The following is a 105,717-nucleotide window of genomic DNA, read 5'->3' on the forward strand; positions in this document are numbered from 1 at the left end:
GGCGCACGAGGGGGTGAGGTCCTCCCGACGCCAATTCGCGCAACCATGGCCGAAATCCGCGCGCCAGGGTGATCTGTTGCGCGATAGCGTCGTGCTCATGACAGATCTCGACACCCGTCCTGCCGTCGACTGGCTCGCCGCCGGCGCAGTCGTCGTCACGGTGATCTCGTGGGCCTCGGCCTTCGTGGCGATTCGCGGCGTCGGCGAATCGTTCGGAGCCGGCCCGCTCGCGTTGGGCCGGTTGCTGATCGGATCGTGTGCGCTGGGGGCAATCGTCCTGGCCAGACAACACTGGGTGAAGCCGAACCGCACCCAATGGCTGCAGATCATCAGCATCGGCGTCTTCTGGTTCGGCATATACAACGTCTCCCTCAATGCCGCCGAGCAACGAGTCGACGCCGGAACGACGTCGATGATCATTCAGATCGGTCCGATCCTGGTCGCCCTGTTCGCAGGTCTGCTTCTCGGCGAGGGTTTCCCGAGGTGGCTGGTGATCGGCGCGGGCATCGCGTTCTCGGGAGCAGTCATGGTCGGCGTCGTCACCGCAGTGACCACCACCTCGACCACCAAGACCGACGCCGACGTCCTCGGCATCGCACTGTGCCTGGTATCAGCGGTGACCTACGCCGTCGGGGTTCTCAGCCAGAAGCCGGTGCTGCGCACGATCCCCGGACTGCAGGTCACGTGGATGGCATGCACCATCGGCGCGGTGTGCACGCTGCCCTTTGCACCGGCGTTGCTCGACGACCTCGAGGGTGCCTCGGCCGGTGCCACCGGCGGATTGATCTATCTGGGGCTGGTGCCGACCGCCCTTGCGTTCAGTACCTGGGCCTATGCACTGACGAGAATGAACGCCGGCAAACTCGGCATCACCACGTACGCCGTGCCGCCGATCACCATCACGCTGGCCTGGCTGCTGCTGGGCGAGATCCCACACTACCTCGCCGTGGTCGGCGGAGTGATCTGCCTGGTGGGAGTCGGATTGTCCCGAAAGCGTCGAGATCCTCGAGCACCTCGACGTGTTACAGCGCCTTGAATCGCGCTAAGGCCACTTCCCGCTCGTGCTTGTGGTCGACGATCGGCTCGACATACTCCTCGGGTCGCCCGAACTTCAACGTGTGCACGGCTTTTCCTTCTTCGCCGCGTAGCTCCGGCACCCAGCGGCGGACATAGTCGCCGGTGGGGTCGAACTTCTCGCCCTGGGTGATCGGGTTGAACACTCTGAAGTACGGCGAGGCGTCGGTGCCGGTGCCCGCCGTCCACTGCCAACCGTGCTGGTTGCTGGCCAGATCGCCGTCGACGAGATTCGCCATGAAGTACCGCGCGCCCCGCCACCACGGCAGGTGCAGGTCCTTGACGAGGAACGACGCGACGATCATGCGCACTCGATTGTGCATCCACTTCTCCGAGTTCAGCTGCCGCATACCGGCATCGACGATCGGAAAGCCGGTCTCTCCTTTGCACCACGCATCGAACAACTCGTCGGCGTGCTTGCCCGAGTCCAGTTCGATCTTGTCGAACTTCTCGACGTAGTTCTCTCGGGCACTGTCGGGGCGTTGAAAGAGGATGTCGCCGTAGAAATCTCGCCAGCAAATCTGCCTGCGGTACGACGCGGCACCCTCGCTACGCAACTTGCCCAGGTCGGCCAACATTGTCCGCGGGTGAATGGTGCCGTACTTCAGATGCACCGACATCCGGCTCGTCGAATCGAGATCGGGACGATTGCGCTCGTCGTCGTACGCCGATACCTGCTCGAGATAGTCCTTCCACTGCTTCGACGCAGCCTTCTCACCGGCCGCCGCGTCGGAAGCATCCTTCTCGGTGGGAATCTTCACCCGCCGAACGCCTTTGACCTCGTCCGGGTCGATCCACTCCGCCGTCTTCGCGGACGTATCGGCCGGCCCGCGCCAACCATGCTCCATCCACTGCCGTGAGTACGGGGTGAAGACCTTGTACGGCTCACCGTCGCTCTTGGTGATCCGGCCGGGAGCAACCGCATACGGGGACCCGGTCTCGACCAGAGTCACCTTCTCGCCCACACGCGCGTCACGCTCGCGCCCATAGGGGCCGTAGTCCGCACTGATGTGTACTTCCTCGGTTCCGATCGCCTTCGCCACCTTGGGGACCACCGTCTCCGGGTCACCGCGTACCACCATCAGCCGGCCGTCGAGCTGCTCGTCGAGCGCCTCGAGCGAACGGAACAGGAAGTCCCTGCGCGGCCCGCCGGAGGGCTTCAGCAAACGGTCGTCGAGCACGAAGAGCCCGAGCACCGGATCTCCGGACTCGGCCGCAGCGGTGAGCGTGGGCAGATCCCCCAGACGGAGATCACGGCGAAACCATACGAGCGACATACATCCAGTGTTACCCACGGCCGCGTCCGGCAATCACCCGCGCAGTTCGGCGATTCTCAGAGAACCGCCAACGATGGCTCACCAAGGCCGCAACAACAGCCTCTAGCTTGGTGAATACCGACGAGCAAAGGAGAACATCATGACCAGCACACGCCCCTTCCCCGGTGCCCTCTCCCTCATCGACAGCACCTGCACCTTCGAGAAGTACTACGAGCAGCTCTACGCCAAGGCCCCTGCGCTCGCCTGGTCACTCGATGCCGACACCGGTCGCCGCAGTGCCCTCGAGGAGTTCTTCGCCAAGACACCCGAGGAACGACGCACCACCGTCGACAGCTGGGTTGCCTGAACCGCCACAATGGACTGGCGACGGACCCAGCCGCCACAATGAACAAGTGACCGAATCGTCGAGTTCCCCCGCCACCGTCCTCGTTGTCGATGACGACGCCGACGTGCTGTCGTCGCTGCAACGCGGATTGCGGCTGTCCGGTTTCACCGTCATCACCGCATCCGACGGCGCGGAGGCACTCGGCGTGGTGTCCCGATCGACCCCCGACGCCATCGTGCTCGACATCAACATGCCGGTACTCGACGGTGCCAGCGTGGTGACCGCGTTGCGCGCCATGGGAAACGACATCCCGATCTGCGTGCTCAGTGCGCGCAGCTCGGTGGACGATCGCATCGCCGGACTCGAATCCGGAGCCGACGACTACCTCACCAAGCCGTTCGTGTTGGCCGAGCTGGTGGCCCGCATTCGTGCCATGCTCCGCCGACGCGGTACCAGTGCGGTTGCGCCGGTGTTGGATTCGGGAGCATCGAATTCGGGAGCAGCGAACTCGGCCGTGGCCGTCGGAACCCTCGTGGTCGACATTCCCGGCTATCGAGTGCATCGCGGCGGAGTCGACATCGACCTGACCAAGCGAGAATTCGAGTTGCTGGCAATTCTGGCGCGAAACAAAGGCGTCGTACTGACGCGTGAGCGATTGCTCGAACTGGTATGGGGGTACGACTTCGTCGCCGATACCAATGTCGTCGACGTCTTCGTCGGCTATCTACGCCGCAAACTCGAAAGCGACGGATCGCCGCGCATTCTGCACACCGTGCGCGGCGTCGGATTCGTCGTCAGGGAATCGGTATGAGGTTCTCGCTGCGTGCCCGCGTCGCCGCCGCCACTGCCCTCGGTGCCACCCTCGTCGTTGCCGCCCTTGCGGTGGTCACCTCGGTCGCGATCTCCCGCAACAACGTCAATCAGCTCGACGAACGTCTCACCGCTGCGTCTCAAGTACTGATACCGACGTCGACGACCCTCGAGGCCTTCCTCGACCAGCTCTCCGGCGCGTTCGCCGTCACGATTCGCAGCGGCGACATCGTTGTCGCGTCCACACCGACACGGCTGCCTGCGCTGGGCACCGGATCCGAGACCGTCGATGTCGACGGTCAGCGGTTCCGCGTGTACACCGCGGTATCGACCGCGGTCTCGTCCATCTCCATCTCGATCGGCGTGCCCGCCATCGAGGCGCAGCAGGTCACCGACGAGCAGCAGAGACAGGTGATGCTGCTGGGGCTGGCCGCGATCGCAGTCTCCACGGGCCTGGGCTGGCTGTTCGGCGGCCGGGCCGTCAAACCGTTGGTGACGTTGACTCGGCAGGTCAGCGCGCAGCCGCCGACCGCTCCCCAGACGCGTACGGGAGTCACCGAGGCCGACGAGCTGGCTGTCGCGATCGGAGGCATGCTCACCAGGTTGAACGAGGCCCAGGATCGCACCAATGCCGCGCTCGACACCGCACGCGACTTCGCGGCCGTATCCGCCCACGAGCTTCGGACCCCACTGACGGCGATGCGCACCGACATCGAGGTTCTCAGAACCCTCGACCTCGAGCCCGCACAGCAACAGGAGATTCTCGGTGACCTCGAACGGACGCAGGGACGCGTCGAGACGACACTGACCGCCCTGGAGCGGCTGGCCTCGGGAGAGCTGTCCAGCGAGGGCGACCGGGTCGAGACCGACATCATCGACATCTGCGACGTCGCGGCCCAGGATGCGCAACGACTGCATCCCGGGCTCGACATCCACGTCGGATCCGACTCCGACTTCGAGATCACGATGCGCGCGCTACCGACCGGTCTGCGGCTGGCCGTGGACAACGTGATCGGCAATGCCGTTCGGCACGGCAACGCAACCTCGATCGTCATCACCGCCGAACGTGTCGACGAGACGGTGCGCGTGCTGATCGACGACAACGGATCGGGAGTTCCCCTCGACGAACGCGAGACGGTGTTTGGCCGCTTCGAGCGCGGTACGAGGGCAGCCAAAGGCGGCTCCGGGCTCGGCCTCGCGCTGGTTGCCCAGCAGGCCGAATTACACGATGGGCGCGCCTACTTCACCGACAGTCCGCTGGGCGGCGCGCGATTGGTGTTGGAGTTACAGGACCGCTGAAGCCCTGAAGCCAGACATTCTTTACTCGGAAGAAACCTGCAGGCAGTGCCGACACGAGGAACATGGAACCATGCACTCGTCGTCGGATTTCACCGTCCCCACCATCGACATCGCGCCGTACGTTCTGGGTGACCGCGCCGCGCCTGTCGACGCAGCCGCTCGCCAGCGTGTTGCATCTGACGTCGATTATGCCTGCAGCACAGTTGGTTTCATGCAGATTGTCGGTCACGGCATCGCCGACGAGATCGTTGCCGGGCTCGCGTCGGCGATGGATTCGTTCTTCGGCCTCGACTCGGCGGAAAAGTCGACCTACATCCGCCCGCCAGAACTCAATCGCGGATACACCGCTCCGAAAAGCGAAACGTTGAGCCTGAGTCTCGGGGTGGAATCGGCGTCGGGCATGAACGACTACTTCGAGGCGTTCAACGTCGGCACCGGCGAGCCGAACACCTGGCCCGACGCGGCCGGGTTCCGGGACGCCGTCGAACTGTATTTCACCGAGGCCGCACGCGTGGCACGGACGCTGACCGGAGTGTTCGCCGATGCTCTCGGGGTGTCACCGGACTTGTTCTCCCGCATCACCGATCGATCCCTGGACACCCTGCGCATGAACAATTACGCGCTCGACCCAGGGACCGATGTACCCGAACTCGAGCTCACCGGAATGAGCGAGCACACCGACTACGGCTTGGTGACTGTGCTGTGGGCCGATCGAGTACCGGGCCTTCAGGTTCTCGGCACCGACCGGTCCTGGCACGACGTGCAGCCCGCCGAGGGAGCGATGCTGGTGAACCTGGGCGATCTGACGGCTCGACTGACCAACGACCGCTGGATGTCCACTCTGCACAGGGTGCGGCCGCCGGTATCGGGCGGAACGATCCGGCGTCGGCGATCTGCTGCGTTCTTTCACGACGGCAACCTCGACGCGGTGGTCGCGCCGATGCCGTCGTGCATCGAACCAGGATCAGTCGCCCGCTACCGGCCGGTCACCGTGGCAGAGCACATCCACGCGAAGCTCGCAGGTTCCCGAGGCGGAACGGCCAATGCCTCGGCAACCCACGAAGCCGAGCGAGTACGAGGTGCGGTTACTTCGCGTCCAGCAAGTCGATGACGAACACGAGGGTCTTACCGGAGAGGCGATGACCTGCACCGGCAGGGCCGTAGGCGAGCTCCGGCGGAATGGTGAGCTGACGACGGCCACCGACCTTCATTCCGGGGATGCCGTCCTGCCAACCCTGGATCAGTTGCTTCAGGGGGAACTGAATGGACTCGCCGCGGTTCCAGGACGAGTCGAACTCTTCGCCGGAGTCGAACTCGACGCCGACGTAGTGCACCTCGACGGTGGCACCTGGTACTGCTTCTGCGCCGTCACCCTCGACGAGGTCGACCGACACAAGATCCAAGGGTGCCGGTCCGGCCTGAAATTCGATTACTGGCTTCGTCATTGAAGTCTCCTGCGGTTGATGCCGGCCCGTCGACGCCGACTGCGATGCTCTGGGCATATTCCTTTCCGACTCTACGTCGTGACGGTCAGCCAATCGGAGCTGGCATCAACATCGTCTGGTATTCGCAGGTCAGAGTGCGGCCGGTCTCGCTCCCCCACAGCGGCTGCATACGATGCAGGTACCTGTCTTCCGACGACGAAACCAGGAGTCACACCGTGAGCTCGACGATCCGTATCAGCCTGGCCCAGATCACCAGCGGCGAGAACCCAGCCGACAACCTCGAACTCATCGACACCCACGCACGTGCCGCTGCACACGCCGGCTCGGACCTCGTCGTGTTTCCGGAGGCGACGATGCGATGCTTCGGCGGCCCCATCCGCAAGGTCGCCCAACCCCTCGACGGCGAATGGGCACACGCGGTGCGTGAGATCGCGGCCACCAACGGCATCACCGTCGTCGCCGGGATGTTCACACCGGCCGCCGACGACAGAGTGGCGAACACACTGCTCGTCACCGGTACCGGTATCGACGCGAGCTACGACAAGATTCACCTGTTCGACGCTTTCGGCTTTGCCGAATCCGACACCGTCGCACCGGGTTCGGACCCGCTCGTGGTAGGTATCGCCGGAGTCCAGGTGGGGTTTGCCACCTGCTACGACATTCGTTTCCCGGCACTGTTCCAGAAACTCGGTGATCTCGGTGCCGACGTCATCGTCGTCCCTGCTTCCTGGGGCGCGGGCGATGGCAAAGTGGAGCAGTGGACCCTGCTCGCGCGCGCACGCGCCCTGGATTCGACGACGTTCATCGCGGCGTGCGACCAGGCCGAACCCGTTGCCGCCGAGGGCAATGCCCCACGGGGCGTGGGACACAGTATCGTCAGCTCCCCCACCGGCGAGATCCTCGGCCAACTCGACTCGACGCCCGGCATGTTGACGATCGACATCGATACCGCACTGGTCGATGCGGTGCGCAAGAGTCTGCCAGTGCTGAAGAACCGCAAGCACTTCGACGCCTGACGGTGCCGCGAAGGGTCCGGTCAGCCCGGAACGACCATGCGGTCGCCCAGATCCCTATCGAGAACGAGTACGTAGGTGCCGAGCCGCGCGTCGACGTCGCCGTCGCAGATCGCGTACAGATCTTGCACCACCGTCGTTCTGACCCAAACAGAGACGATGTCGTCGTCCTCCACGTACGCCACCTCGAACGGCATGCACAAAGTCTGGAGGTGCAGTCCCAGGGATCGCGGGCCGTCCAGCTGGTCGTAGCTCGAAAAGGTGGACGGTTCCGAACTCGGTATGTTGCAGTCCGCGGTCAGCAACCGCTCGAATCCGGTTCTTTCGCTCTCGCCGGCGGCTCGACCCCACGTGCCTGTCGCATGTTCGCGATCCTTGGCAGCTGCACACGATACCGACGGACGCGGCTGGTCCGACGTCTCGTCGCCACTGTCCGTGCAACTCGCTGCCGACAGAACGACAGCGATCGTCAAGGCCACGACCCTGGTCACCGAGCACCAGCTTTTCCCTCGGTCAACCATGGTGGAATGGTATCGGACGCCGAAATCGCAGTTATACCTACAAAAGCTGCACTATCGCCCGCATAACTGCGAACTCGGGGCCGCAAAACGACGACGCCGCCGGCTCCGAATGGGAGCCGGCGGCGTCGGGTACAGCAGGATCTAGCGAGAGCTGACGTCCTGGTAGTCGCGCTCGGTGTATCCGGTGTAGATCTGGCGGGGACGGCCGATCTTGCCGGTCGTGTCCTCGTTCTGCTCACGCCAGTGCGCAATCCAGCCGGGGAGGCGGCCCATCGCGAACAACACGGTGAACATGCGCGGCGGGAAGCCCATCGCGCGGTAGATCAGACCGGTGTAGAAGTCCACGTTGGGGTAGAGCTTGCGCTCGACGAAGTAATCGTCGGTGAGCGCGGTCTCTTCGAGCTTGAGGGCGATCTCGAGCAGTTCGTCGCCGTTGCCCAGCTTGCCGAGGATCGTGTGCGCAGTTTCCTTGACCAGCGTCGCGCGCGGATCGAAGTTCTTGTACACCCGGTGCCCGAAGCCCATCAGCTTGACGCCGTCTTCTTTGTTCTTCACCCGACGCAGGAAGTCGGTGGCGTCGCCGCCATCGGCCTTGATCTTGTCGAGCATCTCGAGCACGGCCTGGTTGGCGCCGCCGTGCAGCGGGCCCCACAGCGCATTGATGCCGCCGGAGATCGAGGTGAACAGGTTCGCCTGCGAGGACCCGACGAGCCGGACCGTCGAGGTGGAGCAGTTCTGCTCGTGATCGGCATGCAGGACGAGCAGCATGTCGAGTGCCTTGACGATCTCGGGATCGACCTCGTATGGCTCGGCCGGAAAGCCGAACGTCAGGCGGAGGAAGTTCTCGACCAGGCTCTTCGAGTTGTCCGGGTACAGGAACGGCTGACCGACGGACTTCTTGTACGCGTACGCCGCGATGGTCGGCAATTTGGCCAGGAGGCGGATGGTCGAGAGTTCGACCTGCTCCGGGTCGTTGGGGTCCAGCGAATCCTGGTAGTACGCCGACAGAGCGTTCACCGCACTCGAGAGCACCGGCATCGGGTGCGCATTACGCGGGAACCCGTCGAAGAACCGCTTGAGGTCCTCGTGCAGCAGCGTGTGCCTACGGATCTTGTCGGTGAACGTCTCGAGCTGATCGGCGGACGGCAGCTCCCCGTAGATCAGCAGGTAGCTGACCTCGATGAACGACGACTTGCCCGCGAGCTGTTCGATCGGGTACCCGCGGTACCGCAGGATGCCTGCGTCACCGTCGATGTAGGTGATGGCCGACTTGGTCGATGCGGTGTTGACGAACCCGCCGTCCAGCGTCGTGTAGCCAGTGGTGGCCAGCAACTTTCCCAGCTCGATGCCGTTGTTGCCCTCGGAGGCCTCGGCAATCGACATGGAGTATTCGCCACCGGGATAGGTGAGGGTGGCTTTGGCGTCATTCTCAGCGGGCACGAATGGTCCCTCTCGAACTCGTGTAACGGACACGTACTTAAAACGGACAGTTCTTACGTCGATAGTGAAACTAGCCTCTCGACGCCTCGGACGCCCAGGGAGGGTCGGCACCGGGTCGAGAAACCGTGATTGCCGCTGCCTTCGCAGCGAACGCAAGCGCTTGTTGCCAATCTTGCTTGCTCATCTCTTTCACCGCGTTCGATGTGATAATGCTCTCCTTCTGCAAAAAGCTCAGCAGAGCACCGTGCACCGTGTCACCAGCGCCGATCGTATCGACGACGTCGACGGCGACACCCGGCACCGAGGTCTCGCCCTCTGCAATGAAGACCGAGAGACCGTCGCCGCCACGGGTCATGACCACAGCGGTGACCCCTGCCGCGAGCCAGTCGTCGACGGTGGTGCCCTGTGTTCCGAGCCCCAACCAGTGCGCGTCGTCCTCGGACACCTTGAGAATGTCGATGCTGGGCAACCACGAACGGAAGCGGTCGCGAAATCCGTCGGCGGTGATATCGCCGCTGGTGCTGTCGATGGCGGCCGGACGGATGTTCGGGTCGAGCATCGTGAGCTTGCCCGCCGCCCGCGCCCGGTGCAGCAGGCCCGCGTACATCGACGCGCCCGGCTCGTAGAGCAGCGACAACGTGCCGAACGACAGCACGCTGATCTCGTCGGGCAGGTCTCCGGGATCGGCAACGAGGCGATCGGCGGTGCCGTCGGCGTAGAACGAGTACTCGGCGCTACCGTCCTCGGCGAGCGTGGTCATCGCCAATGTCGTCGGTTCGTCGCCGCGCTGCACCCACGCGACATCCACGCCGGCATCCCGCAGACTCGCCAGGATCTGTTCGCCGAACGCATCGCGAGAGATGCGTGAGAGGTACGCCACGGGCGAACCCAATCGACCGATCGAGATGGCGACGTTGAACGGTCCGCCGCCGAGTTTGGGCGAGAGCAACGGCCCCTCGTGCACCGGGACCAGGTCGACCAATGCCTCACCGCACACCAGAATCGTCACTTCTCGTACCTCATTCCCCAGGTACCCGACCAGGTTTGCCCCGGCTCGAGCACGATCAGATCGATCTCCGAGTTCAGCGCATCGGGCGGGCACGTCATCGGCTCGATTGCCAAGGCCCGCCCCCGATCGGGGTAGGCCTGATCGTTCGCGGGATCGGCAGTGAACACCTGCACCCAACCGAAGTTGCTGTCGGTCCACAACACGGTCGCGGCACCGTCGGGGCCGCGCAGAACATGGTTCGCCCGGCCGTCGACGTCGGGCAGCGACGCGCTGAACGGAGTATCGAGCTGCACCCCCTGCAGCGATCGCGCCTGCCTGAAGTCGTACTCGGTGTCGGCAGTCGGAACCGAAGTGCCGACGGGCAGATTGCGTACCGGGTCGAGCGGCAGCCGTGTGCCGGCCGAGAACTCGAGCGTGCACTCGTCCAGCGGCACATCTCCGACCCGGGCATAGGTGTGAAAACCCATACCGAAGGGCGCAGAGGTATCGCCGGTGTTCGTCGCCGACGCGGTCACGGTGAGACCGTCCGCCGACAACTCGTGCACCACGGTCACCGTCAACGAGAACGGCCAGCCCGGATGCGTCCCGACGTCGGCGCTCTGTTCGACGCGACTGTCGGTGCGCTCGACCAGCGCCCATGCCACACGTCGGACGAATCCGTGGCTGGCGTTGTTCCGGGAGGGCTCGGTGATCTCCATCCGATGGTCGACGCCGCCGAAGGTGAACGTTCCGTCGGCCGTCCGGTTGGGCCACGGGGCCAATACCAGCCCCGCCGACAGCGGCGGCTTGGTGCCCGCCTCCCACGTCTCGGTGAGCGGAGCACCGTCGTATTCGAGGACCCGAAGGCCCGCTCCGACGGCCGAGATGTCGGCCCGATACTTGCCGCTGTTCAACGAGTAGGTCTGTGTGTCGGCCATGTCAGCCATTCTTCATCACGGCACCCACTCGGTACCGAATGAACGCCGGAAGTGCCAGGGCCGCGATCGAGACACCGATGACCACCAGCACTCCACCACCTGCTGCAGCGGCCGCTGTTCCGACCGACGCGGCCGCGGCGCCGTGCAACACGTCGCCGATTCGCGGACCACCGGCAACGACGACGATGAAGACGCCTTGCAGACGGCCGCGCATCTCGTCGGTCGCCACCTGCTGCAGCATCGTGCTGCGGAAGGCCGCCGAAATCATGTCGGCTCCGCCGCCGAGGGCCAGGAACGCCAGCGCGAACCACAGGGCAAGAGCGGTGGCTCCGTCGGTGGCGGTGCCGACGGCGACGCCGAATCCGATCATCGACGCACCCCACACCACGATGCAGATCAGGACCGCCAGGCCTTGCCTGCGCACTCGGGGCAGCCACCCGGAGAACACTCCACCCACCACCGCGCCCGCCGACATCGCCGCGAACAGCATGCCCAGCACCGGCCCGCCCGACGCAGGATCTCCGAAGCTCTCGTGTGCGATTTGAGGAAACAGCGCTCGGGGCATCCCGAACACCATGGCGATGATGTCGACCACGAACGATGCCAGCAGCACCTTCTGCGTCGCGAGATAGGCGAAACCCTCGAACACGGACCGTAATCCGGCTCGCTGACCCGACTTCGCCGGCGGAATCGCGGGTAACCGGATCACCGCCCACAGCGTCGCGAACAACGCGATGGTGTCGATCAGGTAGAGGGTCTCGAGCCCGATGTAGTAGATCAGAATTCCCGCGCTGAGCGGTCCGGCGATCGCGCCGAAGTTGAACACCGTCATGTTCAGCGAGTTCGCGGCGGGCAGCTGATCACCCGGCAGGATTCTGGGGAGGATCGCGCTGCGGGTCGGCTGATTCACCGCGAAGAACGCCTGCTGAACGGCCAACAACACCAGAACGACCCACACATTGTTCAGGCCCAGGAACGCCTGCAGCCAGAACAGCGCAGACGTTCCGATCAGGCCGCAGGTGGTGATCGTCAACAGGGTGCGTCGGTCCATCACATCGGCCAACGCGCCGCCCCACAGCCCGAACACGACGAGCGGCACCAGCGCGAACACACCGGTCAGGCCGACGTAGGCGGAGCTCAGGGTGATCTGGAAGACCTGTTGCGGCACAGCGACGATGGACAGCTGAGCGCCGATGACGGTGACGATGTTCGCCAGCCACAGCCGGCGATATGTCGGGGTCTTCAGCGGTGTCGTGTCGGCAAGAATGCCGCGCAACCCGCTCACGGCTGCAGACGCTCGATCACACCACTTGCCAACGTGATGCGGATTCGGTTGTGCATACGGCTCGTTCGACCCTGCCAGAACTCGACCGTCTCGGGTTCGACGCGCAAGCCACCCCAGTTCGGCGGGACCGGCACCTCGATGCCGTCGAACGTCGCCGTGACCTCGGCCAGTCGCGCGGCCATATCCTCGCGCGAACCGATGGGGCGCGACTGCTCGGACGCCCACGCCCCCAACTGAGAACCGCGCGGCCTGGTGCGCCAATAGGTTTCGGTGGTCTCGTCGTCGACCTCGACGACCGAGCCCCGAACGGTCAGCTGGCGGGCAAGTGCAATCCACGGGAAGGTGACCGACGCGTACGGCGTTGCAGCGAGCGCACGACCTTTGTCCGAGTCGTAATTGGTGTAGAACACCACACCGTCGACGTCGAGGCCCTTGCACAGCACAGTGCGGGTTGCCGGTTTTCCGGCCTGGTCGACGGTTCCCAACACGATGGCATTGGGCTCGGGCAGATCTGCCGCTATCGCGTCGGCCAACCACTGCTGCGCCAGCGGGAACCACCCGCCGGCCAGAGCATCGACATCGAGGTCCTCGGGCTCGCCGTAATCCACCCGCATGTTCGCCAGGCGCTGTTCGTGTTCGGACACAAGCCCAGACGCTACTCCCGCGTATATCCCGGCTATGGTTCTGGCACAGAACGCCCGGATGCGGCGCAGAACCGGGCGCAATCGCGACGAGGGAGTCCACAGGCCATGGCTGTTCAACAAGTTCCCGAGGATTTCGTCTCCGGTCTCGAAGGTGTCGTCGCATTCACCTCCGACATCGCCGAACCCGACAAGGACGGCGGAGCGCTGCGATACCGCGGTGTCGACATCGAAGAACTCGTCGCACAGAACGTCACCTTCGGTGATGTCTGGGCCCTGCTGGTCGACGGAGCGTTCGGGCGTGGGCTGCCACCGGCCGAACCCTTCCCCCTGCCCATCCACACCGGTGACGTCCGCGTCGACGTCCAAGCCGGCCTGGCGATGCTCGCTCCCATCTGGGGCTACCAACCGGTGCTGGACATCGACGACAGCACCGCACGCGACAACCTCGCCCGCGCCTCGGTGATGGCATTGTCCTACGTCGCCCAGTCCGCCCGCGGCATCTACCAGCCCGCAGTACCGCAGACCCGCATCGATCAGGCCGCCACCGTCACCGAGCGATTCATGGTGCGATGGAAGGGCGAACCCGACCCCGCGCACGTCGCCGCCATCGACGCATATTGGGTCTCGGCCGCCGAGCACGGCATGAACGCCTCGACGTTCACCGCACGCGTCATCGCCTCCACCGGGGCCGACGTCGCTGCCTGCCTGTCCGGCGCCATCGGTGCGATGTCGGGTCCCTTGCACGGCGGTGCGCCCGCCCGTGTGCTGCCGATGATCGAACAAGTGGAACAGACCGGAGACGCCCGCGCGCTCGTGAAGGGCATCCTCGATCGCAAGGAAAAGCTCATGGGCTTCGGGCACCGCGTCTACCGCGCCGAGGACCCTCGGGCCCGCGTGCTGCGCGCCACCGCCAAGAGGCTGAATGCACCGCGCTACGAGGTCGCCGCTGCACTCGAACAAGCTGCACTGACCGAACTGCGTGAACGCCGGCCCGATCGCGCCATCGAAACCAACGTCGAATTCTGGGCTGCGGTGATTCTCGACTTCGCCGAGGTGCCGGCGCACATGATGCCTGCGATGTTCACCTGTGGCCGCACTGCCGGTTGGTGCGCGCACATCCTGGAACAGAAGCGTCTCGGCAAGCTCGTTCGCCCCGCCGCCCTCTACACCGGCCCCGAACCCCGCACCCCCGAGTCCGTCGAAGGCTGGGAACTGATCCGGTAGTCGGAGGTGTCGTGGCACCCGACTACCCTGTGAGTGCCATATTCCATCGACGCTAGGACGCGCTACTCCATGGCCGATTTGCCGATCATTCCCGCCGATCTCCTGCCCGCCGACGGACGCTTCGGTTGCGGCCCGTCCAAGGTTCGCCCCGAGCAGCTGCAATCCCTGGTCGATGTCGGCGCCTCCGTGTTCGGCACCAGCCATCGCCAGAAGCCTGTCAAAGATGTCGTCGGCCGCGTACGCAGTGGCCTGAAGGATTTGTTCTCGCTCCCCGAGGGCTACGAGGTCGTGCTCGGCAACGGTGGCACCACTGCGTTCTGGGATGCGGCGGCATTCGGCCTCATTCGCGAGAAGTCCCTGCACCTGACCAACGGCGAGTTCAGCTCGAAGTTCGCCTCGGTGGCCAAGAACAACCCCTTCATCGGTGACCCGATCGTCGTCAAGGCCGAGCCGGGCAGTGCGCCCGAGCCCACCTCCGACCCGTCCGTCGACCTCATCGGTTGGGCGCACAACGAGACCTCCACGGGCGTGGCCATTCCGGTCAGCCGTCCGGCCGGCTCCGAGAACGCCCTCATCGCGATCGACGCCACGTCCGGCGCAGGCGGTCTGCCGGTGAACGTCGCCGACTCGGACGTCTACTACTTCGCTCCACAGAAGTGCTTCGCGGCCGACGGTGGGCTGTGGGTCGCTCTGATGAGCCCCGCCGCCCTCGCGCGCGTCGATGAGATCGCATCCGGCGGCCGCTGGGTTCCGGACTTCCTGTCGTTGCCGATCGCCATCGACAACAGCAGCAAGGACCAGACGTACAACACCCCCGCGGTGGCGACACTGCTGCTGTTCGCCGATCAGATCGAGTGGCTGAACTCGCAGGGCGGTCTGGATTGGGCCACCGCGCGCACTGCCGATTCGTCCTCGCGCCTGTACGACTGGGCCGAGAAGAGCGAGTTCGCGACGCCGTTCGTGACCAACCCGGATCACCGCAGCCAGGTCGTCGGAACGATCGACTTCGACGAGAGCGTCGACGCAGCCCAGGTCGCCAAGGTTCTGCGCGCCAACGGCGTCGTCGATACCGAGCCGTACCGCAAGCTAGGCCGTAACCAGTTGCGTGTCGGCATGTTCCCCGCGATCGAGCCGGACGACATCACCGCATTGACCAAGAGCATCGACTGGGTCGTGTCCACGCTGAGCTAGTCGGCCAGCGGCCTTCGCAGGCGGGAGTGGAGCCTGCGGAACGACCCTTCGCAGGCGGGAGTGGAGCCTGCGGAACGACCCTTCGCAGCAAGCTCCCAGCCACAGCGCTCCCTTCGAGGCCTACACTTGCATTCAAGTAAGCAGGCGTAACGACCTCGGAGGGAGCGCTCGCATGTTCAGGCTCCTGGCCCTCGCGCTACGGATTCGCGTGACGCTCGCGTATTGCTTTCTCGCGACAGCAGGCGCCATCGCACTCGGCCAGATCGGCGCGCACGATCGCTGGCACGTACTCCACGCAGCGAGCACCAACCTGCACAATTTGACCGACGGTCACCTTGCCACCCTTGTCACCAGTGTCTTCCTCACCGAGGGCCGCGTGAACTGGCTGTGGCTCGCCTCGGTCGCACTCTTGTTCGCCGTCGCCGAATGGATCTCCGGTTGGCGTCGCTTCCTACTCACTTTCAGTGCCGGACACATCGGCGCAAGCGCCCTGGTTGCCGTCGGACTGTTCATCGGCATCCACGCCGACTGGCTGGCCGACTCCCTGGCGATGGCCGTGGACGTCGGTGTCAGCTACGCAGCAGCGGCAGTGGCCGGGTCGATGATCCGATATCTGTCGATGCCGTGGCGGGCGGGCTGGGCCGCGTTGTGGATCGGAGCCGTTGCCTTCGGCGCGATATCGGACCCGTCGTTCACCGCCGTCGGGCACGCGATTGCCCTGAGCATCGGTTTGGGATTGGGCGCGACGTATCTTCGTAAAGATGCATCACCGTTGTCTCGCAAGGCAATCGACGCAACCTCCACCGATTCGATGCAACCGAGCCCAGAGCTGTCTACTCTCGTCTGAGAGAAACGATCGTCGGCGACGAGATGCGTGTCGAATGCCCACCGAATACATCGGGTGAACTAGTGTCGAATTCGACGGTATCGCGAGCCGGCGCGATGAGGAGGTCATAGTGCGAGACTTACGTGTGGTGGGTCTCGAGGCCGACGGAAAGTTCGTCGTGTGCGCAGATCCCAAGACCGGCGACAGATTCCGGCTTCCAGCCGACGACAAACTCCGTGCAGCCTCCCGCGGCGACATCGCTCGACTAGGACAGATTGAGATCGAAATGGACAGCTTGCTTCGGCCGAAGGAAATTCAGGCTCGAATTCGGAGCGGAGCGACCATCGAACAGGTCGCCGCCGACTCCGGAATGGCCGTCAGCCGTGTCGAGGTGTTCGCCCACCCCGTTCTGCTCGAACGCTCGCAGGCAGCGTCGATGGCTCAGGCCGGCCATCCACTCCGGCACGACGGACCCGCCGTGCAGACCCTGCTCGAGATCGTCACGCTCGCTTTCCGCGCTCGCGGTCACAGCCCCGACGACGCGGCGTGGGACGCCTGGCGCGACGAGGACAACAAGTGGGTCGCGCAGCTGAAGTGGCAAGCCGGGCGCACCACCAACAAGGCGCACTGGCAGTTCCTGCCCGACGGGCATGGTGGCACCATTTCGCCGCTCGACGACACGGCACACGAACTGATCGACCCCGACTTCGGACGCCAACTACGCGGCCTGGCACCGGTGCGCGCTCTCGCGTCCGCGGAGGACTCCACCGAAGACGAGACCTCGCAGCAGAGCTTCGACGAGTACTACGGAACTACCGCCGACAGCGACATCGTCGCCGAGACCACCGAGGTCGAGGTCGACGACGCACCGACGGCCGAAGAACCTCGCGAGCCGGTGGCCCGGGAACCCAAGCCCGCGCCCAAGGCTGCGCCCGGTCACACCGGGGGCAAGGACAAGCGCGGCAAGCCGGCCATGCCGTCGTGGGAAGACGTCCTGCTCGGCGTCCGTAGCAGCGGTCACAACTGAACGCTCCGGTGACCGATTTGCTGCTCGGTGACCAATGGCCGACGCTCACACCGTAGGCTTCCGACGGAGGTTACGGAGAGAGAGGTGCCGGTAGTGGGGGCCAAAGTATCGACGATCTGGTACGTGGACGCACCGGATCCCATTTCTGTACTCCGAGAGGCACGTAGCTCGGACTGGAATGCTGCGACTGCGCTCGTCGGTCGCCTTTACCCCCAGATGACGGCGGTGCCGCTCGGCCAGGGCCCGATCTCGACTTCGGCAGGCGTGGACGACGATCACGTCTTCATCGGTTGCTACCCCGGGGTCACCGTGGTGTGCGGATCCAATCTCTCGATGCCCACGCCGTCGACGCTTTCCGAATCCTTCACTCGCCCTCTGGCATCCGAACACACCTATCTCGTCGCCTCGGATCCAGAACACGCCTGGGGCGCTTTCGCCTACTGGGAGCGCGGCGAGTTCCGACGATCGTTCAGCGCCACACCGGTGTACATCTACGAAGACGCCGGCCTACCCCTGGTGTGGGAACGGTCCTTCTGGGCCGGTGACCATCCGCTGATCTATCCCCCCGGAGTCATGCCGGATCCGCAATCGCTTCCGTTCCACCCGCAGGAATTTGCCGAAGCTGCCAATGCCGAATGGCTCGGATTCCGCTACACCGGCGCTCCGCACGCGGACGAGTTCGACCCGAGCACGCTGCCGGTATGCGGCTTCACGATGTACGTACCCGGGCAGGAGCCTGCGCCGGAGAGCCAGCAGAGCTCGAACGGGCACGATTCGCAGCAGCTCGTGCCCGCGGCGGCCGAATCAGCACCGCGACCGAAGAAACGTTGGTTCTCGCGCAAGTAGAAAAGCCTCATCGCACCAGCCTTCATGAGAACGGGTGTTCGAAAGTGTGTCGGTGGGTCGCGATAGATTCTGTGCATGCTTTCGGGGGACGGCGGATCAGGGGTGGACGGCATCGATACGGTGCCGCCTGTTCTCGAGGTGTCCGATCCCGAATTATCTGAACTGGTGCGTGCCGTGGAATTCGCCGCCGCGGGGTTGGCCGAACAAGCGTCGGTGGCGTGGTCGAATGCCGACCGGCGTGCAGTCATTCAGCGGATGGAAAAGCTGACCCGGTCCCTGACTGCGCACTCGTACACCTGGCTCAATGAACTGATCGCCCAACACGGGCTCGATGTGTACCCCGGCTCGGTACCGTCCTCGGTGGCGTGGATGCTGCGGATCACCCCACGTGCAGCAGGGGCTCGGGTTCGTCTGGCTGCAGAGTTGGGCGATCGCACCGCGTTGTCGGGTGAGGTCCTCCCTGCCCTGCTGCCGAGAACAGCGGAGGCGCTGCGGGCAGGGTTGCTCGACGCCAAGCATGTGCAGATGATCCGCGAGTTCTTTCGGCATCTGCCTTCGAGTGTCGACCCGCAGACGAGGGATCTGGCCGAGGAGCAATTGGTGGAACAGGCAGTGAAATTGCGGCCGGACGATTTCGCGCCCGTGGTGGCATCTCTGGACGCGATGGTGAACCCCGACGGCGATTACGACGAAGATGAAGACGACGGGAAGCCGCCGAAGCCACGCAAGCGCCGGGATGCGTACTTCTACCTCGGTGAGCAGGGTGCCGACGGGATGTCGGAAGGCAAATTCTGCGTCGACCCCGAACTACGGGCCTACCTCGAGGCTCTGTTCTCCAAGGCAGCGAAACCTGGAGTCAACAACCCCGCAGACCCGACATCGATCGTCCACGACGAGACCGACAGCGACGGCAAAGACGGGGAAGGTGACGGGGACGACAGCGGGAGCGGCAGAACCACTGCGCCGAAGCCCGAGCCCACTGCCCGTGATGCCGGGTCCAGTGATGCGGGCCTGTGGGATGAAACGGACTGCAACGGTGAAGACGACTGCTGTCACTGCGGTGCCGACTGTGGTTGCCACACAGAGCCAGATGACTCCGGCAGGACCGTTGGCTCCGACGGTTCCGACGGAAGTGCCGAACCAGACGACGATGCCGCGGATACGGCAGCACCGGACTCTGCGGTGCGGGATGCCGCTGCTACTCGGGATCTGTGCACCCAGAACGAACGCCACCACGACGCCCTGAAACTGGCGTTGCGGCACACCCTGGCCTCCGGGACTCTCGGCACCCATCGCGGCCTGCCCGTCACCGCGATCGTCACCATGAGCCTGAAAGATCTGGAAGCCGGCTGCGGTTACGCCATGACCGCCACCGGATCACGCGTCTCCATCCGCGACGCCATCCGCATGGCTTCCCACGCCCATCACTACCTGACGATCTTCGACGACGACGGCAGAGCTCTGTACTTGGGCCGCTCGAAACGTATCGCCTCCGCCGATCAACGCATCGTGCTCATCGCCCGAGACCGCGGCTGCAGCTTCCCCTCCTGCACCCGCCCCGCCACCTGGTGCCAGGCCCACCACGTCACCGACTGGACCGACGGCGGCCTTACCGACATAGATTCCCTGACCTTCGGCTGCGACATGCACCACGCACTCGTCGGCGACGGACCCGGCAAGTGGGCGACCACCAAAACCACAGCCGGACATCGATATCCGGGCCGCACCCTCTGGCACCCACCCACCGCAATGGACCCCAAACGCCGCGGGCTGATCAACCACGCACACCACCCAGAAGAGGTCCTCTACCCGCCCGACCAGCACGAAGACCCCGGCGACGAGGAACCACGACAACCCGCATGACGGCCCACACCAGCATCAGGGCACAGCCCTGTCTGCGGTCGACCGTGCCTTAGGACTGGGCTGCGGCTCAGGACTGGACTGGGCTGCGGACTGGACTGGGCTGGGCTGCCGCTGGACTGCGGCTGAGGACTGGACTGGGCTTCGGCTGTAGCTGTCGCTGTAGCTGTAGCTGTAGCTGTAGCCGCGGACACTCACGTCTGAAGTCGGGCATGTTCGGAAGCCGCCCGAACTGAAATGGCCGGAGGGAGAGTTACAGTCAGAAAGCCGACGCCGCCAGCGCCACGAAGCTCAGCAGGGCACCGGCACCCGCTCCGTATACGGCCCACCGCCACACCGGAACGACGAGCCACCGCACGACCGTCGGTGCTGCACCCGCCACGACGATAATGTTCAGACCGATCGCGAGCAGCGGATGAATTCTGGCCAGCTCGAGCCCGAACGCAGTCAGTGCCACTGCCGCAAGTGCCGCCGAGATCAAGGCGATCGGGATTCCGGTCCAGCGGACGCCCACGTCGGGACCGGCCAGGTCTCGATCGGCCGTGCCACGATCGTTCATGTCAGGCGCACGCGTTCGTAGAAACCCATAGCGGCAGCCGTCGCCACGTTGAGGGAATCGGTACCCGGAGCCATCGGAATACGGGCGCGAATGTCGGTGGCGCGCATGGCGTGTTCGGTCAGCCCCGGGCCCTCCGCACCGAGCAGCAGCGCGACCTTCTCCCCCGTCATAGCCGATGCCAGCGACACGGCCGCCGGATTGGGAGTCAGTGAGATCAGCTGAAACCCATGCGCGCGAACGCGGTCGAGGCCACGCGGCCACTCGGGCACCTTCGCAAACGGCACGCGAAGCACATGCCCCATCGACACTCGAACCGAACGTCGGTAGAGCGGATCGGCGCAGGCGGCACCGAACAGCACTGCATCGACCCCGAGACCGGCCGCATTGCGAAACATCGACCCCAGATTCTCGTGATCGTTGACGCCCTCGAGAATCGCCACCGTCTTCGCGCCGGCCAGGACATCGTCCAGATCGAGGGCGGGCGGCCTGTTCGCCGCAGCCAACACTCCACGGTTGAGATGAAAGCCGACCACCTCTGCCATCACCTCCGCCGACGTCCGATAGAACGGAACATCCGATCCGGCGAGGTCGTCGCGCAACGCATCGAGCCGCCGATCCACGCCGAGCAGACTGATCATCGGAAACCGCGAGGTCAGTAGGCGCTGCGCAACCAACACCCCCTCGGCGATCACCAATCCTTTGCCCTCCGGCAGATCGGGTCGCTTGTCCGAGGAGTTGAGGTCGCGAAAATCGTCCAGTCGGGGGTCGAAAGGATCGTCGACGTCGATTACATGCACCACATGACCATCTTGTCACCCGACCGATTCGATCACCCCGTGGGCAAACCATACAGAGATGCGGCCGAAATCCCGGGTCGTTCCGCAGGCTCCACTCCTGTAAATCCCGGGTCGTTCCGCAGGCTCCACTCCTGTGTGTAAAAGTTATGAGTGATGACTACCGACGAATCGATCACCATCCGCACGGCCTCCGACGACGAATGGGACGCCGTCGCGCTGCTCGACGCCCACGCGTTCGGTGAACACCAGAACGCCGAGGACCTCGCCGAGACGCAGATCCTGACCCAGTCCGAACATGTCTACTTGGCCTGGGACGGCGAGACTCCCGTCGGTGTGGCCATGCACTTCCCGATGTCGGTCACCGTTCCCGGTGGTGCGCAGGTCGAGGCGTCCGGAGTCTCCTGGGTATCGGTCGCCCCGACGCATCGCCGACGCGGCATCCTGCGATCGATGTTCACCCAGCAGCACCGCGCGCTGAACGACGCGGGCGCGCCGCTGTCACTGCTGACAGCCAGCGAGGCGACCATCTACGGACGTTTCGGGTACGGTCCGATCACCGAGGAGATCAGCGTCTCGGTCGACCGTCGATTCGCGCAGTTCCGCACCGACGCTCCCCCGGCGACCGGTGTCCGGCTGATCGAATCGGCCGAGGCAACCGAACTGCTGCCCGACATCTACCACCGCTGGCAGCAGCAGACCGCAGGTGCACAGCCCAAGCCACCGATCCGCTGGGAGCGGTTCTTCGCCGATCGCGAGAACCGACGCGGCGGGCTGACGGCCCTGTTCTTCATCGTTCATCCCGACGGGTACGTCGCTTATCGACGCGGGCAGAACCCGAGCCGGGTGGTGGTGCAGGAATTCATCGCCGTCACCGACGACGCATACGCCGCACTGTGGCAGATACTCGTCGGCGTGGATCTGGTCGACACCATCGAGGTCCGCCAGTCACGGGACGAAGCACTGCCGTTCCTGCTGACGAACAATCGGCTTCCGAAGGAGACCGCTCACCACGACGCACTGTGGGCCCGCATCATGCATGTCGAAGCGGCGCTCGAAGCTCGCACCTACGCCCTCGACACCACACTGATCATCGCCGTGCGAGATCCCTTCCTCGACGCGGGTGGCACCTACTCGCTGACCGTCACCGACGGCAGAGCCACCTGCACCCGGGTGGAATCCGAACCGGATATCGAACTCGACATCGACGTGCTCGCCAGCATCTACTTCGGCACCCACCGCGCCAGATTGTTCGCCGCGGCCAACCGGCTCACCGCACGCAACGATGCGTCGCTGCATGCTTTCGACCTGACGTTCGGAACCCCGCGTCCGGCCGTCATGGGATGGGGTTTCTAGCGCATCGGTGTGGCCAGACCGTGGGTGAAGGCGAAATGCACGGCCTGAGCCCGGTCTCGTAATTGCGCCTTGGCGAACAGATGGTTGATGTGAGTCTTGACCGTCGCCTCGCTGACGAACATCTGCTGGGCGATCTCCCGGTTGGACAGTCCGGCGGCGATGGCGCGGAACACGTCCACCTCGCGTGGCGTCAGTCCCGCTGGGATCTGCTGCGTCCGAGGCGCTTCGACAACCTGGAGTAATCGTGCCTGCACCTGCGGGTTCAATACCGCCTGCCCGGCTGCGGCTGCTCGCAGCGCCGCCGCGATCTCGACCCGTCCTGCATCCTTGGTGAGATAGCCGCGCGCACCCGCACCGAGCGCGTCGAGGATGGAGCGCTCGTCGGAAAACGTCGTCAACACCACGACGGGTAGATCCGGGAAGAGTCCCTTCAAGATTCTTGTCGCCTCGATCCCGTCGGTGCCCGGCATCCGGAGATCCATCAGCACCACATCCAGACCCGCTGTCTGCATCGCCGTCTGCACTTCGGCCACGGCGGCAGCTCCGTCCGATGCAGTGGCGACAACGGTGATATCCGGGATCAGATCCAACATCGTGGCCAGCGCCTCGCGCACAGCCGTCTGGTCGTCGGCGATCACTATCCGAATGTTCATGCGCTCGCTTTCGTATCGGCTACGGCGGCGTTCGGTAGCGACATCGCGGCACGCACGATCCAACCTCGCCCGTCCGGACCGGCAGTGACCGACCCGCCGACGAGAGCGGCGCGTTCGCGCATTCCGACCAGGCCCATGCCGCTGCTGTCGATCGGGTCCGGTGGAGACGGGGCCGGGCCGTTCGCCACGCAGAGTTCCACGTCACACGCACCGAACCTCAGCACCACGGACACTGCAGCACCCGGCGCATGGTTGCGGGCATTGGTCAGCGCTTCCTGCGCGCACCGAACCAAGAACTGTGCCTGCGGGGTGTCGAGATCTCGGGCCGTGCCGTCGACCACGAAGCTCGCATCCTCGCCCACCAGAGCGCGCAACGTGGGCACGAGAGGCAATGCATCCTGACGCAAAGTCCGTACGGCTCGCCGGGTTTCGGTGAGTCCTTCCCGAACGAGGCTCTGCGCCTTGCCCACTGCCACTCTGGCATCCTCTGCACGGCCGGCGTCGAGCAACGCATCGGCCACTTCGAGTTGCATGTTGACCCCGGACAGTGAGTGCGCGAGGACGTCGTGGATATCTCGGGCGATGCGGGCTCGCTCGGCCAGGGCATGCTCGCGCAGTTCGGCGTCGGTGGCCCGGCGCGCGTTGCGCAGCGCTTCGAGCCGACTGCGCCGTGAGTACCCGATCAGCACCGGCCAACCGGCGAACAGTCCTGCAGCCCAGGGCCATCCATCGATGCCATTGCGCTCCGCGATCCAGAGTGCCGCTGCACACGCCACACTGAGCGAGATCGCGAAGGGAAACGACACTGCAGGTTTGAATCGCCACCCTGCATGTCCCGCAACGAGGAACGGAAACAGCGTCGCGGCAGTCGTCCCGTCCACGGACAGAATCGCTGCGGACGCGATCAGTGCGACACTCGCGCCTGCCAGGGATACGCGAGGACCGATCATCCGCCGTGGAAGCGACGAAGCCAGCAGCAGCACGCTGTTGACGACGAGCAGTGCGAGCACGAGCGGATCGTTCAGGTCCGAGGTGGCGAACGCTGCGACGGCCACCACGGCCGCGACATACGGCCGGCTCGACAGCCTGAGACCGTCGAGCGTGGGCAACCGTACGTCCGGAGGCGAGGACGTCACCGAATCTTCGTCCGTCCGCCGCGAACCCGATTGTGCATATCGGCCAGCGTAGGCGACGTCGTGTGGTTTCCGCCCTTGTCGGCGCGCCACACGATGGTGGCGTCCAGGTGCATGGCCCGGTAGAGGACGGCGACCGACTCGGCCAGGAAGCCGATGCCCACGGCGAGCATCGTGGCCTGACCGGCAACCGACGCGGCCGTCGGATCGATAGCGCTCTCGACGGGAATCAGCAGGACCCGGACAGCAACGGCGGCGACCCACAGGGCGACGGACGCGACGGAGTACCGCATCCAGGCCGTCCCGTCGCGCTCGGTGATTCTGACGGTGTGGGCGCGGATCACGCCGAAGGCGATGCCGACGACACAGCCGAGAAGCAGGAACTCGATGGCACCGGCCGACAGGTCCGTCGAGTTCAGCGATGCCAACCCGACGATGGCGAGAATCGTCGGCAGCAGCAGCATGCGCCGGGCTTCCATGAGCTGCCCGGTCATGCGCCGCACCAGCAGGTATCCGACCAGAAGGACTACGAGAGCAATCGTTGCGAGGTTCATGACGGCAACGCTACGAAGATCGTGGTGGTGGCGAATCGACCCACGGGTGGAGATCGGGTGGAGAGCGGAGCCTGCCGGAGTGGCCGTTCCATACCGGAGCACAACATGACTTTTGTCATGGGTGGACCATGACGCTGTCACTTCAGGTGATGATGCGCTGCACTGTTTTCGGTGGCCTGGCCGCAGCAGACTCGTATTCATGAAGCAACCAGACGAAGGAAACCTGTTCACCGACCTGATGGAGTTCGGGCCGGCTCCCACGATGGCGCGCGAGATCGTCGTCGCCGTCATCAGCCTCGGCATTGTCGCGGTGTTGTTCGCGATTGTCGGCCCGGAGCTGCCGGCATTCGTCGCACTCGGCGTCATCGTCGCCTTCATGGGCGGCCGATTCGTGATCGGCCTGCGGCAGTGGGAACAGCGCTCATGACCATCATCGATGTCAGCTCGATGACCCGACGCTACGGTTCGGGCAAGAACGCGTACGAGGCCGTCAAGGCTCTGGATCTGCAGATCGCCGAGGGTGAGCTGTTCGGACTGCTCGGCACCAACGGTGCGGGCAAGACCTCCACTCTCGAAGTGATACAGGGCCTTTCACGACCGAGCGAGGGCACGGTACGGATCATGGGAATGGATCCGGTGGCAGATCGTCGCAAGGTCCGACCGTCTCTGGGCATCATGCTGCAGAAGGGCGGACTGCCGCAGGACCTGACGGCGGCCGAGAGCCTGCGGATGTGGGCCGGAACGTGCAGCAATCCACTGCCGGTCGCCGAGGTGCTCGGCCGCGTCGATCTGGCCGATCGCGCCGATGTCCGGGTGAAGTTCCTCTCGGGCGGAGAGCAGCGCAGGCTGGATCTGGCGTGCGCCATCATCAGTCGTCCGCGGGTACTGTTCCTCGACGAGCCAACTACCGGACTCGACCCCGAAAGTCGCCGCAACACATGGCGATTGATTCAGGAACTGAAGAATTCCGGCGTGACCATCATGCTGACGACCCATTACTTGGACGAAGCCGAATCACTGTGCGATCGCCTGGCGATCATGCACCGCGGCGCAGTCGTTCGCAGTGGCACCGTGGACGAGGTCGTCGCCGACCATCCGGCGAAGATCGAATTGAAGACTCCCGGTACTGCTTTGCCGTCACTACCGGGTACATCGATCGACGTCACGGAAGACACCGTCTCGATCCAGACGGCCTCGGTACAGGAGACGTTGACCGCTCTGTTGCTGTGGGCTCGCGACAACAGGGTGACCCTGCACGGTCTCGACGCCCGAGCAGCGTCACTGGAGACCGTATTCCTCTCCATCGCAGACGAATTCGACAATACCGATATCGAGAACACCGCTATCGAGAACACCGAGGTGATGAGCGCATGAGGACGATGACCGCCCTGTCGCGAGCAGAATTCACGCTGCTCGGACGCAACCGAGTACTGCTGTTCAACGCGATCGTTCTTCCGCTCCTGCTACCGATCGCCCTACTGATCGTCGGCAAGTCCAACGAATTGACCGAGGTGGTCGTGGCGGGCGCGCTGGAACTCTTCGTACTGATTCTGCTGGTGTTCATGGTGTTCTACAACATGCTCTCGATCTACGCCACTCGCCGAGACGAGTTGGTGTTGAAACGACTTCGCACCGGAGAGAGCTCGGACGTCCAGATTCTGCTCGGCCCAGCGGTGCCCTCCCTGATACTGACCGTCATTCTCGGCCTGGTCGTCAGCGCAGTGGTACTGGCCTTCGGCGGGCCGGTTCCCATCAATGCCTTGCTCGTCGCCGTCGCACTTCTCGGTGGTGCTGCGTTGTTCGCAGCACTGGCGCTGATCACCTCCGCATTCACTCGCAACGCCGAGGCCGCCCAGATCACCAGCCTGCCTGTCATCCTCGTCGCCATGGCCGGCTCGGCCATGCTGCGCGAGGTCCTTCCCGAGTCGTTCAGCCGGGTCGTCGAACTGACCCCGATGGCCGCTGTGTCGGACCTGTTGAACCTCGGCTGGTTCGGCACCACGACCCCCGGCGAGGCGTCGCTCGGCTTCGCCGCCACCTTCGCCGAGGCCACGATGCCGCTGGTGGTGATGCTGGCCTGGATCGTCGGCAGCTTGCTGATCGGCCGAACGCACTTTCGCTGGGAACCGCGATCCTGAATCCACCAGGACACCACCGTCTGCAAGGCTGGAGATCATGAAGTTGTACGAGTACCTGAACCCGCTGCACGGCTGGAACGACAGCAGTGACGTGGAGAAGGTGCGCGTCTACACCCGACAATCGCTGCTGTTCATCATCGTCGCGCTCGCCTTGTGGGCGGCCGTGATTCTGCTGCAGGAAGGCGACTACCTCTCGACGGTGGCCGTTGCCGGGTGCGCTGCAGCCGCCTTCGTCGTCGTGCAACGCACCCCTGGAGTCGGTGGTGAGTCGAGGGGGGGCCTGAGGAATCCCTTGTCGGTCATGGCTGTTACCGCTGCAGTCCTGGCGTTCGGTGGCGACGCCATGGCTTTCGTCTGGGCCGCCGTTCTCGTCGCCACTGCGGTGGGGACGCTGATTCCTTTGCGGTGGTCGCTCGCCGCGGTCGCGAGCGGCGCGGCGGTCGCCGTCGCTCTCGGAACCCCGGCTCTCCAAGCTGTGGTGCTCGGTCTGTTCGTGGTCTTCATGGCCGCGACCGTGCGACTGTCGGCCTGGCTGTTGCGTATCGTCACCGAGCTCGACGCCACCCGCGACGCCGCCGCTGCGCTGTCGGTCGCCGAGGAGAGATTGCGGTTCTCCCGAGATCTGCACGACGTCGTCGGACGCGCTCTGTCTGCCATCGCGGTCAAGAGCGAACTCGCCGCCACGCTGGCTCGCCGGGGCGACGACCGGGCGGCGGCCCAGATGGATGAGGTTCGCATCCTGGCCCAGGAATCGATGACCGACGCTCGGCAGCTGGTGCGCGGCTACCGATCGGTCGACGTGGCGTCGGAACTCGACGGGGCGCAGTCCCTCCTGTCCGCAGCGGGTATCTCCACCGAACTGGTCGGAGAGTCTGCGAATCTCGACGAGCAGGCGGCCGAGGCCGCGGCCTGGGTGGTCCGCGAGGGAGTGACCAATATTCTCCGCCACTCCGCTGCCACCTACTGCCGGATCGAACTGACCGACAACAGCATTCGGTTGACCAACGACCATCCAGTCGCATCGACCGGCCGCGAGGACGGGACGGGATTGAGCGGTCTGCGCGAACGGTTGGTGGCGGTCGGAGGCAGCTTGGATACAGTGAAGACCACCGAGGACTTCACTCTCACGGCGACATTGCCCAACCGGAACCCTAGGACCGCATCATGATTCGAGTGCTCCTGGCCGACGACGAGAATCTGATTCGCACGGCGCTGGCGACCATGCTCGATCTCGAAGACGACATCGAGATCGTCGGCCAGGCCGATTCCGGCGAGGACGCAGTGACCGTGGCCGCCGCAGTCACACCCGACGTCGCCGTCCTGGACCTGCAGATGGGCGGAATCGACGGCATCGAGACGGCCCAGAAAATTGCCGAGACCCTGCCTACCTGCGCGTCGATCATCGTCACCAGTCACGGTCGACCGGGCTACCTGAAGAAGGCGCTCGAGGCCGGGGTAAGGGGATTTCTACCGAAGACCACCTCGGCTGCCACCCTGGCCGAGGTGGTGCGCACCGTGCACGGCGGCGGGCGCTACGTCGACCCGACGCTGGCCGCGGAAGCCATCGGTGCCGGAGACTCTCCACTCACACCGCGCGAGGCCGATGTGCTCGAGTTCGCCGCCGACGGTGCGTCGATCGCGGAAATTGCCCAGCGCGCACATCTGTCGCCCGGTACCACCCGCAACTACCTGTCTGCGGCAGCCGCGAAACTCGGCGCAGCGAACCGGCACGAGGCCTGCGCACTCGCCCGCCGCCACGGGTGGATCTGACGTCTCACACCTTGGCAGTGGCGGTCACGGTGTCGAGGGTCGGCAGCCGGCGGCCGGCGGTGCGCGGCACCAGGGTGATTCTCAAGTTGTTGTGCCGGAGCAGATACACGGCAGCGAAGAGTCCCGTCGACACGGAGATGACGCCACCGAAGACAAGCGGCGCACGCGGGTCGAGCACGTCGGCGAGCCAGCCCAGAACCGGGCTGCCCAGCGGAGTTCCGCCGAGGAAACACAGCATGTAAATGCCCATCACGCGCCCGCGCATGTCGGACGGCACCGACATCTGCAGAATGTTCATCGCCGACGTCGTGAATGTCAGGGTCAACGCTCCGGTGGGTATCAGCAGGAGTGCCACCAGGATGTAGTTGGGCATCAAGCCCACGAGCAGCTCGAAAAGCCCGAACGCAGTGACGGCAGCGACGAACAGTCGCAATCGCGGTGCCGTGGCCCGTCGGGCAGCCATAGTCGCTCCCGCCAAGGTGCCGACGGCCAAGGTCGTCGAGAGCAAACCGTAAGCATCGGCTCCACTGCCGAACGTGTTGCGCGCCAGTACCGACAGGCTCAGAGGAAAGTTGAGACCGAACGTCGAGACCATGAACACCGTCGCCAGCAGCACGCGCAGATCGCCCCGCCCCCAGACGTACCGAAAGCCCTCCTGCACCTGCCCTTTGGCTCGCGGTGCCGGTTCGACACGGAACAGCTGACCGACATTCATCGCCAGGAGTGCACCGAACACGGCGGCGAAAGACACCGCGTTGATGAGGAACACCCAGCCGGTGCCGACGAGAGTGATGAGCACCCCGGAGACCGCAGGCCCGACGATCCGCGCCATGTTGAACGTCATGGAGTTGAGCGCGATCGCATTCGCGAGAGTTTCTTTCCCCACCATTTCGATGGTGAACGATTGCCGCACCGGCGCGTCGATGGCAGACGAGCAGCCCAGGATGAAGGCGATGACATAGACGTGCCACAGCTCGACCATCCCCCCGACGTCGAGCACGCCGAGCACCAGACCGCAGACGGCGGCGAAAACCTGGGTGATCATCAGGAGTTTGCGCTTGTCGTACCGGTCTGCCAGCACTCCACCCCAGACCGAGAGGAACAGCGTCGGACCGAATTGCAGCGCCATGACGATGCCGACGGCGAAGCCGTTGCCGCCGGACAGCGTCAGGACGAGCCAGTCCTGGGCGACGCGCTGCATCCACGTTCCGACCAGCGAGACGATCTGCCCCGACGCCCACAATCGATAGTTGCGAGTCTTCAGCGCAGCGAACATCGTCGAACCGGACGTACGGGAAGCAGGGGCCACCGTTCAAATATTAAACCTAGGTAACTACTCGGAGTCGTTCACCAGAGCCCCGATGATGGTCACCGCGTCGCGCAGGGTGTCGAGCTGATCGGGTTCGAGCCCTGCCAGCTGCGCGGTCATCCATGCTTCACGGGCGCTGGCCTCGTCTGCGATCAGTTCCTCGCCTGCGGGCGAGAGGGAAACGATCACCTGACGTCCGTCGGTGGGATGCGGCGTTCTCCCCACGAGGCCGAGCTCTGCCAGCGACGCGATCACCCGCGTCATCGACGGTGGCTGCACCCTCTCGCGCGCAGCCAGCGCACCGGGTGTCATGGCTCCCTCCCGACTCAGCGTGGCCAGAGCCGACAGCTGAGTCAGCGACACCTGCGAGTCCACTCGTCTACCTCGAAGGTGCCGAGTCAGTCTCACCACCGCAAGCGAGAGATCACTTGCCAATTCACGATTGTCTTTAACATTATTTCCCGACGTCACAGCGCAGAGGATACGCCTTGGTACCTACCGCGCGTCATGTAACCGCCTCGGTGATGGGTCCGACGGCGAAGTATGCAACGAAGAGCAGTGCAACGATCCACAGCAGGGGGTGAACCGATTTTGCCCGTCCGGACCCGACTGCGAGTACGACCCAGGTGATGAAACCGACGCCGATCCCGTTGGCGATGGAGTACGTGAACGGCATCACCACGATGGTCAGAAAGGCCGGCAGCGCGTAGTCGAAGCGCCGGAAATCGATGTCGAGCACCTGTCCGATCATCAGCGCACCCACCACGACCAGCGCTGGAGCGGCCGCTTCGATCGGAACGACGGCCGTGAGCGGAGTGAAGAACATCGCAAGCAAGAACAGCAATCCGGTGACGACATTGGCGAGTCCAGTGCGGGCACCTTCGGCGATGCCTGACGCAGACTCGACGAACACGGTGTTCGACGACGCCGACGCACCGCCGCCGACGATCGCTCCGGCACCCTCGACAACCAGAGCCTTACCGATGTTCGGCAATTTTCCGTCCTTGTCCAGTTCCGCCTCCTTGCCGAGGCCCGTCATCGTGCCCATCGCGTCGAAGAAATTCGCGAGCACCAGCGTGAACACCAGCAAGCTTGCGGCCAGTACGCCGATGCGTGTGAACGCTCCGAACAGATCGACATTGCCCACCAGAGACAGATCGGGAGACTGGATCAGTTCGCTCGGCAGCTGCGGGACCGACAGGTTCCACCCCTTCGGGTCGACGCCGTTGGACGGGCCGATGTCGGTGACGGCTTCGACGATCGCCGCGAACACCGTCGTGACCACGATGCCGATCAGCAGACCGCCGCGCACCTTGCGCACCACCAGCACACCCATCAGCAACAACCCGAACACGAAGATCACCGTCGGCCACGACGCGATGGAACCGTCGATACCGAGCCCGACCGGAACCGTCGTGCCTGCGGCGTCGGGGATTCGGCGCACGAAGCCGGAGTCGACCAGTCCGATGAATGCGATGAACGCGCCGATGCCCGCGGCGATCGCTGCCTTGAGCTCCGATGGGATCGCGTTGAACACCGCCGTGCGGAATCCGGTGACGGCCAGCAGCACGATGATGATGCCGTCGATGACCACCAGACCCATTGCCTCGGGCCACGTCACCTGGGGTGCGATGGTCACGGCGAGCAGCGTGTTGATGCCCAGGCCCGCTGCGATACCGAACGGATAGTTGGCGACGATACCGAAGGCGATGCTCATGAACCCGGCCACCAGGGCCGTCACGGCGGCAACCTGGGCGACCGGGAGGATGTTGCCCAGCACATCGGTCTTGGCCGCTGCATCATCGGCGGAGAAGCTGCCCAGAATCAGGGGATTGAGAACCACGATGTAGGCCATCGCCACGAAGGTGACCACGCCGCCTCGAACCTCGGAGCCGACGGTCGAGCCACGCTCGGTGATCTTGAAGTAGTTGTCGAGTAGCCGCGACGACAATTGCATGAGCGAACGATAAAGCACGCTGCCACACTTCGGTAACCGCACGGCGCAGCCGCCGATCGGCACAGCAGCGCAGCCGCCGATCGATACAGCAGCGCAGCCGCCGATCGGCACAGCAGCGCAGTCTCTTGTCACTCCCGTGGCGTAGCTTGGGATTCGTGGCCGACCTCCCCCAGATTCCACGCAGCCTCACCGATCCGGTACCGGTGTTGGCGATCGGCATGCTCGGCTGGGTCGTCGCGCTGGTCGTGTTCACGGCCACCGGGGACCGGAGCGACGACGTCGTTGCCACGTGTTGGTCCGGGCTCGCAGTCGGTGCCGTGGGGTTCTCGATCTTCCTGGCGCAGAGAGCCGCGTCACGTCGCGGGAGCAAAACCGCCCAACGCGGTCTCGATTGAGATCAGCATCACGTTAGCTCGATCACCACAACGCCTCTGACGTGGGCAAACTAACCTCTCAGCCGCTTGAGTAACACAAAGTTAACGTGGACCATGGGTTATGTCAGTTAAGACAACCTTTTGATCCACGAAAGAACAGGCCATGAAGCTCGTCGCTCAGTACCGCAACCGTCGCAACCACGTCCGCTCGCTCCGCGCTCTCTACGCACGCGCCAACGCTGTCTCCAGCCCGGCCATGCGCGACGAGCTGCTCGTCATCGCCCAGCGCTCGGATTTCTCGCGCTGATCGCTGTGACGGCGTAGATCCATCCCAGCCCCCACAGGGCACCGAACACCCACCCGGCCAGTACGTCCGTGGTCCAATGCGCACCCAGGTAGATCCGAGAGAATCCGATCAGCAGGGACGCGACCACCGGTAGCGCAAGCAGTACCGGCCGATGCAGCCACGGATGCGGCGATCGCAGCAGTACCGCGATCGCCACCGTGGCAAGCACCATCGACATCATCGCGTGGCCGGACGGAAACGAATGGCTCGCAATATCGACCAACCGTTCCGGGATCGGTGGCCGCTCCCGCCCGAACGCGAATTTCAGCGCATTCATCAGACCCCACCCGGTCAGCATCGCGCCCGCGACGACGACGGCATCCGAACGCCGTCCCACTCGGAGCAGAGCCACCACGGCCACTGCCGACCACACGAACATCGACACCGTGTTCCCCACCGTGGTGATGACCCAGAACATCGTGGTCAGCCAGTCGATTCGATGCCCGACCATCCAGTCCAGCACCGCAGTGTCAAAGCCCACGAGGTCGCTCCCAATTCTGAGTGCAGTGGACGGTTCCGTCGGCGGTCACCCACCACGGCACTGCTCGATCGCCACTGATATCTCGCTCGCCGCCGACGTTCCCGGTCACGCGCACGATCAACTCACGATGGACCACCACCCCGCCCTGCGGCAGCGGTAATCCCAACACCGCACATGCCAGCACAGCTCCCGGTTCGCGATCCCAGGAACTGACGCGTCCCACTCCGAGGACTTCTCCGCTGATCGCCTCCGACGCCGGCCTGATGTCGAGGACGTCGGCGAGCGCGCCAGCGGTGGACATGTCCGAGAGCACGGCAATCTCCGGCGGAACAACACTCGCCAGCCACGGGGTGTCGAGCACGAGCGCATCCGACGCATCCACCACCGACCCGCCGAGGGTGCGGACGCGATCCGGTGGGTCGATGTCGGCAACCTCGACGCGACCCTCGGCAACTGCGGTGGCTATCGATGTGTGCGTGCGCGCGATCACCGCAGGTGTCGGATTCCGCCGCGGATCCGCGAGCGCCCGCAGCAGCACCCGTGCGGTATCGACGCTCTCACACTCCGATGCACTCAGCACAGCCGCCAGCTCGTCGGCCCGCGGATGATCCAGCGGATCGAGCAACCCGGCAAACGTATCGTCGGACGGCGACCTGAAGTCGATCGGACGCCGATCATGCAGTCGCGCATGATGCCTGAGCCACCACGCGGTGTAACCGTCCCTGTCGATCAGGGCGCCGCGGGTACTGGGATCGTCGAGCAGCACGGTCAATGCTACGGGCCACGCATCGGATCGGACCAGGTCCAGATCCCGAACCGCGAGAAGGGTGTCCGGCTCAGCGGAAAGACCTGTCCACCATGCCGATTCGTCGTCCAGATCGTGATCCGGCCCGGTCGGCAGCTCGTCGCGCACCACCGAGAACCCCCAGCCGACGCCCACCGCCCGCAGTGCCCGCTCACCGAACCTGGTCACCGAGGCCGCCGAGAGAACACCGAACGGCGAATCCCGAATCAGCAGATCCGCCAACGGCGCTCCGGGAAGCAACAATTCGTCGGCGCTGCGCAGTTCACCCTGGTCGTCTTCGAGAGGCAAGCCGCCGATCCAGCTCGGTAGATCACCCGCCTCGGCTGCCAGGGTGAGCACCGCGGAGACCAGGGGATCGACCTCCACGTCGTCGTCCCAGTCCAGATCGTCGAGCGCTGCTTCGAGGGCAGGATCGGTGAGCAATTCGGACGCGGTCGCCTCGCGAGCTCCCAGGCGCGTCAGCAGCGGACTCACAGCGTCCGGATGCACCAGCCGCACCCACGTCACCGCAGCCGAGGAGTCGGAGCCGATCACCGTAGTACGCGGACCAGTGACCGTGCGGCCATCCGCGAGCGGAACAGGCAGTGCAGCAAGCTCTTCGGCAGCCACCCCGTCCACGACGAGTGGGGCCAACGCGTCGAACAGTCGCCGCCACCAGCTCGGCTCGCGGCTCTGCCCACCGAGCATGTCCGTCAGCCCCGCCAACCCGATTCGGTGCACCCCCACCGCGGACAACGCCGATGCGTGCCGTGCACCCGCCAGCGCAGCGTCGACCAGATCGGGCACGACGTCGATCACCACCGAGGCGAGTGCCTCGCCGGCGTCCGCGACGACATTCGCCCGCTCCGGCACGAGGTCTCGTCCGTGGGCACCGGGAAGCCATGCCGCAGATGACAATCGCCGGAAGATCAGTTCTCGAAGTTCGCCGTCGACCTCACTCCGCGCGAAGCCGACCTGGGGCACGAACGACACCCGCGACGCCGCCGGAAGTGAGGCCACGAAGTCGGCATACCCGTGCGCCACCGCATCGAGCGAGACACCCGGCAGCACGCGCCGACGGTCCGGCTGCATCGGCACATCCGCAATCACCAACGCGGGCAACGACAACAATTCGTCCGAACGAGTGGGCGCCCGCAACACATCCGGTGGGGCGGGAACAGGCAGACCGTCGACAACGGGCGCGAGCCATCGTGCAGCGGGAGTGGCGAACTGACGCCATGTTCGCGACCCGATTGCGATCTCGGCGCACCCCTCGCCGAGTTCGGTTCTGATGCAGTCTATTACGATGCCATCGATCTCGATCGAGTCCAGCGCATCGAGTTCGAGAAGCAGATCGACGGCCTCGTCCGCGAAGCCCGACTCGAAGGACCTCGCGTCCACATCGGCTCGCAGTGTCAACACGATCTCGGTGTCGAACCCCGTGGCAGGCGGTGCAGCAACCGGCCACGCCAACCGCAGTACCGGCGTTCCTGCGTCGGGCGCGGTCATGCCTCGCTCGCCCAGCACGTCGAGAGTGCGCCGAGCACTGAACAACACGCCACCCTCGCGTGATCGCACCTCGATCTCGTCGGACACCGAACGCACCGCAGTGAATCCGACTCCGAATTGCCCGACGCCCGAATCAGCAGTCTTGGCCGAGGCTCGCAAGGCGGTCAACGCATGCACACCCGAAAGATCCAATGCAGCACCGGTATTGGCGATATGGACAGCACCTGCGTCATCGGTCCACACTGCCAGTCGGCCGGGAACCCCCGACCGCGCAGCAGCGTCGGCGGCGTTCTGCGCCAACTCGGTCAACAGTCGATCGCGATAACCCCCGCGCACCAGATCGATTTCGGACGCCGAGTCCTCACGCAGCCGGGTGGGCGACGAACTCCACGACGCGAGTATCGACTCACGCAGCGACCCGGTATCGAACGGATCGATCAGCTCGGAGATACCGAGCCCTCGGCCGGCACAGTGCCCTCGTCCGGAACAGTGCCCTCGTCCGGAACAGTGCCCTCGTCCGGAACAGTGCCCTCGTCCGGAACAGTGCCCTCGGCCGGCGCAGTGCCCTCGTCCGGAACAGTGCCCTCGGCCGGCGCAGTGCCCTCGGCCGGCGCAGTCTGTTCGTCCACAACGGTTGTTTCCGCCGACACGGTTGTTTCCGCCGATACCGTTGTTTCGGCCGATGCGGTCGGCTCGTTCTGCGGCGTTGCTGCCTCGGTCGACGCCTCGGATCCGTCGGCGCTGTCGGCGACCTCGACCGGGGAGGCCGTATCCATAGGGGAGGCCGTATCCACCGGGGAGGCCGCCTCTGCCTGACTGTCCGTCTCTACCGGGGACGGTGTCTCAGGCTGGGCCACCGGCGATGCGGTGACGTCGAGTGCCGCGTCGTCGTACGGTTCGAATTGCGGCGATCCAGCTCCGCTGGGGAGTTCGGTGTCGGAATGCGCTCCGCAGCCGTATTCCGCGTGCACCACCCGACCGTCGGCAGCGAACTCGTTGCCGCACACCCCGAATGCAGCGGACAGCGATCCGGCGATGGGTAAGTAGAAGCCGCAGCGCCCACAGGTCGACGGCGCGGCCTTGGCCATCTCGGCATCGGGGCCGAAATCGCCCTCGCGCCAGCGTTGGGCGGCGTCGAGGCGTCCTTCGAGGCTGGTGACCTGGGTTCGACCCAGACCGATCTCACCTGCAACGTCGTCGATGGCAGGATCTCCGGACGCGACATATCCCGGCACGAGACGAGGGTCGCCGCGACGTGGAGACAGCAGATCGCCCGGTCCCAGATCGCCGGGACGGATGCGTTCTTCCCAGGGCACCCAGGTCGGTGCCACCAGAGCATCGGGGCCCGGTAGCAACACCAACTCACTGACCGTGGCGTGGTCCGCGTCCTCCGGGGCGGCGACCACAACGGCCCACTGCCACCCTCGATAGCCTTCGAGATCACTGGCGAACCGGTGAGTGGCCGCGCTGGAGTCCTCGACGGTGACCCCGAGGTACTCGCCGATACCGCCCTCTCCCAGGTCGAGCAGAGCCTGCCGCGCGAGGTCCACGGCATCGGCCAAGACGGGGCGGATGGAATCGAGCTCTGGAGAAGATGTGAAACTCACACATTCAGTTTGCCGCATCGACTCGGTGACGCCCAGTTCGGGCTGCCATCATGGGTGCAATGACCGCCCGCGCTCGTACCTTCGCCGCCGTAATAACCGCACTGCTGGCGGTCACCGCCTGCTCGTCGACACCGGAATCGACGACCGCATCGACGACCGCGGATCCGATCGGCTCCGAGTCGGTTCCGACGCTGAAGGCCGACGTCGTGCGTGAATACGACCGTGGCAACGACGCATTCACCCAGGGTTTCGAGATCGACGATGGCGTGCTCTACGAGGGCACCGGCCTCGAGGGTTCGTCGTTCGTTCGACGCACCGCAGTCGAGAACATGACCGAACTCGATCGGGTGGATCTGCCGTCCGAGCTGTTCGGCGAAGGCATCACCGTCGTCGGCGACACGCTGTGGCAGATCACCTGGCAGGACGGCGTCGCTATCGCCCGCGACCGGGACACTCTCGCGGAAGAGCGTCGAGTGAGCTACGACGGCGAGGGCTGGGGGCTGTGCGCTGAGGGGCGGGGTACCCAGAACGAGCGCCTGGTCATGAGCGACGGCACCTCCACGCTGACCTTTCGCGATCCCACCTCGTTCGATGCCGAGAGCACGGTGGACGTCACGCTCGACGGTGATCCGGTGGAGCGGCTCAACGAGCTCGAATGCGCCGACGACGGGTCGGTGTACGCGAACGTGTGGCAGACCTTCGACATCATGCGCATCGACCCTGGCAGCGGAAAGGTCACGGCGGTCATCGACGGCAGGCCGTTGTGGGATTCGATGTCTGCCGCCGAACGCAAAGGAGCGGACGTCTTCAACGGCATCGCACAGATCCCGGACACCGACCGTTTCCTCGTGACCGGCAAGTTCTGGCCCAAGATCTTCGAGGTGCAGTTCACCGATTCCGCTCCGGTAGGACAGAATTGACACCGTGACCGATCCCCGTCTCCCCCACACCCCACCGGGTGCGGACGACTCAGAGCAGCACAGCCCTGAGCACCCGGGTTTGGCCAATTACCCACCCGAGGCCCCCCTGACCTCCACCCATGTTCCGAGCCGTCGTGAGCCTCTGCCGCCCCTGCATCCTCCGCGGACCGAGCAGCTCACTGCGGCACGCGGGCGGACCGGTGCCCGAAAGCCACCGCCGATGCCGAAGAAGCTGACTGTCACTCGGGTCGCCGCGATGCGCGGACGCGAGCTCACCGGCAAGGGCATCGCATCGTTCCAGCGAGCTGCGAAAGCCGACGGTGCCGACAAGTCCGGCCTGACTGCGCTCACCTACGCGACGATGGCGAACTTCGCATCGGACGCGGCGTTGGCGATCGCCTTGGCCAACACACTCTTCTTCTCCGCGGCCACCGGTGAGGACAAGACCAAGGTCGCGCTGTATCTCGTCATCACCATCGCCCCCTTCGCGCTGATCGCCCCGCTCATCGGACCGCTGCTCGACCGTCTGCAGCACGGCCGACGCATCGCGCTGGCCACGTCGTTCGGGTTGCGCACCGTGCTGGCGGTGGTGCTGGTGTTCAACTTCGACAGCTGGGTGCTGTATCCCGCGGCCCTGGGCATGCTCGTACTCAGCAAATCTTTCGCGGTACTCAAGAGCGCGGTGACGCCGAGAGTGCTGCCGCCGGAGATCGATCTCGTGCGCGTCAACTCCCGCCTCACCGTGTTCGGCCTGCTCGGCGGCACCATCGCGGCAGGTGCAGTCGCCGGCGGCATCGCCTTCGTGGCGGACTCGCCCGGCGCACTGTGGTTCGTGGCCGCGATCACCGTGCTCGGCGGGTACCTCAGCATGCGTATTCCGTCCTGGGTGGAGATCACCGAGGGCGAAGTTCCTGCCACCCTCAGCTACCACGCCGAGCAGCACAGCGGCGAAGACTTCGCCGGCAGCGGTGCCCCGACCGAGCACCTGCGCCGCACGCCACCAGCGACGAGTAGCAGCACCAAGAACCGCAGACAGCCTTTGGGCAGAGCCGTCATCGTCGGACTGTGGGGCAACGGCACCATCCGAATCCTCACCGGATTCCTCACGCTCTACATTGCGTTCGTCGCCAAATCCCGGACCGAACACGAGCCGCTCCAGCAGGCCGCGATGCTCGGACTCGTCGGAGCCGCGGCCGCTCTCGGCAACTTCTCCGGCAACGCGCTCGGTGCCAGGATCAAGCTCGGTCGACCATCCATGGTGGTCCTGCGCTGCACCATCGCGGTGACGACGGTAGCCGTCGTCGCCGCTGTCACCGACAGCCTGCTCACGGCAGCGGTGGCAGCTCTCGTCGCATCGAGCGCGAGCGCACTGGCCAAGGTCTCCCTCGACGCATCCTTGCAAGCCGATCTGCCGCCGGAATCCATCGCGTCGGGATTCGGCCGTTCGGAAACCGTCATGCAGCTGTGCTGGGTTCTCGGCGGCACTCTCGGCGTGCTGCTGCCCACCGAGTACTGGCTCGGTTTCACCGTCGTGTCCGTGTTGCTTACGATCGGCCTCGTGCAGACATTCCTCACCTACCGCGGCAGATCCCTTCTGCCCGGCTTCGGCGGCAACCGCCCCGACCACGTCGAGCAAGAAATGTCCGACGGCTCCTACGGCGAAAACGTGACCAAGTGAATCTCGCTCCCCGCACCAAGAAGATCGGCGCGATGATCGCCGCAGGTCTGCTCGTCGTCGCTGTTGCGTTCGTTGCGGTACTCGCGGTGCTGATCGGCAATGCGCCGGACAAGGAACCGGTCGTCACCGCGTACGCCGACGGCCGAACAGTGGAGGTGGAGCCGTATCTCTACTGCGCCGTCAGCGACCCGCTGTGCACGAATGTGGGCGAGACCAGCGAACTCGAGGTCGGAAAAGCACCGACGGTGCAACTTTCGCTTCCCGAACCCATCTACTCGGCACCGTGGGTGCTCGCTGTGGTGTACGGCGACGGCAGCGGCGACGCGGTGGAGAACACCGAGTTCAACGAGCCCGGAACCAGGCTCAGCGTCACGGTCCCCACCTCGGACGAGAGCAACCGAACTCTGCTCGGAATCGAAATTCGCCTGCCCACCGGCATCATCGACACCGATACCAATCAGGAGGGCTTCGTCAGCCACGCCATCTGGTCGATCGGCACGCGTCCATAGGACGCGTGCCGGCCCCGATCAGCTGTCGAGCTCGCGGGCGACGGCGCGCACCACCTCGGAGATGCGCTGCGCGATCTTGCGGTCCGGGTACTTGCCTTTGCGCAGCTCGGGCTGCACCGTCGCCTCGAGCAGGGTGATCATGTCCTCGACCATCCCGTGCAGCTCGTCGGGGGTGTGCTTGCGCTCGACGGGTTCACGGCGCGTACTGCCGGTGTTCTGACGCACCGACGGTGCCGGCTCGAGCACCTTCAAGCTCAACGCCTGCGGTCCGCGACGGCCGGCGGCCATGCCGAACTCGACCCGCTGTCCGGCTTTGAGGCCTTCGACGCCCTCGGGCAACGCCGACGAACGCACGTAGACGTCCTCGCCTTCCTCCTGAGAGAGGAATCCGAATCCCTTGTCGACGTCGTACCACTTCACCTTGCCGGTCGGCACTGAGCTCACCCGTTCATCTGTTGCTGTTGGCTGTTTATGCGTTGCCCACAGGACCGATGTTCGGGCCCATGGCTGCTCGAACCCCACAGCTGCTCGAAAGGCGGGGTCCGCACAAGTTTCGCGCCCCACGAGAACGTAGGACGCGAATACACCAGTCTAGCGCGGTGTGCCCGGATCGAGCATTCGAGTTCTTCGCCGGCACCGCGCGTCACAGCAGCGCACTTCGCACTACCGTGGTGCGCGTGAACACCTCGACCCGTAAGAGCAGCACCGTTCTGCTGCGTATCGCGATCGCACTGTTCGCGATCGGCCTCGTCGCCATTGTCGCGATCCTGCTGTTTCCGATCTTCTCCGACGCCAAGCCCCCACTGAGCCTGTACCTGACGGCGATGTTCTCCGCACCGACCGGATTCGTGCTGGCACTGGTGTACGCACTGGCGTCCGGACGGCGGGCTCGCTGACCGTGCGCTCGATACTGAACGTCATCTGGCTGATCTTCGGCGGGCTGTGGCTGGCGCTCGGCTATTTCTTCGCCGGACTGCTGCTGTGCATCTTCATCGTGACCATCCCGTTCGGCATCGCGTCTTTTCGCATCGGGGTGTACGCACTGTGGCCGTTCGGGTCGACGATCGTCGATAAGCCCGGGACCGGTTCGGGCGCGCTTCTCGGAAACGTGTTGTGGTTGATTCTCGCCGGTTGGTGGTTGGCGCTGGCGCACGTGGTCACCGCTATTGCAATGGCGATCACCATCATCGGCATCCCCTTGGCGATAGCGAACCTGAAGTTGATCCCCGTCTCGCTGATGCCCCTGGGCAAGGACATCGTTGCGGTTCCGTGACGCGCTGTAGCCGTTCGATCGACTGTGACTTCTGTCACATAACGCTCGGGTAACGGATGAGCAACGGACGGGGGTTCATTGCTCGTCAGGTCCGCTAGCTGGGCAGACTCGAGGGACCCGAAAGGGCCACTGAACGAGCTCCGGACGACGCCGCGAAATCGACAGTTACCAAATAGTGACGTAAGCCGGGAATTTCAGTACGGTCAGCAGCGGCCGGAAAGTTCGGCCGAATTCCGACCCGCAGCGCCAAACCTCGTCCCGCGGGAACCGGAACACCCTCGATGATCACCCAGGGGACGAGGACGGGGGACCCACGTCCTCCAGGGACAACCGGGAAGTTGTAGCGACTCACGAAGCCGCACCGACTTCCCTTGGGGTGAAGCCCAATTGGCCACTGACAGCAGTGACCGAAAAGGCCGGGCTACCTCTCAGCCCGAACCCGACAGCTGACCTCGCAGGCGCGTGTGGAGAGGATTTCAACTCGTATGAGCGGACGTCATCGCAAGCCGAGCACCACTGGCAAGACCGTCGCCAAGGTCGCCGTCACCGGAGCCATCATGGGCACCGCAGGCATCGCCTTCACCGGCACCGCCAACGCGGCACCGGATTCCGACTGGGACCGCCTCGCACAGTGTGAAGCCGGCGGCAACTGGGGCATCAACACCGGCAACGGCTTCCAGGGCGGGTTGCAGTTCTCCCCCAGCACCTGGAACTCGCACGGCGGTCAGCAGTACGCAGCCACCGCCAACCAGGCCAGCCGCGAAGAGCAGATTGCAGTCGCAGAGAAGGTCCTCGACTCACAGGGCTGGGGCGCATGGCCGTCCTGCTCCTCGAGCCTCGGCCTGAGCAGCGCACCGACCGAGCGCAGCGTTCCGGTCACCCCCAAGGCACCGGAAGTTCCCGCACTCCCCGAATTGCCGTCCATCCCGGCAGTCGACAGCTCCGCCGAGGTCATCGACGGCATCGTCACCGCTGTGCAGAACATCACCAACGATCCGCAGATCGCCTCGTTCATCCAGAACGCAGCGCAGGGCATCCAGCTCGATCCGCAGGTTGTGAACTTCTACCAGGCCAACAAGGCATTCCTGCCCCAGTAAGAGCCCGAGACGGTTCACCGCTCGTACGAGAAAAGCCCCCGACATCCTCGAAGGTGTCGGGGGCTTTCTCGTGTTCGAGGGCCGCGGTCAGCGATTGACCACGGTCACCGGATGGGCGTAGGGCAGGTCTTCGACGGGCAGCGGGAACTCCGTGTCCTCGCCGAAGGGCGACAAGCCACCCGATCGAGCGGACGAGAGTTCGGTCACCGCGTGGTCACCGCGAGCGGTTTCCGGCCAGCCTGGATCGACATAGGGCTTCTTCGACTTGTTCACCATGCGCCTATTTTGACACCTGCCCTGCGGCGAGCACCAGCCCAGGTCTCTAATCTGATAGACGATGACCGACACGACTGCGCACCGACCCACCGACACGCCCCCTGATCTGCCTCAGTGGATCGCAGCTCGCTCCGACGCCGAGCTGATCAGGGCCATGTCTCTGCGTCCGGATCTGACCGCGCCGCCGCCCGCCTCCCTGGCCGTTCTCGCCGGACGGGCCGAGCAGCGCCGGTCGATCCTGCACACCGCGGACACGCTCGACACGCTCGCGCTGACCGTCCTCGAGATCCTCGCCGTCGAAGAGGCCCACGAGCGCCCTGTCACCCGCGCCGCGCTGCTGGCCGTCGTCGCCAAACGTGCTCCGGCCAAGAGCGTCGACAAGGCGCTCGCTCAGCTCCGTGAGCGGTTGCTGGTGTGGGGCGATGCGTCCGGGTTCCGAATCAGCGCGACCGCGGCGGACGGCGTTCCGTGGCGTATCGGGCGTGCACTCGATCCGGTGGACACTCTCACCGAGTCGCACATCACCGCAGCCCTCGCCGCACTCGGCGACGGCGAACGCAATCTGCTCGACACTCTGGCTCGATCGTCGCCGACCGGCCGCACACGAGACGCAGCACCGGGCACTGCGCCGGACCGACCCGTCCAGAAGCTGCTCGCCGCTGGCCTGCTGATCTGGTTGGACGAGCAAACCGTCGAGCTACCCGTCCAGGTGGGGCAGATTCTGCGCGGCGAGCCGATGTCCGATCCACGGTCGCTGGCCGAGCCCACACTCACCACCGGCACGCATTCTCTCGCCGACGTCGATGCCGCTGCCGCCGGCGAGGCACTCGAACTCGGTAGGCACTGTGTCCTGGTCATCGAGGCGCTGTCGAACTCACCTGCCCCGGCTCTCAAGGCCGGCGGTCTCGGCGTACGCGAGCTACGCAAGATCACCAAGGCCACCGGCCTCGACGACGACCGAGTCGGCATCCTCCTCGAACTACTGGCCGCGGCCCATCTCATCTCGAGCGGAACACCCGACCCGATACCCGCGTCCGACACCGGCGACGACTACTGGGCACCGACACCTGCGGTGGAGGCCTGGCTCACCGCAGCCCCGGCGGCTCGCTGGCACACGCTCGCGTCCGCCTGGCTCGAAGTGCCGAGGGCACCGTGGGTCATCGGGATGCGCGACCCCAACGGCAAACCCATCGCCGCCCTGTCCGAGGAAGTTCGCTCGCCGGCCGCACCCCGGGACCGACGCATGGTCCTCGAACTGCTCGCCGAACTCGGTAGCGGGCACTCGGCACCGCCGGCAGACCTCGCCCGCGCCCTGGCGTGGCGTCGACCCCGATGGTCCGGACGCTTCGGCGTCACACCCGTCGGACACGTCGTCGCCGAAGCCACCGCGCTCGGCATGGTCGGCCGCGGGGCGATGTCGACCCCGGGTCGATCCCTGTTGCACGACGGCAATGCCGAGGCCGACATGCGCGCGGCGCTGCCCGAGCCGATCGACTACGTCCTGGTTCAGGCCGACCTCACGCTGGTGGCACCCGGTCCACTCGAAACGGACCTGCACGATCGGATCGAACTCGTCGCCGACGTCGAATCCGCAGGCGCGGCAACGATGTACCGGATCAGCGACACGAGCCTGCGCCGCGCGCTCGATGTGGGATTGACGGCATCGGAGCTGCACTCCCTGTTCGCGACCCACTCGAGGACGCCGGTTCCGCAGGCCTTGACCTACCTGATCGACGACGTGGCACGTCGACACGGCCGGTTGCGGGCGGGTGTCGCCGCATCGTTCGTCCGCTGCGAGGATCCGGCCTTGCTGGCCGAGGTGATGGCGTCCCCTGCAGCCGAATCGTTGGCACTTCGAGCCCTGGCCCCGACCGTCGCGATCTCACAGGCCCCACTCGCCGAAGTGCTCACGGTTCTGGCCGGGGCGGGATTCGCGCCGGCAGGCGAGGACTCGTCCGGCACCATCGTCGATCTGCGCACGCGGGGGTCACGGGTAGCGGCTCGGCGGCCACGCCAGACCTTCCGCACGCCGGCCGTCCCCACCGAGGAACAGCTGGGTTCGTTGGTGCGTGGGATGCGCGCGGCCGAACGGGCAGCGGGAAGTGGCGGCGCAGTGGTGCGCACCGACGGCACTCGGGCCAGCAGCACCGCGACGATGACGTTGTTGCAGACCGCGGCCAAGGTCAAGCGCAGCGTCAGTATCGGCTACGTCGACGCCCAGGGCGTCGCGAGCCATCGCATCGTCGATCCGATCAGCATCGGCGGCGGCCAACTCGATGCGTTCGACCCCGCCACCGGAGGGGTTCGGCGGTTCACTCTGCATCGCATCACCTCGGTCGCTCTCGTCGAGTAGTCCGGGCTCACGTGCACGCACGCCCCTACCTGTGGACAATGGAGAAGTTGCGCTCTTTCGGGCGCAGCAGAAGTCTCTAGGAGGAACCGTGACCGACGGCCCGCTGATCGTCCAGTCCGACAAAACGCTGTTGCTCGAGATCGATCACGAACTTGCGGGCGCAGCGCGGGCGGCCATCGCACCGTTCGCGGAGCTCGAACGCGCTCCCGAGCACGTCCACACCTATCGCATCACCCCGCTGGCCCTGTGGAACGCGCGTGCGGCCGGCCACGACGCCGAGCAGGTGGTCGACGCACTGGTGAATTTCTCCCGATACGCAGTGCCACAGCCGCTGCTGGTCGACATCGTCGACACCATGGCTCGATACGGCCGACTGCAGTTGGTCAAGAGCCCGGTCCACGGCCTGGTGCTCATCAGCCTGGACCGCGCCGTGCTCACCGAGGTTATGCGGCACAAGAAGATCGCCCCGATGCTCGGCGCCATGGTCGACGAGGACACGGTCATCGTGCATCCGAGCGAACGCGGCCACGTCAAGCAGATGCTGCTCAAGATCGGCTGGCCCGCCGAAGACCTCGCCGGATACGTCGACGGCGAAGCGCACCCCATCGAACTCGATACCGAGGGCGGCAACTGGACACTGCGCGACTACCAGGAGATGGCGGCGGATTCGTTCTGGGCGGGCGGCTCGGGCGTCGTCGTACTGCCCTGCGGCGCAGGCAAGACGATGGTCGGCGCAGCCGCAATGGCCAGAGCCAAGGCGACCACGCTGATTCTGGTCACCAATACGGTCGCAGGCAGACAGTGGAAGCGCGAGCTGATCGCACGTACCTCGCTCACCGAGGAAGAAATCGGCGAGTATTCGGGAGAGCGCAAAGAGATTCGCCCTGTGACAATCGCCACGTATCAGGTGATCACGCGTCGGACCAAGGGTGAATACAAGCACCTGGAACTGTTCGATTCCCGCGACTGGGGTCTGGTGATCTACGACGAGGTACACCTGCTCCCGGCTCCGGTGTTCCGCATGACGGCCGATCTGCAGTCGCGTCGTCGCCTCGGCTTGACGGCAACGCTCGTCCGCGAGGACGGCCGCGAGGGCGACGTGTTCTCGTTGATCGGCCCCAAGCGGTACGACGCCCCGTGGAAGGACATCGAAGCGCAGGGCTGGATCGCGCCGGCGGAGTGCATCGAGGTTCGCGTCACTCTCACCGACGCCGAGCGCATGTCGTACGCCGTCGCCGAACCCGAGGAGCGCTACAAACTGTGCTCGACGGCGCACACGAAGATCGCCGTCGTGAAATCGATCCTGGCGAAGCATCAGGGTGCTCCGACTCTGGTGATCGGTGCGTATCTCGACCAGTTGAACGAACTCGGCGAGGCGCTGAACGCTCCGGTCATTCAGGGCTCGACCAAGAACAAGGAACGTGAAGTTCTTTTCGACGCGTTCCGTAAGGGCGAGATCCAGACGCTCGTGGTGAGCAAGGTCGCGAACTTCTCGATCGACCTTCCGGAAGCGTCTGTGGCAGTGCAGGTGTCGGGAACCTTCGGCTCCAGGCAGGAAGAGGCGCAGCGTCTGGGCCGACTGCTGCGACCGAAGCACGACGGCGGTCAGGCGCACTTCTACTCGGTGGTCTCGCGCGACACCCTCGACGCCGAGTACGCCGCGCACCGCCAACGTTTCCTCGCCGAACAGGGTTACGCGTACCGCATCACCGACGCGGACGACTTGCTCGGCCCGGCGATCTGAGGCTTCGCGTCCGTATGCCGTCGTGCTAGGAATAGCGGTGTGCGCAAGTTCCAGTTCCCCGTAGACGTAGCCCATGCGAAGTCGGTCAACGAGACGTACACCGAGCTTCGCCGGTTGCGTGTCTCTGCGGCCTTCACCGCGGTCTTCCTGATCGCGCTGGGGGCGTGGTTCATGTGGATCGCCACTGCGTGGTCGTACATCCTCGGTGCGGTGTTCTTCATCGGGGCAGCGACCTCGCTGTGGGTGATGCTGTGGACGCCGCGGAAGATGGGATCTATCGAATCACGATATGCCGCAGGTGATCTGGTGCCGACGGTGGTGGCCGAGAAGCTACCGGACGGAGCGCTGCTCCTGGCACTGGTCGACATCGCCAAGCCCGGGGTCGAGGAACCGTACTACGTGCTGATCACCCGCCCCGTACGGGCGCTTCCCGGCCACGCCATGGAGCGGGGCGCTCAGGTGCCCGCGGTGTCGATTCTCGCCGATCGTGGCAGAAATACGGGCGGGCGAACATGGCAGCTGGTCTCGGCGATGCCCATTGCCTGGGGCACCACCGACCCTGCGGTCCTCGCCCGCGCCACCGACGAGATCACCGATGCCGAGTGGGCGCTGCTGCATGCCAACATCGGACTGTCGGAGAAAGTCCGCACGGCCAAGAACCAGCAGCTGCTCATCGATCCAGCAGATCTTCCCGACGATCTGCGCTGACTCGAGATCTGCACTGACTCGAGATCTGCACTGACTCACGATCTGCACGGACTCACGCAAGTGCCGGGATGACCTCGCGCTCGAAGAGTTCGATGCCGGAGCGGTCGTAGGCGGCGTCGGGGAAGTAGAAGATTCCGTACGTCATTCCCTGCTCCTGCAGCGACGTCAGATTCTCGGCGATCTGTTCCGGGGTGCCGACTGCAGGCATACCGCGGTATGCCTGCAGGGCACCGGCGGCTTTGTCGGCACCCACGAGGTCGGTGAGCCGACTCTCGAGAGCGTGCAGCTTGTCCTCCACCTCGGCCTCGGTCGCGGCGACGACGACGTTGTAGTTCGCCGAGCGGACGATGGCATGGAAGTCGGTACCCACGGTCGAGCAATGTTCGCGTAGCAGAGCCGACTTCGCGGCGAAGCCGGCGTGGGTTCCATCGAAATTGGTGTAGTTCGCGTATTTCGCCGCGATCTTCAGCGTCACCTTCTCGCCGCCGCCTGCGATCCACAGCGGGATACCGCCCTCCTGCAGCGGCAGTGGCCGCACCACGGCACCGTCGATCCGGTAGTACTTGCCGTCCAGAAAGACTTCCCCGGCCGTCCAGGCCTGCTTGAAGATCTGCACACCCTCGTCGAGCCGGCCCAATCGTTCTCCGGCGGAGGGGAACCCGTAGCCGTAGGCCCGGAACTCGTGCTCGTGCCAGCCGCCGCCCACGCCCATCTCGACGCGACCGCCGGAAATGATGTCCACTGTGGCAGCAACTTTGGCGAGGTAGGCCGGGTTGCGGTACGCCATCGCCGTGCACATCTGCCCGAGCCTGATGCGCGAGGTGGTAGCGGCCAGTGCCGACATCAGCGACCACGCCTCGTGCGTCGCTTCGTCGGTCGCGGTGGGAACGGTGTGAAAGTGGTCGTAGACCCACAGTGATTCCCATGGACCCGACTCGGCGGCGAGCGCGTGATCGCGCAGCACATTCCACTGCCGTGCGGGATCGATACCGACCAGATCCAGGCGCCAACCCTGTGGAACGAACAATCCGAATCGCATGACAGGCACAGTACCGATGCAGCGCGAACGACCGGTGGGCTCGGTGAACTACGCTGCAGGGATGTCCGAGATGCTGCCCTCGCGCACGGTGGCGCGATTGCGCCCGTTCGCATCGACGATCTTCGCCGAGATGACCGCACTGGCCGTCGCCAAGAATGCCGTCAACCTCGGGCAGGGCTTTCCCGATACCGACGGGCCGCCCGCCATGCTCGAGGCCGCGCGCGAGGCCATCGCGAGCGGACTCAACCAATACTCCCCCGGTCCTGGCATGCCGGTACTGCGCAACGCCATCGCCGCCGACCGTGAGCGGCGATTCGGGCTGAGCTACGACCCCGACTGTCAGGTACTCGTCACCGTCGGTGCCACCGAGGCCATCTCGGCGACACTGCTGGGGTTGATCGAGTCGGGTGACGATGTGCTGCTGATCGAACCGTTCTACGACTCCTATGCGGCCGCTATCGCTCTCGCCGGTGCCACGCGAACCGCGGTGCCCCTGGTTGCCGACGGCACTGGGTGGACCGTCGACACCGACGCACTCGAACGTGCCATCGGGCCGCGAACCCGCATGCTGATCGTCAACTCCCCGCACAATCCCACCGGTACGGTCTTCGACCGCGCCACCATGGCCCGGATCGCCGACATCGCCGTAACCCACGATCTGCTCGTGCTCACCGACGAGGTGTACGAGCATCTGACGTTCGACGGCGGGGTACACACTCCGATCGCGACACTGCCGGGCATGTTCGAGCGCACCGTCACCGTGTCGAGCGCCGCGAAGACCTTCAACGCCACCGGATGGAAGACGGGCTGGGCACTGGGCCCTGCCGAACTGATCGATGCCGTTCGTGCCGCCAAGCAGTTCATGACTTTTGTCGGCGGCACGCCCTTTCAACCGGCCGTTGCCTACGCACTCGAGCACGAACAGGCCTGGATCACCGCGATGCGGGACGGCCTGCAACGCAAGCGGGACACGCTCTCGGCTGCACTGTCCGCCGCCGGAGCGGACGTGAAGTACAGCGCGGGAACCTATTTCGTGTGTGCCGACATCGCCCCGATCGGGCGCGGTGACGCCTACGAATTCTGCCGTTCTCTCCCGGATCTGGTGGGTGTCGCGGCAGTTCCGGTCACGGCGTTCGTCGACGAGCCGGCACCGTGGAAATCGCTGGTGCGCTTCGCTTTCTGCAAGCAGGACGAGGTCCTGGCCGATGCCGCCGAGAGGCTGCGGAAATTGTGACTCCGCAGCCGACCATTCCGGCGTATTTCATCAGACAGGCCGCCGACCTCGCGGCCAGCGGCGGGGTGGACCTGACCTACCCGTTGTCGATGGCCGGAATCGGAACCTCCATCCTCGACGACCCCACGAAGCGTCTGACCACCAGGCAGGTCACCGCGTTCACCCAGGCGGTCTGGGCGATGACCGGCGACGAGCTGTTCGGTCTCGCCGCAGTACCGGTGCGGCGCGGCAGCTTTCGGGTGGTGTGCCAAACACTCATTCACACCGAGAACCTCTGGGCGGCTCTGATCCGGATGTCCGAGACCATGCGGGTGTTGATTCCGGTCCGGCCCATGACGCTGGACCGAACCGAGGAGTCCACGGTGTTGACGGTGCACGTCACTCCCACGACTCATCTGAGCGACGAAGCAAACGAACTCGCCGAGCGGTTACTGACCGACTTCCTGTTGATTCTGCTGCACCGATTCGCGGCGTGGCTGATCGGGAACCGGGTCAAACTGCTGTCGGTGCAGCTGCCGTACGCGTTTCCCGGAGCCGAAGCAGGCAAGATGTACGACTCGATCTTCGGCACCCACGTCGAGTTCGGAACCGACCGCGCGACACTGGAATTCGACAACGCCGTGATGCGGGCACCGATCGTGCAGACCGAGGAGACTCTGGCCGACTATCTCGCGGAGTCACCCAACCTGTTGTTCTCCTCCAGGGACTACGACAGCACCGCATCGAGCCAGGTTCGACGGGCACTCGAAACCGGATTCAAAGGTGGCGCACCAGGAACCGATGACATCGCCGCGATGCTCAACATCAGCCCGCCGCACCTACGACGCGTCCTCCGTCAGGAGGGCACCTCGATCAACCAGCTGCGAGAAGAAGTGCTGCGCGATGCAGCGATATCCGGGCTCAGCCGCGGCGACAGCGTCGACGACATTTCGACCCGCCTCGGCTTTTCCGAGCCCAGTGCGTTCCGCCGCGCTTTCAAACGCTGGACCGGCCAGACCCCCAGCGCTTACCGGTAGCAGACCCTTCCTCAGCTGACGCAGAACTCGTTGCCCTCGGGATCAATCATGGTGATCCAGATGCTGCGGCCCTGGTCCCCCCTGTGCAGCACCGACGCACCTCGTCCTTCCAGCTCCGCGACCACGGTCTCGCGCTCGTCGCCGACCCGGATGTCGAGATGCAACCGGTTCTTCACCGACTTGGGTTCGGCCACCGATTGGAACAGCATTCTGGGGGAACCGGGCGATTCGGGATCGACGATGGCCGCACCGGCCCGCCACACGAGAACGCCCTCGAAGGTGGTGGTGTCCTCCTCACGGGCATGCCCGGCGGCGACCATCTCACGAATGAAATCCTCGTTGGAGGGTTCGGGCTGCCAGCCCAGAGTTTGTGCCCACCACGCGGCCAGCGCATGCGGGTCGGCGCTGTCGATCACGACCTGAAATCGGTACCCCATGGGAAGACGATACCCCCGCGCACTGGAAATGGGAACACCTGTTCGATACAGTCGATTCATGTCGCTCGCACTGCAAGGCTCGCTGTTCGGTGACGAGGACGGTGGCGTCGGGTCGTTGGAGTCCGTCACCCGCCGCGAACTGACCCGCGGCGCCTGGGTGGACGTGCGCCCCGGCTGGTTGTCCGATACCCACCTGTTCGATTCTCTGATCGACGCCGTCGACTGGCGCGCCGAGCGTAGGCAGATGTACGACCGCGTGGTCGACGTTCCACGCCTGGTTCGGTTCTACGCCGAGCGCGAGCGGTGGCCCGACGCGGCACTGTACGAGGCACGTGACGCGCTCGACGATCACTACCGCGCGGAACTCGGTGAGTCCTTCGCCACCGCCGGGCTCTGCTACTACCGCAACGGATCCGACAGCGTCGCCTGGCACGGCGACAACATCGGGCGCAGCGCAATCGAGGACACCATGGTGGCGATCGTGTCGCTCGGTGCCACGCGACAACTCATGCTTCGGCCTCGCGGCGGGGGCACATCGCTGAAGTTCACGCTCGGGCACGGCGACCTGGTGGTGATGGGTGGTTCATGCCAACGGACGTGGGAGCACGCCATTCCCAAGTCCACCCGCGCGACCGGCCCACGCATCAGCGTGCAGTTCCGACCGCGCGGCGTTCGCTGACTCCCGGCTCGTTGATACCCGGCTCGCTGACTCCCGGCTCGCTCGCCGACCTACTGCCCGCTAACGCGCATCGCTGCTGCTGCGACGCTCCTCGACGGCGGCAGCCAGCACGGCCAATTGTGTTGCCGTAGTGTCCCAGTCGAGGCAGGCGTCGGTGATGGACTGCCCGTACACCAGATCGTCGCGGTGGCCGAGTTCGAGATCCTGACGGCCCGCCACCAGGAAACTCTCGAGCATCAGCCCGACGATGCCGTGTTCACCGGCTGCGACCCGGGCGGCCACGTCGGTGACGACGTCGACCTGCTTGTTGTGGTCCTTGCGACTGTTGCCGTGGCTGGCGTCGATGATCACTCGCTCCGGGAGACCCGACTTACGCAGTCGCGCAACGGTGTCGGCAACCGATTCGGCATCGTAGTTCGGTCCGTCGACGCCGCCGCGAAGGATGACGTGGCAGTCCGGGTTTCCGACGGTGCGGATGAGCGCCGCCTGACCGTCGAGATCGGTTCCGGGGAACACGTGGCTCGCCGCGGCGGCGCGGGTGCCGTCGACCGCCACCTGGATGTCGCCCTCGGTGGAATTCTTGATTCCCACCGGCATCGACAGCGCGCTGCACAGCTGGCGATGGACCTGGCTCGCCGCGGTCCGGGCACCGATCGCGCCGTAGCTGACCAGGTCCGCGATGTACTGCGGGGTGATCGGGTCGAGGAACTCGCACCCGACCGGCAGACCGAGCGCAGAGATGTCGAGCAACAGTTGACGTCCCACCCGCAGGCCGGCGTTGATGTCGAAGCTGCCGTCGAGGTGCGGGTCGTTGATCAAGCCCTTCCAGCCGAGGGTCGTACGGGGCTTCTCGAAGTAGACGCGCATGACGATGTGCAGTCGATCGCCCAGTTCGGACGCCGTGGCCGCCAGGCGTCGGGCGTAGTCGAGGGCAGCGTCGGTGTCGTGCACCGAACACGGGCCGACGACGACGATCAGTCGATCGTCACGGCCGTCGAGAACGTCGACGACACCGGCGCGGCCCGTGCGGACGGTGGCCGAGATCGCGTCGTCCACCGCATGTTCGCGGCGCAGCACCGACGGCGACGCCAGCGGACTGATACTGATCGTTCGCTGATCGTCGAGAGATGGGGTGTCGAGAGAGACTGTCATGAGAGGGCGTTCCTGTTCTCAGGCCGGCTCCTCATGCTCCACGCGCACTTCGAGCCGGTCTGTATCCGGCTCGTGGGGTGGGGGTCAGCGCATGGCGTCGCTGGCTGACCCACCCGGGGCCGGCCTGCTAAACCAGAAATACGTGCGCTGCATGAAAAGGACGCTAGCAGATGCACGGGTCGCGATTGCAATCCCTGTGCGCCATCCGGGTTCAGGCTAGGGTTGCCTACCTATGCCCGCCCCGGCGAAAGAGAACGAAGTGAAACGTCTGCTCCTGGCCGCAACGATCGCCACGGTCACCGCCCTGACCATCGCCGCATGTGGCGGGCCCGCCGAGCAGACGGCCACTCCCTCCACCGGCACGGCATCGGCCACCGACGATGCAGCCGTCGACGCACCGGGGCCGACCGGCATCCCCGACGGTATGGGCTCGGGAGCCGCCGACGGGGTGTTTCCCCGCACCGTCGGACATTTCGGCGGTTCGACCGATATCGCTGCCGAACCGACAAGGATCGTTGTCATCGCCACCGGTCAGCTCGACGCGGCCCTGACACTGGGCGTCGTACCCACCGGTGTCGCCTACGGCAGCGGTGCCGAACTGGTTCCGGACTACATCACCTTCTCGTTTCCCCAGTACGCGGATCGGATGACGCAATTCGTCGACGTCGGCAACCGGCTCGATGTCGACATCGAAGCCATCGCCGCGACAGAACCCGACCTGATCCTGGCGAACGAGACCGGCTCGGAGGACATCTACTCGACGCTCTCGACCATCGCGCCGACCGTGCTCACCGAGGGCACCGGAGTGAACTGGAAGCAGGACTTCCTCCTTCTCGCCGACGCGCTCGGTCGGACCGAGCAAGCCCAGAGCTTCCTCGACACCTTCACCACCGATGCTGCGGCACTGGGTAATTCGGTCGCAGGCAGTGGTGGCGCACCCACGGTCTCGTTCGTGCGTTTCACCGCAGATCGTGCGCGCGTGTTCGGCATCGAGTCGTTCGCCGGATACGTCGCGTGGGACGCCGAGCTGGCTCGACCGGAAAGTCAGCAGTTCGACGCAACCTCACAGGACTTCAGCGAGGAAGAGATCCAGCTGGCCAACGCCGATTGGGTGTTCGTATCGAGCCAGGACGCCGGAGCCGATTCGAGCGCGGCGTCGTACACCACCAACCCACTGTGGACCGGAATGAGCGCGGCGACCGAGAATCACATCGTGCGAGTGGACGACGACCCGTGGTATCTCAATGCGGGTCCGACGGCAGCAACCATCGTGCTCGGCGGCCTGAAGAACGCCCTGCAGGGCTGACCCCATGTGAGCGGGATTTCGTAGCAGGCTACGAAGTTCCACGCACATGGCCGAGGTAGGTTGCGCACAACTTAACCGTGCACTACTGTTCATCGGGTGAACAACGAACTCGCACTCGACCGTCAGGTGTGCTTCGCGCTGTACTCCGCTTCGCGGGCTACCACCGCGGTGTATCGCCCGATGCTCGACAAGCTCGGTGTCACCTACCCGCAATACCTCGTGTTGCTGGTGCTGTGGGAGCAGGACGGGCGCGGCGTCAAGGACATCTGCGCCGAGCTCGATCTCGATACCGGCACTCTCTCGCCGATGCTCAAGCGACTCGAAGGCCTCGGATTCATCGAGCGTCGACGCCTGAGCACCGACGAACGCCGCGTCGAAATCCACCTCACCGAGACCGGAAGCGCTCTGCGCTCGAGCGCACTGGACATCCCGCGCAAGCTGGCCGAAAAGACCGGCATGGGAGTCGACGAGCTGGTCGAACTCAAAAAGGCGCTCGACGCATTGACGAGCGCTTTGCATCACACCGATTCGAGCAGGACCGAAGGAGCATCATGAAGACCCTCTACACCGCCGAAGCTCTCGCCACCGGCGAGGGCCGCAACGGCCACACCCGCACTTCCGATGGACGTGTCGATCTGGACCTCGCCATCCCGGAGGCCATGGGCGGCAGCGGCAACGGCTCCAACCCCGAGCAGCTCTTCGCCGCCGGGTACGCCGCATGCTTCCATTCCGCACTGCAGATGGTGGCGCGTCAGGACAAGGCCGACGTCACCGATTCGGCCGTCGGTGCTCGCGTCGCCATCGGCCCCAACGACGCAGGCGGATTCGAGCTCGCGGTCACCCTCGAGGTGACGTTGCCCCATCTCGACCGCGCGGACGCCCAGGCCCTGGCCGACAAGGCCCACCAGGTCTGCCCTTACTCCAACGCCACCCGCGGCAACATCGACGTCACTGTCACAGTCACCGAAGACGAGTAAGAGCGATGACATCGAAGGGAAAGACCATGAAGGCACACGAAATTCACCTCGCGTCACGCCCAGAAGGCTGGCCGACCGAAGACAACTTCCGCGCGGAGGTCGTCGAACTCCCCGAACTCGCGGACGGGCAGATCCTCGTCCGCAACATCGTGATGTCGGTCGACCCGTACATGCGCGGTCGTATGAACGACGTGAAGTCCTATGTCCCGCCGTTCCAGATCGACGCTCCGCTCGACGGCGGCGCGGTCGGCGAGGTCGTCGAGTCGAAAGCCGAGGGTTTCTCGGTCGGCGATGCGGTTCTGCACGGCAAGGGTTGGCGCGATGTCGCTATCGTCCCGGCGAAGGGTGCAAGCAAGGTCGATCTCGACGCAGCCAAGGCATCGGCATACCTCGGCGCGCTGGGGATGACCGGCACGACGGCGTACGCCGGACTGACCGAGGTCGCCTCGTTCAAGGAGGGTGACGTCGTGTTCGTCTCCGGCGCTGCCGGTGCCGTCGGATCACTCGTCGGCCAGATCGCCAAGGCGCTCGGCGCATCTCGCGTCATCGGCAGTGCCGGATCTCCTGCGAAGGTGGCCCGCCTGCTCGAACTCGGCTTCGACGCCGCGTTCGACTACCACGACGGCCTGGTCGCCGAGCAGCTCCGCACGGCAGCACCGGACGGCATCGACGTGTACTTCGACAACGTCGGCGGCGAACATCTCGAAGCCGCCATCGGGTCGATGAACAAGTACGGCCGAATTGCCATGTGCGGAGCCATCGCTCAGTACAACTCGACCGAAGCGACTCCGGCTCCGCGCAACCTCGCCCTGGTGATCGGCAAGGAACTGACGCTCAGGGGATTCATCGTCGGCTCCTACGCGCACCTCACCGAGGAGTTCCGTACCAAGATGACCGAGTGGCTCGGCAGCGGCGCAATCGAATTCGACGAGACCGTCGTCGATGGGCTCAGCAATGCTCCGAGTGCCTTCATCGGACTGATGAAGGGCGAGAACACCGGCAAGATGGTCGTCACCATCTGAATCGGACCCGAACGGTTCCACCGCAGTCCACACCCCGGTCGGGCATTCCGACCGGGGTGTTTCCATGCCCGAACGATTAGAGTCGGACGATGCCCGCCGCTCCCCTGCCGTTGCGCGACGGCCTCGACCCCACTCGGGTGCGGATGCCCGACGTCGCAACCGGGACCACGGTACTCAAGTACCTGTGCACCCGCTTCCCGGCGGACGCGGCCAGGCTGAGGGAGAAGGTGGCCGGCGGCGAGATCGTCGACGCGGCAGGGGCACCCATCGATTCGGCGACGATCGCACGTCCGCGAGCGGACATCTATCTCTACCGCGATCCACCGGTGGAGCCGACGGTGCCGTTCTCCCTCGACGTCCTCCATCGCGACGAAGACCTACTCGTCGTCGACAAGCCACACTTTCTGGCGACCACTCCACGCGGCGCATACGTCGCACGATCAGCGCTGGTTCTGCTCCGGCGACGGTTCGACCTGCCCGAGCTGAGTCCGGCGCACCGGCTCGACCGGCTCACCGCAGGCGTGCTCGTGTTCACAGTCAGGCGGCAGGCGCGCCGGCCGTACCAGGAACTGTTCGCCCAACGCGCGATCGTCAAGCAGTACGAGGCGATCGCACCGCTGGCGCAGGATCTCGACTTTCCGTTGACGGTACGCAGTCGAATCATCAAGGAGCGAGGCGTTCTTCAGGCCCGTGAGGTACCAGGTGAGCCCAACGCCGAGACGCTCGTCGAACTGGTCGACACCCTCGGCGCGTACGGCCGATATCGGTTGCGTCCGCGCACCGGCAAGACGCATCAGCTTCGGGTGCACCTGTGCTCGTTGGGGGTTCCGATCGTCGGGGACAACCTGTATCCGTCGTTCCGCGAGGTCGCCGACGACGACTACTCCGACCCGCTCCTCCTGCTGGCACGCTCGATCGAATTCGTCGATCCCCTCAGCGGCCTGCTTCGACGGTTCCAGAGCAACCGAAGTCTCGATGCACCGCTGCCGAACAGCGGGGCAGACACTTCCCTATCTTGACAAATCCGATTGCTGAAACTGCAATAGAAACATGATGGAATCGACACCGAGCCTGGACGAGGTGATCGCCGGCCTCGGCCCTCGCCTCCGGCTTATCAGGATGCAGAAGAACACCACCCTGGCCTCGCTGTCCGAGACCACGGGAATCTCGATCAGCACACTGTCGCGGCTCGAATCGGGTGACCGCAAACCGAGCCTCGAGCTCCTGTGGCCGATCGCGCGCGCTCACCAGATGGCGCTCGACGATCTGGTCACCGCCCCACCTGTTGCCGACCCTCGGGTGCGGACGACGGCCACTGTTCGCGAGAACGTGACGATACTTCCTCTGACCCTGCGTCCGGGCGGCCTCCAGGCCTACAAGCTTCTGGTCCGCCCCGAGGACTCGGAGCCTCGCCCCAGAGTGCACGAAGGTTACGAGTGGCTCTACGTCCTCGACGGCACCCTGCGACTGATCCTGGGTGAGCACGACCTGACCATGAAGCCCGGTGAGGCGGCCGAATTCGATACACGGGTGCCCCATTGGTTCGGTGCCGTCGGACAGCGTCCGGTCGAGGTTCTGAGCCTGTTCGGGCCTCAAGGCGAGCGGATGCACGTACGGGCGAAACCGACGATATGAAATGTCAGGTCCGTATGAGACAGTGAAGCCCGCGCGACGCCGGAATTCGCTCCGGCCGATCCGTACCAACCACACCCTCCCGAGGAACAAGATGCCCGACAGACTGCCCGATTCACCTGCATCTCGCACCGACGTGGACATCGCGACCGGAGTGCTCATCGGCATCCGCGGCGGATCCGTCGCGGACGCCATCGAAGAGCTCTTCACCACCGCCAGGAATCACCGCGTCAGCCTGTTCGAGCTCTCCCGCACCCTCATCACCGTGGCGGAGGGCCGCGACATCGAGCGGTCTTCGACCTCCGATGCGGTCTACGCAGTGTGGGGCTCGGCGCTCGGCCGACGCGGCGCCGCGGCACCGTTGGGCTCGATCACCGATATCGCGACGGTCTGATCGAGAAAGATCTAGTCGCGTACGGCCGGGTCGGTGCGTAGCTCGGGAAACCGGGCTGTCATCGCATCGATGTGTCGGTACATCTCGTAGAGCTCGGTCCGGAGAGTCGACGCCTCGGACTCGAGTGCTCGGGCACGGGATTCGGCGCGGTCGGCGCGCGCTCGAAATGCCTTGGACTGCGCAATCTCGATGGCCGTCGAGCACGTCTCGATATGCTCGGCCAGCCCTCTGGCGAACACTCTCGCCTGTTCGAGGTTGACGGCATAGTTGTCGTCCCTCGGCGCCGGTGACGGCCTGCCGTTCGCTGTGCCCATGAAGAGAAGCCGTCCTCGGTCGTCGGCCAGAATTTCTTCAGCGACTCTACGCCCGGTGCCGAGCTGTTCGTTCCCGAACCGGCATCAGCCGAAGACGAGGGCCAGGACGACCGACGCCGATGTCGCAGCGATGGCGAGGACGATCGTCGCCGCGATCGCGCGCTGCCGTACCGAGCGATAGCTCGAACCGCCGCGGGAACCGTCGAGGTCGTCGTCGTCCCAATCGACACCGGAGTCGTAGAAGTCGTCGGAATTCAGTCCGTCCTCGTCGAAGTACACGACGTCACGCGGGGGCATCCAGTGCTGCCCATTGGCCTCGACAGCGGCTTCGAGACGCTCGAGCCGGTTCCGAGCACGGGCGGGATACCAGTCGGAGGGGGCATGGATCGGCAGTGCTCGCGCCAGTGCCAACGGTGACCGGCACTGCTTTTCCAAGGCAGCGAACGCAGCGGAGGCCGTCGGATCGTCGTCGGACTTGTCGGTGAGGAACCACGCTGCACCGGCCGCCGGCCGATCGCCGAGCACCAGATAGGTGTACGCGAGCAATTCGAGGATGCCGGGCGAGGCCGGATTGCGAACGAGGGCGGAGATGAGCCGATCTCGAGCAGCGATGCTGTCCCCACGCGCCAGATCCTCTTGCGCTCGATCGATCACGTCCACGCGTCGACCATAGCGCTCGGCGAGCGCTTCGTCACCGGACCCGACATGGGCTGACAACGACGAAGGCCCCTGCCGAACAATCGGCAGGGGCCTTCGTCGTGCATTTCGATCCAAAATCCGTACTCGAGCAAAGCAATGGTGGCCAGAGTCGGGATCGAACCGACGACCTTCCGCTTTTCAGGCGGACGCTCGTACCAACTGAGCTACCTGGCCGGGCGGCACCGGTACTACAATGCCATCGCAATGTCGGTGATTTCTCACCGATGTTGCGACCCTGACGGGACTCGAACCCGCGACCTCCGCCGTGACAGGGCGGCGCGCTAACCAACTGCGCCACAGGGCCTTGCTGTTGTTGCCGCGCTATTTCTAGCGCAGTAACTCTCCGAACTGCAAATCCGTATCTCACGAGAAGCGAGACGCGGACTGCTCTACTGCCGATCGGGTTGTCAAACCGATCTTTTCCTACGTACCCCCTACGGGATTCGAACCCGCGCTACCGCCTTGAAAGGGCGGCGTCCTAGGCCGCTAGACGAAGGGGGCCCGCCGAACTGCTTCGACGTTACCCTCAACGGCGTTCCGTTGGGAGCTGGGATAGCTTAGGACACTTTCGCAGCAAATCTCAAACCGGCAGGTCAGAGACGGTTTTCGCGTAGTTCTCACCGAACTGGTCCCACCCGTGCGCCTTGAACTCGGCGAGCCAACGGTCCGACGCCATGGCCAACAGAACCACCTCTACGGACTCCTCGAACCGCTCGCGCAGGTCTGCGTTGTCGGCGACCAGATCCGACATGTAGCGCTGACCCGCCATCGACGCCGCGAGCACTCGTACGAACTTGGCTGCGTCGAACTCCGACTTGAGGTCCCCCATTGCCAGGGCGCGCTCGGCCTGTTGGTGACCTTGGGCCCCCCATACGCGACCGCCGCCCGAGTGAACCTCCGCATAGAACTCGGGCTCGACTATCAGCCGGAATTCGGCGCGCACGATCACGTCGTTCTGAAAGTTCTGCGCAATGTCGTCCACGATCCCTCGGATGACATAGAAAGGATGCGCAGTGGTGTCGGCCCATTTCTCCATGATGGCGACATACCGGTCCAAACCAGCACTGAGAACCGCTCGGGCCAGATCTTCCTTCGATTGGAAATGGAAATACATCGCACCTTTGGTGGCGTTCGAGCCCTCCAAGATGGTGTTGACGGACGCCGCCGCGTATCCACGCTTGGCGAACTCCGCCGCCGCCGCCTCGACGATGGCCGCCCGGGTCCGCCGTGCTCGCTCTTGTTGTGCCATTTACTCCGTGCCTCCGAGCCCAAGCGCCCTGCATATCCACAGGTAGTACAGATAGAGAGTACTTCACCCGAACGACAAGCGAGTCGACTCACCTGCGGTTCGCTTCGATCCACTCTGCCGACCTTAAATTTGCTTAGGCAACAGAAACAAGCCGGATGGTATGATTTTCGCGGCTCGAGTGCGCTGCAGGGGGGTGCGCACTCGAGCCACTTTTCACTCGGCAACTCCTCACCGAAGATTTGCCACGCGTCGAACCACTGCTCACAGTTCCCCAATTCAAAGCTGGAACCACACACAAAGCCCGATTCACACTCCCCGATCGAGCGACCGACGCCTCACCCCTACCGTCTCGGGCCTACGACTCGGTTTCAGTTGAAAGTCGAATTACATTTGGCCGTAACACATCTCGAGCCATGGGTGCCCACGAGCGCACGTTAGCGCACGAAAGCTAGTGCAGATCAGCGGTTTACATCGCCTCGAGCGCAGATTCCACCGAAATACATTGTTGGATAATAGATATCGAACAAGACCGGTTGGTAACATTTTCGATACTTTCCTCACGTCGCGACACACGCACCGACACACCCACCTACTGTGAGCTGCATCACACAATCGGTTCTGCCTATCGGAGACGAGTGAGCGCCATGAAGGTACCGGTTCGCGTATTCCGTTCCATGACAGCATTGTTCGCAGTGTCGATCATCACGCTGTCGAGCGCAGCCACCGCACCGGCGGACCCCATCGGGAATTTCGTGGCACCCGTCGCCGATCCCGCCTTGTATATGCCCACCCCACTGGGCGAACCCTGGTTCGACCCACCCGCAGGCTACGAGCAGCAACCCCCCGGGTCGGTGCTGGCAACCCGAAAGGTGAACGTCGGTCCACTGTTCACACCGGTCACCTCGACCCAGATCCTGTTTCGCACCAACGATTCCAAGGATCGGCCGGTCGCGGGCGTCACCACCGCCATCGTGCCCACGGCCCCCTGGACGGGCCCCGGAAGCCGGCCGGTGGTCGCGTACAACATGGCCATCGATTCACTCGGAAACACCTGCGCTCCGTCGTGGACCCTCCCACGCGGTATAGCTCCGGAGATCGTCCCGGTGCAGTCGTTCCTGGCGAAGAACTATGCCGTCGTAGTCACCGATCATCAGGGGCCGCGGCAGGGATATGCAGCAGGACCGATGGCAGGGCACGCCATCCTGGACGCACTGCGCGCCATGGTTCGCCTGCCCGAGTTGGGCCTGCCGGCGCAGTCTCCGATCGCTGCGACCGGATATTCCGGGGGTGCGATTGCATCCGGATGGGCTGCGCAGCTGGCTCCCACCTACGCACCGGAGGTCAACCTCGTCGGCGTGGCGTTCGGCGGAGCCCCCACCGACTACCGGATTCTCCTGAGTTCGCTCAACGGAACGGTGGGCTCCACCCTGTTCCTGTCCGCCACGCTCGGAGTCGCCAGGGAGTACCCCGAGATGTTCTCGCTGATGAATGCCAACGGCCTGCGCCTGGCCACCATCGCCAAGGACATGTGCATCTACCTCACCGCGCCGGGTGGCCTCGTCGCTCCCATTCCCGCACAGGCACTGTCGGACATTCCGAACGTCGATCGGACGCCGATCGCCGAACAGATCATCGCCTCGACCCGGATGGGAGGAGACCGGACACCGACAGCGCCCGTATTCATCTACCACGGACAACAGGAATTCTGGATCCCCAAGGAAGGGCCCGAGAACCTGTACGACGAGTGGTGCGCCAACGGTGCGAGCGTCCGATTGGAGGAATACGTGGGCGAACACCTCGTCGTCGCATTCACCGGCATGCCCGGTGCGTACTCCTGGATCGACGACCGACTGGCCGGCATCCCCGCACCGAGCGGATGCAGCAGCTTCGGACGCTGACCCGTCGGAACTGACGCTGACCCGTCCGAACTACTGCCGGGGGTACTTGCCCGTCAGTGCCGCGCGGCCCGTTACACTTTCGAGCCGCGCCCCTATAGCTCAGTTGGTAGAGCTACGGACTTTTAATCCGCAGGTCGTAGGTTCGAGTCCTACTGGGGGCACCACACACACTCGGGTAACGGTGATCACACCTGCTCGGAACGTACTACTCGGGCGTAACGATGGGCAGGTACGAAGCGACGTACAAGGGGCTGCCGCGATCACGGACGCCGACCGACGAATCGACGCACTGGCGCTTCCCGTCGATCGACATCGAACATCACGATCGCCGGAACAGCAAGTGAACAGGCACGACACGGTTCACACCGAACTTACGGTGCCGTAAGCTGGACCGGTCGTACGCAATCTATGGAGGCGATCTAATGGCGAGGGATCTGACACAGCTCGAGCTTCTGCAGGAGCTGGTGCCCACTGCCGAGGACAACGTGAACCGTCACATCACCATGGCGCGGGAGTGGCATCCACACGATTACGTGCCGTGGGACGAAGGCCGCAACTTCGCCGCTCTCGGTGGCCAGGACTACGACCCCGAGCAGTCCAAGCTCTCCGACGTCGCCCAGGCCGCGATGATCACCAACCTGCTCACCGAGGACAACCTGCCCTCCTACCACCGTGAGATCGCCGAGAACTTCTCCCGCGACGGCGCGTGGGGAACCTGGGTCGGCCGCTGGACCGCCGAGGAAAACCGGCACGGCATCGTCATGCGCGACTACCTCGTCGTCACCCGCGGCGTCGATCCCGTGGCTCTCGAAGAAGCCCGCATGATCCACATGACCAACGGGTTCGCCTCGCCCGCCGGTTCGCAGACAGGCCTGCTCCACTCGGTCGCGTACGTGACGTTCCAGGAGCTCGCCACCCGCGTCTCGCACCGCAACACCGGCAAGGTCTGCGACGATCCCATCGCCGACCGCATGCTCCAACGCATCGCCGCCGACGAGAACCTGCACATGATCTTCTACCGCAACATCACCGGCGCAGCGATGGACATCGCTCCCGACCAGACCCTCGATGCGGTCTCCGACATCGTGACGAACTTCGTCATGCCCGGTGCCGGGATGCCGAACTTCCGCCGCAACGGTGTGCTGATGGCCAAGCACGGCATCTACGACCTGCGTCAGCACCTCGAAGACGTCGTCTGGCCGGTGCTGCGCAAGTGGAGCGTGTTCGAGCGCAACGACTTCACCGCCCGCGGTGAGAACAAGCGTGAAGAACTCGCCGTGTTCCTCGAAGACCTCGAGCGTCAGGCCACCAAATTCGAGGAGATGAGGGATCGCTCCCTCGCCCGCGAACGTGCGAAGGCCGAAGCACGCGCGTCGTAAGTTCTCGATCGGCTGGTGTGCCCGGTACCGACTTCGGTGCCGGGCACCCTTGTTTTCACCCGATCACTGTTTCCACCCGATCACTGTTTTCACTCGATCACTGCTTTCCTTCCCTTCGTTCCAAAGGCATTTCTCATGACACTGCAGATCGGCTCACTCGAGTTGCGCAGCCCTGTCGTTCTCGCCCCCATGGCAGGCGTCACCAATGTGGCGTTCCGCACCCTGTGCCGGGAGCAGGAACTGGAGCGAGCAGGCAGCACGTCGGGCCTGTACGTCTGCGAGATGGTCACTGCGCGGGCGTTGGTGGAGCGGCAGCCCGCCACGATGCACATGACGACGTTCGGCCCCACCGAAACACCGCGGTCGCTTCAGCTGTACACCGTCGATCCGGACACCACGTACGCCGCCGCCAAAATGATCGTCGACGACAATCTTGCCGACCACATCGACATGAACTTCGGCTGCCCCGTTCCCAAAGTCACGCGCAAGGGCGGCGGTGCCGCCCTCCCCTACAAGCGAAACCTGTTCGGTCGCATCGTCGCCGCTGCCGTCAAGGCGACCGAGGGCACCGACATTCCGGTCACCGTCAAGTTCCGCGTCGGCATCGACGAGAACCATCACACGCACCTCGATGCGGGCGCAATCGCTGCCGACGAGGGCGCAGCCGCGGTGGCGTTGCACGCCAGAACTGCCTCGCAGCGCTACTCCGGCACCGCGGACTGGAACGAGATCGCGCGGCTCAAGGAACACGTCACCGGCATCCCGGTACTGGGCAACGGAGACATCTTCTCTGCCTCCGACGCCGTCCGCATGATGGCCGAGACCGGCTGCGACGGAGTCGTCGTCGGGCGGGGTTGTCTCGGCCGACCATGGCTGTTCGCCGAACTCAGTGCCCGACTGAACGGCAGACCCGAGCCGACGCCACCCACCCTCGGCGAGGTGACCACGATCATCGCTCGCCACGCCGAATTGCTCGCCCATCATCACGGCGAGAAGAAGGGCCTGCGTGAGCTGCGCAAGCATGTGTCCTGGTACCTGCGCGGGTTTCCCGCAGGATCGGATCTTCGTGTCTCGATGGCATTGGTCTCCACCCTCGCCGAATTGGACGACCTGCTGGCGCAACTCGATCCGACCGTTCCGTTTCCCAAGGACGCCGAGGGACCCCGAGGACGACAGGGCTCTCCGGGTGCAGTCGCGCTACCCGAGGGTTGGCTCGACGATCCGGAAGACCTGTGTGTACCCGCCGGCGCCGACCTGATGCATTCGGGCGGCTGATCACCAGCGGACCGGGTCTCACCTCGCACGGAGTGGACCATGCCGCTGGAGTCAGTACTATGGCTGGGATTGCCGAGTAGGCAGCGCGTGCGTGTAATGGAAGGCCAGGTTCGAATTCGTGGGAGACGATCGAGTGTCGGGCCCGTCCATGCCCGAGCGTCGCGCCCCATGGGAGCGCCCGCTGTCTTCGATCGGACAAACCGACGCAGTCGGGCGTTCGGGGCAGCGCCGACCGCGCTCCGACACCCCCGCCGCGCCAGATCAGGAACCACCCGAGCCCGGCGACAGCGGCAGGCTCGGGAAACGATCGCCGCGTAATGCCGACACCGTCTCGGTCGCCGAGTTGGTGGACAAGATGTCGAAGTCCGGATCGATTCGACGGGTACCTGCCGAACGCCCGCCGGTCGAGGAACCCACCGAGGTCATCGCGCCGATCACCGACTCCACTCCCCCGCCCGCGCCGGCCGTACCGCCGACGCCGCCGCATGCGGTACCGGAACCGGTGGGTGCGCCCGCCCAGGACCGCCCGGCGCTGACGAGGTTGGCCTTGAGCCGGGTACGACGACGCCGTCGATTACGGGTGATAGGCCGCAGCCTGGTCTCGGTGATCGCGATCCTGGCGGTAGCACTGACCGGAGTGGTCTGGGGTTACCTGCGGAACACCGACCAGGGATTTCTACAGGTCGCTGCGCTCGATCCGGACTCGGCAGACGTCGTCGACGCCGCCGGTCAGTACGGCGACGAGACCTATCTGATCGTGGGCACCGACACCCGCGCCGGCGCCAGCGGACAGGTGGGAGCGGGCACCGTCGCCGATGCCGAAGGATCCCGCTCGGACACCGTCATGCTGGTCAACATTCCGGCCGATCGCAGTCGCGTGGTGGCCGTCTCGTTCCCTCGTGACCTGGACGTGACGCGGCCGGTGTGCGAGCAGTTCGACAACGAAACCAACACCTACACCGGTGAGATGTTTCCCGAGGCGTACGGCGACAAACTCAACGCAACCTATGCGCTCGGCGGACCCAAGTGCCTGGTCAAGACCATCCAGAAGATTTCGGGTCTGCGCATCGGACACTTCGTCGGAATGGACTTCGCCGGATTCGAGTCGATGGTCAACGAGGTCGGCGGCGTCGAGGTCTGTACCGCGCAACCGTTGATCGACTACGAACTCGGTGACGTCCTTCCCAACCCCGGTACCCAACGCATCGACGGTCACACCGCACTCGACTACGTTCGGGCACGCAATGTCGAGTCCGAGGGCAACGGCGATTACGGACGCATCAAACGCCAGCAGCGGTTCCTCTCGTCCCTACTGCGGTCGGCTCTGTCGAACAAGGTTCTACTCGATCCGGGCAAATTGAACGGCTTCGTCAACGCCTTCACTTCGGACACGTTCGTCGAGAACGTCAAGACTTCGGACCTGGTCACGCTGGGACGCTCGCTGCAGAATGTGGACGCGGGCGCCGTCACGTTCCTCACCATCCCCACCACCGGAACCAACGACTACGGCAACGAGATTCCCAACGACGACGCAATCGGTGCCATCTTCCAGGCGATCATCGACGACGACCCACTACCGGGAGAAGAACGCGCGGAGCCGGTGACCCCCGAACCCTCGGCCGCCGCCCCTGCGCCCGACGCACCGCTGTTGGCCGTCGAACCAGGGACTGTGTCCCTTCAGGTGTCCAATGCGTCCGACATCGCCGGTATGGCCCAAACTGCGGCCGACGAGCTTGCAACCTACGGTTTCCAGATCCTGACGGTAGGAAACTTCTCCGGCTCCGCCGCCCAAACCGTCGTCCGCTACTCGCCGGATCAGGAAGCGGCCGCGGCGACTGTCGCGTCGGCGATACCCGGTGCAGCGATCGAACTGGCTCCGAGCCTGAACAACGTCGTCGAGGTGGTACTCGGCTCCAACTATGCGGGATACACCCAGTACCCGACGGCGTTCGGGACACAGATCGATCCCACTCAGGTGGAAGGTACGACCGAGAGCGCGCCCCTGCCGGAGAATCTTTCCTTCACCAATGCCGCCGACGACACGTGCGCCTGAGTGCATTCATGCTCCGTTAACCTTCGGGACAGGAAACGCGTCAGTGTGACCGACTAAACTGCGCTCATGCGCGTCGCCTACAACGAACAGATGAACGAGCTTGCCGATCTCCTCGGAGAAATGGCGAGCCTGGCTGGAGCGGCTATGGAAAAGGCCACTCAGTCACTCCTCCAAGCAGACCTGGTTCTCGCCGAGCAGGTCATTTCCGAGCACGACAAGATCACCGAGCTGAGCGCGGTGTGCGAGGAGAAGGCCTTCACGCTTCTCGCCCTGCAGGCTCCGGTCGCAGGCGATCTCCGTTCGGTGGTGGCCGGCATCCAGATCGTTGCCGACATCGACCGGATGGGCGCTCTCGCACTGCACGTCGCCAAGATCACCCGCCGCAGGCACCCGAACCACGCCCTTCCCGAGGTCGTCAACGGCTACTTCGCCGAGATGGGTCGCCTCGCCGTTCAGATCGGCGCTTCGGCCCGCGAGGTACTCGAGACCCGCGATCCCGAGCGCGCTGCGAAGCTGCAGGAGGAGGACGAGGCGATGGACGATCTGCACCGTCACCTCTTCACGGTGCTGATGGACCGCGAGTGGAGCCACGGCGTCGCCGCCGCGGTGGACGTGACCCTGCTGGGTCGCTTCTACGAGCGATTCGCCGACCACGCCGTCGAGGTAGGCCGCCGCGTGATCTTCCTGGTGACCGGAGAGCTACCGGTCGACCTCGGTCACAACAACATTCCGACCTCGTAAGACCACCCTCGTCGGGTAGCGCTGCGCAGCAGCAGCGCTACCCGACGTCCGCTTCGGGACAGCAGTGGCAGACACGCACAGCGAAGAACCCCCGTCGAGCACTCGCTCGGCGGGGGTTCTTTTTCTCTCGGAGAGGTGCGACTTATCCGAAGCGGCCGGAGATGTAGTCCTCGGTGGCCTTCTGCGTCGGATTGGAGAATATCTTCTCGGTGTCGTCGATCTCGATGAGCTTGCCGGGCCTGCCGGTCGCCTCGAGGTTGAAGAAGCCGGTCTGATCACTCACACGTGCGGCCTGCTGCATGTTGTGCGTGACGATGACGATCGTGAAGTCCTGCTTGAGTTCCTGGATCAGGTCCTCGATGGCGAGGGTGGAGATGGGGTCCAGAGCCGAGCACGGCTCGTCCATCAACAGCACGTCGGGCGAGACCGCGATCGCGCGCGCGATGCACAGACGCTGCTGCTGACCGCCGGAGAGTCCGCCGCCGGGCTTGTCGAGGCGATCCTTCACCTCTTTCCAGAGGTTGGCGCCCTTGAGTGAGCGTTCGGCGATCTCGTCGAGCTCCTTCTTGCCGCGGCCACCCTGCAACTTCAGGCCTGCGACGACGTTGTCCTTGATCGACATCGTGGGGAACGGGTTGGGGCGCTGGAAGACCATGCCGATGGTGCGACGCACGCCGACCGGGTCGACATCGCTGCCGTAGATGTCTTCGCCGTCGAGCAGCACCGAGCCCTCGACGCGGGCACCGGGGGTGACCTCGTGCATGCGGTTGAGCGAACGCAGGACGGTGGACTTACCGCATCCGGACGGTCCGATGAACGCGGTGACGCTGCGCGGAGGCACGGCCAGAGTGACGTCGGAGACGGCATGGAACTTGCCGTAGTAGATGTTGACGTCTTTGAGATCGAGACGCTTTGCCATGTTCTTCGTTCCTTAGAATTCGCTGGAGTCGGGTGGTCAGAAGCTCTTGGGCGAGAAGAACTTCGAGACCAACTTCGCGCCGATGTTGAGTATTGCGACGATCAGGATCAGCGTCAGGGCTGCTCCCCACATGCGCTCAGCGGTGAGCACGCCGGTTCCTGCTTTCTGCAGGTCGACCATCATGAGCGGCAGTGACGTCTGCGGCCCCTCGAAGATGTTGAAGTTGATGGCGGTGGCGGATCCCACCAGGATGAGCACCGGTGCCGTCTCACCCATCACTCGGGCCAGAGCGAGCATGATGCCGGTGACGATGCCGGACAGCGCCGTCGGGATGACGATCTTGGCGATGGTCTTCCATTTGGGCACACCCAGCGCGTAGGACGCTTCGCGCAGGTCCTGCGGGACGATTCGCAGCATTTCCTCGGCCGAGCGCACGATCACGGGGATCATCAACAGCACCAGGGCGAAGGCGACAGCAAGGCCGGAACGCTGGAATCCGAACGTGGCGATCCACAGCGCGTAGATGAACAGGGCCGCGACGATGGACGGGACTCCGGTGAGAATGTCGACCATGAAGGTCGTCACCTTGGCCAGTCTTGTGCCCGGGCCGTACTCGACGAGGTAGATGGCGACGAAGATGCCGATCGGGATGGAGATGACGGCGCAGAACAGTCCTTGTAGGAGGGTACCGACGATCGCGTGGTAGGCACCGCCGCCGGCGATGAACTGGGTGATGCCGGCCTGCGAGTTCTGCCACCATTCCGGCGCGACGACGGCCGACAGTCCGCGCGAGACCACGGTGTAGAGAACCCAGATCAGCGGTACCAGTGCGACCAGCACCGAGAGGGCGACGAGGATCGTCGCCGACAGGTTGGCGGCCTTGCGGCGAGCGCTGACGCCCTGGAACGTGGGTTCCTTGACGGGCTTGTCCATGGTTGCGGTCATGGGTCAGTCCTTCTTTCCGGCGATGGCGGCGCGGGCACCGGCGTTGACGACGAAGGTCAGGATGAACAGCACCAGACCCGCGGCGATGTAGGCACCGGCCTGCAGCGGGTTGTTGAACTCGCCTGCGGCCAGCGCGATCTTCGTGGCGAAGGTCGATCCGCCGTCGAACAGGGACCCACCGAACGTCACCTGGGTGCTGCGAATGATGATGTAGAGCGCGATGGTCTCACCGAGCGCGCGGCCGAGACCGAGCATCGAACCCGAGACGAAGCCGGACTTACCGAACGGGATGACCGTGGTGCGCACGACCTCCCAGCGGGTGGCACCGAGAGCCAGCGCCGCTTCGACCTGACCCTTCGGGGTCTGAATGAACACCTCGCGGGTGACGGCAGCGATGATCGGCAGGATCATCACCGCGAGCACGATGCCGCCGGTGAAGATGGTGCCGCCACCGGCAATGGAGACCGAGCCGGTACTGAACAGCGGGAACCAACTCAACGAGGAGTTGAGCCATTCCGCGAACGGGCTGATGGCAGGGGCGAGGACGTACAGGCCCCAGAGGCCGAAGACGATCGACGGGACTGCCGCGAGCAGGTCGATGACGTAGCCGAGCGGTCCTGCGACTCGCTTGGGTGCGTAGTTGGTCAGGTAGATCGCGATACCGAGCGCAACAGGCATCGCCAGGATCAGCGCGAACAGAGACACGGTGACGGTGACCAGGAACAGGTCGAGTACACCGAACACCATGGCGGAGGTGTTCGAGGTGTCCCACTGACCGTTGTAGGTCAAGAAGTTGACCGTGTTGTTCGACAGTGAGGGAATCGCACGCCAGAGAAGGAAGATTCCGACAGCGGCAATCAAGGCGATGATGAAGATGCCCGAGCCCGTGGCCAGGCCGGAAAAGATCCGGTCACCGGGACGAGTGACGTTTCCCGACGTTTTCTTGTCTGACAATTGTGGTTCTTCCGGGTCGTGGGCGGCACCTGTGGTGGGCACGCTAGCCGCTGAGGGGATACCGGTGATCGAGTGGGTGTCGCTCATACCGCTCACTGTCTCGTTGTGGTGGTCGAGGACGGTCTTGCTTCGGCCCGCGTGGTCACGCGAGCCGAAGCAAGATTACGTCTCATCGAATCAGGCGATTGCTTCGACAGCGGTGAGCAGGCGTTCCTTGAAGGAATCGGGGAGCGGCACGTAGCCGGCTTCCTCGAGGCCCTGCTGACCTTCGTTGGCTGCACTGTTCAGGAACGACTTGACTGCGGCCGAGGTCTCGGCGTCGTAGCCTGCGGAGCAGACGATCTCGTAGGTGCCGAGAACGAGCGGGTACGTGTCGGCATCGTTGCTGGCGTACAGCGCGTCGATGTCGATGACCAGGTCGTTGCCCTCGCCGGAGAACGTGGCTTCGTCGATGGCCTTGCCTGCGGTTTCGCTGGTCAGCTCCACCGGTCCGTTGCCGAAGTCGATGTCGGCGGTGCCGAGGCTCTCCTGATCGGCGAAGCCCTTCTCGACGTAGGTGATCGAGCCGGGGGTGGCAGAAACAGCCTGGGCGACACCCGAGGATCCGTTGGCACCCTCACCGACGCCGCCGGCCCAGTCGGAGCTGTGATCGAGGGTCCAGGCCCCCGGCGCGGACGCCGCGAGGAAGCGCTGGAAGTTGTCGCTGGTACCCGAGGAATCGGACCGGTAGACCGGAGTGACGGCCGTGGACGGCAGCGATACGCCCTCGTTGAGCGCGGCGATCGCCGGATCGTTCCAGGTGGTGATCTTGCCGGTGAACATCTGCGCGATGACGTCCGGGTTGAGCACTACCTTGTCGACACCGTCGAGGTTGTAGGCCACGGCGACCGGCCCGAAGACCAGGGGCAGGTTCCATGCCGGGTTGTTGTCGCAACGGACGGCTGCCTGAGCAGCCTGATCGTCCTTGATCGCCGAGTCGGATCCGGCGAAGTCGACGAGGCCGGCGACGAACTGCGTGCGGCCGTTACCCGAACCACTGGTGGTGTACTCCACTGCCTTACCGGCACACACGCCGGAGTAGATCGAGGTGAAGTTGGACATTGCGTTCTGCTGAGCAGAGGAGCCTTCGCCGGTGAGCGGGGATTTGCCTTCGCAGGTCGCCGAGGAGTCGGATGCGCCGTCCGTGGTTGCGACGTTCGCGTCACTACCGCATGCGGTCAGCAACATGGCACTGATGGCCACTGCACTCATGAGAGCACCGTTGCGCTTGAGGTTCACCTGTTTCCTCCGAGGAATCTTGGGCCGTGTCCACTGCTCGACCCGGTACGGGTGAGCTGTGGCTGTGTGGGTGCCGGCTCGACAAGAACCTCGCACCAGGCGGCGTAGGTTGCCGCCCATGGAGAAAGGTAGGGGTAGGCGGTGGACGTTTACCCCCGAGAAGGTGAACGGAAGATGAACACCGCCGTCGAAATGTCCGTTCAGACGCCGCGCGCGTACGCCGCATCCACGTGGTAGTTCCCGAACCCGAGCTTGGTGTAGGTATGGACCGCCGCAGTGTTGTCCGCCTCGACGTACAGCATGACCTGGCTCAATTCGCGACTGTGGAGGTAGTGCAGGCCGGCCAGCGTCAATATTCGACCGAGACCGCGGCCCTGTGACTGCGGATCGATTCCGACGACGTAGACCTCACCGATGGCCGGTTCCGATCCTTGGGCAGGGTGGACCTTGGTCCAGTGGAACCCGAGCAACCGGTCGCTGTCCGCCTCGAACGCCAGGAACAAGCCCGCCGGATCGAACCACGATTCGTCTCGTCGCGCGGCGATGTCGCGATCGGTCCAACCGCCCTGTTCGGGGTGCCAGGAGAACGCCGCGTTGTTGACGCGCAACAGCTCGGCATCGTCCTGATGGCCGCGATACGTTCGCAGCGAGATACTGTCCGGTACAACGACATCCGGCAGCTCCGGCCCGGCCGCTGCCCGACGCATCTGCAGTAGCTCCCGAACCACGTGCAGCTCCAGACGCGCCGCGACGGACTGCGCCGCGGGCAAGTTACCGTGTGCCCAGATTCGCGTGTCGGAGCCGACATCGAGTGCGCGAGAAACCAATTCGCGACCGACACCGCGGCCACGGGACTCGGGATCGACGACTGCCTCGGCCATGCCGTCGGCGATTGCGACGTATCCGAGAACGCGATCACTCTCGGTGGCGACCAGGCGAACGACCTCCTCGCCTGCGTCGACTGCTTTCACTGCCTGTTCCGAGAGGGGAGCAGTTCCATCGACTTCTGTTGCACGAGCGAGGATCTGGTGAATCTCGCGAGAAACGCTGGAAGACGGTGCGTTGCCGTCGATCGGATGGACGTGGAACGCAATATCCGAATTCATCTACGAGAGCGTACTCTGCTGCTCGAACTCGAAATCCGAATCGTCGGAGTCCTCCCCCACGGCGTCTGCGGAGGTGAGACCGCCCTTGGCGTTGCGTGCGGGCCGGACCGCCTTGTATCCCACGTTGCGCACGGTGCCGATCAGCGACTCGTACTCGGTGCCCAGTTTGGCGCGAAGGCGTCGAACATGGACGTCGACGGTGCGCGTGCCACCGAAGAAGTCGTAACCCCATACTTCCTGCAGCAGCTGCGCACGGGTGAACACCCGGCCCGCGTGCTGAGCCAGATACTTGAGCAGCTCGAATTCCTTGTAGGTCAGATCGAGCGGACGCCCTCGCAGTCGTGCGGTGTACGTGCCCTCGTCGATGACCAGTTCGCCGAGCGTGATCTTGCCCGAGGCCTCCGGGCTCGCAACACCGCCGCTGCGACCGACCAGCAGTCGCAATCGCGCGTCCAGCTCCGCCGGTCCGGTACCGGGAAGCAGGATGTCGTCCAGACCCCAGTCCGAGTTCACCGCGACCAGCCCACCTTCGGTGAGCACTGCGACGACGGGGATGGCAGATCCGGTACTGCCCAGCAGGCGACACAGACCGCGCGCCGCAGCCAGATCCGTGCGGGCGTCGACCAGCGCGACGTCGGCCGAACCCGCCTCGAGAAGCGAGGACACCTCGGTGGGCACCGGGCGGACGTGATGCGCCAGGAGAGCGAGCGAAGGCAGAACACCCTCCGGATTGGGATCGGAGGTCAGTAGTAGGAGCTCCACTGCGTCTCCGTTCTTACTGCTGGCCGGTCCAGCCCAGGCTGGATTGGAGAGATCATCAAGCACACAGACTAGCTTGCTCATTCATCCGGCCGAAGCGGGCAGTACGCAATGTGTCGGTCACAATGGACTCGTGCGCACACTTCTCATCGGACTCGTCAGCCTGCTGGCCCTCGCGCTCGTGGTGGATTTCGGCGCTGCGGCCTACTCGGAATACCGAGTCTCACGCGCGATCCGCGCAGGCGGGGAGCTCAACTCGGACCCCCAGGTGATCGTGCACGGCTTTCCGTTCCTGACCCAGGCAGCGAACGGGCGCTACCAGAACATCGAAATTCGAGCCCAGGACGTACCGACCGAGTACGTCGGTTCGACGACGATCGAGGCCAATCTTCGCGGCGTGCACATCGCCCTGCCCGACTTGATGAACAACAACGTCCGGGAGATCCCCGTCGACGAGCTCGACGGCCGCGTCCGCATCGAGGCGACCGACCTCGGCCAGTTCCTCGGCATCGTCGACCTGCAGGTTTCTGCGCCGCCGGCCGACAAGTCCGACGGGACGGGCGGCTCCGGCGGTTCGGGCAAGACCACAACCGGGGGCGTCGTGCTGACCGGAACGGTTCCGGTCGGCCCCCTGCAAACCACAGTGAGCGTGCAGGCCGATCTGTTGCTCGAAGGAGACAGCGTGGCGATCGTGGCGACGGACTTCTACTTCGGCCCCGAAGGGAAGGCGGATTTCACGATTCCGGACTTCGCCAAACCCACGGTGCTCGGACTGTTCACCAAGACCATCGAGAGCCAGAGTCTGCCGTTCGGACTTCGTCCGACGGACGTGTACGCGGAGGGTTCGCAAATCGTCGTCGAGGGCTCGGGCGAGAACGTGACCATCGACCTCAACGAAATCGAGAAGCCGTGACAGGTATCACAGTCCTGGCGGTCGTGGCGATCCTTGCTGTCGCTACCGGATTCTTCCTACGCAGCCGATCGGGCAGCGTGCGGGACGTGCGAAACACCGATTCCGAGACCGACGCTCTCCGCCCGCTACTGCTCGAGGCGGGCGTCACGACGGACGGCGCAACAGTGCTGCACTTCTCGGCGGACTGGTGTGGTCCGTGCGCCGCCGTGCGACGCGTCGTCGGACAGGTACTCGACGGCCGCAGTGGAGCCCGCGAAGTGGAACTCGACATCGACGCCCATCCGGTTCTCGCTCGCGAACTCGGCGTGCTGTCGTTGCCCACCACGTTCGTGCTCGACAGCGAACTGCGGCGGCGCTCCAGAATCGCGGGGGTGCCGTCGGCTGCGGCCCTGCGGTCTGCGCTCGACGCCCTCTGATCGAACCTGCCCGGACCGGCGGTCCGACGCGTCGCTGGTAGAGGGTACGATGCTCTTCGTGTTCTCACGCCGCGAGCTGATGCTCACCAGTCGACGCACGGTTGATCTGTGCCGACTGGGCGGTTGTTGCTGTCGCTGCTGCTGATTTCCTCGCGCCGCCACGCCCATGCGTGATGCCGGTCCCCAGCTAGGAATCCACGTCCGAGCACTGCCGATGCGGCGTGCTCCGGTCCCGCACAGGAGTACTTCTCGATGTCGACATCCGACACCCGCACCATCACCGAATCCACCACGATCGACCAGGTCGACGTTCGCGGTCCCCGCTTCGCAGCATGGATCACCACCGCCGTTCTGGTCGCCGTCCTCCTCCTGACCACGTTCTCGGTCCCCGCGGCGGCGATCCTGCTCGGGCTTCAGGCAACAGTGTTCGCAATCGGAGCCGTCCGCGGACCCAAGCACAGTCCGTACGGCACGATCTACGCGACATTCGTCGCTCCGCGACTCTCCCCGACGAGCGAGCGCGAGCCGGTGGCTCCGTTGAAGTTCGCTCAGGTGGTGGGTTTCGCGTTCGCCGCCGCGGGAGTTCTCGGCTTCGCGCTGGGCGCTCCCACTGTCGGCACCGTCGCGGCAGGCTTCGCCTTGTTCGCGGCTTTCCTCAACGCCGCATTCGCGGTCTGCCTCGGCTGCATGCTCTACCCCCTCGCGGCGCGGCTGCGCGGCACCCAGCGCACCGCATCCTGACCTCCTTACCGATCCGAACACCGAAAGGAACACCATGGCTCGCTCCGACGTCCTGGTCTCTGCCGACTGGGCCGAGCAGAACCTGAACACACCGAAGACCGTCTTCGTCGAGGTCGACGAAGACGCCAGCGCCTACGACGGCGGACATATCGAAGGTGCGGTCAAGCTCGACTGGCGCAAGGATCTGCAGGACCCGGTTCGCCGCGACTTCCTGGGCCAGGAGCAGTTCTCGGATCTGCTGTCGGCCAAGGGAATCAGCAACGACGACACCATCGTGCTGTACGGCGGAAACAACAACTGGTTCGCTGCCTACGCATACTGGTACTTCAAGCTGTACGGCCACCAGGACGTCAAGCTGATCGACGGTGGCCGCAAGAAGTGGGAACTCGACGGACGCCCGCTGTCGAACGGCGTCGTCAGCCGTGAGACCACGCAGTACCGTGCCGCCACTCCCGACCTGTCGATCCGCGCATTCCGCGACGAGGTCATCGACGCCATCGGCAACAAGAACCTGATCGACGTGCGTTCGCCCGACGAGTTCTCCGGCAAGATTCTCGCTCCCGCTCATCTGCCGCAGGAACAGGCTCAGCAGCGCGGCCATGTGCCGTCGGCGATCAACATCCCGTGGAGCACCACCGCCAACGAGGACGGCACGTTCAAGTCCGACGACGCACTCGAAGAGCTGTACAAGGCCAAGGGCTACGACGACGACAAGGCGACCATCGCCTACTGCCGCATCGGTGAGCGTTCGAGCCACACCTGGTTCGTCCTCAAGGAGCTGCTCGGCAAGGAAGACGTCAAGAACTACGACGGCAGCTGGGTCGAATACGGCTCCCTCGTCGGAGCGCCGATCGAGTTGGAGGTTCACTGATATGTGTGGAGCACCCGTACAGGGCCAGACCATCCCCGCAGGCGTCGACGTCGAGAAGGAAACGGTCATCACCGGCCGCGTCCTGGCCGGCGACGGTGAGCCGGTAGCCGGTGCCTTCGTGCGCTTACTGGACGGCACCGGCGAATTCACCGCCGAGGTCGTCGCATCGGGCACCGGAGACTTCCGGTTCTTCGCAGCTCCCGGACAGTGGACGCTGCGCGCTCTGTCCGCCTCTGGCAACGGCGACACCGTCATCACTCCCGAGGGCGCAGGCGTGCACTCGGCGGACGTCACCGTCGGAGTCTGATTTCACAGTCCGTCTCGGATAGAGAAGAACCCCGCACCTGTTGGCAGGTGCGGGGTTCTTCTGTTCTGCTCGACGGACTCAGTTGGGCACGGGCGCTTCGGTGGTGCGCTCGGGAACGGTGGAGTACTGCGGCGGGAACATCCCGGGTGGCAGCGGAATGCCTTGTGATTCGAGGAACGCACCGAGATCGCTCACTCGGGTGACCGTTCCCGGCTCCGGCAGCAGTCGAGGCTCGGGTGCGAGCTCCGGTGCGAGCTCCGGTGCGGGCTCGGGTGCGAGCTCCGGTGCGAGCTCCGGTGCGGGCTCGGGGGCAGGAGTCGCCGGTGCGCTCGTCTCGGGAGCGGGCGCGGGCGCCTCGTTCTTCTCACGTTCGGTGCGCGCAAGATCGGTCACCCAGGCGACCATCTTCTCGCTCTCCCACTCGAAGCCGTCGTTCGGATCGTTGTACCAGTACGACAGATGCTGCAGGAAGCCGAGCGCAAGGTAGGGCCCGAGCACGACGTCGACGATGCCCTTGTTGTTCTCCTCCAGGCCCACGCTCTCGGCCCGCAACTTGGCTTTCACGGTCTCGGCACCTGGCCCGATCGCCCAGTTCAGATCGGCCAGCAACTGATCCGGTGTGAGAGCTGCCGCCGCCTGCTGATCGGCAACCGTGTAGTCCACGTCCGCCACCTTCACCAGAACCTGAAGCAGCGTCTCGTCGGATTCGAGCCAGGACTTGTCGGTTGCAATATCGACGATCGCGCGCGTGGCAATCGTCGTCACGACACGGGCGAAGTCGGCCACCGACTGCACCGGATTCAGCAGCGTCAGCCGCATCTGAGAGATGATCTCCAGAGCCAGTTGCAGAAACTCGATCTTGTCCGGAGCGTCGCACGCGAGGTCGTAGGGTCGGCACGACCAGGTGACCTTGTCGTTCAGCGCACCGTAATCCCGGGGCGACTGGTCCATGAACCCGCCGAGCGACTCACCGGGCTCGTCGCCGAAATTCGGCACACCGGCCGGACGGTAAGGCGATCCGACCATGATCACGCCCGCGATGTCGTCGGCAGTGACCAGTGCATTCGAGTCGCGATGGCCCAACTCGAGGGCGAGCCGATCGAGCACCTCGCCGCCGACGCTGTACCCGAGAAGCGCGAATTTCGTCTTGTCTCCGCACTTGGTCTTGTACTCGTCCATCAAGCGATTGGTCGTGGCAACGCCTTCTGCGATCGATTGCTGATACGTGGATACGTCGTCCAGAAAACCGACTCCGTACGTCGACGCGTACGGGACGTAGAGCCAGCCCACCGTGCCGGGACTGTCCGCGTTCGCCTCACCGACCGGAACCGTGACGTTGCCGACCCAGTTCGAGGCAACCGTGGACGAAATTTCGTTCAGCGGGTTGCGACCGGAGTCCGAGTCGGTGGCACCCGAGACTGCGAGAAGCAGTACGTCAGGGCAGTCCTGCGCATAGTTGTTGGGGTCGATGTTCGGCCCCTGGGAAGACCCGGTGTCCGCAGACCCCGAATCGGCAGACCCGGAATCGGCCGACCCGGATTCGGCAGATCCCGAATCCGGAGCGGCGAGCGCGGCTGCAGGAGCGGCGAGCGCAAACGTCAGCGCGACGAGCGCCGACCTGAACAGAACGGATCCGAACGACGATGTCAGAGCCCGTTTACGACGCAGCATTTTTGCGGAGACCTCCCCAGCCTTCGAGACAGTGCACAGTGAAAACGTCGGCTGTGTCGCTGTCGAGCGCCCGACGCCCCCCGAAGAAGGTACCTGCTCGCGACAATATCGCTGTCAGTTACGGGTGATCCGGCGCACTCGGACCCCGAACTCGGTGAGATGTCACCAATGACACAGTCCGGATTCGGGCCGCTGTTCTCGGTGGGAAACGAGGCGGGTTAAACTCGCACTCGTGGTCATCTTCTTCGAGGTATTGCTGGTACTTGCGGCAATTGCCATCATCGCGTTCTCGCTGTACGTCGTCTACCGACTGGTCAACGACGAGTCGTGACAGATTCCGGCAATGCTGACGACGGACGCGACGCTGACGAGGGACGCAACGCCCCCATCACCAGTGGTGACGAAGCGATAGCGGCTGCCGAGCAGAAGTTCGCCGAGGCGTCGTCTCGGAATGTTCCGGTGCTGCCGGACATCCCGCACCCCGACGACACGGCCAACCTCCGCCTGGGCCCCGATCTTCACCCGTCGATGCTGGCGCTGCTCCCTCTTGTCGGTGTGTGGCGCGGGCAGGGAGAGGGCCACGACCCCGAGTCGGGCACCGACTACCCCTTCGGTCAGCAAATCGTCATCACCCACGATGGCGGCAGCTACCTGAGCTGGGAATCGCGCTCGTGGCGTCTGGACTCCGACGGTAACTACGCTCACCCAGACCTGCGCGAAACCGGATTCTGGCGCGTCAGCGGTGGCCACGGTGTCAAGGGTTCCGAGGACGAAGAGGTAGTCGAACTCCTACTGACTCACAGCACCGGCGTCGTCGAGCTGTATTACGGACACGCACTCACCAAGTCCTCGTGGGAACTCGCCACCGACGTCGTCATCCGCAGCACGTCCGGTGCACTCGTGGGCGGTGCACGGCGGCTCTACGGAATCGTCGAAGGCGGAGACCTCGCGTACGTCGAGGAACGCGTCGTCGCCGACGGCCCACTCGCCCCGCGCTTGTCCGCGCGCCTGGCTCGCTACATCGGCTGAGCAACTCACTTCTCGTACTGCATGCGGATGGTTAATTGCATCCGGATCGTTCTTGCATGCGAACGGCCCCCGAGCCATACCTGCTTTCAGGTCCCGACCGGACAGGTCGGGGGCTCGGGGGCCGGGTAGCTGCCTGGGATTCGCCTGCCGCTCGCGCGGTCTTCGCAGTGAATCCGTCAGCGATTGCGGCTAGCTGACAGCCACCTCACGCGTCCTAGAGTTCAACAACTTCAGACCACCTCCTCTCTCGTGTACTTCACAACGTACGCCCGAGATCACGAGTCGGCAAAGAGTTTTTTGGCGGCGCCGCGGCCGAGATCGATCACCTGGTCAGCGTCCGTGTTCTCCGGCAGTTGATGGGTGACGACCACCACGATCCGGTCGGCACCGAACAGACCGCCGTCGGTGGTGAGCAGCTCTCGCAGAATCGATTCACCGGAGACTTGGTCGAGATGTTCGGTCGGCTCGTCCAGCAGCACGATCGGTGCGCTACTGAGCAGGGCACGGGCCAGCAACAGCCTGCGCCGCTCTCCCCCGGACACCGCCTTCGCGCCGCCGACCAGGGTGGTGTGAACACCGAGCGGTAACGCGTCGAGCCACCGGCCGAGGCCCACTCGTCGCAGTGCCTGCGTCGCTTGCTGTTCGTCGACGTCGCCGCGCACCACTCGCAGGTTCTCCAGAATCGAGGTGTCGAACAGGTGCGCGTCCTCGGCGAACAGCGCTGCATCCGAACCGTATTCCTCGGCGAGTGCGCGCAGCATCGTCGTCTTTCCCGATCCGCTGGGCCCGATCAGTGCGCTCCGCGCAGTGGTGCGGTCGAGTGCCCCAGAGGGCACATAATCGCACCACTGGGGCGGAGCCGCATCGAGCATCGTCATGATTCGACCCGCTGCGATGCGTCCGCGCATCAATGCGATGGCAGCACCGGGCAACGCCGCAGTGGCCTCGAAGGCGGCCAACGGAACCAACACGATGATCGCCAATGCCATCGGCGTCATGCCGCTCGCGGTACCTCCGGCCGGTCCGTACAGCCCGATACCGACGAGCAGAGAACCGATCACCGAGGCCCCGATCGACAGCGGCAGTGCGGCATCGGCCAGAGCCGACGGCCGAGCGGCACGATCCCGGGCGATCACCGACTCGTCTGCTGCGCGTGCGGCTTCGGCGAGTACGGCGTCGAGTCGCCCGGCAACCCGCAGTTCCGGGGCATGGTCGAGTGCTTGGACGGTTGTCTCCGCGAACCGCGCATCGGCGTCGGCACCGGCTTCCTCGGCGATTTTCGCCGAGCGCGTCGCCAGCATCGGTGCGCCGACTCCGGCGATCAGCAACGCCACCGCCAGAATCGACGCGGCAGCCGGCGCGATTCCCGCCAGCAGCCCGACGGCTGCCAGCATCATCACCACGCTCACACAGATCGGTACGACGGCCCTAACGACTACGTCGCCGAGCACGTCCACATCTGCTCCGGTGCGGGCCAGAACGTCGCCGCGCCGCAGAGCCACCCCTCCGTTTCCGTTCGCCAACTGCTCGTAGATCCTCGTGCGCGCTGCCGTCGTACCGCGCAGCGCCGCATCGTGCGTTGTCAAACGTTCCAGATAGCGGAATACACCGCGCGAAATGCCCAGTGCCCGAACGGCTACCACTGCGACGGACAGGTCGAGCACCGGCGGCATCTGCCAGGCGCGAGTGATCAACCACGCCGACAGTGCCGCAAGTGCCAATGCGCTACCGAGCGTCGCGACCCCGGCGGCCACGGCCGACGCGACCCTCCGCGGGGAGAGCTCCAACAGCGCCAACGCCCGCCGCAGGTCAGACATGATCCAGCTCCGCGGGCGCACTTCCGGATACCTCGACGATGCGGTCGCCTGCGTGCAGCACCGAACGTCGGTGACCGACCATGATCACGGTGACACCTCGGTCTGCTGCGCCGCGAACGGCCTGCAGCACGGTCTTCTCGTTCGCCGAATCGAGGTGTGCGGTCGGTTCGTCGAGCAGCATCACGGCGGCATCCGAAACGAATGTTCGGGTCAGTGCCAGACGCTGCAGCTCGCCCAGGGAGAGCCCGACCCCACCCTGTCCGACGCGGGTGTCCCAGCCCTCCGGATGGTCTCGGAGAACCTCTTCGAATCCGGCAGCGCGGCTCGCTGCGTGCAACGCGTCGGCGTCGGGAACGCCATGCAGAGTCACGTTCTCGTAGATCGTGCCTGGGATCAGCACCGGTCGCTGCGGTAGCCACGCGACCTGCGCCCACCACTGTTCGAGGTCGAGACCGGCCACGGGCACTCCCCCGATTCGAACCACACCTCCGGAGGGTGTCGCCACACCGAGAATCGCATGCAGTGCAGTCGATTTACCCGCGCCGTTCGCTCCGGTCAGTACCGTGATGGTGCCCGCTCGGCAGAGCGCGGTCAGCCCCGCCGGAGCTGCACCGTCCCGACTCGCGACGGTGAGCCCGTCGAGCTCGATATCAGCGGACTCCGCGTCCACGGTTCGGCCACCGCTCCGCTGGGCCGTTCGCCGATCCAGCACCCGAAAAGCGCGGTCCGCGGCCTCGACACCGTCTTCGGCCGCATGAAACTGAGTGCCGACGGCGCGCAGCGGGAAGTACACCTCGGGGGCGAGGATCAACGCGATGATTCCGGCTTCGAGCGTCATCTCCCCGAACACCAGACGCAGCCCGATGCCGACGGCCACCAACGCGACACACAGGGTCGCGAGCAATTCGAGAACCATCGACGAGAGAAAAGCAACCTTCAACGCGCGCATGGTCGTTCGTCGATGGGCGTCGCCCAGTGCGCGGATACGAGCGGCGGGTCCGTGTTCGCGCCTCAGCGCGCGCAGAGTCGGCAGACCGGCCAGCAGATCGAGCAGCTGGGTGGACAGCCGGGTCATCGTGGTGAGCGTCGCGGCCGCTCGTCCCTTGGTGAGCAAGCCGATCAAGATCATGAAGATCGGGATGAGCGGCAAGGTCACCGCGATGATGACCGCCGACGTCACGTCCTGGATGAGGATGACGAGCAGCACCAGCGGAGTGACGATGACGGTCAGCACCAGTGCCGGCAAGTAGCCGGTCAGGTACGCCCGCAGGCCGCCGATGGCGCGGGTCACGACGACAGCGAGCTCCTCACGTTCGGCGTCGAGCTCTCGGGGCTCGAAACGAGTTGCTGCCGTCAGTACTTCGATCTCCAACTCGGCCACCACACGCGAGGCCGACCGGTGTGCGTACCGCGACTGGGCCCCGGTCGCGAGGACGCGAACTACCATCGCACCCGCCAACACGGCCAGTTCCGCCGTCCAGGCGGATACCGTCCTGGCTGCGGGGTCGGTGATGACTCCGGCCAGGATGCGTCCGATCGTCAGCGCGCCCACGATGATGCACAGGGTGACGACGGTCGACAGCCCGACCGTCGCGAGCAGGTAACCGCGGGCGGAACGAGAGTACTTCCACAGCCGCGGATCGACCGGCCCCTTCGCCGGTGTACGCGCAAGAGCGGGTGCGGTCACGACTTGACCGTCAGTCCGATCGAGTCCGGTATGTGGGCACTCGAGATGCGTTGCCGGAATACCCAGTACGTCCAGGCCTGGTAGCCGATGACAACGGGAGCAGCGAACGCTGCAGCCCACGTCATCACCTTCAACGTGTACGCACTGGACGACGCGTTGGCGATGGTGAGATCGAAGGCGGCGTCCGTCGTGGATGGCATGACGTTGGGGAAGAGGGACGCGAACAGCAGCGCCACGACGGCCACGATCGCGACGGTGGTGAACACGAAGGCCCAGCCCTCGCGCACCTTCACTGTCAGTGCGACGACGGCAAGCAGGGCCACCGCTGCCACGGCGACGAGTGCCCACGTCCACGTCTTTCCGTGTGCGAGTTGTGTCCACAGCGCAAAGGCTCCGCCGACGAGTACTGCCGGAACCGACAGTCGCGCGGCAATTTTCACCGAGTCCTCGTGCACGTCCCCCGAGGTCTTGAGCGCGATGAACACCGCACCGTGCAGCGCGAACACCAACGCCATGGTGGCTCCGCCGAGCAGTGCGTACGGGTTAAGCAGGTCGAAGAATCCCGCGGTGACCTTCTTGTTCCCGTCTATCGCGACTCCGCGCACGATATTGGCGAAGGCGACGCCCCACAGCACCGCCGGAACCCACGATCCGATACCGATGCCGATATCGCAGCGCTTACGCCACACCGGATCGTCGATCTTTCCGCGCCACTCGATGGCGCAGATGCGCAGGATCAGCGCGACCAGGATCAGCAGCAGCGGAATGTAGAAGCCCGAGAACAACGTCGCGTACCACTCGGGGAAGGCGGCGAACAGAGCACCGCCCGCAGTGATGAGCCAGACTTCGTTGCCGTCCCAGACGGGGCCGATCGTGTTCAGGACGGCACGCCTGCGCCTCTCCCCCGTTGCTGCATCGGGGTGCCTGCCCGGGAGTGGAGCCTGCGAAACGACCTTTGAATCTCGACCCAGTATGGGCATGAGCATCCCGACGCCGAAGTCGAAGCCTTCCAGCACGAAATAGCCGACGAAGAAGAACGCGATGATGAAGAACCAGAATTCGGGCAATGACATTGACTATCCCCTAGTACGCGAACGAGAGTTGTTTGGGCTCATCGTCTTCCGAATCCGGTGGGTCGACGTGCGGATGCGCGTCGTGGTCGAGAGGTCCTTCGATGACATAGCGCCTCAGCAGGTAGAACCAGACACCGCCGAGAGCGGCGTAGAGCAGCGTGAACGTCACCAGCGAGGCGACGACGAGGGCGACAGGATGGTCCGATACGCCCTGATCGACGGTGAGCCGGATCTGATCGACTCCCGACAGGTTCGGCGCGACAACCCAAGGCTGACGACCCATTTCGGTGAAGATCCAGCCGGCACTGTTGGCCAGGAACGGCGTCGGAATTGCCAGAAGCGACAACCACGAGAACCACTTCTGATCCGGAATCCGGCCGCCTCGGGTGACCCACAGACCCGCAAGGGCGAGCAGCGCGGAGCCTGCGGCCAGTCCGATCATCATCCGGAAGGCCCAATAGGTGACGAACAGATTCGGCTTGTAGTTGCCCGGACCGAATCGCTGCTCGTATTGGTCCTGCAGCTGATTGACGCCTTGCACGGTGGAATCGAAGTCGTTCTCCGCCAGGAAGGAGGTCAGGCCGGGAATCGAAACGAGGTGCACCACGGATTCGCAGTTGTTGTGAGTACCCACGGTCAACAGCGAGAAACTGGCTCCGGTCTCGGTGTCGCACAACGATTCCGCGGATGCCATCTTCATCGGCTGCTGCTCGAACATGAGCTTGCCCTGAATGTCCCCGGTGAGTGCGAGCGCGCCACCCGCGGCGATCATGACGACGAAGGACATGCGCGCTGCCGACCTGAACATCAGGCGTGAACTCGTCCTGTTCTTCTTACGAGCCTCGCGAACCATCCACCAACCGGAGATTCCGGCGACGAAGGTCGCGGCTGTGAGAAATGCGCCTGCAACGGCGTGCGGAAAAGCAGCCAGCGCAGTGTTGTTGGTGAGCAATGCCCAGATATCGGTCAGCTCGGCGCGGCCGGTTTCCTCGTTGTAGATCGCGCCGACGGGATGCTGCATCCAGGAATTGGCGGCGATGATGAAGAAGGCCGAGGCGTTGACGCCGATGGCGACGAGCCAAATCGTGGCCAGGTGAACGAGTTTGGGGAGTCTGCTCCAGCCGAAGATCCACAGACCGAGGAACGTGGACTCGAGGAAGAACGCCAGTAGCCCTTCGAGTGCAAGCGGCGCGCCGAAGACGTCACCGACGAACCGTGAGTACTCACTCCAGTTCATCCCGAACTGGAACTCCTGCACGATTCCGGTCGCGACGCCGAGCGCGAAGTTGATGAGGAACAGCTTGCCGAAGAACTTGGTCAGCCGGTACCAGGAGTCCTTGCCGGTGATCACCCACATGGTCTGCATGGCGGCCACCATCGGCGCAAGGCCGATCGTGAGGGGTACGAGAATGAAGTGGTAGACGGTGGTGATACCGAACTGCCACCTCGAGACATCCAACGCGTCCATCAGTACTCCGAACTCTTCGACCCGAGCTGTGACGGGCAACACCGCTGGTCAGGGCATTGACCCGCGACGAATTCGAATGTACTACTACGGCTGGTAGTAGGGAAGAGTCTTTCGGCAGGGTCGTTCGGCCCTTATTGCTTCTCGGCCGCCTTCACCGCTCGATCGACCATCGCGCGCACCGGTTCGCCCAGGCCCGCACGACCGAGAGTCACGCCGTTCATCGTCGTCACCCGCGCCGCGAGCGTGACACTCGAAACCAGCCAAACACCATCCGCTGCAATGAGATCCGCTGGATAGACGTGCCCGTGTTCGCACGTCCAACCATCGGCCTCGGCAACCCGAAACAACCCGGCGACCGTGGTTCCGGCCAGGATGCCCTGCTCGACCGACGGTGTGACGAGAGTCTTACCGCGCTCGAGCACCACCGTCGAGCGCGGGCCTTCCAGTACTCGGCCCTCACTGCTGAGGTAGATGACGTCGTCCGCGCCCAGCGTGGCCGCATGTCGCAGTGCAGCCATGTTCGTCGCGTAGGACAGCGTCTTGGCTCCTGCGAGTTGCCACGGCGCACCGGACGAGAAATCCACCGAATACCCTCTATCGAGGGTGATCACCGACACCCCGTCCTCGCGCGCGGACCGCACCCGCTCCGGGAGGGGGCCCACCGTCACGTATCCCGTCGGATCCCCGCCGCCCTCGCGGCCGCGGCTCAGTACCAACCGAAGCACTCCCTCGTCCTGCAACCCCGTCGCCCACAGACCGACGGCCTGCTCGACGACAGCGCGCCACTGTTCCGCATCTGGAACCGGCAGGTCGAGCGCCTTCGCCGACGCCACCAGACGCGCGAGATGCAACTCCACGGCGCAGGCCGCGCCGTCGCGGACGAGCAGCGTCTCGAACACGCCGTCCCCGCGCACAGCAGCCAGGTCGTCGGCGAACAGCAACGGCCGATCCGGGTCGTGCACTCGGCCGTCCAACGTCACGACTATCGAATCGAGCATGGCGTCACTGTAGAGCAGCGGTCAGTCGGCCTGATCCGCTCGAGCCATCACCTCGCGGTACTCGTCGAGGTCGATGTCCTCGGCGACCACGGTCTTGGTGCCGTTGTAGACGTCACGGTCGATCTCGTCGTCGGCGTTGGCCACCAACATCGCGACGAACGTGTCTCCGTTGACGTTGAGGAAGGTGCGGAAGATTCCGGCGAACCAGTCGACGGCTATCAACAGGCCCACCGCTGCGAACGGAAGGTCGAGCGAGGTCGCGAGGAACATTGCGACCACGGGGAACCCGCCCGGCACGGTGATCGTGCCCATGTTCAGCAGGATGGCGAGACCCATCCCGAGGGCGATCTGGCCGACACCGAGATCGATGTCGCCCGCCTGCGCGAGAAACATGACGACGATCATGTAGTTGAGCACCGCGCCGTACGAGCCCATGGTCAGCCCGATCGACAGCGTGAAATTCGCGACTTTCTGACTGACACCGACCTTCTCCACGGTGTTCTTCAGGACCGTCGGGAACGTGACAGCAGAACTCGTGGTCGTCACCGCGATGACCGTCTGCTCGGTGAGTTTGTTCGGCAAGCTCCTGGGATCGAGCCGCGTCCGCACGGTGACGACCACCACGAACAGGGCGAAGAGGATGACGACGCCGAGCAGCGTGGTGCCCAGGTAGCTCAGAGCGGTCGAGACGACGGAGAAGCCGACATCCCCGGCAAGAGCAGCGAGGAGACAGAACACACCGACCGGTGCGATGTACATCACCAGGCGAATCATGGTCAGGACGATCTGCTGGATCTGATCCATGAACGTCAGCACGCCGGTGTCGCCCGTCTTGGTGATATGGCTGCGCAACGCGATACCGAACAGCAACGAGAAGACGATGATCGGCACCATGGTCGCCGTCGACATCGCACTGAAGACGTTGGTCGAGACGAAGTTGAGCAGTGTGTCCTGCCAGCCCAACGCCTCGCTCGCGGATTCTTCGAGGCTCGGGTCGAGTTCCTGGGTGAACTCCATGCCCGCACCCGGCTGGATGAGGGTGCTGAGCAACCACGCCAGAACCGCTGCCACGAACGAGAAGCCGATCATCCACTCGAACGTCCGTACCGCGATCTTGCCGGTTCCCGTTCCGGACATCGATCCGGTTGCGACGATCACCGAGGTCATGACCAGCGGGACGATCGACATCTGAATCAGGCGGATGAACAGATCGCCGATGAACTTCAGGTTTGCCGCCCAGTCCCCGACGATCAGACCGAACGCGATTCCGCCGATCGCCGCCAGGCCGATCTGCGCTGCGGGGTGTCTCAGTGCTTTCACGGCTCGAAACCTAGACAGGGGAATTCGCCCCTCGATATCGGCCGCGTTGCGACTGGGTAAAACGTCCGGCTTCCCAGGCTCCTACTATGGGGTGGTGTCCGATTCCGTGACGATCAGTCCCAGTCCTCTTCTCACTCTTCCCGGTGCAGTGCCTTCCCCGGACGACAGCGTCGACGCCGGGGTGGCCTGGCACTACGGCAATCCGTTCGGCGAGCAACGGGACGCCGTCAACAGCGCCGCCGTCATCGATCGGTCTCACCGGTTCGTGCTCGCCATCAGCGGAGACGAACGATTGAGATGGTTGAACACGATTTCGAGCCAACTCGTCTCCGATCTGCCCGACGGTAGCTCGGCCGAGAACCTGAGCCTGGACGTCAACGGCCGCATCGAGCATCACTTCGTACAGACCGACCTCGACGGTGTCACGTACATCGACACCGAACGTGCTGCCGGGCCGGATCTGCTGTCGTTCCTGAAGAAGATGGTGTTCTGGGCCAAGGCCGAACCCCGCGAAGCCGACGAACTCGCCGTTCTCACCGTCCTGGGGTCCGACGCGGCGTCGGTTCTCGACAAGGCCGGTGTGCCGGCTCCGAGCGAGCTCTACGGTGCGTCGGCGATCGACGGCGGCGGATTCGTTCGGCGGATGCCGTGGCCCGGAAAGAACTCGTACGACGTGGTGGTTCCTCGCGCCAACCTGAGCGACTGGTTCATCCGACTGCGCGACGCAGGCGCCGCTCCGGCCGGAACCTGGGCGTTCGACGCGTTGCGGGTGGAATCGCTGCGTCCGCGCGTGGGCGTCGACACCGACGAGAAGACCATTCCGCACGAGGTTCGATGGATCGGCAGTGCCGCCGAGTTCGGTGCCGTGCATCTGGAGAAGGGCTGCTACCGCGGCCAGGAGACGGTCTCGCGCGTCCACAACCTGGGTCGCCCGCCGCGACACCTGGTGCTGCTGCATCTCGACGGTTCTGCAGACGGTCGGCCCAGCACGGGTGATTCGGTCACGGCCGGCGGGCGCTCGGTGGGCCGGCTGGGAACCGTCGTCGATCACTTCGAGCTCGGTCCGATCGCGCTGGCTCTGCTCAAGAGGAACGTTCCGGTCGACGCCGCACTGGAGGCAGGCCCCTGCGCGGCGTCGATCGATCCCGATTCCATCCCGTCCTACGACGATGTGCAGGCCGGTCGCGCTGCCGTCGATCGCCTGCGCGGCCGGTGAACGGAGCCGTTCTGGCAGTGTGCGTCGTACACGCCGACGTCCCGTTCGGACGCCGCGCGGTGATCGACAGCGGTATCGACAAGCGCCCTGTCGAGGGGGCGGCCGGGAGTGGAGCCTGCGGAACGACCCCGACAAGGGTTCGTGGAGCCTGCGGAACGACCCCGACAAGGGTTCGTGGAGCCTGCGGAACGACCCCGATAAGGGTTCGTGTGCACGAGCTCGGTATCGGCGGTGATCATTGCCGGGACACGAAATTCCACGGCGGGCTCGATCAGGCCGTCTACGCGTACGACGAGCGCGAGGCGCAGTACTGGGCCGATCAGCTGGGAACGCCGGTACCGGCGGGGCGATTCGGTGAGAACCTGCGCACCGCCGGGGTGCCGGTGACGGACGCGGTCATCGGCTCGCGGTGGAGGGTCGGCACCGTGACACTCGAGGTGACGATCGCCCGCAAGCCGTGCGCCACGTTCGCGCGCTGGATGGGCGAACCGGGGTGGATCCGTCGATTCACGGCGCGGGGCGATGTCGGCGCGTATCTGCGAGTGATCGAGCCGGGTGTTCTCGGCAGTGGCGACGCGGTGACCGTGGAGTCGGTTCCCGAGCACGGCGTGACCGTCCGGATGCTCTTCGAAGGCAGGGATGCGACCGCGATGCAGACTCTGCTCGACGAGCCGGGATTGGCACCGAAGGTGTACCGCGACGCGGCGGCAGCGCTGAAATCCTCGCGGAGACCGTGACGCGCGGTACGTCGATTTTCGTGTCGTCCGGCAAATATAGTTCGCCAGTGCACGGATATGTGCAGGTACAGGCGCCGCCGACCCCAACCCCGGGCGTGTCGCGTCGGCCTGCGCACCTCCGACACATGGCACCGTCTGCGCATCGCGGCGATTCGCGCGCTAGAGTGTGTGCCAGGAAGAAATACCAACTCTAACGGGGCCGCCAAATTTCCCCAGGCCGCCCCGCAAGTCCGCGAGGGGGCACCGCCATGGGCCGAGGCAGGGCTAAGGCAAAGCAGACAAAGGTCGCTCGTGAGCTCAAGTACAGCTCGCCGACAACGGACTTGGAGAGTCTGCAGAAAGAACTCTCCGGTGGTTCGTCCAACTCCCATCGTGGCATCCACTCTGACTCGGATGTGCATTCCCGAGTCGAGGAAGACGAGTACGAGGACTGGCGACGCTAGTACTGTGCACTGAACGACTGAGGGGGAGCCGCACTGCGGCTCCCCCTCACTTGTTCGTCCGGTGCTCGGGCGATCAGAACCTAGCCGATCAGAACCTCGGGTGGTTGCCCAGCATCAGCGCACGCTCGGCGGCGATGTCCTTACCGGCGGCCTTCTTCACTGTGCCCAGAGTCCAGCAGTCGATGTGCCGGGCCGTCAGCACGGCAAGTGCGCGGTCGACGTCCTCGGGTGCCACGATCGCGACCATGCCGACACCCATGTTGAACGTCTGCTCCATCTCGGCCCGCTCGACGCGTCCGCGCTGAGCGATCAGCGAGAAGATCGGGGCAGGGCTCCACGTGGTGCGGTCCAGTTCGGCGACCAGCCCCTCGGGCATCACCCGGGAGAGGTTGTTGGCCAGTCCGCCGCCGGTGACGTGGCAGAACGTGCGCACATCGGTCTCGGCCGCGAGCGCGAGGCAGTCCTTGGCGTAGATCTTGGTGGGCTCGAGCAGTTCCTCGCCGAGGGTGCGGCCGAACTCCTCGACGTGGCCGCCGAGATCCATGTGGTTGATCTCGAGCAGCACCTTGCGGGCCAATGAGTAACCGTTGGAGTGCAGGCCGGACGATCCCATACCGATGACGACGTCACCGGGCCGCACCCGCTCGGGGCCGAGGATCGAATCCGCCTCGACGACGCCGATTCCGGTGGCCGAAAGGTCGTAGTCGCCGTCGGCCATCAGTCCCGGGTGTTCGGCCGTCTCGCCGCCGAGCAACGCGCAGCCGGCGATGATGCAACCCTCGGCGATGCCCTTGACCAGTTCGGCGACCTGCTCGGGAACGACGCGGCCCACGGCGATGTAGTCCTGCAGAAACAGTGGCTCGGCTCCGCAGACCACAAGATCGTCGACGACCATCGCCACCAGGTCGAGTCCGAGGGTGTCGTGCTTGCCGAGGGCTTGCGCCACCGCGACCTTGGTGCCGACACCGTCGGTCGATGCGGCCAGGACCGGCTCACGGTAGTCGCCCTTGAGCGCGAAGAGACCGGCGAAACCGCCGAGACCGCCCATGACCTCGGGCCTGCTGGCCTTCTTGGCGAGCGGCGCGAACAGCTGCACTGCTCGATCTCCTGCGGCGATATCGACCCCGGCCGCCGCGTAGGAGGCACCGCCCGAGTCAGGTGCGCTCGTGGGTTGGGATTCCTCGGTCATTCGGCTCCAGCCTGTGTACTAGTTCATGTCAGCGCCCGGTGCGGCGCGGCCCCAACGGTACCGGAGTGCCCGGTGGCGAGAAGAATTTACGTGTGCAGGCGCTTGCCCGGAATCGCCGCGAGCAGCTTCTTGGTGTAGTCCGCCTCCGGGGATCGCAGAATCTTCCACGGGGTTCCCACTTCGACGACTGCCCCGTCGCGGAGCACGACCACGCGATGCGATACACGGTCGACGACCGCGAGGTCGTGGCTGATGAACAGGCAGGCGAAGCCGAATTCCTGCTGCAACGCCTCGAACAGGTCCAGTACTGCTGCCTGCACCGATACGTCGAGCGCACTGGTCGGCTCGTCCGCAACCACCAGATCCGGTCCCAACACCAGTGCCCGCGCCAGGCTGACGCGTTGGCGTTGCCCACCGGACAGCTCGTGTGGGTAACGCTTGTCCGTTCCCGACGGCAGTTGTACGGCGTCGAGCAGCTCGGTCGTCCTGGTCGCGATCGCGTCCTTGGAGCCGTATTTGTGCACGATCATCGGCTCGGCAATACATTGTCCGACGGTCAGTCGGGGGTTCAGTGACGCCGACGGGTCCTGGAAGACGAAGCCGAACCGCTTGCGCAGTGGCTTGAGCTTGCGTTCGCTCACGCCGGCAATGTTCTGGCCCATCACCGTCACACTTCCGCTGGTGGGTTTCTGCAGTGCCGCCACACATCTGCCGATGGTCGATTTTCCCGAGCCGGATTCACCCACCAGGCCGAGGGTTTCACCCCGGTGAATGGTCAGCGAGACGTCGTCGACCGCCCGGAACGCAGGTGAGCCGACACCGCCGGAGAACTGCACCACCAGATGGGAGACGTCGAGTACCGGCTCGCCGGAGGTCTCGACGGTCTTGTCGGACTCCACCGCGGCGAGAGTGGGCACCGCAGCCAGCAGCTTCTTGGTGTAGTCGTCCGCGGGTGCCTCGAACAGCTGCGCGACCGGCGCTTCTTCGACGACGCGGCCGTTCTGCATCACCACGACGCGGTCGGCCAGGTCGGACACCACACCCATGCTGTGGGTGATGAGCACGATGGCGCAGCCCAGCCGATCCTTGAGATCGCGCAGCAGTTCGAGGATTTCGGCTTGCACCGTGACGTCGAGGGCGGTGGTCGGCTCGTCGGCGATGATGACCTTCGCCTCGCACGAGATCGCGATCGCGATCATCACGCGTTGCTTCTGGCCACCCGAGAGCTCGTGCGGGTAGTACGAGAAGCGCTGCTCGGGGTCGGGCAGCCCCACCATCGTCAACAACTCGACGGCACGCGCCTTGGCGTCCTTGGCCGGCATCCGCTTACCGTCACTACCCGGATGGGCGCGGAGCGCTTCGACGATCTGATATCCGATGGTGAACAGCGGATCGAGAGCGCTGCCGGGCTCTTGGAACACCATCGAAATCTTGTTGCCCCGCAACTGCGCCCATGCTTTGTTGCTCAGCGTCGTCACGTCCTCGCCGCCGAGCACCACGTGTCCCTCGACGCGCGCGGTGTCGGGCAACAGGCCGATGGCGGATCGGACGCTGACGGATTTTCCCGATCCGGATTCACCCACCACGGCGAGTACTTCACCGGGATACACCTCGAACGAGACCTCGGTGACGGCATCGACCTCACCGGCGTCGGTGAGAAAGGTGACCGACAACGATTCCACCGACAGCGCAGCGTCTTTCGGCGTGTTCTCTCTCGATGTCGTCAGACTCGATGTCATACCTTCGCCGCCTTCTTGAATTTCTTGCGGGTTCGCAGCAGCGGATTGAGTGTCTCGCTGGCACTTTCACCCACCATGGTCAGACCGAGCACCACCAGAACGATGCCCAGGCCGGGGAAAACCGACGTCCACCAGATGCCGTTGGAGATATCGGGCAAGGCCTTGTTGATGTCGTAACCCCATTCCGACGCGGAGGTGGGTTCGATGCCGAATCCGAGGAAGCCCAGTCCCGCCAACGTCAGGATCGCCTCGGCACCGTTGAGGGTGATGATGACCGGGAGTGTCTGCACCACGTTGGCGAGGATGTGGCGGAACAGGATTCGCGGAGTGCCCGCTCCGGTCACGCGGGCGGCGTCGACGTACGGTTCGGTCTTGACCGAGACGGTGGCGTTACGCACCACGCGAAAGTACTGGGGTACGAAGATCGCCGTGATGGCGATGGCTGCGGACGCGATACCGCCGAAGCTGGACGACTGGCCGCCCGCGACGGTGATCGAGATGACCACGGCGAGAAGCAACGACGGAAACGCGTACATCGCGTCCATGAACAGCACCAACACTCGGTCGAACCACCGGCCGATGTAACCCGAGGCCAACCCGAGCGGAACACCGATGATCAGTGACAGCACCAACGACGACGCGATCACCATCAATGCTGTTCTGGCACCGTAGATCACACGCGACAACACGTCCTCGCCGCGAACCGAGGTACCGAACCAGTGCTCGGCGGACGGAGCCGCCTGCCGAGCGAAAGCCTCCCCGGCGTCGCTGGTCTGCGAGAACCCGTAGGGCGCAAGCAGAGGCGCGAATACCGCGGCGAAGACGAACGCCACCATCAGGGCCAGGCCGACGAGCAGCGTGACGCGTTGCAACCCCGAGGTGGACTTGACGAACGCTATACCTGGAACTCGGCGTGGACGGGCGGAGGGTTCTTCGGACAGCACTACTTCGGTGGTCATCAGAACCTCACTCTCGGATCGATGAGGGCGACGATGGCGTCGGTGAAGAAGCTGACGACAGCGACCACCACGGCCAGGAACGTCACGATGCCCTGCACCGCAACGAAATCGCGGGCCTGCAGGTACCGGGCCAGTTCGTATCCCAGCCCCTGCCACTCGAAGGTCGTCTCGGTGAGTACCGCGCCGCCGAGCAGCACGGCGATCTGCAGGCCGATGACGGTGACGATGGGAATCATCGCGTTGCGGAACGCATGCCGCCGCGTCACCGTGCCCTCGCTCAGTCCGCGAGCTCGCGCAGCATCGACGAACGGTGCCTGCAAGGTCTGAATCAGGTTGACTCGCACCAGCCTCAGGAAGACACCGGCTGTCAGCAGACCGAGGGCGAGTGCGGGCAGTACGGCATGTTCGAGTACGTCGACGGTGTAGCTCGAGTCCCCATAGAGGAACGAATCGATTATCAGGATGTTGGTCTTGGGTGCGACATTCTGCAGTGCCAGTTCCACATTGGTGCTGGCACGCCCGGCCACCGGCAGCCACCCCAGCTTCACCGCGAACAGCAGCTTGAGCAACATGCCCACGAAGAACACCGGAGCGGCGTACGCCAGGATCGCGAAGATCCGCAGCGAGGCGTCGCCGAACCGATCGCGGTGGGTCGCGGCGAAGAATCCGAGCGGGATGCCGACGGCGAAGGCGACCAGCAGTGACCAGAAGGCCAATTCCAGTGTGGCGGCACCGTTGACGAGCAGCACATCGCTGATCGCGCGGTTGTCGGTGGAAGACCGGCCGAAATCGCCGCGCAGCAAACCGGTCAGGTACTCCCAGTACTGCGTGAGAATGGGCCGGTCGTAGCCGGCCTCGGCCTTGCGCTGGGCAATCTGTTCGGCCGGCAAGCGGCCACCCAGGGCGGCAGTGATCGGATCACCGATCACCCGCATCAGGAAGAAGACGACGGTGACGAGAATCCAGGCAGTGGGGATGATCAGCAGGAATCTGATCCCGAGATAGCGGGCGAGCGCGCCGTACCGTGACGGCGCGCTCGCCTGCTCTGCTTGTTTCTCGCCCTCTACCGTGGTGCTGTCGGTAGCGGGCACCGGTTCAGCTCTTGGCGAGCGTGACGAACCGGAACTTGAACGAGGCGTCGAGTGTCTCGTCCACACCGCTGATCGAGTCGGTGGCGACGGCGATCTGCTTGCCTTCCAACAGCGGAAGCGTCGGCAGGTAGTTCGTCGCGAGTTCGGTCTGAATCTGTCCGATGATCTGCATCCGAGCGTTCTCGTCGGCGGTGGTGCGTTCGAGATCGAGCAGCGAGGTGATGGCCGGGCTCTCGAAGTGCGACTGCAGGAAGTTGTCCGGCGCGAAGAACGGCGTCAGGTAGTTGTCTGCATCCGGGAAGTCCGGGAACCAACCGAGCTGGTACACGGGGTAGGCGTCGGCGACGCGTTCCTTGTTGTATGTGTTCCACTCGGTGGACTGCAGGTTCACGTCGAACAGGCCCGTCGAGTCGAGCTGGTTCTTGATCGCGGCGTATTCCTCGCTCGAGCTCGAACCGTAGTGGTCCGGGTTGTACTGCAGGTTGAGCTGGACAGGGGTGGCAACGCCTGCCGCAGAGAGGAATCCGGCTGCCTCGTCGCGGTTCGGCGTCTTGCCGTAGACATCGCCGTACGCGGTGTTGGATCCGGCCAGGCCGGTCGGGACGACGGAATAGAGCGGAGTGTAGGTGCCCTTGTAGACGCCGTCGGACAACGCCTGGCGATCCACCGAGGACGCAATCGCCTTGCGCACGGCCAACTTCTGCTCGGGAGTGCCGCCGGGCATCGTGTTCATGTTGAACACCATGTAGCGCGATTCGCCGCCGGGTCCCTCGTGCACCGTCAGACCGTCCACGGCCCCGAGCGATTCGACGTCCGTCGGGGTCAGTGAGCGCCACGCGACGTCGATGGCCTTGTTCTGCACGTCGAGCTTGAGGTTGTCCGAGCTGGTGTAGTACTTCACGTTGACCGACGAGGTCTTCGGCGTTCCGAGAATGCCCTTGTAGTCACCGTTCGAGGTGAAGCTGATCAGAGAGTTCTTGGCGTAACTGGAGATGGAGTAGGGACCGGCGAACGGCGTACCCGCCACGATCGCGTCGTCGTCGAGAATCTTGTCGGCCGGGAACACCGTCTGGTCCACGATGGGGCCCGCCGGTGTCGCCAGAATCTGCGGGAACGTCTGGTCGTTCGCTGCCTTCAGCGTGAACTCGACGGTCTTCTCGTCCGGTGTCGCGATGCTGTCGAGGTTCGTCAGCAGCGACGCGGGACCGTTGGGATCGTTGATGGACACCACGCGGTCGAAGGAGAACTTCACGCTCTCGCTCGTCAACGGATTACCGTTCGCGAACGTCAGGTCGTCCTTGAGCGTGCACTTGTACACGGTCGGCTCGGCGAACTCGCAGCTCTCTGCCGCGTCGGGCTCGAGCTCGGAGCTGCCAGGAGCGAAGTTCATCAGGAAGGGGTACGTCTGGTTCATCACCATGAACGAACCGTTGTCGTACGAGCCGGCCGGGTCGAGCGATGTCACCTGGTCGGTGGTGCCGACCGTGATGGTCTCGCCGCCACCGTCTCCGGATCCTGCGGCGTCGGTGCGTCCCGAGCCGCAAGCTGCGGCTGTCAACGCCAGGACCGACAGTGCTGCCACTGCTGCGGTCTTCTTACCGTGCTTGCGTACAGCTGTTCTGGATGCGGCGCTGTAGCGCAGCATGCGTCCGTCGTCGGGCGACAGGGTCATCTGGTGCCTCTATCCAATTCGGTGTGTCCTATGTAACTCGGGACAGTACCGATGGACTGTTTCCAATATGTGGCATTGAGAAAACCCTGCTGTTCCTTCACGGAAACAGCCAGGTCAGGGGCGACTGAGAGCGCTCACATTCGCATCGTTGTCCACCGTGTGGCCGGCGGCCGACGCGAGCAGACCCTCGAGAACATGCTTGCCGAGTGCGTTGTCGGCAGGCAGATCGATCGGGTAATTACCCGTGAAACATGCTGCACACAAACGTGACTCGGGCTGCTCGGAGGCACCGATCATGCCGTCGATGGAGATGTAGCCCAGCGAGTCCGCACCGATGGCCTGCCGGACGCCTTCGAGGATTCCGTCCTCGGAGTCGACGCCGTTGGCGATCAGCTCTGCGGGAGAAGCGAAGTCGATGCCGTAGAAGCAGGGCCAGCGGACCGGCGGGGAGGCGATGCGCACGTGGATCTCGAGCGCACCGGCTTCGCGCAGCATCCTGATCAAGGCCCGCTGAGTGTTGCCGCGGACGATCGAATCGTCCACCACCACCAGCCTTTTGCCGCGAATGACCTCTTTGAGAGGATTCAATTTGAGCCGGATGCCGAGCTGCCGAATGGTCTGCGAGGGCTGAATGAACGTACGTCCCACGTAGGCGTTCTTCATCAAGCCTTGGCCGTAGGGAATTCCGGACCCTTGCGCGAAGCCGATCGCCGCCGGCGTACCGGACTCGGGAACTGGAATGACGAGGTCACCCTCGGCCGGGTGTTCCTTGGCGAGCCGACGACCGATTTCGACCCGGGTGGAGTTGACCGACCGACCGCCGATCACGCTGTCGGGGCGAGCGAGGTACACGTACTCGAACACGCACCCCTTGGGCTCGGGGGCGGCGAACCGCGAGGACCGAACGCCGTCGGCATCGATCGCGAGCAGCTCGCCCGGCTCGATGTCTCGGACGAACGCAGCGCCGACGATGTCGAGAGCCGCCGTTTCGCTGGCGACCACCCAACCGCGGTCGAGTCGGCCGAGGCACAGTGGCCGAACGCCGTGCGGATCCCGAGCGGCGTAGAGAGTGTGCTCGTCCATGAACGTCAAACAGAACGCGCCTTTGAGCTGCGGAAGCAGCTCCATCGCCGCCTGTTCGACGGTGCAGTCGGCGGCCTTGTGCGCCATCAGCGCGGTCACCACATCCGAATCCGAGGTGCCGTTGCCCTGCAGTCGATCGCTGATCAGTCCTGCTTCGCGCGCCTTGGTGGCCAACTCGGCGAAGTTGACGAGATTTCCGTTGTGGCCCAGCGCAATCCCAGAGCCCGCCGGGGTGGTGCGGAAGATCGGCTGCGCGTTCTCCCACGTCACCGAGCCGCTGGTGGAGTAACGGCAGTGCCCGATAGCGACGTGACCTGGCATCGCTCCGAGCGTCTGCTCGTCGAACACCTGGCTGACGAGGCCGAGATCCTTGAACACCAACACCTGGGAACCGTCGGATACCGCGATCCCGGCGGCTTCCTGGCCGCGGTGCTGCAGCGCATAGAGGCCGTAATACGAGAGCTTGGCCACATCCTCGCCCGGGGCCCACACTCCGAACACTCCGCACTCTTCGCGTGGCTCGTTTTCCGGTTCGTCGATGGGCGGTCCTGCTAAAGAACTCGGACTTACCAAAAGATTCGGACTGTCGACCGACAAATCGGCGTTGGTCACGGGCATTGCTCCCTTGGGGGTACGGGCGGGGGCCGTACCCGAGTCTACGGGCACACGGCCTCTGTCAACGCATCGTGTGGACGGGAGATTCCCAACAGGTGAACGAGTGTCCGATTCGCGCGGATCAGGCAGGTTCACCGGATCGACAGCAGCGGCAACCAGCGGCCCACCTCGGCCGCCCGGCTCCCGGACGCATCGATCGAACCGTCGGCAAGAGCCTGCGCGAAATCACGGGTCCCGGTGACCACCTGCAGCCAGGTCAGAGCGTCGGTCTCGACCACGTTCGGCGGAGTCCCCCGCGTATGCCGCGGACCCACGATGCACTGCACCGCGACGAACGGTGGTACTCGTACCTCCACCGAGGACCCCGGCGCATTCTGACCGAGAGTCCTGGCGGTGGTGCGCACCGCCGCAGCGATCTGGGCGCGAGTCGGCTTGTCTGCCTCGCCCTTGATCCAATCCCCCACCGCCAGCACCGCATCGCGAACCTCGGCGGGACTGACCTCCTTGTGCGGTGGCATCGTTGTTCTACTCCTTATCGCGCGGCAGGGCTGGTTGCAGCGAGACTCGCCAGAACGGCACCGCTCGCGTTGAGGAAGTAGTGCAGCAGCGCTGGGGCCAGCACACTGCCGCTGCGAGCCCGCAGCCACGAGAACACCAGACCTGCCGCAGTCGTCGCGAACACCGTTCCGATCACCGAGTCTCCGGCAGCGCGGGCCGGGTGAACGTGCCACAACCCGAAGAAGATCGGCGACAGGGCCGGCGCGGCGGCGTCGAGCACTCCACGGAAGAGCAGCTCCTCGGTCAGCACCGTCCCCACCGGAATCCGAAACAACACCCACTCGGCCAGATCGTCCTCGGCCGGGCGGACCCTGCGTCGCAACGCCGGAATTGCGGCGACGACGGCAGCTCCGAGCACCGGAATCGCCGACGCCGCAGCGCCCCACTTCAGCCCGGGAACAGCGTTGCGCAGGCCGAGCTGCTCTGCATTCGTTCCCGACACCGCAGCGATACCGACCGCGAACGACGCATCGGCCACCGCTCGGCCTCGGGCATCGAGGCCCGAGGACGGCAGAACGAACGTGCTCCATGCCGTGCTCGAAAGCCCGATGACGATCGCTGAGATTCTCACTTCTCGGGACCGTCCCGGCCGGCGAATTCCTCCATGACCCCGCGGACTCGTTCGGTGTCACGATCGGTCCAGCCCTCGGGGGCCGCGACGGCGACCCAGCCGTCGAGCACGAGGGTTCCGTAGTTGTGGCCGTGCCCGTCGGGAACACCCGCGGCGTTCGTCAGGTCGGCGGCCACCTGCCAGAACGTGACGACCGGGAACCATCTCATACTCGGCAGCCGGTCCGGCCCGGGTGGCTCGGACAGCCAGTCGGGACGCTCGAAGAGCAGGTCGGGTGACCACCAGACCACCGGATCCGACGCGTGCTGAACGTAGAGGATCCGCGGTTCGTACCACGGTTGATCCTCCGGTGGGATGCCCGAGGAGTTGTCGGCGAACCGGACCGTCAGGCCCTCGGAATAGACCGGCCTGACCTCGGGAGTCCCCGGGTCGCGGCGGCTGACGAACTGACTCCAGATGCGGTTGTTGTTGGGCGGTCCCACCCAGAGGACACCGTCGGTGGTGGCCCTGATGTCTGCCAAACCATCGAACGCCCCCTCCCCTGCCTGAGTACCGAGGCTCTCTCCGTAGACGTAGAACTTGGGGCGAGTGGCCTCCGGCTCCTGCAGCCATCGGTCGTGAACCCTGTCGATCAGCGCTTTGCCTGCCTGCGCGGCCTTGTCGCCCTCGGCGATGAACGAAATCCAGCTGGGCAGATACGAGTACTGCGACGCGACGGTAGCCACATCGCCGTCGAACATGAGCTCCTCGGCTTCGATGGCGGTGGGGTTGACCCACCCGGTGCCCGTGGTCGGAACGACGACGAGAGCGGCACGCTGGAACGCCCCGGTGCGTTCGAGTTCGGCGACCACGATGTCGAGTCGCTCGGCCTGCGTCTGCGCCGTTTCCAGCCCTGCGTAGGCCCGAATCGGCTCTCGGCTCGGACGGCCCGTGGCCCGTTCCATCTCGTCGGCACGCAGACCGCTGGAGACGAAGTTTCGGCCCTCGAATCCCAGAGTGTCCCAGGGTGCCAACGAGTTCGGGCTGCCGGATCGCTCATCGGCAACGGGTTGCTCTGCGCCGTCCCGGGTTTCGTCGTTCTGCAGGCTGAACGCAGAGTTGGTCACCTCGGAGACCGCACGCAGCAGCACACCCTGAACCAGTGCGATGGAGAGCACGACGAGCAGCACGACCCCGAGCGCATTGGCCACTTCCCGTGGCATCTTCACGACACGGTTGAGCTGGCGGGCCAGCAATCGAACGAGGTCGCGCAACACCCGCGACATCGAAACGAGCAGAGCCGCAACAGCGATGCTGAGCGCCCCGGTTCGAAGGTATCCCGTGGTGGTGGTGCCCTCCGCGTCCATCAGGGCGGCCAGCTCACGCTGCCATTCCGCCGAAACAGCCAGCATGATCATCGACGCGGCGATCGCTGCGACAGGTACGGCAACCTTGACGACCCGTTCGACCGTGCGGGGCAACGGCCACCACGACCGCGACGACAACCACCATCGAGTCACCGTCCACCCCAACGCGACGCCGAACGCGTAGCCGATACCCGCGTTGATGCCGCCGATGATGCCCTGGAACAGCCAACCGCGAGGAAGCAGCGACGGCGTCAACGACCAGCAGAAGAACAGCGCGCTGAACGCGATCCCAGTGAAGTCCAGGCGTAGTAGCCCCCACGCCCACATGACGAACGGATGCTTCTCCGGGGAAGGCACCGAGAATTCGAGGGCCGGGAAGTGGTATCGGTGATGCTGGTCCTGCTTGAGATCGGCGTCGGGTTCGACGCCGGGCCGCTCCGATGCCTGTTCCCCGACCGACGTCCGTCCCCCCACCTCGGTCAGCCGAAAAGTCTGGGAAGTGTGCTCTCGAACGTCTCTCGCAGCTCCGCCATCGAGATGGAGAACTGTCCCTGGACCTCGATCGAGTCCGAGCCTTCGTCGACGACGCCGATGCGAACCCACGGCAGGCCGCGAGCGGTGCACATGCCGGTGAACCGGATCTCCTCCGTGCGCGGCACTGCGACCAGTACACGACCCGAGGACTCGGAGAACAGCGTCACGAACGGATCGGCATCGTCGGGAACGATGATGCGGCACCCTGTTTCGCCTGCGAGAGCCGCCTCGACGACGGCCTGCGCGAGGCCACCCTCGGACAGATCGTGTGCCGCCGAGACCAGTCCGTCGCGTGAGGATGCAAGCAGAATCTCGGCCAGCAGCTGTTCTCGGGACAGATCGACCTTGGGCGGCACGCCGCCGAGGTGATCGTGCTCCACCTGGGCCCAGATGGATCCGTCGAACTCGTCGTAGGTGTCGCCGAGCAGAATCAGCGTCTCACCGGGCTCGAGGCCGAGACCGGTGGGGATGCGGCGGTGCACGTCGTCGATGACGCCGAGGACACCGACCACCGGCGTCGGCAGGATCGGCTCGGCACCGGTCTGGTTGTAGAAGCTGACGTTGCCTCCGGTCACGGGGATACCGAGGGTGACGCAGCCGTCCGCCAGGCCGCGCACGGCCTGCTGGAACTGCCACATGACACCCGGGTCCTCGGGCGAGCCGAAGTTCAGGCAGTTGGTGACGGCCTTGGGCGTCGAACCGGTGACCGCGACGTTGCGGAACGCCTCGGCGAGGGCGAGCTGGGCACCCTGGTAGGGATCGAGTGCGGTGTAGCGACCCGATGCGTCGGTGGCCAAAGCGATGCCGCGACCGGTCTTCTCGTCGATACGGATCACTCCGGCATCGGCGTGCTCGGCGAGGACGGTGTTGCCGCGCACGTAGCGGTCGTACTGCTCGGTGATGAATCGACGGCTGCACAGCTGCGGCGAGCCGATCATCTTCAGCAGCGTCGCCTTCAACTCGTCCGCGGTTTCCGGGCGCTTCAACGACGCTGTGGTGTTCGCGACCAGGGCGTCCTGAGTGGCGGGCCGCTGCACCGGGCGGTTGTACACCGGCCCCTCGTGCGCGACGGTCTTCGGCGGAACATCGACGACGGTATCGCCGTGCCAGGTGATCTGCAGATGCTCACCGTCGGTGACCTCACCGATCACGGTGGCCAGGACGTCCCATTTCTTGCAGACGGCCATGAACGCGTCGACGTTCTCGGGCGTCACCACCGCGCACATGCGCTCCTGGGATTCGCTCGAGAGCACCTCGGCGGGCGTCATACCGGTGGCGCGCATCGGCACCTTGTCGAGCTCGATGTGCATGCCGCCACTGCCCGCGGATGCGAGTTCCGAAGTGGCGCAAGACAACCCGGCACCGCCGAGGTCCTGGATACCGACGACCAGCTTGTTGGAGTACAGCTCGAGGCAGGCTTCGATGAGCACCTTCTCGGTGAACGGATCGCCGACCTGGACGGCCGGCAATTTTTTGCGGCCACCCCCGGTTTCGTCACCGTCGAAGGTCTCCGAGGCCAGCACCGACACGCCGCCGATGCCGTCGAGCCCGGTACGCGCTCCGAACAGAATAATCTTGTTGCCCAGGCCCGAGGCGAACGCGAGATGCATGTCCTCGACGCGCATGAGGCCGGCGCACAGCGCGTTGAGCAGGGGGTTTCCGGCGTAGGAGGCGTCGAACACTGTCTCGCCGCCGATGTTGGGCAGGCCCAGAGAGTTGCCGTAACCGCCGACGCCGGCGACGATGCCGCTCAGCACACGGCGGGTGTCGGGTGCATCGGCTGCTCCGAATCGAAGCTGGTCCATGACCGCGATCGGGCGAGCGCCCATGGCCATGATGTCGCGCACGATGCCGCCGACGCCGGTCGCTGCACCCTGATAGGGCTCGACGTACGACGGGTGATTGTGGCTCTCGACCTTGAACGTGACGGCCCAGCCGTCGCCGACGTCGACGACGCCCGCGTTCTCACCGATACCGGCGAGCATGGGCTTGCGCATCTCGTCGGTGGTGGTCTCACCGAAGTACTTCAGGTGCACCTTCGAGGACTTGTAGGAGCAGTGCTCGCTCCACATGACGGAGTACATCGCCAATTCGGCGTCGGTGGGACGACGGCCGAGGATTTCCTTGATGCGGACGTATTCGTCGTCCTTGAGTCCGAGTTCCTTGTACGGCTGCGCAACGTCGGGGGTGGCGACGGCGTTGGAGACAGTGTCTGTGGGTACAGAGCTAGCGGACACGAGGAATAGGTCCCTTCGATGGAGCGAAATGCCAGGGAGAGTCTATAAGGCGCATCCGACATGTACGGCATCGGACGTGCGGTGGTCGTCCAGGGCTCGTGCGAACATCACCAGATGGACATCGCGCTGACCGAGGACGATCTGGACGAAACGGGCGTCATCGACCCGTCGATGGTGGCCGTGGGAGTCGACGTACCGCGCAAAGCAGTCGTGTGTTTCTTCGCCGAGGTGATCGAGAGCATCCGTGCGAAGGGCGACGCCAGGATCGTGTCGGTCATGCGCTCCGAGCACGGCGAACACCCCGTCTACGAGATCGAACGGGGCGGGCACAAGCTGGCGGTCTTCCATCCTGGAGTCGGCGCTCCGCTGGCCGCACTGTTCCTCGAAGAAGCCATCGCGATGGGCTGCACCCAGTTCGTGGCCGTCGGCGGCGCGGGAGCACTGTCCGACGACCTGGGCATGGGACACGTGATGATCGTCGACAGCGCCCTCCGCGACGAGGGCACCTCGTTCCACTACCTACCGCCGGGCCGAGTGGTCGACGCCGATCCGGAAGGCGTGGCCGTGCTGCAGTCGGTGCTGACCGAGGCCGGCGTCGACTTCGTCACGGGCCGATCCTGGACCACAGACGCGCTCTACCGCGAAACCCGTGGGCGAGTCTCGCGTCGCATCGAAGAAGGCTGCCGAACGGTGGACATGGAGGCATCGGCATTCTGCGCGGTTGCCCGATTCCGCGGAGTGCGCTTCGCCCAACTGCTCTACGCAGGCGACTCACTGGCCGCCGACTGGGATCACCGCGGCTGGACGAAAGCAACGACGGTCCGCGAGCACTTGTTCTGGCTCGCGGCGGATGCGTGCGTGCAACTGACCCCTGTGTAGCTGGGTCTCGGGCTCGGGATCGGGGGTTCGGGATTCGCGGTTCACCCCCCGATTCCGCAAACGCGCGCGCGTTTGCCAGACGCGAGCGAAGTAGCCCCGAATCGGGCACCATTCCCCGTGCACCTGACGAATGCGCGCGCGTGTGCCACTGCCGCACGACCACCA

The 105,717-nt window shown here is 64.9% G+C and carries 103 protein-coding genes, 4 tRNA genes, 1 pseudogene and 1 riboswitch; of the genes and pseudogenes, 55 read left to right on the top strand and 53 right to left on the bottom strand.

All coding sequences use genetic code 11. The annotated features are described in order from the left end of the window. Positions 1-97 precede the first annotated feature (97 nt). Positions 98-1,036 carry a DMT family transporter gene (locus RHODMAR_RS22510; protein WP_008719238.1) on the top strand — a complete coding sequence of 313 codons (939 nt, stop codon included), beginning with the start codon at positions 98-100 and terminating at the stop codon, positions 1,034-1,036. Here RHODMAR_RS22510 and RHODMAR_RS22515 read toward each other — a convergent pair. Continuing rightward, complete coding sequence (locus RHODMAR_RS22515; protein ID WP_008719239.1) at positions 1,023-2,351, bottom strand: cryptochrome/photolyase family protein; 1,329 nt, start codon at positions 2,349-2,351, stop codon at positions 1,023-1,025. The genes RHODMAR_RS22510 and RHODMAR_RS22515 overlap by 14 nt on opposite strands. Before the next feature lie 139 nt (positions 2,352-2,490). Between RHODMAR_RS22515 and RHODMAR_RS22520 the strand changes: the two genes are divergently transcribed. The 4 genes from RHODMAR_RS22520 (at position 2,491) to RHODMAR_RS22535 (ending at position 5,896) form a co-directional block, all read left to right on the top strand. Beyond that, positions 2,491-2,697 carry a hypothetical protein gene (locus tag RHODMAR_RS22520; RefSeq protein WP_042940119.1) on the top strand — a complete coding sequence of 69 codons (207 nt, stop codon included), beginning with the start codon at positions 2,491-2,493 and terminating at the stop codon, positions 2,695-2,697. A 46-nt stretch (positions 2,698-2,743) separates the two neighbouring features. Continuing rightward, the gene (locus RHODMAR_RS22525; protein WP_008719240.1) at positions 2,744-3,487 is read left to right on the top strand and encodes a response regulator transcription factor; all 744 of its coding nucleotides are present in this window, start codon (positions 2,744-2,746) and stop codon (positions 3,485-3,487) included. Then, positions 3,484-4,785 carry a sensor histidine kinase gene (locus RHODMAR_RS22530; protein WP_008719241.1) on the top strand — a complete coding sequence of 434 codons (1,302 nt, stop codon included), beginning with the start codon at positions 3,484-3,486 and terminating at the stop codon, positions 4,783-4,785. Before RHODMAR_RS22525 ends, RHODMAR_RS22530 begins: the two co-directional genes overlap by 4 nt. 70 nt (positions 4,786-4,855) lie before the next feature. After that, entirely contained in the window at positions 4,856-5,896 is a 1,041-nt protein-coding gene (locus tag RHODMAR_RS22535) for an isopenicillin N synthase family dioxygenase (RefSeq protein WP_008719242.1), read from the top strand. Here RHODMAR_RS22535 and RHODMAR_RS22540 read toward each other — a convergent pair. Continuing rightward, positions 5,871-6,230 carry an FKBP-type peptidyl-prolyl cis-trans isomerase gene (locus tag RHODMAR_RS22540; RefSeq protein ID WP_008719247.1) on the bottom strand — a complete coding sequence of 120 codons (360 nt, stop codon included), beginning with the start codon at positions 6,228-6,230 and terminating at the stop codon, positions 5,871-5,873. The two genes, RHODMAR_RS22535 and RHODMAR_RS22540, sit on opposite strands and share 26 nt — an antisense overlap. Before the next feature lie 215 nt (positions 6,231-6,445). Between RHODMAR_RS22540 and RHODMAR_RS22545 the strand changes: the two genes are divergently transcribed. Next, positions 6,446-7,246 carry a carbon-nitrogen hydrolase family protein gene (locus RHODMAR_RS22545; RefSeq protein ID WP_008719249.1) on the top strand — a complete coding sequence of 267 codons (801 nt, stop codon included), beginning with the start codon at positions 6,446-6,448 and terminating at the stop codon, positions 7,244-7,246. A gap of 20 nt (positions 7,247-7,266) precedes the next feature. On the opposite strand, the gene RHODMAR_RS22550 is transcribed toward RHODMAR_RS22545, so the two are convergent. From RHODMAR_RS22550 to pdxH, 6 genes are all read right to left on the bottom strand, one after another. Further along, the gene (locus RHODMAR_RS22550) at positions 7,267-7,764 is read right to left on the bottom strand and encodes a hypothetical protein (RefSeq protein ID WP_008719251.1); all 498 of its coding nucleotides are present in this window, start codon (positions 7,762-7,764) and stop codon (positions 7,267-7,269) included. A 141-nt stretch (positions 7,765-7,905) separates the two neighbouring features. Then, a complete protein-coding gene (locus RHODMAR_RS22555; protein ID WP_008719254.1) occupies positions 7,906-9,204 on the bottom strand; it encodes a citrate synthase in 1,299 nt (432 codons plus the stop codon). A 70-nt stretch (positions 9,205-9,274) separates the two neighbouring features. Further along, positions 9,275-10,213, bottom strand: coding sequence for a carbohydrate kinase family protein (locus RHODMAR_RS22560; protein WP_008719256.1), 939 nt, complete (start codon positions 10,211-10,213; stop codon positions 9,275-9,277). Next, complete coding sequence (locus tag RHODMAR_RS22565; RefSeq protein WP_042940121.1) at positions 10,210-11,139, bottom strand: aldose 1-epimerase family protein; 930 nt, start codon at positions 11,137-11,139, stop codon at positions 10,210-10,212. The genes RHODMAR_RS22560 and RHODMAR_RS22565 overlap by 4 nt, the downstream gene beginning before the upstream one ends. Continuing rightward, a complete protein-coding gene (locus RHODMAR_RS22570; RefSeq protein ID WP_042940131.1) occupies positions 11,132-12,406 on the bottom strand; it encodes an MFS transporter in 1,275 nt (424 codons plus the stop codon). Before RHODMAR_RS22570 ends, RHODMAR_RS22565 begins: the two co-directional genes overlap by 8 nt. A 5-nt stretch (positions 12,407-12,411) precedes the next feature. Further along, positions 12,412-13,029 carry a pyridoxamine 5'-phosphate oxidase gene (pdxH, locus tag RHODMAR_RS22575; RefSeq protein ID WP_042940122.1) on the bottom strand — a complete coding sequence of 206 codons (618 nt, stop codon included), beginning with the start codon at positions 13,027-13,029 and terminating at the stop codon, positions 12,412-12,414. A 135-nt stretch (positions 13,030-13,164) separates the two neighbouring features. Here pdxH and RHODMAR_RS22580 point away from each other — a divergent pair, with 135 nt between their 5' ends. The 6 genes from RHODMAR_RS22580 to RHODMAR_RS27135 all read left to right on the top strand — a co-directional run bounded on the left by RHODMAR_RS22580 (position 13,165) and on the right by RHODMAR_RS27135 (position 20,036). Next, positions 13,165-14,283, top strand: coding sequence for a citrate synthase 2 (locus RHODMAR_RS22580; protein ID WP_008719265.1), 1,119 nt, complete (start codon positions 13,165-13,167; stop codon positions 14,281-14,283). A 69-nt stretch (positions 14,284-14,352) separates the two neighbouring features. Further along, the gene (gene serC, locus RHODMAR_RS22585) at positions 14,353-15,474 is read left to right on the top strand and encodes a phosphoserine transaminase (RefSeq protein ID WP_008719267.1); all 1,122 of its coding nucleotides are present in this window, start codon (positions 14,353-14,355) and stop codon (positions 15,472-15,474) included. Between the two features lie 172 nt (positions 15,475-15,646). Further along, positions 15,647-16,321, top strand: coding sequence for a rhomboid-like protein (locus RHODMAR_RS22590; RefSeq protein ID WP_008719269.1), 675 nt, complete (start codon positions 15,647-15,649; stop codon positions 16,319-16,321). 109 nt (positions 16,322-16,430) lie between these two features. Beyond that, positions 16,431-17,327, top strand: coding sequence for a septation protein SepH (sepH, locus tag RHODMAR_RS22595; protein ID WP_008719271.1), 897 nt, complete (start codon positions 16,431-16,433; stop codon positions 17,325-17,327). An 84-nt stretch (positions 17,328-17,411) separates the two neighbouring features. Beyond that, positions 17,412-18,173 carry a DUF6928 family protein gene (locus RHODMAR_RS22600; protein ID WP_008719274.1) on the top strand — a complete coding sequence of 254 codons (762 nt, stop codon included), beginning with the start codon at positions 17,412-17,414 and terminating at the stop codon, positions 18,171-18,173. Between the two features lie 75 nt (positions 18,174-18,248). Beyond that, positions 18,249-20,036, top strand: a complete 1,788-nt coding sequence (locus tag RHODMAR_RS27135) for an HNH endonuclease signature motif containing protein (protein ID WP_008719275.1) — start codon at positions 18,249-18,251, stop codon at positions 20,034-20,036. 256 nt (positions 20,037-20,292) lie between these two features. Here the strand turns inward: RHODMAR_RS27135 and RHODMAR_RS22615 are convergent, their stop codons facing one another. Further along, a complete protein-coding gene (locus RHODMAR_RS22615; RefSeq protein ID WP_008719277.1) occupies positions 20,293-20,592 on the bottom strand; it encodes a DUF2537 domain-containing protein in 300 nt (99 codons plus the stop codon). After that, positions 20,589-21,392, bottom strand: a complete 804-nt coding sequence (locus RHODMAR_RS22620) for a TrmH family RNA methyltransferase (RefSeq protein ID WP_008719279.1) — start codon at positions 21,390-21,392, stop codon at positions 20,589-20,591. Before RHODMAR_RS22620 ends, RHODMAR_RS22615 begins: the two co-directional genes overlap by 4 nt. Before the next feature lie 150 nt (positions 21,393-21,542). On the opposite strand from RHODMAR_RS22620, the gene RHODMAR_RS22625 reads away from it, so the two are divergent. Then, positions 21,543-22,742 (top strand): GNAT family N-acetyltransferase, encoded by a 1,200-nt coding sequence (locus RHODMAR_RS22625; protein WP_008719282.1) that lies wholly within the window; start codon positions 21,543-21,545, stop codon positions 22,740-22,742. On the opposite strand, the gene RHODMAR_RS22630 is transcribed toward RHODMAR_RS22625, so the two are convergent. Genes RHODMAR_RS22630 through RHODMAR_RS22640 form a run of 3 tightly spaced genes read right to left on the bottom strand, consistent with a single transcriptional unit; the run spans position 22,739 to position 25,082 of the window. After that, on the bottom strand, positions 22,739-23,395 hold the full coding sequence (locus tag RHODMAR_RS22630; RefSeq protein WP_008719286.1) for a response regulator transcription factor: 657 nt from the start codon (positions 23,393-23,395) through the stop codon (positions 22,739-22,741). The genes RHODMAR_RS22625 and RHODMAR_RS22630 overlap by 4 nt on opposite strands. Continuing rightward, positions 23,392-24,531, bottom strand: a complete 1,140-nt coding sequence (locus RHODMAR_RS22635; RefSeq protein ID WP_008719287.1) for a sensor histidine kinase — start codon at positions 24,529-24,531, stop codon at positions 23,392-23,394. Before RHODMAR_RS22635 ends, RHODMAR_RS22630 begins: the two co-directional genes overlap by 4 nt. Beyond that, positions 24,528-25,082 carry a CcdC protein domain-containing protein gene (locus tag RHODMAR_RS22640; RefSeq protein WP_008719290.1) on the bottom strand — a complete coding sequence of 185 codons (555 nt, stop codon included), beginning with the start codon at positions 25,080-25,082 and terminating at the stop codon, positions 24,528-24,530. Before RHODMAR_RS22640 ends, RHODMAR_RS22635 begins: the two co-directional genes overlap by 4 nt. Before the next feature lie 199 nt (positions 25,083-25,281). Between RHODMAR_RS22640 and RHODMAR_RS22645 the strand changes: the two genes are divergently transcribed. The 5 genes from RHODMAR_RS22645 to RHODMAR_RS22665 are packed head-to-tail and all read left to right on the top strand — an operon-like array spanning position 25,282 to position 28,990. Beyond that, positions 25,282-25,509 (top strand): hypothetical protein, encoded by a 228-nt coding sequence (locus RHODMAR_RS22645; protein WP_051048239.1) that lies wholly within the window; start codon positions 25,282-25,284, stop codon positions 25,507-25,509. Beyond that, the gene (locus RHODMAR_RS22650) at positions 25,506-26,456 is read left to right on the top strand and encodes an ABC transporter ATP-binding protein (RefSeq protein ID WP_008719292.1); all 951 of its coding nucleotides are present in this window, start codon (positions 25,506-25,508) and stop codon (positions 26,454-26,456) included. Before RHODMAR_RS22645 ends, RHODMAR_RS22650 begins: the two co-directional genes overlap by 4 nt. Then, positions 26,453-27,220 carry an ABC transporter permease gene (locus tag RHODMAR_RS22655; protein WP_042940123.1) on the top strand — a complete coding sequence of 256 codons (768 nt, stop codon included), beginning with the start codon at positions 26,453-26,455 and terminating at the stop codon, positions 27,218-27,220. Before RHODMAR_RS22650 ends, RHODMAR_RS22655 begins: the two co-directional genes overlap by 4 nt. A gap of 37 nt (positions 27,221-27,257) precedes the next feature. Beyond that, positions 27,258-28,388, top strand: coding sequence for a sensor histidine kinase (locus RHODMAR_RS22660; protein WP_008719297.1), 1,131 nt, complete (start codon positions 27,258-27,260; stop codon positions 28,386-28,388). Then, a complete protein-coding gene (locus RHODMAR_RS22665) occupies positions 28,385-28,990 on the top strand; it encodes a response regulator transcription factor (RefSeq protein WP_008719299.1) in 606 nt (201 codons plus the stop codon). Before RHODMAR_RS22660 ends, RHODMAR_RS22665 begins: the two co-directional genes overlap by 4 nt. A 4-nt stretch (positions 28,991-28,994) precedes the next feature. Here the strand turns inward: RHODMAR_RS22665 and RHODMAR_RS22670 are convergent, their stop codons facing one another. From RHODMAR_RS22670 to RHODMAR_RS22680, 3 genes are read right to left on the bottom strand one after another with little or no spacing between them, the layout of a single operon-like run. Continuing rightward, complete coding sequence (locus tag RHODMAR_RS22670; RefSeq protein ID WP_008719302.1) at positions 28,995-30,266, bottom strand: MFS transporter; 1,272 nt, start codon at positions 30,264-30,266, stop codon at positions 28,995-28,997. A gap of 57 nt (positions 30,267-30,323) precedes the next feature. After that, entirely contained in the window at positions 30,324-30,770 is a 447-nt protein-coding gene (locus RHODMAR_RS22675) for a MarR family transcriptional regulator (RefSeq protein ID WP_042940124.1), read from the bottom strand. 34 nt (positions 30,771-30,804) lie between these two features. Continuing rightward, positions 30,805-32,256, bottom strand: a complete 1,452-nt coding sequence (locus RHODMAR_RS22680) for an NCS2 family permease (RefSeq protein WP_008719306.1) — start codon at positions 32,254-32,256, stop codon at positions 30,805-30,807. Between the two features lie 155 nt (positions 32,257-32,411). On the opposite strand from RHODMAR_RS22680, the gene RHODMAR_RS22685 reads away from it, so the two are divergent. Together RHODMAR_RS22685 and RHODMAR_RS28770 are read left to right on the top strand one after the other, a co-directional pair. Continuing rightward, positions 32,412-32,651 (top strand): DUF2530 domain-containing protein, encoded by a 240-nt coding sequence (locus RHODMAR_RS22685; protein WP_042940138.1) that lies wholly within the window; start codon positions 32,412-32,414, stop codon positions 32,649-32,651. A gap of 142 nt (positions 32,652-32,793) precedes the next feature. Continuing rightward, entirely contained in the window at positions 32,794-32,937 is a 144-nt protein-coding gene (locus RHODMAR_RS28770; RefSeq protein ID WP_198289516.1) for a hypothetical protein, read from the top strand. Here the strand turns inward: RHODMAR_RS28770 and RHODMAR_RS22690 are convergent. The 3 genes and pseudogenes from RHODMAR_RS22690 to RHODMAR_RS29635 all read right to left on the bottom strand — a co-directional run. Then, positions 32,906-33,457 (bottom strand): phosphatase PAP2 family protein, encoded by a 552-nt coding sequence (locus tag RHODMAR_RS22690; protein WP_008719311.1) that lies wholly within the window; start codon positions 33,455-33,457, stop codon positions 32,906-32,908. The genes RHODMAR_RS28770 and RHODMAR_RS22690 overlap by 32 nt on opposite strands. Next, positions 33,447-36,191, bottom strand: coding sequence for a sacsin N-terminal ATP-binding-like domain-containing protein (locus RHODMAR_RS22695; protein WP_042940125.1), 2,745 nt, complete (start codon positions 36,189-36,191; stop codon positions 33,447-33,449). The genes RHODMAR_RS22690 and RHODMAR_RS22695 overlap by 11 nt, the downstream gene beginning before the upstream one ends. 433 nt (positions 36,192-36,624) lie before the next feature. Beyond that, positions 36,625-37,375, bottom strand: a pseudogene (locus RHODMAR_RS29635) (DUF3027 domain-containing protein); the annotation flags it as partial. Positions 37,376-37,416: 41 nt separating this feature from the next. Between RHODMAR_RS29635 and RHODMAR_RS22705 the strand changes: the two are divergent. Genes RHODMAR_RS22705 through RHODMAR_RS22715 form a run of 3 tightly spaced genes read left to right on the top strand, consistent with a single transcriptional unit; the run spans position 37,417 to position 40,464 of the window. After that, the gene (locus tag RHODMAR_RS22705) at positions 37,417-38,277 is read left to right on the top strand and encodes a glutaminyl-peptide cyclotransferase (RefSeq protein ID WP_042940140.1); all 861 of its coding nucleotides are present in this window, start codon (positions 37,417-37,419) and stop codon (positions 38,275-38,277) included. Between the two features lie 4 nt (positions 38,278-38,281). Next, the gene (locus RHODMAR_RS22710; RefSeq protein WP_008719320.1) at positions 38,282-39,955 is read left to right on the top strand and encodes an MFS transporter; all 1,674 of its coding nucleotides are present in this window, start codon (positions 38,282-38,284) and stop codon (positions 39,953-39,955) included. Further along, positions 39,952-40,464, top strand: coding sequence for a DUF2771 domain-containing protein (locus RHODMAR_RS22715; RefSeq protein ID WP_008719323.1), 513 nt, complete (start codon positions 39,952-39,954; stop codon positions 40,462-40,464). The genes RHODMAR_RS22710 and RHODMAR_RS22715 overlap by 4 nt, the downstream gene beginning before the upstream one ends. Before the next feature lie 18 nt (positions 40,465-40,482). Here the strand turns inward: RHODMAR_RS22715 and RHODMAR_RS22720 are convergent, their stop codons facing one another. Then, positions 40,483-40,899, bottom strand: a complete 417-nt coding sequence (locus RHODMAR_RS22720) for a cold-shock protein (protein WP_008719325.1) — start codon at positions 40,897-40,899, stop codon at positions 40,483-40,485. 242 nt (positions 40,900-41,141) lie between these two features. Between RHODMAR_RS22720 and RHODMAR_RS22725 the strand changes: the two genes are divergently transcribed. The 3 genes from RHODMAR_RS22725 (at position 41,142) to RHODMAR_RS22735 (ending at position 42,834) form a co-directional block, all read left to right on the top strand. Next, positions 41,142-41,360 carry a hypothetical protein gene (locus RHODMAR_RS22725; protein WP_042940142.1) on the top strand — a complete coding sequence of 73 codons (219 nt, stop codon included), beginning with the start codon at positions 41,142-41,144 and terminating at the stop codon, positions 41,358-41,360. A 2-nt stretch (positions 41,361-41,362) separates the two neighbouring features. Further along, positions 41,363-41,737: a YccF domain-containing protein gene (locus tag RHODMAR_RS22730; RefSeq protein WP_008719329.1), complete on the top strand. Its 375-nt coding sequence runs from the start codon at positions 41,363-41,365 to the stop codon at positions 41,735-41,737. 276 nt (positions 41,738-42,013) lie between these two features. Further along, positions 42,014-42,214: riboswitch (cyclic di-AMP (ydaO/yuaA leader) on the top strand. An 8-nt stretch (positions 42,215-42,222) separates the two neighbouring features. Then, positions 42,223-42,834, top strand: a complete 612-nt coding sequence (locus RHODMAR_RS22735) for a resuscitation-promoting factor Rpf1 domain-containing protein (RefSeq protein ID WP_008719331.1) — start codon at positions 42,223-42,225, stop codon at positions 42,832-42,834. Between the two features lie 87 nt (positions 42,835-42,921). Here RHODMAR_RS22735 and RHODMAR_RS22740 read toward each other — a convergent pair whose 3' ends face one another. Beyond that, complete coding sequence (locus tag RHODMAR_RS22740; protein ID WP_008719333.1) at positions 42,922-43,110, bottom strand: hypothetical protein; 189 nt, start codon at positions 43,108-43,110, stop codon at positions 42,922-42,924. Between the two features lie 61 nt (positions 43,111-43,171). Here RHODMAR_RS22740 and RHODMAR_RS22745 point away from each other — a divergent pair, with 61 nt between their 5' ends. From RHODMAR_RS22745 to RHODMAR_RS22755, 3 genes are all read left to right on the top strand, one after another. Beyond that, positions 43,172-45,463 carry a helicase-associated domain-containing protein gene (locus tag RHODMAR_RS22745; RefSeq protein WP_008719335.1) on the top strand — a complete coding sequence of 764 codons (2,292 nt, stop codon included), beginning with the start codon at positions 43,172-43,174 and terminating at the stop codon, positions 45,461-45,463. Positions 45,464-45,551: 88 nt separating this feature from the next. Next, on the top strand, positions 45,552-47,207 hold the full coding sequence (locus tag RHODMAR_RS22750; protein ID WP_008719338.1) for a DNA repair helicase XPB: 1,656 nt from the start codon (positions 45,552-45,554) through the stop codon (positions 47,205-47,207). 39 nt (positions 47,208-47,246) lie between these two features. Next, the gene (locus RHODMAR_RS22755) at positions 47,247-47,915 is read left to right on the top strand and encodes a DUF3239 domain-containing protein (protein WP_008719340.1); all 669 of its coding nucleotides are present in this window, start codon (positions 47,247-47,249) and stop codon (positions 47,913-47,915) included. A gap of 52 nt (positions 47,916-47,967) precedes the next feature. On the opposite strand, the gene RHODMAR_RS22760 is transcribed toward RHODMAR_RS22755, so the two are convergent. After that, positions 47,968-48,954 (bottom strand): TIGR03560 family F420-dependent LLM class oxidoreductase, encoded by a 987-nt coding sequence (locus RHODMAR_RS22760; protein ID WP_008719341.1) that lies wholly within the window; start codon positions 48,952-48,954, stop codon positions 47,968-47,970. Positions 48,955-49,015: 61 nt separating this feature from the next. Here RHODMAR_RS22760 and RHODMAR_RS22765 point away from each other — a divergent pair, with 61 nt between their 5' ends. Further along, positions 49,016-50,188, top strand: coding sequence for a pyridoxal phosphate-dependent aminotransferase (locus RHODMAR_RS22765; protein WP_042940143.1), 1,173 nt, complete (start codon positions 49,016-49,018; stop codon positions 50,186-50,188). Next, on the top strand, positions 50,185-51,204 hold the full coding sequence (locus tag RHODMAR_RS22770; protein WP_008719344.1) for an AraC family transcriptional regulator: 1,020 nt from the start codon (positions 50,185-50,187) through the stop codon (positions 51,202-51,204). Before RHODMAR_RS22765 ends, RHODMAR_RS22770 begins: the two co-directional genes overlap by 4 nt. 11 nt (positions 51,205-51,215) lie before the next feature. On the opposite strand, the gene RHODMAR_RS22775 is transcribed toward RHODMAR_RS22770, so the two are convergent. Continuing rightward, complete coding sequence (locus tag RHODMAR_RS22775; protein ID WP_008719346.1) at positions 51,216-51,641, bottom strand: VOC family protein; 426 nt, start codon at positions 51,639-51,641, stop codon at positions 51,216-51,218. A gap of 58 nt (positions 51,642-51,699) precedes the next feature. On the opposite strand from RHODMAR_RS22775, the gene RHODMAR_RS22780 reads away from it, so the two are divergent. After that, positions 51,700-52,320 carry an alpha-ketoglutarate-dependent dioxygenase AlkB gene (locus tag RHODMAR_RS22780; RefSeq protein ID WP_042940126.1) on the top strand — a complete coding sequence of 207 codons (621 nt, stop codon included), beginning with the start codon at positions 51,700-51,702 and terminating at the stop codon, positions 52,318-52,320. Between the two features lie 60 nt (positions 52,321-52,380). Here RHODMAR_RS22780 and RHODMAR_RS22785 read toward each other — a convergent pair whose 3' ends face one another. Continuing rightward, entirely contained in the window at positions 52,381-53,472 is a 1,092-nt protein-coding gene (locus RHODMAR_RS22785) for a 3-deoxy-7-phosphoheptulonate synthase (RefSeq protein ID WP_008719352.1), read from the bottom strand. A gap of 259 nt (positions 53,473-53,731) precedes the next feature. Here RHODMAR_RS22785 and RHODMAR_RS22790 point away from each other — a divergent pair, with 259 nt between their 5' ends. From RHODMAR_RS22790 to RHODMAR_RS22820, 7 genes are all read left to right on the top strand, one after another. Continuing rightward, on the top strand, positions 53,732-54,778 hold the full coding sequence (locus tag RHODMAR_RS22790; RefSeq protein WP_232433743.1) for an iron-siderophore ABC transporter substrate-binding protein: 1,047 nt from the start codon (positions 53,732-53,734) through the stop codon (positions 54,776-54,778). A gap of 96 nt (positions 54,779-54,874) precedes the next feature. Beyond that, on the top strand, positions 54,875-55,333 hold the full coding sequence (locus RHODMAR_RS22795; protein WP_008719355.1) for a MarR family winged helix-turn-helix transcriptional regulator: 459 nt from the start codon (positions 54,875-54,877) through the stop codon (positions 55,331-55,333). After that, a complete protein-coding gene (locus RHODMAR_RS22800; protein ID WP_008719358.1) occupies positions 55,330-55,755 on the top strand; it encodes an organic hydroperoxide resistance protein in 426 nt (141 codons plus the stop codon). Before RHODMAR_RS22795 ends, RHODMAR_RS22800 begins: the two co-directional genes overlap by 4 nt. Positions 55,756-55,781: 26 nt before the next feature. Beyond that, entirely contained in the window at positions 55,782-56,777 is a 996-nt protein-coding gene (locus RHODMAR_RS22805; protein WP_042940145.1) for an NADP-dependent oxidoreductase, read from the top strand. Between the two features lie 89 nt (positions 56,778-56,866). Further along, positions 56,867-57,796, top strand: coding sequence for a pseudouridine synthase (locus RHODMAR_RS22810; RefSeq protein ID WP_008719362.1), 930 nt, complete (start codon positions 56,867-56,869; stop codon positions 57,794-57,796). A gap of 31 nt (positions 57,797-57,827) precedes the next feature. Beyond that, a complete protein-coding gene (locus RHODMAR_RS22815) occupies positions 57,828-58,412 on the top strand; it encodes a helix-turn-helix domain-containing protein (RefSeq protein WP_008719364.1) in 585 nt (194 codons plus the stop codon). Positions 58,413-58,503: 91 nt separating this feature from the next. Next, positions 58,504-58,803 (top strand): ANTAR domain-containing protein, encoded by a 300-nt coding sequence (locus RHODMAR_RS22820; RefSeq protein WP_008719366.1) that lies wholly within the window; start codon positions 58,504-58,506, stop codon positions 58,801-58,803. A gap of 11 nt (positions 58,804-58,814) precedes the next feature. On the opposite strand, the gene RHODMAR_RS22825 is transcribed toward RHODMAR_RS22820, so the two are convergent. The 6 genes from RHODMAR_RS22825 to RHODMAR_RS22850 form a co-directional block, all read right to left on the bottom strand. Beyond that, positions 58,815-59,117 (bottom strand): hypothetical protein, encoded by a 303-nt coding sequence (locus RHODMAR_RS22825; protein WP_042940127.1) that lies wholly within the window; start codon positions 59,115-59,117, stop codon positions 58,815-58,817. Positions 59,118-59,201: 84 nt separating this feature from the next. Then, the gene (locus RHODMAR_RS22830; protein ID WP_042940128.1) at positions 59,202-59,777 is read right to left on the bottom strand and encodes a DUF6584 family protein; all 576 of its coding nucleotides are present in this window, start codon (positions 59,775-59,777) and stop codon (positions 59,202-59,204) included. Positions 59,778-59,913: 136 nt separating this feature from the next. Beyond that, positions 59,914-59,990 (bottom strand) — tRNA-Phe (locus tag RHODMAR_RS22835). 56 nt (positions 59,991-60,046) lie between these two features. Further along, positions 60,047-60,120: transfer RNA gene (locus RHODMAR_RS22840), tRNA-Asp, on the bottom strand. 124 nt (positions 60,121-60,244) lie between these two features. Continuing rightward, a tRNA-Glu gene (locus RHODMAR_RS22845) sits at positions 60,245-60,317 on the bottom strand. A gap of 79 nt (positions 60,318-60,396) precedes the next feature. Further along, positions 60,397-61,065, bottom strand: coding sequence for a TetR/AcrR family transcriptional regulator (locus RHODMAR_RS22850; protein WP_008719369.1), 669 nt, complete (start codon positions 61,063-61,065; stop codon positions 60,397-60,399). Positions 61,066-61,709: 644 nt separating this feature from the next. On the opposite strand from RHODMAR_RS22850, the gene RHODMAR_RS22855 reads away from it, so the two are divergent. The 6 genes from RHODMAR_RS22855 (at position 61,710) to phoU (ending at position 68,411) form a co-directional block, all read left to right on the top strand. Then, positions 61,710-62,963, top strand: a complete 1,254-nt coding sequence (locus tag RHODMAR_RS22855) for a lipase family protein (protein ID WP_008719371.1) — start codon at positions 61,710-61,712, stop codon at positions 62,961-62,963. Positions 62,964-63,051: 88 nt separating this feature from the next. Continuing rightward, positions 63,052-63,127 (top strand) — tRNA-Lys (locus RHODMAR_RS22860). A 258-nt stretch (positions 63,128-63,385) separates the two neighbouring features. Beyond that, positions 63,386-64,342: an acyl-ACP desaturase gene (locus RHODMAR_RS22865; RefSeq protein WP_008719374.1), complete on the top strand. Its 957-nt coding sequence runs from the start codon at positions 63,386-63,388 to the stop codon at positions 64,340-64,342. A 135-nt stretch (positions 64,343-64,477) separates the two neighbouring features. After that, positions 64,478-65,617 carry a tRNA dihydrouridine synthase DusB gene (gene dusB / locus RHODMAR_RS22870; protein WP_008719376.1) on the top strand — a complete coding sequence of 380 codons (1,140 nt, stop codon included), beginning with the start codon at positions 64,478-64,480 and terminating at the stop codon, positions 65,615-65,617. A 118-nt stretch (positions 65,618-65,735) separates the two neighbouring features. Beyond that, entirely contained in the window at positions 65,736-67,670 is a 1,935-nt protein-coding gene (locus RHODMAR_RS22875; protein WP_008719378.1) for an LCP family protein, read from the top strand. A 66-nt stretch (positions 67,671-67,736) separates the two neighbouring features. Further along, positions 67,737-68,411: a phosphate signaling complex protein PhoU gene (gene phoU, locus RHODMAR_RS22880; RefSeq protein ID WP_008719379.1), complete on the top strand. Its 675-nt coding sequence runs from the start codon at positions 67,737-67,739 to the stop codon at positions 68,409-68,411. 142 nt (positions 68,412-68,553) lie between these two features. Here phoU and pstB read toward each other — a convergent pair whose 3' ends face one another. The 6 genes from pstB to RHODMAR_RS22910 form a co-directional block, all read right to left on the bottom strand. Next, positions 68,554-69,330, bottom strand: coding sequence for a phosphate ABC transporter ATP-binding protein PstB (pstB, locus tag RHODMAR_RS22885; protein ID WP_008719380.1), 777 nt, complete (start codon positions 69,328-69,330; stop codon positions 68,554-68,556). A 36-nt stretch (positions 69,331-69,366) separates the two neighbouring features. Next, a complete protein-coding gene (pstA, locus tag RHODMAR_RS22890) occupies positions 69,367-70,275 on the bottom strand; it encodes a phosphate ABC transporter permease PstA (RefSeq protein WP_008719383.1) in 909 nt (302 codons plus the stop codon). Positions 70,276-70,278: 3 nt separating this feature from the next. After that, a complete protein-coding gene (pstC, locus tag RHODMAR_RS22895; protein ID WP_008719385.1) occupies positions 70,279-71,316 on the bottom strand; it encodes a phosphate ABC transporter permease subunit PstC in 1,038 nt (345 codons plus the stop codon). 90 nt (positions 71,317-71,406) lie between these two features. Next, positions 71,407-72,507 carry a phosphate ABC transporter substrate-binding protein PstS gene (pstS, locus tag RHODMAR_RS22900; protein WP_008719387.1) on the bottom strand — a complete coding sequence of 367 codons (1,101 nt, stop codon included), beginning with the start codon at positions 72,505-72,507 and terminating at the stop codon, positions 71,407-71,409. Positions 72,508-72,707: 200 nt separating this feature from the next. After that, complete coding sequence (gene mshD / locus RHODMAR_RS22905; RefSeq protein WP_008719389.1) at positions 72,708-73,613, bottom strand: mycothiol synthase; 906 nt, start codon at positions 73,611-73,613, stop codon at positions 72,708-72,710. After that, positions 73,614-74,375, bottom strand: a complete 762-nt coding sequence (locus tag RHODMAR_RS22910) for a winged helix-turn-helix transcriptional regulator (RefSeq protein ID WP_008719392.1) — start codon at positions 74,373-74,375, stop codon at positions 73,614-73,616. It abuts the gene before it with no gap. Positions 74,376-74,505: 130 nt separating this feature from the next. On the opposite strand from RHODMAR_RS22910, the gene RHODMAR_RS22915 reads away from it, so the two are divergent. From RHODMAR_RS22915 to RHODMAR_RS22935, 5 genes are all read left to right on the top strand, one after another. Further along, positions 74,506-75,285, top strand: coding sequence for an LmeA family phospholipid-binding protein (locus RHODMAR_RS22915; RefSeq protein ID WP_008719394.1), 780 nt, complete (start codon positions 74,506-74,508; stop codon positions 75,283-75,285). After that, complete coding sequence (locus RHODMAR_RS22920) at positions 75,282-75,701, top strand: thioredoxin family protein (RefSeq protein ID WP_008719395.1); 420 nt, start codon at positions 75,282-75,284, stop codon at positions 75,699-75,701. Before RHODMAR_RS22915 ends, RHODMAR_RS22920 begins: the two co-directional genes overlap by 4 nt. A 252-nt stretch (positions 75,702-75,953) precedes the next feature. Next, positions 75,954-76,442, top strand: a complete 489-nt coding sequence (locus RHODMAR_RS22925) for a DUF4395 domain-containing protein (RefSeq protein ID WP_008719398.1) — start codon at positions 75,954-75,956, stop codon at positions 76,440-76,442. A gap of 34 nt (positions 76,443-76,476) precedes the next feature. Next, complete coding sequence (locus tag RHODMAR_RS22930; RefSeq protein ID WP_008719400.1) at positions 76,477-77,313, top strand: sulfurtransferase; 837 nt, start codon at positions 76,477-76,479, stop codon at positions 77,311-77,313. Position 77,314: 1 nt separating this feature from the next. Further along, complete coding sequence (locus tag RHODMAR_RS22935) at positions 77,315-77,620, top strand: DUF1416 domain-containing protein (protein WP_008719402.1); 306 nt, start codon at positions 77,315-77,317, stop codon at positions 77,618-77,620. Positions 77,621-77,698: 78 nt separating this feature from the next. Here the strand turns inward: RHODMAR_RS22935 and RHODMAR_RS22940 are convergent, their stop codons facing one another. Further along, entirely contained in the window at positions 77,699-79,291 is a 1,593-nt protein-coding gene (locus RHODMAR_RS22940) for a cutinase family protein (RefSeq protein WP_008719405.1), read from the bottom strand. A gap of 387 nt (positions 79,292-79,678) precedes the next feature. Here RHODMAR_RS22940 and RHODMAR_RS22950 point away from each other — a divergent pair, with 387 nt between their 5' ends. Next, complete coding sequence (locus RHODMAR_RS22950; protein WP_042940147.1) at positions 79,679-80,320, top strand: FABP family protein; 642 nt, start codon at positions 79,679-79,681, stop codon at positions 80,318-80,320. A gap of 275 nt (positions 80,321-80,595) precedes the next feature. Here the strand turns inward: RHODMAR_RS22950 and RHODMAR_RS22955 are convergent, their stop codons facing one another. The 6 genes from RHODMAR_RS22955 to RHODMAR_RS22980 form a co-directional block, all read right to left on the bottom strand. Beyond that, positions 80,596-82,137, bottom strand: coding sequence for an ATP-binding cassette domain-containing protein (locus tag RHODMAR_RS22955; protein ID WP_008719409.1), 1,542 nt, complete (start codon positions 82,135-82,137; stop codon positions 80,596-80,598). Next, positions 82,130-83,824 carry a thiol reductant ABC exporter subunit CydD gene (gene cydD / locus RHODMAR_RS22960; protein WP_008719411.1) on the bottom strand — a complete coding sequence of 565 codons (1,695 nt, stop codon included), beginning with the start codon at positions 83,822-83,824 and terminating at the stop codon, positions 82,130-82,132. The genes RHODMAR_RS22955 and cydD overlap by 8 nt, the downstream gene beginning before the upstream one ends. Next, positions 83,821-84,897, bottom strand: coding sequence for a cytochrome d ubiquinol oxidase subunit II (gene cydB, locus RHODMAR_RS22965; RefSeq protein WP_008719413.1), 1,077 nt, complete (start codon positions 84,895-84,897; stop codon positions 83,821-83,823). The genes cydD and cydB overlap by 4 nt, the downstream gene beginning before the upstream one ends. A 10-nt stretch (positions 84,898-84,907) precedes the next feature. Next, on the bottom strand, positions 84,908-86,365 hold the full coding sequence (locus RHODMAR_RS22970; protein WP_008719416.1) for a cytochrome ubiquinol oxidase subunit I: 1,458 nt from the start codon (positions 86,363-86,365) through the stop codon (positions 84,908-84,910). A gap of 131 nt (positions 86,366-86,496) precedes the next feature. Beyond that, positions 86,497-87,363 carry an aminodeoxychorismate lyase gene (locus RHODMAR_RS22975; protein ID WP_008719417.1) on the bottom strand — a complete coding sequence of 289 codons (867 nt, stop codon included), beginning with the start codon at positions 87,361-87,363 and terminating at the stop codon, positions 86,497-86,499. Positions 87,364-87,384: 21 nt separating this feature from the next. After that, positions 87,385-88,683: a dicarboxylate/amino acid:cation symporter gene (locus tag RHODMAR_RS22980; protein ID WP_008719418.1), complete on the bottom strand. Its 1,299-nt coding sequence runs from the start codon at positions 88,681-88,683 to the stop codon at positions 87,385-87,387. 94 nt (positions 88,684-88,777) lie between these two features. On the opposite strand from RHODMAR_RS22980, the gene ygfZ reads away from it, so the two are divergent. The 3 genes from ygfZ (at position 88,778) to RHODMAR_RS27735 (ending at position 91,079) form a co-directional block, all read left to right on the top strand. Continuing rightward, complete coding sequence (ygfZ, locus tag RHODMAR_RS22985) at positions 88,778-89,899, top strand: CAF17-like 4Fe-4S cluster assembly/insertion protein YgfZ (RefSeq protein WP_042940148.1); 1,122 nt, start codon at positions 88,778-88,780, stop codon at positions 89,897-89,899. Between the two features lie 17 nt (positions 89,900-89,916). Further along, positions 89,917-90,636 carry an MOSC domain-containing protein gene (locus RHODMAR_RS22990; protein WP_232433744.1) on the top strand — a complete coding sequence of 240 codons (720 nt, stop codon included), beginning with the start codon at positions 89,917-89,919 and terminating at the stop codon, positions 90,634-90,636. Between the two features lie 248 nt (positions 90,637-90,884). Beyond that, positions 90,885-91,079, top strand: a complete 195-nt coding sequence (locus RHODMAR_RS27735) for a DUF3073 domain-containing protein (RefSeq protein WP_008719426.1) — start codon at positions 90,885-90,887, stop codon at positions 91,077-91,079. Between the two features lie 88 nt (positions 91,080-91,167). Here the strand turns inward: RHODMAR_RS27735 and purM are convergent, their stop codons facing one another. From purM to purL, 10 genes are all read right to left on the bottom strand, one after another. Then, positions 91,168-92,268 (bottom strand): phosphoribosylformylglycinamidine cyclo-ligase, encoded by a 1,101-nt coding sequence (gene purM / locus RHODMAR_RS22995; protein ID WP_042940130.1) that lies wholly within the window; start codon positions 92,266-92,268, stop codon positions 91,168-91,170. An 86-nt stretch (positions 92,269-92,354) separates the two neighbouring features. Next, on the bottom strand, positions 92,355-94,007 hold the full coding sequence (locus tag RHODMAR_RS23000) for an ABC transporter ATP-binding protein (protein ID WP_008719429.1): 1,653 nt from the start codon (positions 94,005-94,007) through the stop codon (positions 92,355-92,357). Beyond that, positions 94,004-94,966 carry an ABC transporter permease gene (locus tag RHODMAR_RS23005; RefSeq protein ID WP_008719431.1) on the bottom strand — a complete coding sequence of 321 codons (963 nt, stop codon included), beginning with the start codon at positions 94,964-94,966 and terminating at the stop codon, positions 94,004-94,006. The genes RHODMAR_RS23000 and RHODMAR_RS23005 overlap by 4 nt, the downstream gene beginning before the upstream one ends. Next, positions 94,966-95,961, bottom strand: coding sequence for an ABC transporter permease (locus RHODMAR_RS23010; protein WP_042940149.1), 996 nt, complete (start codon positions 95,959-95,961; stop codon positions 94,966-94,968). The genes RHODMAR_RS23005 and RHODMAR_RS23010 overlap by 1 nt, the downstream gene beginning before the upstream one ends. A 100-nt stretch (positions 95,962-96,061) precedes the next feature. Next, entirely contained in the window at positions 96,062-97,702 is a 1,641-nt protein-coding gene (locus RHODMAR_RS23015; protein ID WP_042940150.1) for an ABC transporter substrate-binding protein, read from the bottom strand. A 141-nt stretch (positions 97,703-97,843) separates the two neighbouring features. Further along, the gene (purF, locus tag RHODMAR_RS23020) at positions 97,844-99,424 is read right to left on the bottom strand and encodes an amidophosphoribosyltransferase (RefSeq protein WP_042940151.1); all 1,581 of its coding nucleotides are present in this window, start codon (positions 99,422-99,424) and stop codon (positions 97,844-97,846) included. A gap of 134 nt (positions 99,425-99,558) precedes the next feature. Further along, positions 99,559-99,945 (bottom strand): sterol carrier family protein, encoded by a 387-nt coding sequence (locus RHODMAR_RS23025; protein WP_008719440.1) that lies wholly within the window; start codon positions 99,943-99,945, stop codon positions 99,559-99,561. Between the two features lie 14 nt (positions 99,946-99,959). After that, positions 99,960-100,556, bottom strand: a complete 597-nt coding sequence (locus RHODMAR_RS23030; RefSeq protein ID WP_008719442.1) for a CPBP family intramembrane glutamic endopeptidase — start codon at positions 100,554-100,556, stop codon at positions 99,960-99,962. Then, positions 100,553-102,259: an alpha/beta hydrolase gene (locus RHODMAR_RS23035; protein WP_232433746.1), complete on the bottom strand. Its 1,707-nt coding sequence runs from the start codon at positions 102,257-102,259 to the stop codon at positions 100,553-100,555. Before RHODMAR_RS23035 ends, RHODMAR_RS23030 begins: the two co-directional genes overlap by 4 nt. Positions 102,260-102,381: 122 nt before the next feature. After that, positions 102,382-104,673, bottom strand: a complete 2,292-nt coding sequence (purL, locus tag RHODMAR_RS23040; RefSeq protein WP_008719445.1) for a phosphoribosylformylglycinamidine synthase subunit PurL — start codon at positions 104,671-104,673, stop codon at positions 102,382-102,384. A gap of 60 nt (positions 104,674-104,733) precedes the next feature. Here purL and RHODMAR_RS23045 point away from each other — a divergent pair, with 60 nt between their 5' ends. Beyond that, positions 104,734-105,552 (top strand): nucleoside phosphorylase, encoded by an 819-nt coding sequence (locus tag RHODMAR_RS23045; RefSeq protein WP_008719447.1) that lies wholly within the window; start codon positions 104,734-104,736, stop codon positions 105,550-105,552. Positions 105,553-105,717: the final 165 nt, after the last annotated feature.

This window comes from Rhodococcus sp. AW25M09 (assembly GCF_000333955.1).
GTDB lineage: Bacteria > Actinomycetota > Actinomycetes > Mycobacteriales > Mycobacteriaceae > Rhodococcoides.

Bases quoted from the DNA above. Each gene is read 5' to 3' on its own strand.
- pstC (WP_008719385.1), bottom strand. From the start codon at position 71,316: ATGAGCGACACCCACTCGATCACCGGTATCCCCTCAGCGGCTAGCGTG.
- RHODMAR_RS22850 (WP_008719369.1), bottom strand. From the start codon at position 61,065: ATGGCACAACAAGAGCGAGCACGGCGGACCCGGGCGGCCATCGTCGAG.
- RHODMAR_RS23025 (WP_008719440.1), bottom strand. From the start codon at position 99,945: ATGCCACCGCACAAGGAGGTCAGTCCCGCCGAGGTTCGCGATGCGGTG.
- RHODMAR_RS22565 (WP_042940121.1), bottom strand. From the start codon at position 11,139: ATGGCTGACATGGCCGACACACAGACCTACTCGTTGAACAGCGGCAAG.
- RHODMAR_RS22510 (WP_008719238.1), top strand. From the start codon at position 98: ATGACAGATCTCGACACCCGTCCTGCCGTCGACTGGCTCGCCGCCGGC.
- RHODMAR_RS22550 (WP_008719251.1), bottom strand. From the start codon at position 7,764: ATGGTTGACCGAGGGAAAAGCTGGTGCTCGGTGACCAGGGTCGTGGCC.
- RHODMAR_RS22625 (WP_008719282.1), top strand. From the start codon at position 21,543: ATGACTACCGACGAATCGATCACCATCCGCACGGCCTCCGACGACGAA.
- RHODMAR_RS22660 (WP_008719297.1), top strand. From the start codon at position 27,258: ATGAAGTTGTACGAGTACCTGAACCCGCTGCACGGCTGGAACGACAGC.
- RHODMAR_RS22805 (WP_042940145.1), top strand. From the start codon at position 55,782: ATGAAGGCACACGAAATTCACCTCGCGTCACGCCCAGAAGGCTGGCCG.
- RHODMAR_RS22645 (WP_051048239.1), top strand. From the start codon at position 25,282: ATGAAGCAACCAGACGAAGGAAACCTGTTCACCGACCTGATGGAGTTC.
- pstA (WP_008719383.1), bottom strand. From the start codon at position 70,275: ATGACCGCAACCATGGACAAGCCCGTCAAGGAACCCACGTTCCAGGGC.
- RHODMAR_RS23045 (WP_008719447.1), top strand. From the start codon at position 104,734: ATGTACGGCATCGGACGTGCGGTGGTCGTCCAGGGCTCGTGCGAACAT.
- RHODMAR_RS22670 (WP_008719302.1), bottom strand. From the start codon at position 30,266: ATGTTCGCTGCGCTGAAGACTCGCAACTATCGATTGTGGGCGTCGGGG.
- RHODMAR_RS28770 (WP_198289516.1), top strand. From the start codon at position 32,794: ATGAAGCTCGTCGCTCAGTACCGCAACCGTCGCAACCACGTCCGCTCG.
- RHODMAR_RS22935 (WP_008719402.1), top strand. From the start codon at position 77,315: ATGTGTGGAGCACCCGTACAGGGCCAGACCATCCCCGCAGGCGTCGAC.
- RHODMAR_RS22580 (WP_008719265.1), top strand. From the start codon at position 13,165: ATGGCTGTTCAACAAGTTCCCGAGGATTTCGTCTCCGGTCTCGAAGGT.
- RHODMAR_RS22705 (WP_042940140.1), top strand. From the start codon at position 37,417: ATGACCGCCCGCGCTCGTACCTTCGCCGCCGTAATAACCGCACTGCTG.
- RHODMAR_RS22775 (WP_008719346.1), bottom strand. From the start codon at position 51,641: ATGGGGTACCGATTTCAGGTCGTGATCGACAGCGCCGACCCGCATGCG.
- RHODMAR_RS22780 (WP_042940126.1), top strand. From the start codon at position 51,700: ATGTCGCTCGCACTGCAAGGCTCGCTGTTCGGTGACGAGGACGGTGGC.
- RHODMAR_RS22650 (WP_008719292.1), top strand. From the start codon at position 25,506: ATGACCATCATCGATGTCAGCTCGATGACCCGACGCTACGGTTCGGGC.
- RHODMAR_RS22735 (WP_008719331.1), top strand. From the start codon at position 42,223: ATGAGCGGACGTCATCGCAAGCCGAGCACCACTGGCAAGACCGTCGCC.
- RHODMAR_RS22520 (WP_042940119.1), top strand. From the start codon at position 2,491: ATGACCAGCACACGCCCCTTCCCCGGTGCCCTCTCCCTCATCGACAGC.
- RHODMAR_RS22820 (WP_008719366.1), top strand. From the start codon at position 58,504: ATGCCCGACAGACTGCCCGATTCACCTGCATCTCGCACCGACGTGGAC.
- RHODMAR_RS22760 (WP_008719341.1), bottom strand. From the start codon at position 48,954: ATGCGATTCGGATTGTTCGTTCCACAGGGTTGGCGCCTGGATCTGGTC.
- RHODMAR_RS22925 (WP_008719398.1), top strand. From the start codon at position 75,954: ATGTCGACATCCGACACCCGCACCATCACCGAATCCACCACGATCGAC.
- RHODMAR_RS23015 (WP_042940150.1), bottom strand. From the start codon at position 97,702: ATGCTGCGCTACAGCGCCGCATCCAGAACAGCTGTACGCAAGCACGGT.
- RHODMAR_RS22530 (WP_008719241.1), top strand. From the start codon at position 3,484: ATGAGGTTCTCGCTGCGTGCCCGCGTCGCCGCCGCCACTGCCCTCGGT.
- RHODMAR_RS22855 (WP_008719371.1), top strand. From the start codon at position 61,710: ATGAAGGTACCGGTTCGCGTATTCCGTTCCATGACAGCATTGTTCGCA.
- RHODMAR_RS22815 (WP_008719364.1), top strand. From the start codon at position 57,828: ATGATGGAATCGACACCGAGCCTGGACGAGGTGATCGCCGGCCTCGGC.
- RHODMAR_RS22810 (WP_008719362.1), top strand. From the start codon at position 56,867: ATGCCCGCCGCTCCCCTGCCGTTGCGCGACGGCCTCGACCCCACTCGG.
- RHODMAR_RS22865 (WP_008719374.1), top strand. From the start codon at position 63,386: ATGGCGAGGGATCTGACACAGCTCGAGCTTCTGCAGGAGCTGGTGCCC.
- RHODMAR_RS22665 (WP_008719299.1), top strand. From the start codon at position 28,385: ATGATTCGAGTGCTCCTGGCCGACGACGAGAATCTGATTCGCACGGCG.
- RHODMAR_RS23005 (WP_008719431.1), bottom strand. From the start codon at position 94,966: ATGACCACCGAAGTAGTGCTGTCCGAAGAACCCTCCGCCCGTCCACGC.
- RHODMAR_RS22535 (WP_008719242.1), top strand. From the start codon at position 4,856: ATGCACTCGTCGTCGGATTTCACCGTCCCCACCATCGACATCGCGCCG.
- RHODMAR_RS22800 (WP_008719358.1), top strand. From the start codon at position 55,330: ATGAAGACCCTCTACACCGCCGAAGCTCTCGCCACCGGCGAGGGCCGC.
- RHODMAR_RS22955 (WP_008719409.1), bottom strand. From the start codon at position 82,137: ATGTCTGACCTGCGGCGGGCGTTGGCGCTGTTGGAGCTCTCCCCGCGG.
- RHODMAR_RS22640 (WP_008719290.1), bottom strand. From the start codon at position 25,082: ATGAACCTCGCAACGATTGCTCTCGTAGTCCTTCTGGTCGGATACCTG.
- RHODMAR_RS22975 (WP_008719417.1), bottom strand. From the start codon at position 87,363: ATGCTCGATTCGATAGTCGTGACGTTGGACGGCCGAGTGCACGACCCG.
- RHODMAR_RS22940 (WP_008719405.1), bottom strand. From the start codon at position 79,291: ATGCTGCGTCGTAAACGGGCTCTGACATCGTCGTTCGGATCCGTTCTG.
- RHODMAR_RS22540 (WP_008719247.1), bottom strand. From the start codon at position 6,230: ATGACGAAGCCAGTAATCGAATTTCAGGCCGGACCGGCACCCTTGGAT.
- RHODMAR_RS22515 (WP_008719239.1), bottom strand. From the start codon at position 2,351: ATGTCGCTCGTATGGTTTCGCCGTGATCTCCGTCTGGGGGATCTGCCC.
- RHODMAR_RS22740 (WP_008719333.1), bottom strand. From the start codon at position 43,110: ATGGTGAACAAGTCGAAGAAGCCCTATGTCGATCCAGGCTGGCCGGAA.
- serC (WP_008719267.1), top strand. From the start codon at position 14,353: ATGGCCGATTTGCCGATCATTCCCGCCGATCTCCTGCCCGCCGACGGA.
- purM (WP_042940130.1), bottom strand. From the start codon at position 92,268: ATGACCGAGGAATCCCAACCCACGAGCGCACCTGACTCGGGCGGTGCC.
- RHODMAR_RS22825 (WP_042940127.1), bottom strand. From the start codon at position 59,117: ATGGGCACAGCGAACGGCAGGCCGTCACCGGCGCCGAGGGACGACAAC.
- cydB (WP_008719413.1), bottom strand. From the start codon at position 84,897: ATGTCATTGCCCGAATTCTGGTTCTTCATCATCGCGTTCTTCTTCGTC.
- RHODMAR_RS22745 (WP_008719335.1), top strand. From the start codon at position 43,172: ATGACCGACACGACTGCGCACCGACCCACCGACACGCCCCCTGATCTG.
- pdxH (WP_042940122.1), bottom strand. From the start codon at position 13,029: ATGCGGGTGGATTACGGCGAGCCCGAGGACCTCGATGTCGATGCTCTG.
- RHODMAR_RS22785 (WP_008719352.1), bottom strand. From the start codon at position 53,472: ATGACAGTCTCTCTCGACACCCCATCTCTCGACGATCAGCGAACGATC.
- RHODMAR_RS27735 (WP_008719426.1), top strand. From the start codon at position 90,885: ATGGGCCGAGGCAGGGCTAAGGCAAAGCAGACAAAGGTCGCTCGTGAG.
- RHODMAR_RS22930 (WP_008719400.1), top strand. From the start codon at position 76,477: ATGGCTCGCTCCGACGTCCTGGTCTCTGCCGACTGGGCCGAGCAGAAC.
- RHODMAR_RS22615 (WP_008719277.1), bottom strand. From the start codon at position 20,592: ATGAACGATCGTGGCACGGCCGATCGAGACCTGGCCGGTCCCGACGTG.
- pstB (WP_008719380.1), bottom strand. From the start codon at position 69,330: ATGGCAAAGCGTCTCGATCTCAAAGACGTCAACATCTACTACGGCAAG.
- phoU (WP_008719379.1), top strand. From the start codon at position 67,737: ATGCGCGTCGCCTACAACGAACAGATGAACGAGCTTGCCGATCTCCTC.
- RHODMAR_RS27135 (WP_008719275.1), top strand. From the start codon at position 18,249: ATGCTTTCGGGGGACGGCGGATCAGGGGTGGACGGCATCGATACGGTG.
- RHODMAR_RS22590 (WP_008719269.1), top strand. From the start codon at position 15,647: ATGTTCAGGCTCCTGGCCCTCGCGCTACGGATTCGCGTGACGCTCGCG.
- RHODMAR_RS22630 (WP_008719286.1), bottom strand. From the start codon at position 23,395: ATGAACATTCGGATAGTGATCGCCGACGACCAGACGGCTGTGCGCGAG.
- RHODMAR_RS22655 (WP_042940123.1), top strand. From the start codon at position 26,453: ATGAGGACGATGACCGCCCTGTCGCGAGCAGAATTCACGCTGCTCGGA.
- RHODMAR_RS22680 (WP_008719306.1), bottom strand. From the start codon at position 32,256: ATGCAATTGTCGTCGCGGCTACTCGACAACTACTTCAAGATCACCGAG.
- dusB (WP_008719376.1), top strand. From the start codon at position 64,478: ATGACACTGCAGATCGGCTCACTCGAGTTGCGCAGCCCTGTCGTTCTC.
- mshD (WP_008719389.1), bottom strand. From the start codon at position 73,613: ATGAATTCGGATATTGCGTTCCACGTCCATCCGATCGACGGCAACGCA.
- RHODMAR_RS22970 (WP_008719416.1), bottom strand. From the start codon at position 86,365: ATGGACGCGTTGGATGTCTCGAGGTGGCAGTTCGGTATCACCACCGTC.
- RHODMAR_RS22765 (WP_042940143.1), top strand. From the start codon at position 49,016: ATGTCCGAGATGCTGCCCTCGCGCACGGTGGCGCGATTGCGCCCGTTC.
- RHODMAR_RS23000 (WP_008719429.1), bottom strand. From the start codon at position 94,007: ATGACATCGAGTCTGACGACATCGAGAGAGAACACGCCGAAAGACGCT.